90 protein-coding genes, 2 tRNA genes and 2 pseudogenes (1 of these 94 running past the window's edge) are annotated in these 88,796 nt (G+C 62.0%); 41 read left to right on the forward strand and 53 right to left on the reverse strand.

Annotated elements, in window-relative coordinates:
* The 5 genes from AC0L2Y_RS10825 to AC0L2Y_RS10845 form a co-directional block, all read left to right on the forward strand.
* Nucleotides 1–482: the 3' end of an undecaprenyl-phosphate glucose phosphotransferase gene (locus tag AC0L2Y_RS10825; RefSeq protein WP_473555967.1), read on the forward strand. 1,054 nt of this gene lie to the left of the window's left edge; the window shows 482 of its 1,536 coding nt (coding positions 1,055–1,536); the start codon falls outside the window, past its left edge; it ends in the stop codon at nucleotides 480–482.
* A complete protein-coding gene (locus AC0L2Y_RS10830; protein WP_473555969.1) occupies nucleotides 479–1,768 on the forward strand; it encodes an O-antigen ligase family protein in 1,290 nt (429 codons plus the stop codon). Before AC0L2Y_RS10825 ends, AC0L2Y_RS10830 begins: the two co-directional genes overlap by 4 nt.
* A 36-nt stretch (nucleotides 1,769–1,804) precedes the next feature.
* A tRNA-Pro gene (locus AC0L2Y_RS10835) sits at nucleotides 1,805–1,881 on the forward strand.
* Nucleotides 1,882–2,651: 770 nt separating this feature from the next.
* Entirely contained in the window at nucleotides 2,652–2,885 is a 234-nt protein-coding gene (locus AC0L2Y_RS10840; RefSeq protein WP_473555970.1) for a hypothetical protein, read from the forward strand.
* Between the two features lie 147 nt (nucleotides 2,886–3,032).
* Nucleotides 3,033–3,227, forward strand: coding sequence for a hypothetical protein (locus AC0L2Y_RS10845; RefSeq protein ID WP_473555973.1), 195 nt, complete (start codon nucleotides 3,033–3,035; stop codon nucleotides 3,225–3,227).
* Between the two features lie 38 nt (nucleotides 3,228–3,265).
* Here AC0L2Y_RS10845 and AC0L2Y_RS10850 read toward each other — a convergent pair whose 3' ends face one another.
* Nucleotides 3,266–3,724, reverse strand: coding sequence for a YbaK/EbsC family protein (locus AC0L2Y_RS10850; RefSeq protein WP_292658621.1), 459 nt, complete (start codon nucleotides 3,722–3,724; stop codon nucleotides 3,266–3,268).
* A gap of 119 nt (nucleotides 3,725–3,843) precedes the next feature.
* A complete protein-coding gene (locus tag AC0L2Y_RS10855) occupies nucleotides 3,844–4,122 on the reverse strand; it encodes a helix-turn-helix domain-containing protein (RefSeq protein WP_352566102.1) in 279 nt (92 codons plus the stop codon).
* A gap of 316 nt (nucleotides 4,123–4,438) precedes the next feature.
* Between AC0L2Y_RS10855 and AC0L2Y_RS10860 the strand changes: the two genes are divergently transcribed.
* Nucleotides 4,439–4,630 (forward strand): hypothetical protein, encoded by a 192-nt coding sequence (locus AC0L2Y_RS10860; protein ID WP_023674514.1) that lies wholly within the window; start codon nucleotides 4,439–4,441, stop codon nucleotides 4,628–4,630.
* Nucleotides 4,631–4,756: 126 nt separating this feature from the next.
* Here AC0L2Y_RS10860 and AC0L2Y_RS10865 read toward each other — a convergent pair whose 3' ends face one another.
* From AC0L2Y_RS10865 to AC0L2Y_RS10895, 7 genes are all read right to left on the reverse strand, one after another.
* The gene (locus AC0L2Y_RS10865; protein ID WP_352566101.1) at nucleotides 4,757–5,098 is read right to left on the reverse strand and encodes a hypothetical protein; all 342 of its coding nucleotides are present in this window, start codon (nucleotides 5,096–5,098) and stop codon (nucleotides 4,757–4,759) included.
* A 74-nt stretch (nucleotides 5,099–5,172) separates the two neighbouring features.
* The gene (locus AC0L2Y_RS10870; protein ID WP_023674511.1) at nucleotides 5,173–5,715 is read right to left on the reverse strand and encodes a MerR family transcriptional regulator; all 543 of its coding nucleotides are present in this window, start codon (nucleotides 5,713–5,715) and stop codon (nucleotides 5,173–5,175) included.
* Nucleotides 5,716–5,959: 244 nt separating this feature from the next.
* A complete protein-coding gene (locus AC0L2Y_RS10875; protein WP_352662763.1) occupies nucleotides 5,960–6,283 on the reverse strand; it encodes an integration host factor subunit alpha in 324 nt (107 codons plus the stop codon).
* A gap of 104 nt (nucleotides 6,284–6,387) precedes the next feature.
* Nucleotides 6,388–7,359, reverse strand: a complete 972-nt coding sequence (locus AC0L2Y_RS10880; protein WP_352491875.1) for a beta-ketoacyl-ACP synthase III — start codon at nucleotides 7,357–7,359, stop codon at nucleotides 6,388–6,390.
* A 9-nt stretch (nucleotides 7,360–7,368) separates the two neighbouring features.
* A complete protein-coding gene (gene plsX / locus AC0L2Y_RS10885) occupies nucleotides 7,369–8,439 on the reverse strand; it encodes a phosphate acyltransferase PlsX (RefSeq protein ID WP_352491874.1) in 1,071 nt (356 codons plus the stop codon).
* 123 nt (nucleotides 8,440–8,562) lie between these two features.
* Nucleotides 8,563–9,111, reverse strand: coding sequence for a YceD family protein (locus AC0L2Y_RS10890; protein WP_352491873.1), 549 nt, complete (start codon nucleotides 9,109–9,111; stop codon nucleotides 8,563–8,565).
* Between the two features lie 41 nt (nucleotides 9,112–9,152).
* Nucleotides 9,153–9,692 (reverse strand): ubiquinol-cytochrome C chaperone family protein, encoded by a 540-nt coding sequence (locus AC0L2Y_RS10895; RefSeq protein ID WP_473555978.1) that lies wholly within the window; start codon nucleotides 9,690–9,692, stop codon nucleotides 9,153–9,155.
* 114 nt (nucleotides 9,693–9,806) lie between these two features.
* Here AC0L2Y_RS10895 and AC0L2Y_RS10900 point away from each other — a divergent pair, with 114 nt between their 5' ends.
* On the forward strand, nucleotides 9,807–10,340 hold the full coding sequence (locus AC0L2Y_RS10900; protein WP_352491872.1) for an outer membrane protein assembly factor BamE: 534 nt from the start codon (nucleotides 9,807–9,809) through the stop codon (nucleotides 10,338–10,340).
* Between the two features lie 119 nt (nucleotides 10,341–10,459).
* Here AC0L2Y_RS10900 and AC0L2Y_RS10905 read toward each other — a convergent pair whose 3' ends face one another.
* Both AC0L2Y_RS10905 and AC0L2Y_RS10910 read right to left on the reverse strand, forming a co-directional pair.
* A complete protein-coding gene (locus AC0L2Y_RS10905; RefSeq protein WP_473555980.1) occupies nucleotides 10,460–12,601 on the reverse strand; it encodes a sodium-translocating pyrophosphatase in 2,142 nt (713 codons plus the stop codon).
* A gap of 252 nt (nucleotides 12,602–12,853) precedes the next feature.
* Nucleotides 12,854–13,354: a DUF2165 family protein gene (locus tag AC0L2Y_RS10910; protein ID WP_473555982.1), complete on the reverse strand. Its 501-nt coding sequence runs from the start codon at nucleotides 13,352–13,354 to the stop codon at nucleotides 12,854–12,856.
* 79 nt (nucleotides 13,355–13,433) lie between these two features.
* Between AC0L2Y_RS10910 and AC0L2Y_RS10915 the strand changes: the two genes are divergently transcribed.
* The gene (locus AC0L2Y_RS10915) at nucleotides 13,434–13,667 is read left to right on the forward strand and encodes a hypothetical protein (RefSeq protein ID WP_352491869.1); all 234 of its coding nucleotides are present in this window, start codon (nucleotides 13,434–13,436) and stop codon (nucleotides 13,665–13,667) included.
* A gap of 25 nt (nucleotides 13,668–13,692) precedes the next feature.
* On the opposite strand, the gene AC0L2Y_RS10920 is transcribed toward AC0L2Y_RS10915, so the two are convergent.
* From AC0L2Y_RS10920 to AC0L2Y_RS10995, 16 genes are all read right to left on the reverse strand, one after another.
* Nucleotides 13,693–14,442: an ABC transporter permease gene (locus tag AC0L2Y_RS10920; protein ID WP_473555985.1), complete on the reverse strand. Its 750-nt coding sequence runs from the start codon at nucleotides 14,440–14,442 to the stop codon at nucleotides 13,693–13,695.
* Nucleotides 14,439–15,377: an ABC transporter ATP-binding protein gene (locus AC0L2Y_RS10925; RefSeq protein WP_473555987.1), complete on the reverse strand. Its 939-nt coding sequence runs from the start codon at nucleotides 15,375–15,377 to the stop codon at nucleotides 14,439–14,441. The genes AC0L2Y_RS10920 and AC0L2Y_RS10925 overlap by 4 nt, the downstream gene beginning before the upstream one ends.
* The gene (locus tag AC0L2Y_RS10930; protein ID WP_352491866.1) at nucleotides 15,374–16,549 is read right to left on the reverse strand and encodes an ABC transporter permease; all 1,176 of its coding nucleotides are present in this window, start codon (nucleotides 16,547–16,549) and stop codon (nucleotides 15,374–15,376) included. Before AC0L2Y_RS10930 ends, AC0L2Y_RS10925 begins: the two co-directional genes overlap by 4 nt.
* A gap of 43 nt (nucleotides 16,550–16,592) precedes the next feature.
* Nucleotides 16,593–17,504, reverse strand: coding sequence for a glycine betaine ABC transporter substrate-binding protein OsmF (osmF, locus tag AC0L2Y_RS10935; protein ID WP_473555990.1), 912 nt, complete (start codon nucleotides 17,502–17,504; stop codon nucleotides 16,593–16,595).
* Nucleotides 17,505–17,663: 159 nt separating this feature from the next.
* Nucleotides 17,664–18,881 carry an MFS transporter gene (locus tag AC0L2Y_RS10940; protein WP_352491864.1) on the reverse strand — a complete coding sequence of 406 codons (1,218 nt, stop codon included), beginning with the start codon at nucleotides 18,879–18,881 and terminating at the stop codon, nucleotides 17,664–17,666.
* Complete coding sequence (gene nusB, locus AC0L2Y_RS10945; RefSeq protein ID WP_352465538.1) at nucleotides 18,878–19,378, reverse strand: transcription antitermination factor NusB; 501 nt, start codon at nucleotides 19,376–19,378, stop codon at nucleotides 18,878–18,880. Before nusB ends, AC0L2Y_RS10940 begins: the two co-directional genes overlap by 4 nt.
* Nucleotides 19,375–19,869 carry a 6,7-dimethyl-8-ribityllumazine synthase gene (gene ribH / locus AC0L2Y_RS10950; RefSeq protein ID WP_352491863.1) on the reverse strand — a complete coding sequence of 165 codons (495 nt, stop codon included), beginning with the start codon at nucleotides 19,867–19,869 and terminating at the stop codon, nucleotides 19,375–19,377. The genes nusB and ribH overlap by 4 nt, the downstream gene beginning before the upstream one ends.
* Before the next feature lie 130 nt (nucleotides 19,870–19,999).
* Nucleotides 20,000–20,617, reverse strand: a complete 618-nt coding sequence (locus tag AC0L2Y_RS10955; protein ID WP_352491862.1) for a riboflavin synthase — start codon at nucleotides 20,615–20,617, stop codon at nucleotides 20,000–20,002.
* A gap of 30 nt (nucleotides 20,618–20,647) precedes the next feature.
* A complete protein-coding gene (gene ribD / locus AC0L2Y_RS10960; protein WP_473555994.1) occupies nucleotides 20,648–21,778 on the reverse strand; it encodes a bifunctional diaminohydroxyphosphoribosylaminopyrimidine deaminase/5-amino-6-(5-phosphoribosylamino)uracil reductase RibD in 1,131 nt (376 codons plus the stop codon).
* A 2-nt stretch (nucleotides 21,779–21,780) separates the two neighbouring features.
* Nucleotides 21,781–22,290 carry a transcriptional regulator NrdR gene (gene nrdR, locus AC0L2Y_RS10965; protein WP_352491860.1) on the reverse strand — a complete coding sequence of 170 codons (510 nt, stop codon included), beginning with the start codon at nucleotides 22,288–22,290 and terminating at the stop codon, nucleotides 21,781–21,783.
* A gap of 153 nt (nucleotides 22,291–22,443) precedes the next feature.
* The gene (locus tag AC0L2Y_RS10970; RefSeq protein WP_473555997.1) at nucleotides 22,444–23,028 is read right to left on the reverse strand and encodes a hypothetical protein; all 585 of its coding nucleotides are present in this window, start codon (nucleotides 23,026–23,028) and stop codon (nucleotides 22,444–22,446) included.
* 70 nt (nucleotides 23,029–23,098) lie between these two features.
* A complete protein-coding gene (glyA, locus tag AC0L2Y_RS10975; RefSeq protein ID WP_473556000.1) occupies nucleotides 23,099–24,412 on the reverse strand; it encodes a serine hydroxymethyltransferase in 1,314 nt (437 codons plus the stop codon).
* 298 nt (nucleotides 24,413–24,710) lie between these two features.
* A complete protein-coding gene (locus tag AC0L2Y_RS10980; RefSeq protein ID WP_473556001.1) occupies nucleotides 24,711–25,964 on the reverse strand; it encodes a L,D-transpeptidase family protein in 1,254 nt (417 codons plus the stop codon).
* A 338-nt stretch (nucleotides 25,965–26,302) separates the two neighbouring features.
* The gene (gene ldtR, locus AC0L2Y_RS10985) at nucleotides 26,303–26,818 is read right to left on the reverse strand and encodes a transcriptional regulator LdtR (protein WP_023674486.1); all 516 of its coding nucleotides are present in this window, start codon (nucleotides 26,816–26,818) and stop codon (nucleotides 26,303–26,305) included.
* Nucleotides 26,819–27,020: 202 nt separating this feature from the next.
* Complete coding sequence (locus tag AC0L2Y_RS10990) at nucleotides 27,021–27,443, reverse strand: DUF6163 family protein (protein WP_473556004.1); 423 nt, start codon at nucleotides 27,441–27,443, stop codon at nucleotides 27,021–27,023.
* Nucleotides 27,440–28,483 (reverse strand): enoyl-CoA hydratase/isomerase family protein, encoded by a 1,044-nt coding sequence (locus AC0L2Y_RS10995; RefSeq protein ID WP_473556006.1) that lies wholly within the window; start codon nucleotides 28,481–28,483, stop codon nucleotides 27,440–27,442. Before AC0L2Y_RS10995 ends, AC0L2Y_RS10990 begins: the two co-directional genes overlap by 4 nt.
* Before the next feature lie 147 nt (nucleotides 28,484–28,630).
* Between AC0L2Y_RS10995 and AC0L2Y_RS11000 the strand changes: the two genes are divergently transcribed.
* From AC0L2Y_RS11000 to AC0L2Y_RS11015, 4 genes are all read left to right on the forward strand, one after another.
* Entirely contained in the window at nucleotides 28,631–29,455 is an 825-nt protein-coding gene (locus AC0L2Y_RS11000; RefSeq protein WP_473556008.1) for a DUF2066 domain-containing protein, read from the forward strand.
* Nucleotides 29,456–29,539: 84 nt separating this feature from the next.
* Nucleotides 29,540–30,571, forward strand: a complete 1,032-nt coding sequence (hemB, locus tag AC0L2Y_RS11005; RefSeq protein ID WP_473556009.1) for a porphobilinogen synthase — start codon at nucleotides 29,540–29,542, stop codon at nucleotides 30,569–30,571.
* Between the two features lie 9 nt (nucleotides 30,572–30,580).
* Nucleotides 30,581–31,525, forward strand: a complete 945-nt coding sequence (locus tag AC0L2Y_RS11010) for a cobaltochelatase CobT-related protein (protein WP_473556011.1) — start codon at nucleotides 30,581–30,583, stop codon at nucleotides 31,523–31,525.
* A 181-nt stretch (nucleotides 31,526–31,706) separates the two neighbouring features.
* Nucleotides 31,707–32,354, forward strand: coding sequence for a dihydrofolate reductase family protein (locus AC0L2Y_RS11015; protein ID WP_473556012.1), 648 nt, complete (start codon nucleotides 31,707–31,709; stop codon nucleotides 32,352–32,354).
* A 285-nt stretch (nucleotides 32,355–32,639) separates the two neighbouring features.
* Here the strand turns inward: AC0L2Y_RS11015 and AC0L2Y_RS11020 are convergent.
* A pseudogene (locus AC0L2Y_RS11020) lies at nucleotides 32,640–32,744 on the reverse strand (polyphosphate kinase 2); the annotation flags it as partial.
* A gap of 303 nt (nucleotides 32,745–33,047) precedes the next feature.
* On the opposite strand from AC0L2Y_RS11020, the gene AC0L2Y_RS11025 reads away from it, so the two are divergent.
* The gene (locus tag AC0L2Y_RS11025; protein ID WP_352491851.1) at nucleotides 33,048–34,091 is read left to right on the forward strand and encodes an aldo/keto reductase; all 1,044 of its coding nucleotides are present in this window, start codon (nucleotides 33,048–33,050) and stop codon (nucleotides 34,089–34,091) included.
* Nucleotides 34,092–34,213: 122 nt separating this feature from the next.
* The gene (locus AC0L2Y_RS11030; protein WP_292656176.1) at nucleotides 34,214–34,372 is read left to right on the forward strand and encodes a hypothetical protein; all 159 of its coding nucleotides are present in this window, start codon (nucleotides 34,214–34,216) and stop codon (nucleotides 34,370–34,372) included.
* A 52-nt stretch (nucleotides 34,373–34,424) separates the two neighbouring features.
* Here AC0L2Y_RS11030 and AC0L2Y_RS11035 read toward each other — a convergent pair whose 3' ends face one another.
* Both AC0L2Y_RS11035 and AC0L2Y_RS11040 read right to left on the reverse strand, forming a co-directional pair.
* Nucleotides 34,425–34,682 carry a DUF982 domain-containing protein gene (locus AC0L2Y_RS11035; RefSeq protein WP_023674477.1) on the reverse strand — a complete coding sequence of 86 codons (258 nt, stop codon included), beginning with the start codon at nucleotides 34,680–34,682 and terminating at the stop codon, nucleotides 34,425–34,427.
* Between the two features lie 107 nt (nucleotides 34,683–34,789).
* Complete coding sequence (locus AC0L2Y_RS11040) at nucleotides 34,790–35,452, reverse strand: GntR family transcriptional regulator (protein WP_352491850.1); 663 nt, start codon at nucleotides 35,450–35,452, stop codon at nucleotides 34,790–34,792.
* A gap of 197 nt (nucleotides 35,453–35,649) precedes the next feature.
* Between AC0L2Y_RS11040 and AC0L2Y_RS11045 the strand changes: the two genes are divergently transcribed.
* Entirely contained in the window at nucleotides 35,650–36,909 is a 1,260-nt protein-coding gene (locus tag AC0L2Y_RS11045) for a multidrug efflux MFS transporter (protein ID WP_352491849.1), read from the forward strand.
* Between the two features lie 53 nt (nucleotides 36,910–36,962).
* Nucleotides 36,963–37,331, forward strand: coding sequence for a DUF423 domain-containing protein (locus tag AC0L2Y_RS11050; RefSeq protein ID WP_473556014.1), 369 nt, complete (start codon nucleotides 36,963–36,965; stop codon nucleotides 37,329–37,331).
* Nucleotides 37,332–37,353: 22 nt separating this feature from the next.
* On the opposite strand, the gene AC0L2Y_RS11055 is transcribed toward AC0L2Y_RS11050, so the two are convergent.
* Together AC0L2Y_RS11055 and AC0L2Y_RS11060 are read right to left on the reverse strand one after the other, a co-directional pair.
* A complete protein-coding gene (locus AC0L2Y_RS11055) occupies nucleotides 37,354–37,491 on the reverse strand; it encodes a hypothetical protein (protein WP_352491847.1) in 138 nt (45 codons plus the stop codon).
* A 62-nt stretch (nucleotides 37,492–37,553) separates the two neighbouring features.
* Nucleotides 37,554–37,697 (reverse strand): hypothetical protein, encoded by a 144-nt coding sequence (locus AC0L2Y_RS11060; protein WP_352472030.1) that lies wholly within the window; start codon nucleotides 37,695–37,697, stop codon nucleotides 37,554–37,556.
* Nucleotides 37,698–37,863: 166 nt separating this feature from the next.
* Between AC0L2Y_RS11060 and AC0L2Y_RS11065 the strand changes: the two genes are divergently transcribed.
* Nucleotides 37,864–38,946, forward strand: a complete 1,083-nt coding sequence (locus tag AC0L2Y_RS11065; RefSeq protein WP_352491846.1) for a LacI family DNA-binding transcriptional regulator — start codon at nucleotides 37,864–37,866, stop codon at nucleotides 38,944–38,946.
* A 22-nt stretch (nucleotides 38,947–38,968) separates the two neighbouring features.
* Here the strand turns inward: AC0L2Y_RS11065 and AC0L2Y_RS11070 are convergent, their stop codons facing one another.
* Nucleotides 38,969–40,144 (reverse strand): OpgC family protein, encoded by a 1,176-nt coding sequence (locus tag AC0L2Y_RS11070; RefSeq protein WP_352491845.1) that lies wholly within the window; start codon nucleotides 40,142–40,144, stop codon nucleotides 38,969–38,971.
* Between the two features lie 216 nt (nucleotides 40,145–40,360).
* On the opposite strand from AC0L2Y_RS11070, the gene AC0L2Y_RS11075 reads away from it, so the two are divergent.
* Entirely contained in the window at nucleotides 40,361–41,035 is a 675-nt protein-coding gene (locus AC0L2Y_RS11075) for an alpha/beta hydrolase (RefSeq protein ID WP_473556017.1), read from the forward strand.
* Between the two features lie 9 nt (nucleotides 41,036–41,044).
* Here AC0L2Y_RS11075 and sthA read toward each other — a convergent pair whose 3' ends face one another.
* Complete coding sequence (gene sthA / locus AC0L2Y_RS11080; RefSeq protein WP_352649948.1) at nucleotides 41,045–42,433, reverse strand: Si-specific NAD(P)(+) transhydrogenase; 1,389 nt, start codon at nucleotides 42,431–42,433, stop codon at nucleotides 41,045–41,047.
* A gap of 211 nt (nucleotides 42,434–42,644) precedes the next feature.
* On the opposite strand from sthA, the gene AC0L2Y_RS11085 reads away from it, so the two are divergent.
* From AC0L2Y_RS11085 to AC0L2Y_RS11095, 3 genes are all read left to right on the forward strand, one after another.
* A complete protein-coding gene (locus tag AC0L2Y_RS11085; protein WP_352491842.1) occupies nucleotides 42,645–43,115 on the forward strand; it encodes an RDD family protein in 471 nt (156 codons plus the stop codon).
* Between the two features lie 138 nt (nucleotides 43,116–43,253).
* Entirely contained in the window at nucleotides 43,254–44,018 is a 765-nt protein-coding gene (locus tag AC0L2Y_RS11090; protein ID WP_023717252.1) for an arginyltransferase, read from the forward strand.
* A gap of 123 nt (nucleotides 44,019–44,141) precedes the next feature.
* Complete coding sequence (locus AC0L2Y_RS11095) at nucleotides 44,142–45,038, forward strand: DMT family transporter (RefSeq protein WP_352491841.1); 897 nt, start codon at nucleotides 44,142–44,144, stop codon at nucleotides 45,036–45,038.
* Here AC0L2Y_RS11095 and AC0L2Y_RS11100 read toward each other — a convergent pair.
* On the reverse strand, nucleotides 45,026–46,246 hold the full coding sequence (locus tag AC0L2Y_RS11100) for an AI-2E family transporter (protein WP_352491840.1): 1,221 nt from the start codon (nucleotides 46,244–46,246) through the stop codon (nucleotides 45,026–45,028). The two genes, AC0L2Y_RS11095 and AC0L2Y_RS11100, sit on opposite strands and share 13 nt — an antisense overlap.
* A 248-nt stretch (nucleotides 46,247–46,494) precedes the next feature.
* The gene (parC, locus tag AC0L2Y_RS11105) at nucleotides 46,495–48,747 is read right to left on the reverse strand and encodes a DNA topoisomerase IV subunit A (protein ID WP_473556021.1); all 2,253 of its coding nucleotides are present in this window, start codon (nucleotides 48,745–48,747) and stop codon (nucleotides 46,495–46,497) included.
* A gap of 268 nt (nucleotides 48,748–49,015) precedes the next feature.
* Between parC and AC0L2Y_RS11110 the strand changes: the two genes are divergently transcribed.
* Complete coding sequence (locus AC0L2Y_RS11110; RefSeq protein ID WP_473556022.1) at nucleotides 49,016–50,209, forward strand: hypothetical protein; 1,194 nt, start codon at nucleotides 49,016–49,018, stop codon at nucleotides 50,207–50,209.
* Nucleotides 50,210–50,286: 77 nt separating this feature from the next.
* Here the strand turns inward: AC0L2Y_RS11110 and aspS are convergent, their stop codons facing one another.
* The 4 genes from aspS to AC0L2Y_RS11130 all read right to left on the reverse strand — a co-directional run bounded on the left by aspS (nucleotide 50,287) and on the right by AC0L2Y_RS11130 (nucleotide 55,327).
* On the reverse strand, nucleotides 50,287–52,077 hold the full coding sequence (gene aspS, locus AC0L2Y_RS11115; protein ID WP_473556082.1) for an aspartate--tRNA ligase: 1,791 nt from the start codon (nucleotides 52,075–52,077) through the stop codon (nucleotides 50,287–50,289).
* A 213-nt stretch (nucleotides 52,078–52,290) separates the two neighbouring features.
* The gene (locus AC0L2Y_RS11120; protein WP_473556025.1) at nucleotides 52,291–53,115 is read right to left on the reverse strand and encodes a carbohydrate ABC transporter permease; all 825 of its coding nucleotides are present in this window, start codon (nucleotides 53,113–53,115) and stop codon (nucleotides 52,291–52,293) included.
* 2 nt (nucleotides 53,116–53,117) lie between these two features.
* Nucleotides 53,118–53,990 carry a carbohydrate ABC transporter permease gene (locus AC0L2Y_RS11125; protein ID WP_473556084.1) on the reverse strand — a complete coding sequence of 291 codons (873 nt, stop codon included), beginning with the start codon at nucleotides 53,988–53,990 and terminating at the stop codon, nucleotides 53,118–53,120.
* A gap of 68 nt (nucleotides 53,991–54,058) precedes the next feature.
* The gene (locus AC0L2Y_RS11130) at nucleotides 54,059–55,327 is read right to left on the reverse strand and encodes an ABC transporter substrate-binding protein (RefSeq protein ID WP_473556026.1); all 1,269 of its coding nucleotides are present in this window, start codon (nucleotides 55,325–55,327) and stop codon (nucleotides 54,059–54,061) included.
* A gap of 257 nt (nucleotides 55,328–55,584) precedes the next feature.
* Between AC0L2Y_RS11130 and AC0L2Y_RS11135 the strand changes: the two genes are divergently transcribed.
* Together AC0L2Y_RS11135 and rnd are read left to right on the forward strand one after the other, a co-directional pair.
* Nucleotides 55,585–56,832, forward strand: coding sequence for an MFS transporter (locus AC0L2Y_RS11135; protein WP_473556085.1), 1,248 nt, complete (start codon nucleotides 55,585–55,587; stop codon nucleotides 56,830–56,832).
* A 74-nt stretch (nucleotides 56,833–56,906) separates the two neighbouring features.
* A complete protein-coding gene (gene rnd, locus AC0L2Y_RS11140; RefSeq protein WP_023674454.1) occupies nucleotides 56,907–58,058 on the forward strand; it encodes a ribonuclease D in 1,152 nt (383 codons plus the stop codon).
* Between the two features lie 12 nt (nucleotides 58,059–58,070).
* Here rnd and AC0L2Y_RS11145 read toward each other — a convergent pair whose 3' ends face one another.
* The 3 genes from AC0L2Y_RS11145 to guaB are packed head-to-tail and all read right to left on the reverse strand — an operon-like array spanning nucleotide 58,071 to nucleotide 60,592.
* Nucleotides 58,071–58,490, reverse strand: a complete 420-nt coding sequence (locus AC0L2Y_RS11145; protein ID WP_352491835.1) for an MAPEG family protein — start codon at nucleotides 58,488–58,490, stop codon at nucleotides 58,071–58,073.
* Nucleotides 58,491–58,518: 28 nt separating this feature from the next.
* Nucleotides 58,519–59,058 (reverse strand): hypothetical protein, encoded by a 540-nt coding sequence (locus AC0L2Y_RS11150; RefSeq protein ID WP_352491924.1) that lies wholly within the window; start codon nucleotides 59,056–59,058, stop codon nucleotides 58,519–58,521.
* A gap of 31 nt (nucleotides 59,059–59,089) precedes the next feature.
* Nucleotides 59,090–60,592: an IMP dehydrogenase gene (gene guaB, locus AC0L2Y_RS11155; RefSeq protein WP_473556027.1), complete on the reverse strand. Its 1,503-nt coding sequence runs from the start codon at nucleotides 60,590–60,592 to the stop codon at nucleotides 59,090–59,092.
* Between the two features lie 294 nt (nucleotides 60,593–60,886).
* Here guaB and AC0L2Y_RS11160 point away from each other — a divergent pair.
* A pseudogene (locus tag AC0L2Y_RS11160) lies at nucleotides 60,887–62,307 on the forward strand (MFS transporter).
* Nucleotides 62,308–62,487: 180 nt separating this feature from the next.
* Here AC0L2Y_RS11160 and AC0L2Y_RS11165 read toward each other — a convergent pair.
* Nucleotides 62,488–63,183 carry an RlmE family RNA methyltransferase gene (locus tag AC0L2Y_RS11165; protein ID WP_473556029.1) on the reverse strand — a complete coding sequence of 232 codons (696 nt, stop codon included), beginning with the start codon at nucleotides 63,181–63,183 and terminating at the stop codon, nucleotides 62,488–62,490.
* A gap of 58 nt (nucleotides 63,184–63,241) precedes the next feature.
* Nucleotides 63,242–64,666 (reverse strand): Ppx/GppA phosphatase family protein, encoded by a 1,425-nt coding sequence (locus AC0L2Y_RS11170; RefSeq protein WP_473556031.1) that lies wholly within the window; start codon nucleotides 64,664–64,666, stop codon nucleotides 63,242–63,244.
* A 486-nt stretch (nucleotides 64,667–65,152) separates the two neighbouring features.
* Here AC0L2Y_RS11170 and AC0L2Y_RS11175 point away from each other — a divergent pair, with 486 nt between their 5' ends.
* A complete protein-coding gene (locus AC0L2Y_RS11175) occupies nucleotides 65,153–66,085 on the forward strand; it encodes a lysylphosphatidylglycerol synthase domain-containing protein (RefSeq protein ID WP_473556033.1) in 933 nt (310 codons plus the stop codon).
* Nucleotides 66,086–66,203: 118 nt separating this feature from the next.
* Nucleotides 66,204–66,277 (forward strand) — tRNA-Gln (locus tag AC0L2Y_RS11180).
* Between the two features lie 145 nt (nucleotides 66,278–66,422).
* Here the strand turns inward: AC0L2Y_RS11180 and AC0L2Y_RS11185 are convergent.
* The gene (locus tag AC0L2Y_RS11185) at nucleotides 66,423–66,599 is read right to left on the reverse strand and encodes a hypothetical protein (protein WP_473556035.1); all 177 of its coding nucleotides are present in this window, start codon (nucleotides 66,597–66,599) and stop codon (nucleotides 66,423–66,425) included.
* A gap of 54 nt (nucleotides 66,600–66,653) precedes the next feature.
* Here AC0L2Y_RS11185 and AC0L2Y_RS11190 point away from each other — a divergent pair, with 54 nt between their 5' ends.
* Together AC0L2Y_RS11190 and AC0L2Y_RS11195 are read left to right on the forward strand one after the other, a co-directional pair.
* A complete protein-coding gene (locus AC0L2Y_RS11190) occupies nucleotides 66,654–68,186 on the forward strand; it encodes an anti-phage dCTP deaminase (protein ID WP_473556036.1) in 1,533 nt (510 codons plus the stop codon).
* Nucleotides 68,187–68,510: 324 nt separating this feature from the next.
* Nucleotides 68,511–70,124: an AAA family ATPase gene (locus tag AC0L2Y_RS11195; protein WP_473556038.1), complete on the forward strand. Its 1,614-nt coding sequence runs from the start codon at nucleotides 68,511–68,513 to the stop codon at nucleotides 70,122–70,124.
* A 351-nt stretch (nucleotides 70,125–70,475) separates the two neighbouring features.
* Here the strand turns inward: AC0L2Y_RS11195 and AC0L2Y_RS11200 are convergent, their stop codons facing one another.
* The 3 genes from AC0L2Y_RS11200 to AC0L2Y_RS11210 all read right to left on the reverse strand — a co-directional run bounded on the left by AC0L2Y_RS11200 (nucleotide 70,476) and on the right by AC0L2Y_RS11210 (nucleotide 73,085).
* The gene (locus AC0L2Y_RS11200) at nucleotides 70,476–71,531 is read right to left on the reverse strand and encodes a hypothetical protein (protein ID WP_473556040.1); all 1,056 of its coding nucleotides are present in this window, start codon (nucleotides 71,529–71,531) and stop codon (nucleotides 70,476–70,478) included.
* Between the two features lie 103 nt (nucleotides 71,532–71,634).
* The gene (locus tag AC0L2Y_RS11205; RefSeq protein ID WP_473556041.1) at nucleotides 71,635–72,279 is read right to left on the reverse strand and encodes an acyl-homoserine-lactone synthase; all 645 of its coding nucleotides are present in this window, start codon (nucleotides 72,277–72,279) and stop codon (nucleotides 71,635–71,637) included.
* A gap of 83 nt (nucleotides 72,280–72,362) precedes the next feature.
* Nucleotides 72,363–73,085, reverse strand: coding sequence for a LuxR family transcriptional regulator (locus AC0L2Y_RS11210; protein WP_473556044.1), 723 nt, complete (start codon nucleotides 73,083–73,085; stop codon nucleotides 72,363–72,365).
* 161 nt (nucleotides 73,086–73,246) lie between these two features.
* Here AC0L2Y_RS11210 and AC0L2Y_RS11215 point away from each other — a divergent pair, with 161 nt between their 5' ends.
* The gene (locus tag AC0L2Y_RS11215) at nucleotides 73,247–73,711 is read left to right on the forward strand and encodes a cysteine hydrolase family protein (protein ID WP_473556045.1); all 465 of its coding nucleotides are present in this window, start codon (nucleotides 73,247–73,249) and stop codon (nucleotides 73,709–73,711) included.
* Between the two features lie 252 nt (nucleotides 73,712–73,963).
* Here the strand turns inward: AC0L2Y_RS11215 and AC0L2Y_RS11220 are convergent, their stop codons facing one another.
* Nucleotides 73,964–74,605, reverse strand: a complete 642-nt coding sequence (locus AC0L2Y_RS11220) for a peroxiredoxin-like family protein (protein WP_473556088.1) — start codon at nucleotides 74,603–74,605, stop codon at nucleotides 73,964–73,966.
* A gap of 622 nt (nucleotides 74,606–75,227) precedes the next feature.
* Here AC0L2Y_RS11220 and AC0L2Y_RS11225 point away from each other — a divergent pair.
* The 4 genes from AC0L2Y_RS11225 (at nucleotide 75,228) to AC0L2Y_RS11240 (ending at nucleotide 78,803) form a co-directional block, all read left to right on the forward strand.
* A complete protein-coding gene (locus tag AC0L2Y_RS11225; RefSeq protein WP_352492971.1) occupies nucleotides 75,228–75,857 on the forward strand; it encodes a hypothetical protein in 630 nt (209 codons plus the stop codon).
* A 203-nt stretch (nucleotides 75,858–76,060) separates the two neighbouring features.
* On the forward strand, nucleotides 76,061–76,708 hold the full coding sequence (locus tag AC0L2Y_RS11230; protein ID WP_473556047.1) for a cysteine hydrolase family protein: 648 nt from the start codon (nucleotides 76,061–76,063) through the stop codon (nucleotides 76,706–76,708).
* A complete protein-coding gene (locus tag AC0L2Y_RS11235; RefSeq protein ID WP_473556049.1) occupies nucleotides 76,705–78,024 on the forward strand; it encodes a type I glutamate--ammonia ligase in 1,320 nt (439 codons plus the stop codon). The genes AC0L2Y_RS11230 and AC0L2Y_RS11235 overlap by 4 nt, the downstream gene beginning before the upstream one ends.
* On the forward strand, nucleotides 78,024–78,803 hold the full coding sequence (locus AC0L2Y_RS11240; protein WP_473556050.1) for an N-formylglutamate amidohydrolase: 780 nt from the start codon (nucleotides 78,024–78,026) through the stop codon (nucleotides 78,801–78,803). The genes AC0L2Y_RS11235 and AC0L2Y_RS11240 overlap by 1 nt, the downstream gene beginning before the upstream one ends.
* Before the next feature lie 64 nt (nucleotides 78,804–78,867).
* Here the strand turns inward: AC0L2Y_RS11240 and AC0L2Y_RS11245 are convergent, their stop codons facing one another.
* Nucleotides 78,868–79,632: a hypothetical protein gene (locus tag AC0L2Y_RS11245; RefSeq protein ID WP_473556089.1), complete on the reverse strand. Its 765-nt coding sequence runs from the start codon at nucleotides 79,630–79,632 to the stop codon at nucleotides 78,868–78,870.
* 149 nt (nucleotides 79,633–79,781) lie between these two features.
* Between AC0L2Y_RS11245 and AC0L2Y_RS11250 the strand changes: the two genes are divergently transcribed.
* From AC0L2Y_RS11250 to AC0L2Y_RS11275, 6 genes are read left to right on the forward strand one after another with little or no spacing between them, the layout of a single operon-like run.
* Entirely contained in the window at nucleotides 79,782–80,408 is a 627-nt protein-coding gene (locus AC0L2Y_RS11250; protein WP_473556053.1) for a DUF4129 domain-containing protein, read from the forward strand.
* The gene (locus tag AC0L2Y_RS11255) at nucleotides 80,405–81,604 is read left to right on the forward strand and encodes a DUF4350 domain-containing protein (protein WP_473556055.1); all 1,200 of its coding nucleotides are present in this window, start codon (nucleotides 80,405–80,407) and stop codon (nucleotides 81,602–81,604) included. The genes AC0L2Y_RS11250 and AC0L2Y_RS11255 overlap by 4 nt, the downstream gene beginning before the upstream one ends.
* Nucleotides 81,591–82,547: an AAA family ATPase gene (locus AC0L2Y_RS11260; protein WP_473556056.1), complete on the forward strand. Its 957-nt coding sequence runs from the start codon at nucleotides 81,591–81,593 to the stop codon at nucleotides 82,545–82,547. Before AC0L2Y_RS11255 ends, AC0L2Y_RS11260 begins: the two co-directional genes overlap by 14 nt.
* On the forward strand, nucleotides 82,544–83,848 hold the full coding sequence (locus AC0L2Y_RS11265) for a DUF58 domain-containing protein (RefSeq protein ID WP_473556058.1): 1,305 nt from the start codon (nucleotides 82,544–82,546) through the stop codon (nucleotides 83,846–83,848). Before AC0L2Y_RS11260 ends, AC0L2Y_RS11265 begins: the two co-directional genes overlap by 4 nt.
* Entirely contained in the window at nucleotides 83,845–84,876 is a 1,032-nt protein-coding gene (locus AC0L2Y_RS11270) for a stage II sporulation protein M (protein ID WP_473556060.1), read from the forward strand. The genes AC0L2Y_RS11265 and AC0L2Y_RS11270 overlap by 4 nt, the downstream gene beginning before the upstream one ends.
* On the forward strand, nucleotides 84,863–85,729 hold the full coding sequence (locus tag AC0L2Y_RS11275; RefSeq protein ID WP_352662951.1) for an RDD family protein: 867 nt from the start codon (nucleotides 84,863–84,865) through the stop codon (nucleotides 85,727–85,729). Before AC0L2Y_RS11270 ends, AC0L2Y_RS11275 begins: the two co-directional genes overlap by 14 nt.
* Before the next feature lie 268 nt (nucleotides 85,730–85,997).
* On the opposite strand, the gene AC0L2Y_RS11280 is transcribed toward AC0L2Y_RS11275, so the two are convergent.
* Nucleotides 85,998–86,684, reverse strand: a complete 687-nt coding sequence (locus AC0L2Y_RS11280) for a D-lyxose/D-mannose family sugar isomerase (protein ID WP_473556062.1) — start codon at nucleotides 86,682–86,684, stop codon at nucleotides 85,998–86,000.
* A gap of 140 nt (nucleotides 86,685–86,824) precedes the next feature.
* Here AC0L2Y_RS11280 and AC0L2Y_RS11285 point away from each other — a divergent pair, with 140 nt between their 5' ends.
* Nucleotides 86,825–87,883: a D-TA family PLP-dependent enzyme gene (locus AC0L2Y_RS11285; RefSeq protein WP_473556063.1), complete on the forward strand. Its 1,059-nt coding sequence runs from the start codon at nucleotides 86,825–86,827 to the stop codon at nucleotides 87,881–87,883.
* Nucleotides 87,884–87,896: 13 nt separating this feature from the next.
* Here AC0L2Y_RS11285 and AC0L2Y_RS11290 read toward each other — a convergent pair whose 3' ends face one another.
* Nucleotides 87,897–88,652 carry a heme ABC transporter permease gene (locus AC0L2Y_RS11290; protein WP_352566281.1) on the reverse strand — a complete coding sequence of 252 codons (756 nt, stop codon included), beginning with the start codon at nucleotides 88,650–88,652 and terminating at the stop codon, nucleotides 87,897–87,899.
* Nucleotides 88,653–88,796 lie beyond the last annotated feature (144 nt).

The following is an 88,796-nucleotide window of genomic DNA, read 5'->3' on the forward strand; positions in this document are numbered from 1 at the left end:
TGTTCCACCAGAAGCGGCACGGCTTCAACAACGAGATCATCGACGTCTACAAGTTCCGGTCGATGTACACCGACAAGGCGGACCCGACGGCGAAGCAGACCGTGACCAAGAACGATCCACGCGTCACCCGCGTCGGCCGCTTCATCCGCAAGACCTCGATCGACGAACTGCCGCAGTTCTTCAATTCGCTGTTCGGTTCGCTGTCGCTGGTCGGGCCGCGTCCGCACGCCATTGCCGCGCAGTCGCACAACCTCCTCTACAATGAGGTGGTCGACGGCTATTTCGCCCGTCACAAGGTCAAGCCCGGTGTGACTGGCTGGGCGCAGATCAATGGCTGGCGCGGCGAGATGGACACCAACGAGAAGATTCGCATGCGGACGGAATACGACCTCTATTACATCGAGAACTGGTCGCTCCTGTTCGACTTAAAAATCCTGTGCCTGACGCCGATCCGCCTGCTCAATACGGAAAACGCGTATTGAGCGCGACGGCTTCTGAATTGCCGGCGGCGGCGGTCAACGCCAAGCTGATTGCACTGATTGCGTCGGGGGCGGTTTTCCTCGGCGTCTTCCTGTCCGGCTTCGTCATTGCCGAGCCCGCGCCGTACGACCTCTATATGATCGGGCTGATCGTGGTGTGGCCCTTGTTCGGCCTGCGGATACAGCGCGCGGCCGTGCCGCTGCTAGTGCTGCTGGTTATCATGAACATCGGCGGTATGATCTCGATGACGCAGATGTCGGACCTCGCCGGCACGCCGCTCTATCTCGCCGTCTCGCTGTTCCTGGCCCTCACCGCGGTTTTCTTCGCTTCCGTAACGGCCGTCCGGCCCAGTCTCTACCGGGTGATCTTCGTCGCCTATGTGGTGTCGGCGGTGCTGACTTCGCTGGTCGGCATAGCCGGCTATTTCCATGCCTTTCCAGGAGCGGAGATCTTCACCAAATACGACCGTGCCGCCGGCGCCTTCCAGGACCCGAACGTGTTCGGGCCTTTCCTGGTGCTGCCGGGCATCTACCTGCTCTACCTGCTGCTTACCGGCTCGGTCGCGCGCATGCCCCTATTGGCGGTGCCGCTGCTGATCATCACCGCCGGCATCTTCTTTTCTTTTTCGCGCGGCGCCTGGGGCATGTTCGCCGTTTCGGCGATCCTGCTGACCGGTGCCTTGTTCCTGCAGAGCGCCAGCGGCAAGTTCAGGCTGCGCGTTGTGGTCATGACCATCGCCGCCGTCGGACTGCTGGTCATCGCGATGATCGTCATCCTGCAACTGCCGGGCGTCGCGGAGATGTTCTCGAACCGCGCGCAACTCGAACAAAGCTACGACACCGCCCGCCTCGGCCGCTTCGCCCGCTACACGATCGGCTTTCAGATGGCACTGGAGCATCCGTTCGGCATCGGCCCGCTCGTCTTCGGCAAGATGTTCGGCGAGGACACGCACGACATCTGGCTGAAGATGCTGATGGATTACGGCTGGCTCGGCTTCGTGTCGTTCCTGACGCTGACGTGCTGGACGATCGCCGCCGGCTTCCGAATTCTGCTGCGCAACCGGCCCTGGCAGCCTTATCTTCTATGCGCCTATGTCGCCTTCATCGGCAATATCGGGCTCGGCACCTTCATCGACATCGACCACTGGCGCCATGTCTACCTGCTACTCGGCCTGATCTGGGGTGCCATCGCGCTCGAATACCGCCACCAGTGGCAGTTGCGGGCGGCGCAGCGACCGGCAATACCCGTTGCTGTTGCTTCAGGCAGGACAGCAACCGAATTCGGTTGACCGGAGCCGGTCTATCACGATACATCGCGACCGGTCCGGAGTGTAGCGCAGCCCGGTAGCGCACTTGACTGGGGGTCAAGGGGTCGTCGGTTCGAATCCGGCCACTCCGACCATTAAAATCCAAAGGCTTAGCCAGTTTTCCCCCAAACTGGCTATACAGACAATAGCCGCATTGCAGCCAGCGCAGCATACGCAGGCGCGTGATCTCATGAGGAATCGATCACGCATCACTCGTGCGCGAGGCAGGGATGCTGAAGTCTAGCCAAAAGCCCGCCGAGAAACCGCGCGGTAGTGGCTAGGTATGGTTTGGTAACCTTCACCGTGAGCCGTGTTCAATAAAAAAGGTCCCGCCGCACATGCCAGAACGGCGGGACTCGATCAGGCGCCTTGCATCAGGCAGGGGTGACTCGGGGGTTGGGCATGCCCGGTGCGCGCGGATCGTAGTGAACCCTAGGCGCATCAGCTGCATTGCGTCCACCAACCGTCGGTTGGAACGAACTAATTCAATGCGGACGGCTGGCCTGGCCTGAACAGGCGCGCGCTCAAGGCGTAGTTTCTTCCCGGGGAGGAGCTTTTTGGTCAGGACAATCAGGATAGGGCAATTCTTCACACGGAGGGGGCCGGTCGCGAACGCTGCCATAATATTCCGCGAGTTTTGCGAAACCATAGGCAAAGGCGAAAATAAGCGCGAGGACAACCGCTATTCGGACGGCCATACCGTATTGTAGCAGGATCCTTCCATTGGAGCGCGCGGCGTTTTGGTACGTTTGAATGTTGAGTTCGAAAAAGGTTGGTTTTAGTTGAATCGCCGTCGTCCGCAGTTGCAAGGGCGAGCGGACGCTTCGAAGATGCCACGCGCTTTCGCCCTTTCGGGAGAGATGCAATGTCGCTTCAAGGAGTTGCCTGTCCTGCCGAGCTGACCATGTTAACCAAAGCACTCGATGCCCGATGCCGTGAATTGGGCCTCGCTGACGGCGATCCAGGCAGAGACGTGCTCGGCCGCAGGGTGATGGATTTGTTCGAAAGTGGTCAGCTCAGCGCCGAAGATTTGAGACTGGCTCTGAGCGGCGAGATCTTTAACGCCAAGAATCCTCCGGCCGCAGCCGGTGGGCTTTGATACGGCAAGCGGCTATCCGCGCAGCCATTTGAATTACTGGCCCAGCGTAGGCTTCCGTGTGCGCAAGAGCGCGTGTGAACAAATGTGATTTTGCGGTCGGTGCCAGACGGGCTAACTTTACCCATCGAACGAAAGAGGAGAATGATCATGAAGACATTCCTCGCAATGGCCGCGGCACTGACCATGTCCATATCAGCTGCCTCTGCGGACTGCCCCGCGCATTCCAAGGTCCAGGCATCGGTTGACACGCAGACGAAGACAGCGAGCGTCGAGAAGGCCGATATGTCGACTGCCACGGACGCTCAGACGATCAAGAAAGAAGAGCCACAGAAGACCGAATAGCGGTAACGCTCAGCGGGTCCCACGACCCAGATAAATGGCTACTGGCAAACATCCACCCATTCGGCGCCAACGAGTTCCGCCATGCGTTGCGGGCTGAGCCGCACGGCGGCGTTGGTTGCGCCTGCGGCGGGGACGACTTCGTCAAAGGCGCGCAGCGAGACGTCGCAATAGACCGGCAGCGGTGACGGCAGGCCGAACGGACATACGCCGCCGACGGGATGGCCGGTCGCGGCGAACACCTGCTCGGCGTCCAGCATTCGCGCCTTACCGCCGAACCGGTCCTTGAACTTGCGGTTGTCCAGCCTGGAGACCCCGCCGGCCACGATCAGCATCGTCTGGTCGCCGGCGCGCAGGCAGATCGTCTTGGCGATCTGCGCCGGCGCTACGCCATGCGCTTCGGCGGCAAGAGGTACCGTCGCCGAGCTTGCCTCCGTGACGATGACGTCAATGTCGGGCGCGTGGGCGGCGAAGAAGGCGCGAACGGATTCGAGGCTCATCTCCAGCAATTTCCGTCTGGCGTCGCCGTGGCGGCCGGCAAGTCTACTACGCGGCCGAAAAAACGAAGCCCGCCAGGGCGACCCATGGCGAGCTCGTGGAATAAAAGCATGGCACGCCGCTACGACACGGATCGCCTTTTGGCGGGCAACACGGCTTCATCAAACAGAGCGCTTTCCGGAAACTGAAGCGCGGAGGCAATACGCCGACGTTTCGAGGGATCGGCATCCTTGCCGCTTTCAATGTCGGCAATCTCATAGGCTGCCAGCCCGCACGCCAGGGACAGCTCTTCGATGCTGTATCCACGGGCTTCCCGGGCGGTTCGGACAGCACTGCGTTCAGGCGTAACCGCGCTCGCCGCCAGTTCGGAGTAAGGTTCGCGTTTTGCTATTTGGGGCATTGGCAACTCCGTGGGATGAAAGAGTTAGATCAAATCATGTTGTTGCCTGAGACGATCGGGAGAATGCCCGCTCGCCGGTGATTTGCCAAGCATCAAAGATAGCGTCACGGCATCGTGAACCGACGCCGGAATGAAGGCGGATGCCGGCGAGCCGACATCTGGCCGGATCGTCGGCAGACACAGTCCGGAAACAAAATTCTACAGGCCGGAAAAACTGCCGAAAAACTCCAAGGCGATAGTCCCAACTGCAGCGCTCGAGTCACCGACCTGAATCAGTGACGCTCAAATTCCGCCTGCGCAAAAAGGAAACGATGTCATGAAGAAGCCTCTTCTCTCCGCCCTTGGACTTGCAATCGCACTTGCCCTTTCAATGCCGATCATCGGCGCAAGCAGCGCGAATGCAACGACGATGCACACCACCGTCAAGAAGCATCACCGCCATCACTACCATCACCGCGTCCACCACTACCGCCACCACCACAAGAAGGTTGTGGCGAAGAAGTACTGAAAACACCCTCGGGCGAACGACCGGCAAGCAGGCGTTCTGGTCCTTGATTAAGGGCGGCGCGCTTGCCGGGTTTGCCGTGTCGGCGAAAAATGGCGGCGGTCCGCCGACCACCGCCGTCTGCCTATCTCAACGTGCCGACCTTGAACGCGCTCGCGGCGCGTTTTGCTGCCGGCCAGTGAGGAACAGACTGGCGACGAGCCCGACCAGAACCAGCCCGACAGCGGCCGCTGTCGCCGGGTGATCTCGGGCGGTCTGCTCGATCGCCCGGCCTTGCCTTCTGATTGCCGGCAAGGCGTGACCGAGCCGCTCAGTGATATCCGAATAATAATCCGACGCGGTATCGCGCCCGTCTTCGTAAAAGGCGCCGCCCTGCTTCAACACGGCTTTCTTCAAGGTGGCCAGTTCCCTGGTCAAGGCCGCGACCTGCTTGTTCAGATCGGTGTCGGAGATGCTCGAAAGCGATGCCATGACGTACTTCCTTCATCTGCAGAAGGAAGCCTAACGCATGACCCCGAAGACCGTTCCGGTCAACCCGGCGGGCTCTAGCGAACCTGATCGAGCAGGCGCTTGCATTCCAGGAGGTCGAATAGCGCCTCCTGCAGCAAAGCGCGATTGTCACGGGAAAGTTTTGACGTGTCCGGCGGAACCGGGCCTTCCTCGTCGGTCTTGCCTATGCCGAAAAAACGACGGCTGGGTTTCACCCTCGGCTGGCCGACCAGCATTTCGTCGTCCGGGCCGCGCGGCTGCGCCGCTTGCGTCAGCGGTACCGTGTCAGCCTGTCGGCGCTGCGAGATCGCCTCGACCGCCGCCATGTCGCCACTGCCGACGGCGATCAGAAACTGGTTGCCGTTCTCGCGCAACAGCTTCTGCACGCCCTTGATCGTATAGCCCTGATCGTAGAGCATATGGCGAATACCCTTGATCAGCTCGACGTCCTGCGGACGGTAGTAGCGGCGGCCGCCGCCGCGCTTCATCGGCTTGATCTGGTTGAAACGCGTCTCCCAGAAGCGCAGCACGTGTTGCGGCAAATCCAGATCCTCCGCGACTTCGCTGATGGTGCGGAAAGCATCGGGGCTCTTGTCCATGGGCGAATCCTCACGCTAGAACATGATCGCGAAAGGCGGGAACCGGTTCGGGCGACATCACGCTTAACAAGGAGAGCAGCTTCCCGTCCCGCCGGAACGGATCACACCCAAATACCGATCCGGCCTACCGAATCGCATCTTATTTCAGCGGTTTATGAAACAATATTCAAGCCCGGCGCAAAAGCAGGGTTCGTTTTTCAACCGAAGCCTTGAGCATGATTCTCGGCAAAGCGGGAGTGGACGTCTACTTGCTGCCCTTGGCTTTGCTGCTTTGATGGGAGCGCAGGATACGGTTCTTCAGCACGTTCGATGATTTGAAGGTCATCACCCGGCGCGGCAGGATTGGCACTTCCTCACCGGTCTTTGGATTGCGCCCGATGCGCTCGTTCTTGGAGCGGACATGGAAGGTCGCGAAGGACGACAGCTTCACCGTCTCGCCGCGAACGATCGCTTCGCAGATCTCATTCAACACCGCCTCGACAAGCTCGGCCGATTCAGTACGTGACAGCCCAACCTTGCGGTAAACGGCTTCGGCGAGGTCGGCGCGCGTAAGTGTCTTTCCCCCCATACGAACCGTCCCATCAGCTCAAAAACATAAATCGATACAAGCAACGGCAGAACCTAAGTAATTGATCCGTCAAGGTCAAGGACCCGAACCCGATAGTTCGGCACTTACCAGCGGAGCAGAACCGCGCCCCAGGTGAAGCCCCCGCCCATCGCCTCGAGCAGCACCAGGTCACCCTTTTTGATGCGACCGTCGGCGACGGCCGCGGACAGTGCCAGCGGCACGGAAGCCGCCGAGGTATTACCGTGCAAATCGACGGTCACCACCACCTTCCGCTCCTCTATCCCGAGCTTTTTGGCCGAAGCGTCAATAATTCGTTTATTGGCTTGATGCGGCACGAACCAGTCGAGATCGGCGGCGCCGATGCCGGCCTGTGCGAACGTCGCCTCGATGACGTCGGTGATCATGCCGACCGCATGCTTGAACACTTCGCGGCCTTCCATCCTGAGGTGCCCGACCGTTCCTGTGGTCGACGGCCCACCGTCGACGAAAAGCTTGTCTTTGTGGATGCCGTCGGAGCGCAGGCTGGCTGCCAGAACGCCTCGGTCGGCGATGCCGCCTGCCCCCGTGCCTGCTTCCAGCACCATCGCGCCGGCGCCGTCGCCGAACAAGACACAGGTCGAGCGGTCGCTCCAGTCGAGAATACGCGAAAACGTTTCCGAGCCGATCACCAGCACCCGTCTGGCCAAGCCGCCGCGGATATAGAGGTCGGCGGTCGTCACAGCATAGACGAAGCCGGAGCAGACCGCCTGCAGGTCGAAGGCAAAACCGTGGTGCATGCCGAGCCGGTTCTGGATCTCGACCGCCGTCGCGGGAAAGGTGTTGTTGGGCGTCGAGGTCGCCAGCACGATCAGGTCGATGTCGTCAGCCGTCAGGCCGGCGCTGTCGAGGGCTGCGCGCGCTGCCGCCTCGCCCAGCGAGGCCGTCGTCTCGTCGTCGGCCGCAATGTGGCGCTGGCGAATGCCGGTGCGCTGGACGATCCACTCGTCCGACGTCTCGACCATGCCTTCGAAATCGGCATTCTTCATAATGCGGCGGGGCAGCGCGGCGCCCGTGCCGCGCACGACTGATCTGATCAATGCTCTTTCCTATTCCTTTGCGTCGATGACGACGTCGGATTTCCGGATTGTCTGGGCATTCGGATTGCGGGCATGGAACAGGTCGAGATCGGCCTCGATGCGATCAAGCAGATTGTTGCGCACCATGTCGTAGCCAAGCTCGATCGCCGCCGCAAAGCCATCCGAATCAGCCCCGCCGTGGCTTTTCACCACGATGCCGTTCAACCCGAGGAAGACGCCGCCATTGGAGCGGCCGACATCCATCTTCTCGCGCAGGCGATCGAAGGCGGTCTTGGCGAAGATATAGCCGATCCTGGCCATCAGCGTCCGGTTCATCGCCGCGCGCAGATAGCCGGCGATCTGCCTGACCGTGCCTTCCGCCGTCTTCAGCGCGATGTTGCCGGCAAATCCTTCGGTAACGACGACGTCGACACTGCCCTTGCCGATGTCGTCACCCTCGACAAAGCCGTGGTAGTTCATCGAGGCCATGTTGGCCTCGCGCAGCATACGGCCCGCCTCCTTGACCTCCTCCTGACCCTTGATCTCCTCGACGCCGACATTGAGCAGACCGACGGTCGGCCGTTCGATGCCGAAAACCGAGCGCGCCATGCCGGTGCCCAGAATGGCAAAATCAACCAGTTGATGCGCATCCGCGCCGATGGTGGCGCCGACGTCCAGCACCACGCTTTCGCCGCGCAATGTCGGCCAGAGCGCCGCGATTGCCGGGCGATCGATGGTCGCCATGGTGCGAAGGCAGAATCTGGACATTGCCATCAGCGCGCCGGTATTGCCGGCTGAGATGCAGGCGTCGGCAGTGCCTGCCTTGACTGCCTCGACGGCCTTCCACATCGATGATTTCCAGCGGCCATGGCGCAGCGCCTGGCTCGGCTTGTCGTCCATCCGCACTGCAATCTCGCAATGGATGAACTCGCTCACTTCCGCCAGCTTGGGGAATTTGGCGAGTTCGGGCCTTACCACTTCTTCACGCCCATAAATGACGAAGCGTATATCCGGACGGCGGGTGGCGACAGTCATGAGCGCCGGGACGACCACGCTTGGCCCGTGATCGCCGCCCATGGCATCGATGGAAATCCTGATCACGCGGTGTTCATCTCACGGTTGCTTGGCCAGCGGGCTTGCCAAGGTACGGGGCTCGCGAAGGTTCGGCGAAAATAACGGTTTTGGGCTGCCGCACAACCAACTTTTCTCAAATTGGGTCAGCCATCAGGATTTTCCCAACAGTGATCTGAGCTTCTGCTGGAATTCATTCTCCACAGGCTCGGCATCGCCGGCTGCTTCCAGCGACACACCGGGCTTGCGCGGATAGGGATCGATCGCCAAGCCAAAGAACTGCTCGGCAAGCGCCCCGACGTCGATCGTATCGCCCGAAAAGGTTTCCGGGCTGTCCGGGCCTTCGGCGTCGAGCAGGATCTCACCGCCGCCGTCGAAACCTTGCCGCCCGAGCTTGGATTGCTCTGGCAGGAACAGCGCCTCGACCGGCTCGTCGATATGCGCCTCGACCGGGTCAAGGGTGACGATGCAGGCCTGCGTTATATCGGCCTCGACATGGCCGCTGACTTTCACTCCGTTGCGCTTCCAGGGCTCGACCAGGAGTTCGACGCGATAGTTTTCGACCGAAAGCAGCTCGTGCTCGGCGGCCAGCAGGGCGCGCTGCCCGGCGTCGGCATCGATCACCACCGGCAGCCCCTTTTGCGGCAGCCGGGCGACGTTTGCCCGGAATGACACTGGGCTGTGGGTATCAGGATGTTTCATCTTCGCCTCCACTTCGCCACCTTCATTCGGCCTGCCGTCGCTCAAGCGTTGGCCACGGGAAATGCCACCGTGCCGGAAACGATCGATTCGGTCGGCTGTTCCGCGAGTTGCCTGGATGCATCGGCGGCATAAAGTGCCAGTTGCGACGCTTGCGGCCAGGCGCCGGCATCCGGCCGGACATTGCGGGCAAGGGCGGCGGCAAGCGCATCATGGTCATTTCGTTGCAGCGCATCATCATAGGCGGCAGTACGGCCATAAAACATCTTCGCCAGTTTCCGCATGCGCTTCGGCACGCCGACGTCGCCAATGCCAAGTTCCCGCAACGAATGTTCGACATCCATGAAGAACTCGTCGATCACCACCTGCGCTACCTCTGCCGCGGCACCGCCCTCGCCGCGCAACCGGTGCTGGAACAGGAACATGTGCAAGGACAGCATCTCGAAGCGGCCGAGCGGCGTGTCCGGCACGTTCCAGGCGGAATAAAACACCGTTTGCCGCGCCGCCGCCACGATTTGTGCGTAAAGCGCCTCGGTGATAGCGCGGTTGGCATGACGTTCGCGGCCAAAGAGGCGCTGGAACATTAGAGGGTGGTCTCCCGGGACCGTTTGTTGAAGTGGCCTTGTTGCATCGGCAAGCAAGCTGGTTTACCGGTTTTGCGGCCCAGCGCAAGTTGCGGCCAGCTTATGGAGTTGTAGTTGCGCGCGCTGAAATTCAAGTCGACTTTCCTGCCCAGGCCCGGCGGTGCGGTTTCGCTGCTGGTGATCGCTGCGGCACTTTCCGCCTGCAATTCGTCCAAGATGATCGGCGATCTCAATCCGAGCGAGACGCTGACGCAAGGCTACGTCATCGACCAGCAGTCGATCGACCTGGTGCCGGTCGGCTCAAGCCGCGAACAGGTGCTGCTGGCGCTCGGCACTCCCTCGACGAAGGCGACCTTCGATAACGAGGCCTTTTATTACATTTCTCAGACGCGCAAGCGCTATGTTGCCTTCGACAAGCCGCGGCTGGTCGACCAGCATGTGCTGGCGGTCTATTTTGGCGATGACGGGCGCGTCACCCAGATCGCCAACTACGGCTTGAAGGACGGCAAGGTGTTCGACTTCATCTCGCGCACCACGCCGACCGGCGGTAAGGACCAGAACTTCCTCAGCCAGATCATCAGTGGCGCCAGCAAGCTGGCGCCTGGTGTTCCCGGCGCCAGCGGCGGCAGCACGCTCGGCGGCACCTGATCCACCCCGGCGGTATCGGCTTTCGTTCCTTTCGCTTCCCCGTAAGCGGCACATCTCAGGCAATGAAAAACCCGCGGGAGCGATCCCGCGGGTTTTGTCTTGAGTCGTAGCGGCTGAGCTTAGCCGTGCGCGAGCACGGCCAGCAACAGCAGCGCGACGATATTGGTGATCTTGATCGCCGGGTTGACCGCCGGGCCGGCAGTATCCTTGTAGGGATCACCGACCGTGTCGCCGGTCACCGAGGCCTTGTGCGCTTCGGAGCCCTTGAGGTGCTTGAGGCCGTCCTTGTCGACGAAACCGTCTTCGAACGACTTCTTGGCGTTGTCCCAGGCACCGCCGCCGGAGGTCATCGAGATGGCAACGAACAGGCCGTTGACGATGACGCCGAGCAGCGAGGCGCCGAGCGCGGCAAAGGCGGATGCCTTCGAACCGGAGGTCAGGAGGACGCCGAAATAGACCACCAGCGGCGCCAGCACCGGCAGCAATGACGGAACGATCATCTCCCGGATCGCTGCCTTGGTCAGAAGGTCGACGGCGCGCGCATAGTTCGGCTTCGAGGTGCCGGCCATAATGCCCGGATCCTCGCGGAACTGCTTACGCACTTCCTGGACGATAGCGCCCGCGGCGCGGCCGACCGCGGTCATGGCGATGCCGCCGAACAGATACGGGATCAGGCCGCCGAAGATCAGGCCGGCGACGACGTAAGGATTGGAGAGGTCGAAGGAGACGTCGCCCATGCCCTGGAAGTACGGGTATTTGTCGCCATTGGCGGCAAAGAACTTCAGGTCGTTAGAGTAGGCCGCAAACAGCACCAGCGCGCCGAGGCCGGCCGAGCCGATGGCGTAGCCCTTGGTTACCGCCTTGGTGGTGTTGCCGACAGCGTCGAGCGCGTCGGTTGACTGGCGCACTTCCTTGGGCAGGCCGGCCATTTCGGCAATGCCGCCGGCATTGTCGGTGACCGGGCCGAAGGCATCGAGCGCGACGATCATGCCGGCGAGGCCAAGCATCGTCGTCACCGCGATCGCCGTGCCGTAGAGGCCGGCGAGCTGGTACGTCGAGATGATGCCGCCAACGATGACGATCGCCGGCAACGCCGTCGCTTCCAGCGAGACCGCGAGGCCCTGGATGACGTTGGTGCCGTGACCGGTGACCGAGGCCTGGGCGATGGAGTTCACCGGACGCTTGTTGGTGCCGGTATAATATTCGGTGATCACCACGATGAGGCCGGTCACCACAAGGCCGACGAGGCCGCAGATGAACAGGTTCGTGCCGGTGATGGCCATGCCGGCGACGGTGCCGATCTCACCCCAGCCGATGCATGCCGAGGTGGCGACGGCAAGGCCGACGATCGACAGCAGGCCGGTGACGATCAGGCCCTTGTAGAGCGCGCCCATGATCGATCCGCTGGAACCGAGCTTGACGAAGAAGGTGCCGACGATCGAAGTGAGAATGCAGGCGCCACAGATGGCCAGCGGATAGAGCATGGCCGCGCCGAGAACGGCGGTGCCACCGAAGAAGATGGCAGCGAGAACCATGGTGGCGACCACGGTCACCGCATAGGTCTCGAACAGGTCGGCGGCCATGCCGGCGCAATCGCCGACATTGTCGCCGACATTGTCGGCAATGGTCGCCGGATTGCGTGGATCGTCTTCGGGAATGCCGGCTTCAACCTTGCCGACGAGATCCCCGCCGACGTCGGCGCCTTTTGTAAAGATGCCGCCGCCGAGACGAGCGAAGATCGAGATCAGCGAGGCGCCGAAGCCGAGCGAAACAAGCGAGTCGATGACGACGCGATCGTTTGGCTGCAGACCCATGAACTGGGTCAGGATCAGGTAGTAGATCGAGACGCCGAGCAGGGCCAGGCCAGCAACCAGCATGCCGGTGATGGCGCCCGACTTGAAGGCGATCTCGAGGCCGGCAGCGAGGCTGTTGGAAGCTGCCTGCGCGGTCCGCACATTGGCGCGCACCGAGACGTGCATGCCGATGAAGCCGGCGGCACCCGATAGAACGGCGCCGATCAGGAAGCCGATGGCGGCGGTGATCGAAAGCAGCCACCAGGCAAGCAGCAGGACCACGACGCCGACGATGGCGATGGTGGTGTACTGGCGCGCCAGATAAGCTTGGGCGCCTTCGCGGATGGCCGCGGAAATTTCCTGCATGCGTGCATTGCCCTGATCGGCCGCGAGGACCGAACGTGTCGCCCAGATGGCGTAAAGGACTGAAAGCAGACCGCAGGCGATGACAGCTGAAATTATGGTCATTGCCGAATTTTCCTCGATTGGTGGCCCAAAAGAACCCCTCCCCGGGCCGTTGAGACAGGGACGAATTTTCCGCAACCGGAATCCGTCCCTTCGCAGCGGCTTATGCGAAACAGGGCTCGGAACGTCAAGATATTGTTCGGTTTCTGTCCGGCTTTCGCCCAAAAGATCCCGGGTTTCGTCCAAAAGGCTGGACGGCAGTGCGCCTGTCGACACTGCCGCCCGGTTAGATCGATCGAAATCGGCGAACGGTCGTCAGGCTTTGCGCGGGTCGCCGTCCGGCTGGATGACGAAGACCAGCACCACCAGCATGGTCATGTAGAATTTGAACGCCGCTTCCTGACCATTCCATGTCGAAGACTGCCACATGGCGAACCACTCGCCGCCAACGACCATGAAGCCGAAATACCAAACGAGGAAACCCATGGTGGCGGCAATGATGGCGAACTTCTTGGCGTCGTTGAAAGCCTGTCCGCTGGCGTTGCGCGCCTGCCAGAGTTGCCAGGCGGCGATCAGGTAGAGCAGACAGGTCAGCGCCTCGCCAATGATGATCAGCCAGTAGCCAGCCGTCCACAGCGACGGGTTGGTGATCGAGCGGTACATCAGTGCGTTGCCGGGAAAGGTCGTGTCCATGCTCAGCACATGCTGGACAAAGGCGAAGTTTGAGCCGTAATCGGTGATGTTGCCGAAGGCGACGAGGAAGGCGAAAGCCGCCAGACACAGACACATGACGATCTTGGAGAAACGCGCGGTCATGGCAAGAACTCCTGCTGAAAGATCGGGGCATCGCACTCATCAATCGCCGAGTCCCGAAGATCGCGCAACGGGTGGGCCAGTGATCATCGTGCTCACAGCCATTGCGAGACACTATGTCGGCAAGCAAGACATTGCCGAGACTGTCGAAGCCCTCGATCTCGACAGCGATTGCGCGGTGGGCGACTTGGTCTCTGTGATTAGAGCCGACACACAGCACGATTTCGCCATCATCCGCCGCCGCTGGATCGCCGGCGAGACGGGCACCGCGCTCGAACTGACGCTCGATCATCCGGCGCGTTCGAGTGGCCGCTGAAAGAAGCGAACTTCGCCCCGAGACGCTACTCGGCCTCGCGCCCCATGCGCCGAGCCGTATAGCGCTCGATCGCCGACAGCCCGTCATAGATCAGCACGGCAAGGGCGGCGACGATCAGGCCGCCCTGCAGGATGAAGGCGAGGTTGTTCGACAGCAGGCCGGCGATGATCACCTCGCCCAATGTCCTCGCCGCCACCGTCGAGCCGATGGTTGCGGTGGCGAGGCTGATCACCACCGACAGCCGGATACCGCCGAGAATGATCGGCGCGCTGAGCGGCAGCTCGACCTTGACCAGCCTTTGCCAGCCAGTCATGCCTGCGCCACGCGCCGCCTCGACGACGTTGGCCGGCAGCGTCGTCAGGCCGGTCAGCGCGTTCTCGAAGATCGGCAGCAAGCCATAGAGAAACAGCGCAATCAGCGTCGGCTTTTCGCCGAAGCCGACCGCCGGCACGGCAAGCGCCAGTACCGCCACCGGCGGAAAGGTCTGGCCTATATTGACCAGACTGCGCGACAGCGGCAGGAATTCGGCGCCGGCTGGCCTGGTGACCAGAATGGCGAGCGCGACCGCAACGATCGTCGCGGCAACCGTTGCGATCAGGACGGTCCGCAGATGCAGCAGCGTCAACGTCAAAAGGCTGCCCTGATTATAGATTACCGGCGCATTGTTCTCTGTCAGCGGCTTCAGCAGCGGTTCGAACCAGCCGGGATTGGTGACGAAGGCAATAAGCACCACCACCAGGGCAAGCCTGAGCAGCGAGGGAAGCCAAACCTTCATGCCGGCCTCGCCGCGCGCTTAACCAGCCCGTCCACCGTAACGCGGCCAAGCGGCTTGCCTTCGGTATCTTTCACCGGCAGCGCCGGGCGGCCCGACCACAGGAGTTCGGCGAGCGCGTCGCGCTGGCTGGCATCACCGGGGATCGCCTCACCTTCGGCGGTGCCTTTTTCCACCGCGTCGCGGACCCGGCCAAGCGACAACAGTCGAAACGGTTTTTCGCTGGCACCTACCAGGGTTTCGACAAACGCACTGGCCGGTTTTGCCAGTATCTCGGCCGGCCCGGCATATTGCACCACTTTGCCGCCATCCATCACAGCGATCTTGTCGCCCATGTGAACGGCCTCCTCCATGTCATGGGTGACAAGGATGATGGTGGTGCCGAAGCGCTTCTGGATCGCCAGCAGATCCTCCTGCGCCTTGGTGCGGATGATCGGATCGAGCGCGCCGAACGGCTCGTCCATCAACAGCACGCTGGGTTCCGCGGCAAGCGCGCGGGCGACGCCGACGCGCTGCTGCTGGCCGCCAGAAAGCTCATGCGGATAGCGTGGCCCGTAGGCTTCGGGGTCGAGTTGGTAGAGCCTCATAAGCTCGTCGACTCGAGCCTTGATGCGGTTGGCATCCCAGCCAAGCAATACCGGCACAGTGGCGATGTTCTGCGCCACCGTGCGATGCGGAAACAGGCCGTGGCCCTGGATGGCATAGCCGATGCTGCGACGCAGTTCGTAATCCGGCACCGAGCGGTTGTCTACGCCGTCGAGCTTGATCACGCCCGACGTCGGCTCGACCAGCCGGTTGATCATGCGAAGCAGCGTCGTCTTGCCGGAGCCGGAGGTGCCGACGATGACGGCGATGCTGCGCGGCTCGATCACTATCGACACGTCGTCGACCACTGTCGTCTCGCCGTAGCGCTTGGTGATGCCTTCGATCTCGATCATGCCGTTTCAACCCTGCGCTTGCTGGCGCTCATTTCGATGACTGCATCGAGGATGATGGCGGCGGCGAAGGCCAGCGCCACCGTCGGCACGGCGCCGAGCAGCACCAGATCCATCGCCGTCTGGCCGACCCCCTGGAATACGAATACGCCAAAGCCGCCGCCGCCGATCAACGCGGCAATGGTGGCGAGGCCGATATTCTGCACCAGCACGATGCGGATGCCGGTGAGGATCACCGGGAAGGCCAGCGGAAACTCGACGTCCAACAGCCGCTGGCGGTCGGTCATGCCCATGCCGCGCGCTGCGTCGTTGGCGGCACGCGGCACACCGGCAAGGCCGACCACGGTGTTGGCCACCACCGGCAGCAGCGAATAGAGGAACAGGGCGACGAAAGCCGGCGCTGTGCCGATGCCGCGAATACCGAGCGCGGCAGCTCCCGGCACATGCGAAGCAACCCAGCCGAGCGGTGCGATCAAGAGGCCGAACAGAGCGATCGAAGGAATGGTCTGGATGACGTTCAGTACGTTGAGCACACCGGCCCGCAATTTCTCAACGCGGTGGCAGAGGATGCCAAGCGGCAGGCCGATAATCACTGCTGCCGCCAGTGAACCCAGCGCCAACGTCACGTGCTTGGAGCCTTCCGCCCAAAAACTATCGGCGCGATTGAAATATTCCTTGAGGATCGACAGGCTGTTCCAGCTCCCCGAGACCAGCAGCAGGCCGATCGCCGCTGCGGCGACAACAAGCACGCCGACCCGTGCCTGCGGCGACAGGTTCAGCCTTGTAAGCACGTCGGCGAGCAGAAGCGTGAAGGCGAAGATAAGCAGCCAGAAGCCGGAAGCCGGCGAGATACGGGCGAAGGTGTTGCCGGCGGGCGTCAGGAAGCTGCCGGCAACGCCGATTAGCAGCGCCAGCGCCGCAAGTGCAACCACGCTGGCGGCGAGGCGCAGGGCAAGCGGCGTTTTCAGCAGCGCAATGAGCGCCGCTGCGACAACAATCGCCATCAATAGCGGACCGACCGCCGCAGGCAAAGATTCGAGGATCGAGCGAGCCTCGCCAGGTACGATGCGATTGGCGCGGAAGGTGGCGAATGGCGCCGCAAAAGCCGCATAGGCCGATATCGCCGCGATGACCACGCCGAGCTTGTCGAACCTGATGCGCACGCCCTCCCCCATCGGCCGATCCGGCGCACCTCGAAAGCGGCGCGTCGGAATCGCCTTACTTCAGGAAGCCGTTCTTCTTCAAAAAGTCCTCGGCGACGCCCTTGACCGGTTCGCCGCCAACCTGCACGCGGCCGTTCAACTCCTGCAGCGTGACGAGATCGAGCTTGGCGAAGACCGGCTTCAGCAGCGTCTCGATTTCGGGATGCTCCTTCAGCACCGCCTCGCGGATGATCGGCGCCGGCTGGTAGACCGGCTGCACACCCTTGTCGTCTTCAAGCACGACGAGGCCGGAAGGCGCGATGCCGCCGTCGGTGCCGTAGACCATGGCGGCGTTGGCGCCGTTGGTCTGGTTGGCCGCAGCGGCAATGGTGGCCGCCGTATCGCCGCCCGACAGCGTGATCAACTGGTCCGGTTTCAGCGTGAAGCCATAGGTCTTCTGGAAAGCGGGCAGCGCGGCCGCCGAATTGACGAACTCGGCGGAGGCCGCCAGCACCACCTTGCCGCCGCCCGAGGCGTATTTGCCGAAGTCGGAGAGGGTGACGAGCTTGTTGCTATCGGCGACCTCCTTACGCAGAGCGATCGCCCAGGTATTGTTGGCCGGTGACGGGGATAGCCAGACGATCTTGTTGGCGTCGTAGTCGAGCTTCTTGGCAGTCTCGTAGGCCTTGGCGGCATCTTTCCACACCGGATCGTCGGCCTTCTCGAAGAAGAAGGCGGCGTTGCCGGTGTACTCGGGATAGATGTCGATCTCGCCGGCTGTAATCGCCTTGCGTACCACGGGCGTGCCGCCGAGCTGGATGCGGTCGGTGGTCTGGATATTGTTGGCGTTCAGCACCAGCTGGATGATGTTGCCGAGCACGCCGCCCTCGGTGTCGATCTTCGACGACACCACCACCTGGGCGCTTGCCGAGGCTGCCGTGATGCCGAGCGCCAGTACAGCGCCGGCCAGAACCTTGATTGAAAACATCTCACAAATCCCTTGCTGTGAACCGGAATACGGCTGCCGCATATGAGCATGGCTTCGATGTCACGTCGGGGTACACGGTTTCATAAGAAGGGGGATGGACGCAATAATTTTGTTCGGATGCGAGTGACTCCGCTGTTGCCTCGTCCCGACAGCGTGACGTCAGCTGGCCGCGCGCAAGCCCGTCATCTTCAACACGCCCAGCGCCACGAAGCACAGCGCGACAACCGGGAAAATCATCCAGTTCAGCATCTCCCAGCCCCAGGCATTGTAGACCGCGCCCGACATCAGCGAGGCGAAGGCGACGGAGCCGAACAGGACGAAATCGTGGAACCCCTGGACCTTGCCTTTTTCGGATGGCTGGTAGCTGTCGGCCACCATGGCGGTGGCACCGATGAAGCTGAAGTTCCAGCCAAGGCCGAGCAGGATCAGCGTCGTCCAGAACTGCCACAGTGCCAACCCCGACAGCGCGACTATGCCGCAGCCAATGAGCAGCACCAGGCCGATGGCCACGATCCGTTCCGCGCCAAAACGATGGATCAGCGACCCCGTGAAGAAGCTCGGCGCGAACATCGCCATGACGTGCCAGGAAATGCCGAGCGTGGCGTCGTCGGTCGAAAGGCCGCAGCCGACCATGGCCAGCGGCGCGCCGGTCATCACGAAGCTCATCAGTGCGTAGCTGCCGATGGCGCAAAACAACGCCGCGATGAAGCGTGGCCTGGTGACGATTTCTGAGAGCGGCCGGGCGTCGCTGTCGGCAATTTCCACCTTCTCGGTTGCCTTCGCTGGGATGCGCAACAAAGAGAGAATGGCGGCGCCAACCCCCGCCAGCACCAGGATGGAGGCAAACGAGCCGGCAAACTTCACCGGCGAGAACAGATCGCCGGTGAAGATGACGATCTGCGGCCCGAGTATGGCGGTGACGATGCCGCCGGCCAGCACGAAGGAGATGGCACGCGCCTTGAATTCAGGCGGCGCATTGTCGGCGGCGGCAAAGCGGAACTGCTGGACGAAGGCGCCGCCGATCCCGATCACGGCCAAGCCGAAAGCGAACAGCCAGAAGCTGGCATGAAACAACGCCAACGTGGCGACCAGGCCGCCAAGTGCTGTCACCGCCGTGCCGGTCATGAAACCGTCGCGCTGGCCGAGCCGGCGGATGATGGCCGCGGCCGGCAGGGAACCGAGCGCCACGCCGACATTGAAACCGGTGATCGGCGCGGTTGCCAGCGACTTGTCAGCATCGAGCAGGTACTGCCCGGCCAATCCGCCCATGGAAATGGCGATGGGTGCGGCCGAGCCGATGATCGCCTGCGAGGCTGCAAGGATGAAGGCGGTGCGACGCGCTTCCCTGCCCGCCTCAGCGGCGACGACGGCAGTCATAGGGCGTCCTTGCCGCGGCCCTCACCGCGCACCCGGCGCGACACGCGATCAAGCACCGCATTGACCAGTTTCGGCTCGTCTTCCTCGTAAAATGCCTTGGCGATGTCGACATATTCGGAAACGATGACCGCCACCGGCACGTCCTCGCGCTGCATCAGCTCGTAGACGCCGGCGCGCAATATGGCGCGCAATGTGGAATCGAGCCTCGACAGAGGCCAGTCCTCGGTCAGCGCCTGTCGGATGACTGGATCGATGGTCTTCTGGTGCTCGACAACGCCGGCAAGAATGGCGCGGAACCATTGCGCATCGGCTTCGCGATAGAGCGCGCCGTCGACTTCCTTGCCGAGCCTGAACGCCTCGTATTCGGCGGTGATCTCAAACACACCGCTGCCGGCGACGTCCATCTGGTAGAGCGCCTGCACAGCGGCCAGACGGGCAGCACCGCGCTTGTTGGCGTGGCGAACCGCAGGCTGGCCGGGCGAAGCGGGTTCGCTCACGTTCGCTCTCCCAGTTGTTCCTTTAGAGCGATCATGGTCAGCGCCGCACGCGCCGCGAAGCCGCCCTTGTCGCCTTCCGAACGCCTGGCCCGTGTCCAGGCCTGTTCGTCGTTTTCGGTGGTCAGGACGCCGTTGCCGATGCAGACCGCATCCTGCACGGACAGGTCCATCAGGGCACGGCTGGATTCGTTGGCGACGATCTCGAAATGATAGGTGTCGCCGCGGATCACCGTGCCGAGGGCGACGAAACCGTCATAGTTCGTCCCGCCTTCGGAGGCGCCATCGAGCGCGAAGGAAATCACCGCCGGGATTTCGAGCGAGCCCGGAACGGTGACGACATCGTATGTCGCGCCCGCTTCGTCGAGCGCGCTGGTCGCGCCTTCGAGCAGCGCGTCGGCAAGGTCGTCGTGAAAGCGCGCCTCGATGACAAGAAGGTGGGCCTTCTTCTTCGGACGGATGAACGCTTTGCCGTGTTGGGATGTGCCTGCCATAGATGTCTCCGGGGATCGCCGGTGACTTAGGCCGAAGCCGGTTTGATCGCAAGCGGAAGATTGCCGAAGGAACTTACAAGGCCAACTCGGCGGCGGTCGTATCAGGGAATGGGCTTTATGGACGAGCGCCTCAAAGCCCCTCTTTAGCCGCCTCCACCAGTCGCGCCGCGTAGCGGGCCATGGTGTCGATCTCGAGATTGACCCAGTCCCCGACCTGGCGTTCGCCCCAGGTGGTGACCGTCAGCGAGTGGTGGATCAACAGCACGTCAAAGCGGGTGCCTTCCACCTTGTTGATGGTGAGCGAAGTGCCGTCGAGTGCGACGGAACCCTTGGGGGCGATGAATTTGGCAAGCTCGCGCGGTGCTTCCAGGGTAAAGCGCACGGCGTCACCCTCTTCCTTGCGGGCTACGATCTCGGCCATGCCGTCGACATGGCCTGACACGATATGGCCGCCAAGCTCGTCGCCGATCTTCAGCGCCCGCTCCAGGTTGATCCGCGTGCCGGATTTCCAGCCCATCGCGGTCGTCAGCCTGAGCGCCTCTTCCCAGGCCTCGACCTCGAACCAGCGTACGTTGGCGCCATCTTCCGGCAATCCCGTTACCGTCAGGCAGACGCCGCCGCAGGAAATCGAGGCGCCGATGGCAATGGTCTGCGGATCGTAGGCGGTGTCGATACGCAAACCAACGCCTTCCCTGAGCGGCTTCACGGCAGCGACGGTGCCGACATCGGTGACGATTCCAGTGAACATTAGTTTGGTCCCGTGAACATCAGTTCGGTCCTAGATGTCTCTTATCCATTCCGCATATGTATCTTCGCCGAAACGCATGTTGCGCAATTTGCGAAATCCCGGCGGGATATTGCTGGCATCGATCGGCGATGCAATGCCGCCCTCGCCGATCGCGTCCGGCCCCTGAAACAGCACGATACGATCGACCAGTTGTTCGTCGAGGAACGCCTTGGCCACCCTGGCGCCGCCCTCGACCAGGACGCTGGCCATGCCGAGCGCCGCCAAATCCTCGAGCAGTTCCGGCAGCGCAATATCGCCTTCATAGGTCTCAGTGCCGATGAAGCGAACGCCGGCGCGTTCGAGCGCGGCGCGCCGGTGCGGATCGGCCTCGGCGCAGGCAGCGATATAGAGCGGCACGCGGTCGACGCCGGCGACCAGTTTCGAAGTCTCGGGTAGCCTGATCTGACGGTCGAGCACGATGCGTGCCGGCGAACGGCTCTCCAGTCCCGGAAGCCTAACCGTCAGCGCCGGATCGTCTTCCAGTGCCGTGCCGATGCCGATCAATATGCCATCGGCTTCGGCGCGCATCAGATAGACTTCGCGCCGGGCGATATCGCCGGTGATGGAGACCTGTCTCTCGCCTTTCACGCCAATCTTGTTGTCGCTCGAAAGCGCAAGTTTCAAGATCACTTCCGGGCGTTTTTTCAGAGATCGAATCAAATAGCCGGCCATCTGCTCCGCGGCTTCGGCCGCCAGCACTTTTTCCACCACCTCGACGCCAGCGGCACGCAAGATTGTGTAGCCCTTGCCGGAAACACGCGGGTCCGGATCGCTGGCAGCGCCGACCACCCGCGCCACACCGGCACTGACCAGCGCATTGGCGCAAGGCGGCGTGCGGCCGTGATGGGCGCAGGGCTCCAGCGTTACATAGGCGGTGGCGCCGCGCGCCAGTTCGCCGGCCTCGGCCAGCGCCTCGGTCTCGGCATGCGGCCGGCCGCCGACGGCGGTGACGCCGCTGCCGATGATCATCGGCCCGTCGCCGTCATCGCGTACGATCAGCGTGCCGACTGAAGGATTGGTCGAGGTCCGGCCGGCATTCTTGCGCGACAGCCTGAGGGCCGCCGCCATATAGCGGCGATCGAGGACCTCTTGCTCGGCCGTGCTGCGTTCGGACCCTGCCATGCTCAGCTGGCGTCCTCTTCGCTCTTCAGCTCTTCGCCTCTGGACTCGTCGGTTTTGAGCTCGTCGCCCTTGAGCTCACCCAACACGTCGTGGAAATCCTTGGCCTCGCGGAAATTGCGGTAGACGGAGGCAAAGCGCACATAGGCGACATCATCGAGCGACTTAAGCGCCTCCATGACCAGCCGGCCGACTTCGCCAGAAGCCACTTCGGTCTCGCCCGAGCTTTCGAGCTGGCGCACGATGCCGGTCACCGCCCGGTCGATACGTTCCGGGTCGACGTTGCGCTTGCGTACCGCAATCTCGACCGAGCGCAGCAGCTTGTCGCGGTCGAACGGCACCTTGCGTCCAGACTTCTTCACCACGACGAGATCGCGCAATTGGACGCGCTCGAAAGTGGTGAAGCGGCCGCCGCAATCCGGGCAGACGCGCCGCCTGCGGATCGCTGCACCGTCTTCGGCGGGGCGCGAATCCTTCACCTGCGTATCTTCGGACTGACAGTAGGGACAGCGCATGGAGAGCCTTCGGTTCGCGTTTCTCGTAGAGCGAAAGGCTTAGAGGTTTTTGCCACGATGGCAAAGTATGGCCGATGACCGATCGCGCCTCAGAGATAGCGAGGCACGAGCAAAATTGCGAGAGCGGCAATCAGTTGGACGGCAATACGCCAATCAGGGAGCGACGTCGCCGGTCGGGAAGCCGCAGGACGTGCCGAGATAGCGATAGGCCTTGGTGAAGCCGTCCATCGATATGGTCGCGACCGGCTTGTCGGCGAAGCTGACATCAAGGGCGCTGGTACGGCGCATGGCACGCAGTATGGCGAGCGTGGTCTCGGGCTTGTTGTTCATTATCCACTGGCCGTCGGCGATAAGATGAAAACCAGCCTTGATCTTGTCGTTGACGTCGCGGAACACCGCCGGGATGTTGTCGCCTTTGGGCAACTCACTGTTTTTCACGGCGATGATGAGGCTCGGATAGCCCCCTGGCGGCAGTACGTCGCCATTCGAGATGGCCAGCGTGAGGGTGCCACTGGTCCCGTTGGCGTCGAAAAAGACCGTCGAGGCGGCGCAGGTCTTGCGCTCATCCTCGCCGGTGTTGACCTCGTCCACCGTGGTGGACCACCTGCCGAAGGTCTCTGTCTTGGGTGCTGCCGGCGCCGGCTCGGTCTGCGCAAAGGCCGCGCCGAGTAGCTGCGAGGTGGCTAAGGTGAGCAAGGCAGCGCCAACACTGGCGAAACGGAAAATTCGCATCATCATCAAGCGTCTCCGAGATGAAGCCGTGCCCAGTTGATCGGCGCCGTCACAGTTGGGGGAACGACGCCCTGCGTCAACCAAGATACGGGTAAAGCGGAAAACGATCCGTCAATGCCGCCACCTTGGCCTTCACGGTTGCCTCGACGGCCGCATTGCCCTCGTCGGAATTGGCGACCTTCAGTCCATCCAGCACTTCGGCGATCAGCTTGCCGATCTCGCGGAACTCGGCCTGGCCGAAGCCGCGCGTGGTACCGGCCGGCGTGCCGAGCCGAACGCCCGAGGTCACGAAAGGCTTTTCCGGGTCGAAGGGGATGCCGTTCTTGTTGCAGGTGATGTTGGCGCGGCCAAGGGCAGCCTCGGCGCGCTTGCCGGTGGCGTTCTTGGGGCGCAAGTCGACCAGCATCAGGTGGTTGTCGGTGCCGCCGGAGACGATGTCGAGACCGGTTTCCTGCAGACTGGAGGCCAGCGCCTTGGCATTGGCGACGACGCTCTCCGCATAGATCTTGAAGCTCGGCTTCAGCGCCTCGCCCAGGGCCACCGCCTTGGCGGCGATGACATGCATCAGCGGACCGCCCTGCAGGCCGGGGAAGACGGCCGAATTCATCTTTTTGGCAATATCCTCGTCATTGCAAAGGATCATGCCGCCGCGCGGCCCGCGCAGCGATTTGTGCGTCGTGGTGGTGACCACATGGGCATGCGGCAGCGGCGAAGGATGCATGCCGCCGGCGACCAGGCCGGCGATGTGGGCCATGTCGACCATCAGATAGGCGCCGATCGAATCGGCGATCTCGCGAAAACGCTTCCAGTCCCAGACGCGTGAATAGGCGGTGCCGCCAGCCAGGATCAGCTTCGGCCTGGTCTCATGGGCGGTCTTCTCGATCGCGTCCATGTCGAGCAGATGATCTTCCCTGCGCACGCCATAGGAGACAACCTTGAACCATTTGCCGCTCATATTGACCGGCGAGCCATGCGTCAGGTGCCCGCCGGAATTGAGGTCGAGTCCCATGAAGGTGTCGCCGGGCTGCAGCAACGCCAGGAACACCGCCTGGTTCATCTGGCTGCCGGAATTCGGCTGGACGTTGGCGAAGTTGCAGCCGAACAGCTTTTTCGCGCGTTCAATGGCCAGTTCCTCGGCGACATCGACAAATTGGCAGCCGCCATAGTAGCGCTTGCCCGGATAGCCCTCGGCATATTTGTTGGTCATGATCGACCCTTGCGCCTCGAGCACGGCGCGCGAGACGATGTTTTCCGAGGCAATCAGCTCGATCTCGTGGCGCTGGCGGCCGAGCTCGTTGCGGATGGCGCCGAAAATCTCGGGGTCGGCATCGGCAAGCGTGGTTTCGAAGAAGGATTCGAATTTGTTCGACACTGCCGCTGCTGTTGCCATGGGCTGAAATCCTCAAGGTTCGGGGTCTGTCGCGCCATTAACACAGTTGCTTTCGGCCCGCCACGTTTGCAGCGCGAAATTTGCTGGCCGGATTGCGGCAGCCCCCCTGAAAGCACATTATTTCTTCGCCTGCCGGCCGGCAGCAGGGCTTCGCGTGATCTCCTGAACAGCCCCGCATGGTTTGAATATGATCCGTGGCGAAAACCGATTTTCGGAATCATGCGCAAAGCTCAGAGCGCGCCGACGACAATAAAAAAGGCCGCCCTTCCGGCAGCCTTTTGCAAATGAACTCAGCTGCTTAGAGCGCGGATGTGATCTGCAGCTCGTTGGCCCCGTCGAGGCCGTAAATGTCGTCGCGGAACTGCACCACGCCCGGCCCCGTCGACCAGGCCGAGATATAGAGGAAATAGACCGCCACTGGATTGGCGACCTGCACCGGGACGTTCTCGCCGCTCTTGATCGCCGCCTCGAAGTGCTGGCGGTTCCAGCCCGGTGTATCGCGAAGAATCCAGGTGACGAGATCGCGCACGTTCTGGACGCGCACGCAGCCCGAGGAATCGAAGCGCATCATCTTGCCGAACAGGCTCTGCTGCGGCGTGTCGTGCATGTAGACGCCGTCCGGGCTAGGGAAATTGATCTTGACCGAGGCCATCGCGTTGCCAGCACCCGGATCCTGGCGGAAGCGGTACTTTTCGGCATCGTCGGTCGACCAGTCGACGGTCAGCGGATCAACCTCGCTGCCATCCGGCGCGAACAGGCGGATATGGCTGTCCTTGAGATAGTTGGGGTCCTTCCGCATCAGCGGAATGATGTCCTTGCGCACGATTGAGACCGGCGCGTTCCAGTAGGGATTGACGATGATCTCGTTGATCTTGGAATTGACGATCGGCGTCTGGCGGTCGATCTTGCCGACGATCGCGGTATGGCGCAGCACGACGCGATCGTTCTCGACCGCCTCGATCTGGGCGCCTGGAATGTCAACCAGCACGTAACGGTTGCCCAGCGTGCCGGCGCGCTCGCGCAGCCGCTGCAGATTGGTCTGCAACTGGCCGAGACGAATTGGCGCCGAAACATTCATCGCCGCATAGGAATATTGGCCCAGCGTCCCGTCGGCAGGTAGGCCGTGACGCGCCTGAAAGCGCTTGACCGCCGAGTCGACATAGGAATCGAAGGCTGTCGAAATGCCGGCGCTCTGCGCCAGATCGCCCGCAATCATCAGGCGCTTGCGCAGCGGGACCACGTCGGGATCATCGACGCCGAGCTGCAATTTCTTGGTGTCGGGAACCGGCTCCCAGCCGCCCTGGGCAACGATGTTCTGGTATTGCGCGACCGCCTGCTCGGTAAACGAAACGGTCTGCAGGCTGAAGATCGGCAGCGTCGAGGCCACCTTGCCGCCCTGGCTGGGGCGCGCGTCGAACTGGTCGTCCCAATTGCCGCGGGCCGAGGATTTCAGGATATCCCCGATCACATCCTGCGCACTGGCGCGGCCGGCGACCATTGCGGCTGCGAGCGCGGAGGCTCCTGAAAGGAAGAAACGGCGGCTGGTTCTCATGGACGTTCCAGACATTCCTGCTACAATTCAACCCACCGGGCGCTCTCGCCCGCACTCTAGAGTTGGCTTCTTAACAATTAGCCAACCATGGCCCGCATCACTTCGGTGTAAAACCACATGGGAAGTGATTTGAGCACAGGACAAATGCACGGCTTTGGCCCCGGCATCACCCGCATCTTCGGTTCCATTGGAATATGGCGGCAACGTGGCTGTTGCTCGAATTTGGAGCGGCCGGCCTGACGAAACGGAAAGACCGGTGCTTTTCGGCACCGGCCTTTGGTCTGCTCCGCGGCAGCGCTTCCGTGGTCCAGCTTCAGATCTTGCTGTGGCGGATGCGACTACATCCGATAGGCGATGGTATCGTTCCAGAACCGATCCAGCCGCTGCAGGGCGCGGTTCATCTGCTTGAACTCTTCGGTGTTGATGCCGCCAACCTGCTCGATCGAACCGACATGGCGCTCGTAGAGGCCGGCGACGACTTCCGCCACCTCATTGCCCTTCGGCGTCAGCGAGACCCGCACCGAACGGCGGTCGATGCGCGAGCGCTGGTGGTTGATGAAGCCGAGATCGACCAGCTTCTTCAGATTGTAGGAGACATTCGAGCCGAGATAATAGCCGCGCGAGCGCAGTTCGCCGGCTGTCAGTTCCGAATTGCCGATGTTGAACAGGAGCAGCGCCTGGATGGCGTTGATGTCGGAGCGGCCGTTGCGGTCGAATTCGTCCTTGATCACATCAAGCAGACGGCGATGCAGCCGCTCGACCAGCTGCAGCGATTCCATGTACAGCGAACGGATCGCCTCGCGGCGGTCATCGGATACGTTGGCGGTCTTCGCCGCCGGACGCGAATTGATCATTGTCTTTGCCTCTCGTTTGTCGCCCGGTGATTTTTTGTTCTTCACCTTGATCGCGACACTATCGAATACTCATAAAATTCGACTTAAACGCCAAGGCTAACAAGAGCTTACCGGTAAGGGGTTTCGAAAGAGGCTTAACGGACGGTCACCCGAGCAAGGATAATTAACCTAAAGATTTAGCCAACGATCCTGGCCGGAATTGCTATCGCCGGGCTTGCCGCTTCTGGATCCAGATCACCACGCGGAACACTATGTAGAGCAGCGCTACCGCAAGGTGCGAAGCGACGATCAGCGGCCGGTGGCCGAACAGCTCGGGGAAGCCGGCATACATGACGCTCTCGGTCACCGCGCAGATGAACCAGATCACCGGCCCCCAGGACGCCAGCATCCAGAGGCCGGCGGCAGCGAATGGAAAGAACACCGCCAGCACCACCGCCGCCACCTGCCAGTGCACCGGCATCAGGTCGAAGCGCCACAACGGGCCGGGGTAAAAGCCGATCAGCCGGATCCAGTACAAGATGCCGAACAGCAGGCAGTAGCCGGCGATGACGCGCTGGAACCAGGCGAAGATGACCTCGATCGTCGAGGGCTGCAGCACCACGCGTCTCGAGGCCACCTCGCTCACAGCTTCAGTTCCCGTTCGCCGAGCGGTGCGAAATAGGCGTCGACGTCGGCGGCGCTGACGTCATCGATGCCTGCCGGCCGCCATTGCGGCGTCGAGCCCTTGTCGATGATGGCGGCGCGGATACCTTCATAGAAGTCGTGCCCGGCAAGCATGCGGTTGAGGATACGGAACTCCATTTTCATGCACTCGTCCATCGACAACGTCTGCCCGGCGCTGATCTGGCGCCATGCAACATGCAGGCTGGTCGGTGAACGGGTGCGGATGGTGGCCAGCGTCTTTGCGGCGAACTCGTCGGCAGTGGCTGCCCGCTCCAGACTGGCGACGATATCGGCCAGCGACGGCTGCGCGAAATGCCGGGCGATGGCCTCCAGCGTCGGTCTGTCGGTCTCACGCCTAGCCGGGACGAAGCAGCCGCGCAGCACTGATTCCGGATCGCCACTTTCCGCCAGCCGGTCGAGAAAGCCGGCCCGGTCCTCCGCCTTGATCGTATGGGTGGCGAGGCCCGACCACAAAGCATCACCATAGCGGATGCGGTCGCCGGTCAGCGCCAGATACATGCCGAAGCTGCCGCCGAGATCCGGCAACAGATGGCTGGCGCCGACATCCGGGAAAAAGCCGATGCCGACCTCGGGCATGGCAAACTGCGCGTTCTCGGTCAGCACCCGCTGCGAGCCATGGAAGGAGATGCCGACGCCGCCGCCCATGACGATGCCGTCGATCAGCGCGACATAGGGTTTCTTGAAGCGAGCGATGCGGGCGTTCAGTCGGTATTCATCGGCGAAGAAATCGACCGGAGGCTTTCCTGCGCGGCCGGCTTCGTAGATGTGGAGGATGTCGCCGCCCGCCGAAAACGCCCTGCCCTCGGCCTTGACCACGACAACGTCGACGCCGTCGTCGCGCTCCCAACTGCGCAGCGCCTTGTCCAGCGCCTTGACCATGCGGTGGGTTACGGCATTGAGCGCCTGCGGCCGCGTCAGCGTGACGACGCCGGCCCTGCCCAATCTTTCGAAGCGAATCTCGTCGCCTCCGCCAAAATCCATCGCCAGAGACTCCCTCCCCGCGCCCCGCCGGGAGTGAAGTGCTAAAGCGTGGCGCATGGCCGCGTCAATGGCGGCGCCCAATCCGCGGCTTGGTCGTCGGCGTCACCCGGTGCTAATGCTGGCGCTTTGAACCGGGAGGTTGGAATCATGCCTTGGTTGCTGCGCCTTGCTGTTGTGGTGGTCGGCCTGATCGCTGCGAACACTCCTCCCGTATCGGCCGAAACCGTCAACGAGCTCTATCAATCGCAGACCGTCGTCACCGGCCAGGGCGAGGTCAACAGGCAGATCGGTTTCAAGGCCTGCCTCGATGCGGTGCTGGTTCGTGTGTCCGGCGATCAGCGGCTGCCGAAGAGAACTGAGATGGCGGCGCTGCGCGACAAGGCCGGCAGCTTCGTTGCCGAATTCCGTTATCATGACCGTCTCGAAGGCATTCCGGTCCATGACGAACAGGGCACTCATGACCGGCCGCACGATCTCACCTGCCTTTATAAGCCCGAAGTCATCGATCCGGTGCTTGCCGCGCTTGGCAGCAAACCATGGCTTGGCGAGCGGCCACGCTTGGCGATTTTCCTCACCGCGGAGCAAGGCGCGAGACATTTCGCGCTGAACGCGGACGATCAGCGCGGCGCGGCGATGCGCGAATCCTTTGCCAATGCCACCGGTCCACTGGTCATGCGGATTGTATTTCCCGCAGCGTCGCTGCTCTCCGCCTCAAAGCTGGGCGACCGAAGCCTCAGCCATGCCGACATGGCGACATTGGACCAGCTTGCCCGAAAGGCCGGCGCCGACCAGGCGCTCGCCGGCAGCATCGTCTGGAGCGACAAGGAACTTGGCTGGGTCGCAGATTGGCGGCTTGCCATGAAGGGCAAGGCTTATAAATGGCAAGTGCGCGGTGTCAGCTTCGACGAGGCATTCCGCGTCGCCATGCGGGGTGCTGCGCAGATCCTGTCGGGCAATGGTCAACCAGAATAGCCAACAGGACCGCTGGCACAATCGTGTCGCATTGGTCAGCAGCGGAGGCTCGTGGTAAAAGCCGCCCGATCCGGAGTTTTTGCGATGAACAAATTCACCCCTGCAAAGCCTGCCGGCGCGCGCAGCGTCGACGAGATCACCGGCAGCCGGCGGCTGCGGCGCATGCGCAAGGCCGATTGGTCGCGCCGCCTTGTTCAGGAGAACCGGCTGTCGGTCGACGATCTGATCTGGCCGATCTTCGTCGTCGACGGCAGACAAGTGCGCGAACCGATCGCCGCCATGCCCGGCGTTTTCCGCCTGTCGCTCGACCTCGCCGTCAAGGAGGCGGAGCGCGCGGCAAAGCTTGGCATTCCGGCGATTGCTACTTTCCCCAATGTCGAGCTCGGCCTTCGCGATCAGACCGGTTCGCACATCCTCGATCCGGAAAACATTATCAACCGCGCCACCCGCGCCATCAAGCACGCGGTCCCGGAGATCGGCATCATCACCGACGCGGCGCTCGATCCGTTCACCTCGCATGGCCATGACGGCATCTTGCGCGAAGGCATTATCGTCAATGATGAAACGGTGGAGCAGGTGACAGCGGCGGCCGTCATCCAGGCGGCGGCGGGGGCCGACATCATTGCCCCCTCGGACATGATGGACGGTCGGATCGGTGCCATCCGCGATGCGCTCGACGCCAATGGGTTTCAGGATGTAGCGATCATGTCCTATGCGACCAAGTTCGCATCCGCTTTTTACGGCCCCTATCGTGAGGCGGTCGGCACCGCCGGCCTGCTCAAGGGCGACAAGAAGACCTATTATATCGATCACGCCAATTCCGACGAAGCGGTGCGCGAGGCCGAGCAGGATCTCGCCGAGGGCGCCGACATGCTGATGGTCAAGCCTGGCCTGCCCTATCTCGACATCATCCGCCGGCTGAAGGACGAGTTGCAGATGCCGACCTTCGCCTATCAGGTCTCGGGCGAATATTCGATGATCAAGGCCGCCGCCGCCTATGGCTGGATCGACGGCGAACAGGCGATGCTGGAATCGCTGCTCGCCTTCAAGCGCGCCGGCTGCGACGGGATTCTCACCTACTTTGCGCCCGAAGTGGCGGCGATGCTGAAGGGCTAGCAAACGTTGTTGTGGGGGCTGGGCAAGCATTTCAAAACGGTGTTCGGTCCCAAGCCACGCGGCGACACAGATACGCTTGGGTATCACGCCTATGTCACGCTTTATGACTGGATTGTGCCGAGTTCCAAGCTGTCCAGCGCTATTGGTCGAATCTCGGACAAGCAAAACTCCGCGCTCGACGCCGCATGGATCGAGCTTGAAAGCGGCCTCGCCGGGTGGAAGACGAAGAACCATATCCTGGCGGCGGATATAGCGGCCGAGATCCGAAACAGCCTCTCGGAATCAGACCTCGACGACACCGTCGTTTCTATCCTCCTCGATCAATCCGGCTCGATGCGCGGCCAAAAAATTCTGTACGCGGCTGCATCCGCCGACATTGTTCAGGAATTCCTGAGCACACTCGGCCTCAAGGTCGAACTCTTGGGCTTCACAACGCGCAATTGGCGCGGCGGAGAATCAAGACGCACTTGGAATGAAGATGGCCGGCCCGCCAATCCGGGAAGATTGAACGACCTGCTTCATATCGTCTACAGGGAGGCCGGCGACAAGCGCCAGAGCAGTATGGGCCATGCCCTCAAGCCGATGCTGCGACCCGACCTGCCTAAAGAGAATGTCGATGGTGAAGCCATCGAGTGGGCGGCCGGGCGGCTGCTGCAACGTCCTGAGTCCCGTAAAGTACTGTTTGTCGTATCCGACGGCGCGCCGGTCGACGATGCCACACTTTTAGCAAACGGCCCGCGCTATCTCGACGATCATCTCATTCATGTGGTTCGTCAGCTCGAGAAAGCCGGCAGGGTTGAGTTGCTGGCGGTTGGACTAGGCTTTGACGCAAGCCGCTACTATCGCGTCTCAGCGAATTGCGAGGCTCCCGATCAACTTGCCAGAACCATGCTGACGTTGTTGAAACGTGAGCTTGTCGCCGAGCCCAGAGCGCATAGCAGCGACTGTGGCTGACGAGAGGCTGGTTCAATCAGAACCTAGGCAACCCATCGTCCCGACCGGCCCTCCATCAGCACTTCCGATGCCAATCGTCGTCATTTCACAGATGCGGCAGTAGATACTGCTTGCAAAATGCAATCAGTTAAGCTACCCGATAACTGCTTGCATCTCACAATTGGTTATCAAGGAGGCTCTCATGTCCAAACTTCGCGTCAGCGCTTTCACCTTGTCGATCGACGGCTTCGGCGCCGGTCCCGACCAAGACCTGAAGAACCCGCTGGGTGTTGGCGGGGAAGCCCTGCACGGATGGATGTTCGGCACCCGCACCTTCCGCAAGATGGTCCTCGGCAAGGATGGCGGGACCACGGACACTGACGAGGCGTTCGCGGCGCGCAGCTTCGAAAATGTCGGCGCATGGATCCTGGGCCGCAACATGTTCGGGCCGATCCGCGGCGAATGGCCGGATGACAGCTGGAAAGGCTGGTGGGGTGACAACCCGCCCTACCATGTGCCGGTCTTCGTGCTCACCCACCATGCGCGTGATCCCATCGTCATGGAAGGCGGCACGACCTTCTATTTCGTGACCGACGGCATCCACTCAGCGCTGCAAAAGGCGAGAGCAGCGGCTGACGGCAAGGATGTACGGCTGGGCGGTGGCGTTTCTACGATCCGGCAATATCTCAAGGAAAAGCTCATCGACGAAATGCATCTGGCGATCTCACCGGTCCTGCTCGGCGCCGGCGAGAGCCTTTTTGCCGGCATCGACATGCCCAAGCTCGGCTACCGCTGCAGCGAGCAGGTCGCGACGCCGAAGGCCACGCATGTCATCATCGAGCGCGATTAGGAAGTAGCGTGGGCGTTTTTGTCTGCGCTGTTGGCGAAACCCTTGGTGCAGGCCCCTTTCTCCCCCGTCACTATACGGGGAGAAATGCCCGGCAGGGCAATGAGGGGCGGCGCAAGCGATCGAAGCTTACGCTGCCGGACAATGCCACCGAGGGCAATATGACGTCAGAATAAGTTTAGTCCACGAAGTGATTTGAGCGGGTTCAATTGCCGACCTTGGCGCTGCCCCTCATCCGCCTGCCGGCACCTTCTCCCCGTATAGTGACGGGGAGAAGGGGTCCCTGCCTCAGTACTTCTCCGGCACATACAGTTCGCGCGGCAGTACCTGGCGCTCGTATTCGGGATTGAAGACGCGCTCCGGCAGTGTGATCTCCTCGTGCGGCACCTCCTCCAGCCAGTCCCTGGCCGGGGAATTCTGTGCTGCTCCGCTTACAGGCCTTGCCGGCCGCTGTCAGGCGCTCTGCCGCCCGGCCCGGCGGCCGGAAATCGAAGCGCTGGACCGATGTTGGTATAGGCCGGCAATGACGGTTTTATTGCAGCCACTACTGCGCTGGCTGTGCGTTCAATCCGGAAGATGTGATCGAGCTTGCCCTGCGGAACGGGCGACAAGCGGAACGAATTATCCTACAAATATCCGGTTCATTGAGGGCTGTCGTTTGCAACGCCCTTTCCCGATAAATCGTGAGGATACGACATGGAATACCGCACTCTCGGCCGTTCCGGGCTGAAGGTTTCGACGCTGACCATGGGCACCATGACCTTCGGCGGCGGCGGCGCGTTTTCGGCGGTCGGCAAGACCGACCTCGACGAGGCGCGCCGGATGATCGACCTTTGCATCGATGCCGGCGTCAATGTCATCGACACCGCCAACGTCTATTCGAACGGGGTGTCGGAAGAGATCATCGGCGAGGCGCTCGGCGGCAAGCGCAAGGGCGACGTGCTGATCGCCTCCAAGGCGCGCATGCGGATCGGCAAGGGCCCCAACGATGAAGGCCTGTCGCGCTACCATCTGATCCGCGAATGCGAAAGGAGCCTGAAGCGCCTCAGGACCGATGTCATCGACATCTATTTCCTGCACGAGTGGGATGGCCTGACACCGCTTGAGGAAACCATCGCCGCGCTCGACACGCTGGTCGCGCAGGGTAAGGTCCGTTATGTCGGCTGCTCCAATTATTCCGGCTGGCAGGTGATGAAGGGGCTGGGTATCAGCGACCGTCATCACCACCCGCGCTTCGTCACTCAGCAGATCCATTACACACTGGAAGCGCGCGAGGCCGAGTATGAATTGTTGCCGATCTCGGTCGACCAGGGACTCGGCGTGCTGGTCTGGAGCCCGCTTGCCGGCGGGTTGCTGTCCGGCAAATACCACCGTGACCAGCCGACCGCCCGACAGCTCAGCGGCTGGTCGGAACCGCCGATCCGCGACGAGGACCGGCTGTGGCGGATCGTCGACGTGCTGATCGATATCGGCAACAACCACGGCGTGTCGGCGGCGCAGGTGGCGCTTGCCTGGCTGCTCGGCCGGCCCGCTGTCAGTTCGCTGGTGATCGGCGGACGAACCGAAGCGCATTTCAAAGACAATATCGCCGCTGCAAGCCTTGTGCTTGCCGATGAGGAGCGCACACGGCTCGACGTGGTTAGCAGGCCGCCCGTGCTCTATCCCTACTGGCACCAGCAATTCACGGCAAAGGACCGGTTCGGGCCCGCCGATCTCGTCCTCGACCGAGACGGCGCCTGAAAAAACGGCCCTGAAGCGGGGCTCCGGACTGCGACGAGATATGGAGCCGATCGTGCCTTGCGGTGTTGTGTTTGTGGCCCAATGCTCCTAGGCAAAGGCCAAGCACAATGAAAGGAAACGATATGGCACGAGCACCGAACTACGGTCAGGAACGCAAGGAACGCGACCGGCAGAAGGCTGCCAAGAAGGCGGAAAAGCAGGCTGCCAAGGTCGCGGCCAAAGAGCGATCGAAGCCCGAGGGCGAAAGCGAGTCGCAAACCAACACCGAAACGGCCGAGTGATGATATCAGGCCTGTCAGGCGGCCCGGGTCTCGGTCAAGTCCCCGCTATGCCTCAGGCCGGCGCCTTGTCGCTGACGAAGACGTTCACTTCGCGGGCGGCGGCAATGAAGGCCCGTCTTGCGTTCATGGCCGGCTTGTCGCCGGCCAGCGCATCATGACAGGCCTGCAGCGCTTCGCGGTGCTTGGGACTGCGCTTGCCTGGCCAATTGTTGAGGAGGTAGTCGGAAGCCTCGCGGGCCGTACGCAAGAGCTGATTGCTTCCCGCCGCGCCCTTGACGGTCACGGGTGTGTCAAATCGGTTGTTTTCCATCGCCGCTCTTACGCCATCGGCATTTGCGAAGCGAGACCGAAAGTAGCATTCTTCGCTCATCTGCCCTTTTCGTGATCAATGGCAGCCGATCCTCACTCAAGCGACACTCAAGCGACGACGGCAAATCCCCTGGCGCGGAGGCCACGCCGGTCGTTGCGCAGCGAGGTCACCAGCCGGTCGCGGCTGCCAATGATGTGGGCTGAAAGCAGGCGGGCGGCGCTATCGGCATCGCCGGCCCGCACCGCCGACAGAATGGCATGGTGTTCGGCCCAGGCACGGCCGAGCGCTGCCTCGTCGCGAACCTCGAGCCAGCGGGCGCGCGACAGGCGTGTCATCGCGTCGCGAACCGCTCTGAACAGGAACTCGTTGCCGGACAGGCGGGCCAACTCGATATGAAAATCCATGCCGACGCGATGCCATTCCTCGCGCGGCGTCTTGTCGTCGCAAGAATCGAGCATCGCCTCGATGATTTCGACGGCACTTCTGTCCTGCAAGGTGCAAGTTAGTCTTAGTGCCGCGACCTCGACCGCCTCGCGATAGACAGCGATCTGCTCGAGCTCAGCAAGATTGATGGGCGAGACCGTCCAGCCGCGGCCGTCGCGGCAGATCAGGCCTTCGGTCTCGAGCCGCAGCAATGCCGCCCTGACCGGCGTGCGCGAAGCGCCGAAGCGGCTTTCGACCCAGCGCTCCGTCAGCCGCTCGCCGGGACCGATCTCGAGCCCGAGGATCATCTCGCGAAGCTGCTTTTCGACGTTCTGCATCTGCGACATTGGCGCTCCGTTCAGGTCATTTGTTCCGGCAATCGGGTCACTGGCCAGCGTTGGCCGATCACGCCGGCCTTTGTCCATCATGTTTGAGAGGCCCGCATTGACAGCGACGGGGCTTGCGTTCATGACACATACCAGCTTGGTATCCCAAAATGGTATCCGCAGCAAGTTTTCATGCAAGCTGCCGGACAGGATAGGACATGCCGCAAGACGCCACTCTCGCCACGCAAGGCACGCACAACGTCCACTGGCGTCGCAATCTCGCCGTGTGTTTTGCCGGCTCGTTCAGCACGCTTGTAGCGATGACGCTGCTGTTGCCCTTCCTGCCGCTTTACGTCGAGCAGTTGGGCGCAGAGGGCCATGCGGCGATCGTGCAGTGGTCGGGCATCGCCTACGGCGCCACCTTCCTTGCTGCCGCGCTGGTCGCGCCCCTGTGGGGGCGGCTAGGCGATCGCTACGGCCGCAAACTGATGCTGGTGCGCGCCAGTTTCGGCATGGCGCTGTGCATGTCGCTGACCGGCATGGTGCAGACCGTCTGGCAATTGGTGCTCCTGCGCCTGCTGATCGGCTTTGCCGGCGGCTATTCTTCGGGCTCGACCATCCTGGTTGCTATGCAGACGCCGAAGGATCGCTCCGGCTGGGCGCTGGGCGTGCTGTCGGCCGGCATTACGGCCGGTGCCCTGGTCGGTCCGCTGCTCGGCGGCGCGCTGCCGCCGCTGATTGGCATCCGCGCCACATTCCTGCTCGCCGGCGGGGTCATTTTCCTGGCGTTTCTGGCAACCACCTTGCTGATCAAGGAGGCCCCTCGCCCGGTTGCCGCCAAGGCCAAGTCAGACGAAAGAGCGAAAGACGGCTGGTCGCAGATTCCCGACAAGCGCCCCGTCGTCGCCATGCTGGCGACCGGCATGCTGTTGAGTTTCGCCACCATGTCGATCGAGCCGATCATCACCGTCTACGTCCAACAGCTCATCGAAGATCAGAGCCAGGTCACGCTGGTCTCCGGCATCGTCATGTCCGCGGCAGCGCTCGGCGCCATCCTGTCGGCGTCGAGGCTCGGCAAGCTCGCCGACCGTATCGGCCACTGGAACGTCATCGTTGTCGCACTCGCAGTCTCGGCGCTGCTGCTGATTCCGCAGGCGTTCGTTACGCAGGGCTGGCAACTCGTCGGCCTGCGTTTCCTGATGGGCCTGGCGCTTGGCGGTCTTTTGCCCTGCATCACCAGCGTTATCCGCCACAATGTGCCCGACGGCGTCGGCGGCAATGTGCTGGGCTTGTCGATCTCGGCGCAATATGTCGGGCAGGTTGCCGGGCCGTTGCTCGGCGGCTTCGCCGGTGGCCATTTCGGTATGCGCTCGGTGTTTCTCGGCACATCCGTTTTGATGGCGGGCGGAGCGGCCTATAACTGGCTGGTCCAATCGCGCCGCGAACGCGACATGCTGGCGGAAGCCGGCAAATCCTGACACGGTTCGCGGCACTATCTCAGGCGGTCGCCAGGAATCACGGAGGCGTGGAAATGAGCACGGATGAACACGCGGCAGGCGGCCGCATTCTGGTTCTTGCCGGCTGCCTGTGCGGCGCAACCGGCGTGGCGCTTTCGGCGGCGGCGGCGCATCTCGGCGGCGCTTTCGTCGGTACGGCCGCGTCCTTCCTGCTCATGCATGCGCCGGTCTTCCTTGCCGTCGGGCTGCTCGGTGGCAACAGCATCCTGCGAACCGGAAGCCTCATCCTCCTCGTCGGGCTTCTGCTGTTCTCGGGTGATCTTCTGGCCCGCGACTTCCTTGGCTCGCGGCTGTTCCCGATGTCGGCGCCGATCGGCGGCATGTTGCTCATCGGCGGCTGGCTGGTGATGGCCGCCTCGGCGCTGGTACGCCCGCGCCCTTGACGCGGCAGGTTCGCCGGCTCTGTCAGTCTTGACGACGTTCGGGCCGGACTTCGCGCTTGGTCGTCTTGACTACACGCCGTCGCTCCGGCCGTTCGGCGGCCGGAGAAATGCCCCAATAATTGCGATAGATGTCTTCGAACAGATGCTTGATCGGGTGCATGGCTTAATCTCCTCTAGCCTTTTGAATCGATCCAATCAGCGGGCAAAAAAATAGGCCGCCGATCAGCTCCGCTTGCGTCCTACGAGGAAACGCAGGTCGCGAATCCACGGACCGGTCCTGTCGCGCCCCTTACGGGCTTCTGCGCTCGAGCGGATGCTCCAGTCGTTCCGGTAAATGTCCTCGAACAGGTAATTGACGGGATGCATGGCACTCTCCTCTTGTATCGATCCAAACCCGCTGGCGAAGCGCCTCTTGGATCGATTCAAAGAGTACGTATCGCACCATAAATGTCAAGCAAAAATTTGAATCGATCCAACGAAGGTGTTAAAGTAATCGGCGATCCTGTTGGACGGGAGACCCGGAGACAACCAAATGGCATCACTCACCGAAGGCAGCAGGAGGCCCATCCGGCTGGCGGACATCGCCAAAGCCGCGGGCGTATCGCACGGCACTGCCTCCAATGTCTTCAGCCGTCCCGAAATCGTGCGCGAGGAAGTCCGCGAGCGGGTCAAGGCGGCGGCCGACGCGCTGGGCTACGCCGGCCCGGATCCCAAGGGCCGGCTGCTGCGCGCCGGCAAGGTCAATGCAATCGGCGTCGCCACAACCGAGCCGCTGTCCTATTTCTTCGACGACCCGTTTGCCCGCGTGATGATGGCCGGCATTTCGGAAGCCTGCGACGCAACTGGCGCGGGGATAGCCCTCGTGTCGGCTGGCAACGAGGAAAAACTTGCCTGGAATATCCAGAGCGCCCTCGTGGACGGCTTCATCCTGTTCTGCATCGAGGGCGGTCCGCGCCTCGTCGAGTTGACGCGCGAACGAAAGCTCCCCTTCGTCGCGCTGGAGCTCGGCTCGCAGGACGACACGGTCTCGGCGATCAGCATCGACAATGTTGCCGGCGGCCGGCTCGCGGCGCGCCATCTGGCGGAACTTGGACATCGCCGCTTCGCCGTGTTGTCGCTGGCCTTCGCCGACGACAGCACCGGTCTTGTCTCGCCCGAGCAGGTCCGGACGGCGTCCTATACCGGGACCCGTGACCGCCTCCTCGGCTATTTCGAAGAGCTTTCCCGGTTTGGTGTCGACACCGCCAAGGTGCCGGTCTACGAGACCGAAAACGACAAGGCGAGCACAAGGGCTGGTCTCGAAACCATCTTCGCAGCGGCGGAGCCGCCGACCGCCATCCTGGCGATGTCGGACCGGATCGCGATGGTGGCATTGGAATGGCTCAGTGCACGGGGCATCGCGGTTCCCCGCGATGTTTCCGTCGTCGGCTTCGACGGCGTGCCTGAAGCCGCAATTTGCGAGCCTCCGCTCACCACCATCGCCCAGCCGATCGCCGAGATCGGCCGCCGGGCAGCGCGAAGAATCCTCGACTTCGACGGCACGGTGCGGCGAGAAACGCTCGACGTCGAACTTGTCGTCAGGGCATCGTCCGGACCGCCGCCAAGTACAGGCTGACTGGGCAGATCGGCTCCAACCCTTATCTATTGGCCGCCATGGGACCGATGCCAAAGGATGGACGGACAGGCGGCGCCTCGTTGCGGACCGGCTTGCCCTTGCCGGACCAGCCGATGGCGGACAGCCACTCCAGATAGAAGGCGAGCGCGAACTGCATGGCGATGCCGGCGGCGAGCAGCAGACTGTCATAGGCAATGCCGCCCGGGTTGATCAGCTTCATCACCTGCGCCGCCATGGCAATCACCGTGCCGGCAATGAAAACCGGCAGCGAGCGTTTGCCCAATATGGCGAGCGGATTGTCGCGGCCGGTGCGGAACAGGTTCGAGACGAAAGGCAAGGCGACGACCAGATAGCTCATCGCCAGGATGTGCAGCAGCCGCGGCAACGACAGGAACGTCTTGTCGAAACCGGTCAGCACCACCGGCAGGTCGAGCCACGACACATGCCCCCACAGCGGGCTGTGCACCCAGACGAGCGCCGTCAGCACGTAGGCGGCCGCCGCGCCGACCAGCCAGCGATTGACCGGGATGGTGCCGCCGCGCCGCACATGCAACACGCTGGCCATGCCGATATTGAACAGCAATTGCCATGACAGCGGATTGAGGAACCAGAACCCGGGCTCCGGGTAGTTCGGCGGCGCGATCTGGTAGATTCCGGCAACCAGCCAAAGGGCTGCGGACACGGCAAGCGCGGCCAGTGGCCTGTAGCTGATGAACAGCAGGAAGGCCGGCGCCATCAACAGCAGAGCCGCATAGACCGGCAGTATGTTGTTGTAACCGAGCTGATGGCCGAGCGTGACGATACCGACCAGGACTTGCGGCGGGTTCCTGACGAGCGGCTCGATGTTGATCAGCGTCAGAAGGTCCGGGCGTCTCGCAAACACCGCCGCTGCGCAGAAGATAGCCATGACCACCATCGTCGTGACGATGTGGGTGACATAGAGCACGCCGGCGCGGCGCCACATCTTCAGCGTTGCGATCAGCCGGTTTCCCGGCTGGAATTTGGTACCGTAGGCAAGCGCGACGGACATGCCGGAGATCAGCACGAAGGCCTCGGCCGCATCCGAAAACCCGAAATTCTTATAGGTCAGGGTTTCAAAAACGGTGCCCGGCACGTGGTCGATGAATATGGTCAGGAGGGCGAGAGCCCGGAACACGTCAATACGCGTATCGCGTTCCGGCGAAACTGGCATGGTCATCGATAAAAGGCCTTAAAGCTGGTTGTTTATGCCTGGCATGCGACCCCTCGGGCGATCACCCGGCGCACACTGCTTCGATCCCTCCCGCGGGGATTATATCGGCAAAGAAACGGACTGAAATGCGCCCGGTTCAATCAACTTTCGCGGAGCTTGAAAATATTTCGTTTTGAAGCCGGCAAATTAACGAAAGTAACACGAAATCAAAAGGATGTGACGATGGCCGAGGAGAGCCTCGAAGACGGTATTTTGCAGGAAAATTCAGGCTTTTTCTACCGGCTACATCGACCCGCCAACTTACCCGGTGACTGGCTGTTCCTGCTGCATGGATCGGGTGTAGACGAGACAACCATGCTGCCGCTTGGTCGGCAAATCGCGCCGCATGCGGCGCTGGTTGCGGTCCGTGGCCGCATCCCTCAGGAGGACGGGTTCCGTTGGTTCACGCGAATCACCCCGACGCGTTTCGAACAGGCCAGCATCCATGCTGAGGCGGACGCATTCGCGGGCTTCGTCGACGGCATCGCGAAGCGCCGCCGCGTCGATCTCCGCCGCGCGACCTTTGTTGGTTATTCGAACGGCGCCAACCTGGTCTCAAGCGTCATGCTGCTGCATCCAGGCCTGATCCAGCGCGCCGCATTGCTGCGTCCGATGCCGGTGCTCGACGAGGTGCCGGCGGCCGACCTGTCGAAGGCGCGGGCGTTGATCATCGCCGGCGCCACCGACCTGACCTACGGGCCATTCGCGCCGGCGCTGGCTGCTCTACTGAGCTCGCATGGCGCCAAAGTCGAGACCCAAACCATTGCCTCCGGCCATGAAATCGGCGATCCGGACGCAGAGATCGTCAGGCAATGGCTGGCGGATCCTGCAGTCGCCGTTGCACCGTCAGACCGATGAGCCTCGAGGCTACCCTCGCCCCATGCGGTTCCAGGCGTCGAGCCCGGCGATCTTGTAGGCTTCGGCCAGCGTCGGATAGTTGAAGGTGTTGTTGACGAAGAAGTCGACAGTGCCGCCGAGATTGATCACCGCCTGGCCGATGTGGATGAGCTCGGTCGCGCCCTCGCCGACAATATGGGCGCCGAGCAGACGGCGTGTTTCGATCGAGAACAGAAGCTTCAGGAAACCGGTGTTGACGCCCATTATGTGGCCGCGCGATGTCTCGCGAAACCGCGCCACGCCGACCTCGTAGGCAGCACCGCTCTCGCGCACCTGCTCCTCGGATTGCCCGACGGTGGAGATTTCCGGCACGGCGTAGATGCCGTAGGGAAAGGTTTCGGGCGGCGGCGGCAAGGGCACGCCGAACGCATGGCAGGCGGCCACTCTGCCCTGCTCCATCGAGGTCGATGCCAGGCTCGGAAAGCCGATGACGTCGCCGGCGGCATAGATGTTGGGCGCGCTGGTCTGGAACGTCTGCGGATCGACCTTGATGCGGCCCCTGGGATCGGCCTCGATGCCGACCGCTTCCAACCCCAGGCTGCCGACATTGCCGGTACGCCCTGCAGCATAAAGCACCATCTCGGAACGTATGGTGCGGCCGTCGGCCAGCATCACCTCGGCATGATCGGGTTTGGAGGCGATCTCCTTGACGGCGCTGCCCAAGCGGATGGTCATGCCGCGGTCGCGCATCTGATGGATGAAGTCATCGACGATCTCGCGGTCGACGAAATCCAACATGGTATTGCGCGGCTCGACCAGCGTCACCGGAACGTCGAGTGCCGAAAAGATCGTCGCATATTCGACGCCGATGACGCCGGCGCCGATCACCGTCAGCGTGCGCGGTAGGCGGTCGAGCTCCAGCATCTCGTCGCTGTCGAAGATCCGTGTCTTGTCGAACGGCACGTCGCGCGGCCGGTGCGGCCGGGTGCCGACCGCGATCAGCGCATGGGCGAAGCCAACCTCGCTGTAGTCGCCGGTGTCGGTGGTCAGGCTGACCTTGTTGGGGCCGAGGAATTTTACCGCGGCGCGCGCACTTTTGACCGTGTTGCGCATGAACTGGTGCTGCAGCACCTCGACCTCATGGTCGAGCGTCTTGTGCAGGCGCTCGACCAGATCGCCGACCGAAATGTCCTGCTTGACGCGGTAGCCGCGTCCATAAAAGCCGCGCTCACGCCACCCGGAGAGGTTGAGCACCGTCTCGCGCAACGTCTTCGACGGTATGGTGCCGGTGTGCACCGACACACCGCCGAGTCGCCGGCCCCTGTCGACCACCAGCACCGACTTGCCAAGCTTGGCCGACTGCACCGCGGCGCGGCGCCCGGACGGGCCGCTGCCGATGACCAGCATGTCGTAGTCCATGTCGCCCCGTCCCCTCGGCTCGGCGCCCTTTGTTGCGCCGCAGCAAGCTAACGCTATCCGCGCCATGAATTCAACAAGTCAGACGGCACCAGGCACACCGTCACCATCTACACGGCGGCGAAAGGCTCGATCTTGATTCCGCCGCGAACCTTCACCATTTCACCAATAAGCGGCCCGTGCCTTAACCCGGGTTCGATTACGAGGAAATGAAATGAACGCTCGCGTTTTCGACGGCGAAATCATCACCAGCAGGCTCGAAGATGTCCGCGCCTATGAGGGCGTGCGCACACGGCGCATTCTCGCCTTCGTCATCGACTATTTCATCGTGGCGCTGCTCACCATTCCATTCGCGATCCTGGTGTTCTTGTTTGGGCTGTTGACGCTCGGCCTCGGCTGGATGCTGTTTTCCATTCTCGTACCGGCGGTCGCCGTCCTCTACATCTGGAACACGCTCGGCAGTAAAGACCAGGCCACCACCGGCATGAAGGTGATGGGCATCCGGCTCGACCGGCTCGACGGCACCCGCATCGACGGGCTGACCGCCGTCGTGCATTCGGTGCTGTTTTGGGCCGGCAATGTCATCCTTTCACCGCTGGTCCTGCTGGTGAGCCTGTTTTCCGACCGCAAGCGCACGCTGCACGACCTGCTGCTCGGCACCGTCGTCAGCCGCAGCGATCGCTGAGCAGACTTTTGAAGCGCGGCCACGGCCTTTGCGCACAAATGTGAAGACATCCAATCAACCAGGCTTTCACAATCCTGTTGAATTTTTCGGCGTCCGCGCCAAAGGTAGAGCGATTCGCAGGAGTGTTTCCAAGGCTCGATGACGCAGCACCCGACCCAGTCGCCACAGTTCTTTCTGACCGCGCCCTCGCCGTGTCCCTATCTCGAGGGCCAGTTCGAGCGCAAGGTGTTCACACATCTGGTCGGCGACAAGGCTCCGGAGATGAACGATCTGTTGACGCAGGGCGGTTTCAGGCGGTCGCAGAACATCGCCTACAGGCCGGCTTGCGAGACCTGCCGCGCCTGTGTGTCGGTGCGCATCCTGGCGCAGGAATTCACCGCCAGCCGCAACATGAAACGGGTCATACAGCATAATTCGGATCTGGTCGGCGCCATGCACGACGCCGAACCCTCCACCGAACAGTATTCGCTGTTCCGCAGCTATCTCGACGCCCGCCATCGCCGTGGCGGCATGTCCGATATGACCGTGCTCGACTACGCCATGATGGTAGAGGATACCCATGTCGACACCAAGGTCATCGAATACCGTCGCCGCGGACCCGACAGCTTCATCACCGGCAAGGGCCAGGGCGAACTGATCGCCGTGGCCCTCACCGACAAGATGGCCGATGGCCTGTCGATGGTCTATTCCTACTTCAACCCGGACTTCGAGGACCGCTCGCTCGGCACCTTCATGATCCTCGACCACATCGCCCGCGCCAGGGCGATGGGCCTGCCCCATGTCTACCTGGGCTACTGGGTCAACGGCTCGCGCAAGATGAATTATAAGATGCGCTTCCAGCCGCAGGAGCATCTCGGCCCGAAAGGCTGGGAACGCTACAATCACGAAGCGGTTTCGCGCTGATTCCTGCCTTCGGTATTCACCCTTAAATTGTTTCGAGGAGGACGCCCGCTGGGCTTCCGGCCGATCGGCTGGAATACCGGGCGGGTCAATTTTGCGCCTCCAAGCCTACGCGAGAATTGCCGCATGTCTTCCCACAACGACCACCAGAGAGGCCTTCTGATCACCGCCATCGGCGGGCTGACGCTAACCGTCGACATTCCGCTGATCCGGCTCGCCGATGGCGAGGCATGGACGATCCTGCTGTTGCGCACCGGCACAACCTTCGTCGCCACGCTTATCATCTGGGCCGTCTGGCGCTCGCTGAGCGCAAAGGCACCGCAGCTTGTGCCGGGCTGGTCAGGGCTCATCGTTGCCGGCCTTTACGGGCTCGGCTCGATCGCTTTCATCACCGGCGTCTACAACACATCGACCGCCAACCTCGTTTTCATCCTGGCGTTCACAACCATGTTCGCGGCCCTTTTGTCATGGCTGTTCCTGAAGGAGAGGCCACGGCCATTGACGCTTGCAGCGCTGGCACTGATGATCGTCGGCGTGACGATCATTGTCGGCGATTCCGTTGGAACCGGACATCTCTTCGGCGACCTGATGGCGCTATGCTCGGCTTTCATGATCGCAGCGGCCATCACCATCTCGCGCGCAAGCGGCAAGGACATGGGTTTCACGGCGCTGATTGGAGTGGTGCTGCCGCTGGCCGTCGCCACCCTGATGGTTTCCAAGGTGGGTTTTCATGTCAACGCGCCATGGTGGATCGTCTTCAACGGTGCCGTCATCATGCCGATCTCGTTCTTCTGCCTCGCCAACGGCCCAAAATACATCTCCGGGCCGGAGGTGGCGATGTTCTACCTGCTTGAAACCGTGCTGGCACCGGTCTGGGTGTGGATGATCTTCGCCGAAGCGCCGTCGCGCAACAGCCTGATCGGCGGCGCGATCCTCATCATGACGTTGATCGGCCATTCGCTCTGGCAATTGCACGAGGGGCGCAAACGCCGCGCCACGTTCGCCATCAGTCACCCGGCCTGATTCTTTTTCGCGGCGGCGCGTTCGGCGACAATTTCGATCTGCGGCGGCGCGTCATCGTGCTCCGCCGGTTCGGCGGCAGCGAGCTCATCGGTCAGTTCTACCTCGCGCAGCCACTCGCGCCAGATCGCGACCAGGAGCGCCATCAGCACCGGGCCAATGAACAGGCCGAGAAAGCCCATTGTCTTGACGCCGCCGATCAGGCCGAAAAAAGTCGGCAGGAAGGGCAGTTTTATCGGCCCGCCGACCAGCTTCGGGCGCAATGTCTTGTCGACGATGAAGAGTTCGACCGCGCCCCAGATGAACAGTGCCAGCCCGGCCATCGGCGAGCCGCTGGCCGCGAGATAGATCGAGACCAGCGTGAAGGACAGCGGCGCGCCGCCGGGGATCAGCGCCATGATGCCTGTCAGCGCGCCGAGCGTCACCGGCGATGGTACGCCGGCCAACCAGTAAGCGATACCCAGCACCAGCCCTTCGCCGATGGCGATAACGGTCATGCCGGTTACCGTCGAGGAGATCGTCGCAGGCACCACGCGTGAGATCCGTTCCCATCTGGCCGGCAGGATGCGTTCGCCGAGGCGATCGACCTGTCCGGCGAAATGCTCGCCGTCGCGATAGGCGAAGAACAGCGCGATCATCATGAACAGCAGCGTCAGCAAAAGGCCGAAGGCGCTGCCGCCGGCGGCAAGCACGCCGCGATAGATGCTGCCGATATTGGCGCCGCTGATCAGCTGGATCAGTTCGCCGATGCCGCCAGGGTGGCCAACGTTGACCGTCCATTGTTCATTGAGCCATTCGCCCACCACGGGCATGGTGGCGAGCCAGTGCGGCGTCGGCGCACCGTAGCGGTTGGTCTCGATCGCCCAGTTGACCCATTCGCGCACCTCATTGATGGCGTAGGTGCCGGCAAGCGCGATCGGCACCACCAGGAAAGTCAGGATGAACAAGATCGCAAGCGTCGCCGCAATCGTGCGGTTGCCGCCGACGCCGGCGAGCAGCCGCCGATAGAGCGGCCAACTGGCGAAAGCAATCACCAGGGCGGCAAGGACCGGGAACAGGAAGCCGTGGAAGAAATAAACGCCGGCGGCGACGATCAGCACCAGGAGCCAGCGCGCCGCCGACAGCGGCGGAATGACAGCGGCCCTGAGCGGCGTCGACAGGCCAAACAGGCGCTGCTGCCGCTCCGGCTTCTGTATCCTGACTTCCTTCAAGCGCCCAACTCTCCCTGGCCCATCGCATCGCTTATGCACTGATATAGTGCAGCAATCGTGACGACATTCCAAATGTTTGGGTGGAGCTGCTAATCTCCCCTCATGAGGGGAGATGGCCGGCAGGCCAGAGGGGGTCGCCGCGCGTGAGACGCCAGTCTCCTCTGTCTGCGATAAGGGTCGCGTCTGGACGTTCCGACCCCCTCTGTCGCCTTCGGCGACATCTCCCCTCAAGGGGGGAGATTACCGCTTCACCCGAACTTGCCAGTCCTCGGGAATCCCTTCGGCACCATGCGGCCGGCCGAGGCGCGGGCGCCGATCCATTCGGCAAGCTCGTCACGCGATTTGATGAAGGTGCGATCTGCCGAATCCTGCCAGGACAGGCCGCTTGCGAGCGTGAAGGTCTTGAGGTCGAGAACACCGCCATCCTTGTATTTCTGCAGGCGCACGCCCTTACCGCGCCCCATCTCCGGGATCTCGGCCAGCGGGAACACCAGCATCTTGCGGTTCTCGCCGACAATGGCGAGATGGTCGCCGGCGACGCTCACGCAGCGCTGGGCCTCGTCGGGCGCCTTGACGTTCATCACCTGCTTGCCCTTGCGGGTGTTGGCGACGACTTCTTCTTCCGGCACGATGAAACCGTTGCCGTCATGCGACACCAGCAGCAGCTTGCGCTTGGGATCATGGACGAAGGCGGTGACGATATCCTGGTCGTTGTCCATGTCGACGATGATGCGGATCGGCTCGCCATGGCCACGCCCACCCGGCAGACGGTCGGCGCCGATCGTGTAGAACTTGCCGCCGGTGGTGAAGACCAGCACCTTGTCGGTCGTCTGGGCGTGGAAGGCGAGCTTGAGGCTGTCGCCTTCCTTGAAGGTCAGGGCCGAATGGTCGGTCAGATGACCTTTCATGGCCCTCAGCCAGCCCTTTTCTGACACGACGACGGTGACCGGCTCGCGCTCGATCATGGCATGGGCGATATCGGTCAGGTCATGTTCGGGTGCATCTGCGAACTCTGTGCGTCGCTTGCCGATCTCGGTGTCGGGCCCGTATTTCTGGCGAACGTTGGCGACTTCCCACTTGATCGTCGCCCACTGCTTGGCGTCGGACGCAAGCAGTGCCTCGATCTGCTTCTTCTCGCCGGTCAGGCCATTGAATTCCTCGCGGATTTCGAATTCCTCAAGCTTGCGCAGCGCCCTCAGCCGCATGTTGAGGATGGCTTCAGCCTGGGTGTCGGTGAGTGACCAGCGGGCCATCATTACCTGCTTGGGCTCGTCCTCCTCGCGGATGATCCTGATCACCTCGTCGATGTTGAGATAGGCGATCAAATAGCCGGCGAGGATCTCCAGCCGCCTCTCGATCTCGCCGAGGCGGTGCTTGGAGCGGCGGATCAGGACGTCGCGGCGGTGCTCCAGCCATTCCTTGAGCACGCCTTTCAGCGACAGCACGTTCGGCACCTTGCCGCGCGACAACACGTTCATGTTGAGCGGAAAGCGGCTTTCGAGCTCGGTCAGCTTGAACAGCGATTCCATCATGATGCCGGGATCGACCGAGCGGCTCTTCGGCACCAGCACGACGCGGATATCCTCGGCGCTCTCGTCGCGGATATCCTCGAGCAGCGGCAGCTTGCGCGCCATCAAAAGCTCGGCGATCTTTTCGATCAGCCTGGCCTTCTGGACGCCGTAGGGGATTTCGGTGGCGACAATGTTCCAGGTGCCCCTGCCCTGATCCTCCTGGTTCCATTTCGCCCTGACGCGAAAGCCGCCGCGGCCGGTTTCATAAGCGTCGAGGATCGAGGCGCGGCTGTCGACGATGATGCCGCCGGTCGGAAAGTCCGGCCCCTGGACGAAATCCATCAGTTTGGTGACGGGCGCATCCGGATGCTCGATCAGGTGGAGCGCGGCGTCGCAAAGCTCGGCCGCATTGTGCGGCGGGATCGAGGTCGCCATGCCGACGGCGATGCCGGAAGAGCCGTTGGCGAGCAGGTTCGGGAAGGCGCCGGGCAGCACGGCGGGCTCCTCGTCTTCCTCGTTGTAGGTCGGGCGGAAATCGACCGCGTCCTCGGTGATGCCTTCCAAAAGCAGCGTCGACACTTCGGTCATGCGCGCTTCGGTGTAGCGCATGGCGGCGGCGTTATCGCCGTCGATATTGCCGAAATTGCCCTGCCCGTCGACCAGCGGGTAGCGCATCGAAAAATCCTGCGCCAACCGCACCAACGCGTCGTAGATCGACTGGTCGCCATGCGGATGGAATTTGCCCATCACCTCGCCGACGATGCGGGCGCATTTGGCAAAGCCCTGGTCGGGGTTGAGCCGCAACAGACGCATGGCATGCATGATGCGACGATGCACCGGCTTCAGCCCGTCGCGCACATCCGGCAGCGCCCGGTGCATGATGGTCGAGAGCGCGTAGGCGAGATAGCGCTCTTCCAGCGCCTTCTTCAGATCGACCGGCTCGATATTGTCGCCGCCGCCACTCTCCGGCGGCAAAAGCCTTTTTCCCATGGGCTGGCACTAGCCGAGCGGGTGATTCGCGGCAAGAGGCACCATCATACGTCCTCCTATGCAACAGGAATTGGGAGCGTCGCTACGCCGGCCAACATCAATCCGTTACATCCTGCTTCTATCGCAAGCCTGATGGATCGGGTTTGCCTTTGGTCGCGATTTTCGACCATTGTGCCGAGGCCCGCCTTTTTCCGGTCCAGTTCGTCACCGAATGGTGGCGACGCGACGATTTGAAAAGAATTTCAGGACACTCTCAGGGGAGCTCTCGATGACGATCAGACACTCGACACTTATTAAAAGACTGGCTTTTTCGACCTTTTTGCTGACGCTGCCGCTGAATGCGGCATTCGCGCAGGATACCGCGGTCGCCGACCGGCTGAAGGCTGCCCTCGCCGCCCAGGGCGTCGACCTCTCCTGGACCGGCGTAACCGGCGACGCCTCCAGCATGGTTCTGCAAGGCGTGGCGGTCAAGCCGGCGGCCGAAAAGGAGGCGCTCAAGATCGGCGACGTCAAGCTCGAAGGTGTGACCGAAGCCAATGGCGGCTATCAAATCGCGACCGTATCGACGTTGCCGTTCGAACACAGCGAAGATGGCGTCACGCTCAATCTCAGCCCCTTCGTCATCCACGACATGACGGTTCCGGCCGAAGGCGCAACCGGTCCGCTGGGCTCGCTGATGATGTACAAATCGGCCGAGCTAGAAAACATGACCGTCAAGGTCGCCGACAAGACTGCGTTCTCGATGGACGGGCTTGCCATCGCAATCACGCCGCCGGCCGACGGCAAGGCCCTGGAGTTCTCCGGCACCACGGAAAAATTCACTGCCGACCTGACCCTGGTCGAAGATCCGAAGTCCAAGGAAGTCATCAACGCGCTCGGCTACCAGAACATATCAGGCAATCTTGAGATGGAAGGCACCTGGCAGCCTACCGACGGCAGGATGGACTTATCGAAATACGAAATATCGGTCGACAATGCCGGCACGCTCGGCATGACCTTCGATCTCGGCGGCTATACGCTGGACGTCATCAAATCAATGCAGGAGATGCAGAAGAAGATGGCAGCGCAGCCCGAAGGCGCCGACAATTCCGCGCAAGGCATGGCCATGCTCGGGCTGCTGCAGCAGCTTTCGTTCAACAGCGCCTCGATCCGCTTCGACGACGATTCGCTGACCAAAAAGGTGCTCGATTATGCCGGCAAGCAGCAAGGCATGTCCGGCAAGGACATCGCCAACCAGGCCAAAGCGATCGTACCCTTCGGCATGGCGCAGCTCAACAATCCGGAACTGACGGCGCAGGTTTCGGCCGCGGTCAACAAGTTCCTCGACGATCCGCAAAGCATCGAGGTCTCGGCCGAGCCGCCGGCAGCGGTGCCGTTCGCGCTGATCATGGCGGGCGCCATGTCCAACCCGCTCGACCTGCCGAAAACGCTCGGCGTGACGGTTACGGCGAACGAAGACTGACTGAGATCCCAAAGCAAAAGCCCGGCAGCGATGCCGGGCTTTTTCATGAATTCAACAGAACCAGTTCGGAGCGTTTCCTAAAGCTCTTTCTTCGTCGCCACGACGCGCAGCGACAATTCGCGAAGCTGCTGCGGGCTGGCTTCCGACGGCGCGTTCATCAACAGATCGTAGGCCTGCTGGTTCATCGGAAACATTGTCACTTCGCGCAGGTTCCTTGCGCCGACCAGAAGCATGACGACGCGGTCGATGCCGGCCGCCATGCCGCCATGCGGCGGCGCGCCATACTGGAAGGCACGGTAAAGGCCGCCGAAGCGTTCCTCGACCGTTGCGCGGTCCAGCCCGACGGTTTCGAAGGCCCTGACCATGGCTTCCGGCAGATGGTTGCGGATGCCGCCCGAGGCGATCTCGAAACCGTTGCAGACCATGTCGTACTGGAACGCTTTGATGCCGAGCAGATCCTCGCCGTTAAGCGCATCGATGCCACCTTGCGGCATCGAGAACGGATTGTGCGCGAAGTCGATCTTCTTCTCCTCCTCGTTCCATTCGAAGAACGGGAAGTCGACGATCCAGCACAATTCGAAGCGGTCGCGGTCGACAAGATTGAGTTCTTCGCCGGCGCGGGTGCGCGCCGCTCCCGCGAAGGAGACAAATTTCTTCGGGTCGCCGGCGACGAAGAAGGCGGCATCGCCATCGGCAAGGCCGAGTTGTTGTCGGATCGCCTCGGTGCGCTCCTCGCCGATGTTCTTGGCCAGCGGCCCGGCGCCTTCAAGCTTCTCGCCCTCCTTGCGCCAGAAGATATAGCCCAGCCCTGGCTGGCCCTCGCCTTGCGCCCATGAGTTCATGCGGTCGCAGAAGGCGCGCGACCCTCCGGTCTTGGCCGGAATAGCCCAGACCTCGGCCTTCGGATCGTTGGCAAGGATGCTGGCGAATACCTTGAAGCCGGAATCGCGAAAATGATCGGAGACGGCCTGCATCTCGATCGGGTTGCGCAGGTCCGGCTTGTCGGTGCCGTATTTGCGCATGGCGACATCATAGGCGATGCGCGGAAACTTCTGCGTCACCGGCTTGCCGGCGGCAAAGGTCTCGAACACCCCCCGCATCACCGGCTCCATGGTGGTGAACACGTCCTCCTGCTCGACGAAGCTCATCTCCACGTCGAGCTGGTAGAATTCACCCGGCAGACGGTCGGCGCGCGGGTCCTCGTCGCGGAAGCACGGCGCAATCTGGAAGTAGCGGTCGAAGCCGGACACCATGATCAGCTGCTTATACTGCTGCGGTGCCTGCGGCAGCGCGTAGAAAGTGCCGGGGTGGATGCGCGACGGCACCAGGAAGTCGCGCGCCCCTTCCGGCGACGAGGCGGTCAGGATCGGCGTCGAGAATTCGGTGAACCCGACCTCGCCCATCAGCTTGCGCATCTCGGCGATGATTTTCGTCCGCGCGACGATATTCTTGTGCAGCGTGTCGCGGCGCAGGTCGAGGAAGCGGTATTTGAGGCGGATGTCCTCCGGATAATCCGGCTCGCCGAAGACCGGCAGCGGCAATTCCCTGGCCGCCGACAACACCTCGATCTCGCGCGCGAAAATCTCGATCTCGCCGGTCGGCAAATTAGGGTTCACGGTGTCGGCGAGGCGCGCCTTGACCTCGCCGTCGACGCGGACGACCCATTCGCCGCGCAGGGTCTCGGCGATCTTGAAGGCGGGCGAATCCGGATCGGCGACGATCTGGGTCAGGCCGTAATGATCGCGCAAATCGATGAACAGCAAGCCGCCATGGTCGCGCACGCGATGCACCCAGCCCGACAGGCGAACGGAGGAACCGACGTCGCTCTTTCTCAACTGGGCACAGGTATGGCTGCGGTAACGATGCATTGTCATTGCTAGGTCCGGATGTTGGTTGCGGCCAAGGCACGATGGCCCAGCCTGAAAATTTGCGCGAAAAGCACATGAGAGGGTGCATTTGTCAAGGCAAGCGGCAGCCGGGTCGAGTTCGCGTTCTTCTCGCCCCTATCCCACTGGCATCAATTTATGCCCGAGGCGTCCATCTGAGTTCGCTGCTCCGTGCCGGCAGTTCAACTATGCACCTCACCCCTTCACCCCGCCCGCGGTGAGGCCGGAGATGATCTTGCGCTGGAAGATCAGGACGAGGATGACAAGCGGCACGGTGACGATCACCGATGCGGCCATGATGTTGCCCCACGGGATCTCGAACTGCGAGTTGCCGGAGAGCAGCGCGATCGCCACCGGCACGGTTCGCTGCTCGTTGCTGGAGGTAAACGTCAGGGCGAACAGGAACTCGTTCCACGCACCGATGAAGGCGAGAAGCCCGGTGGTCGCCAGCGCCGGCCACATCAGCGGCAGGAAGACGCGGCTGATGATGATCCACGGCGTGGCGCCATCGAGGATCGCCGCTTCCTCCAGCTCGATCGGCAGGTCGCGAACGAAGGCGGTGAGCACCCAGACGGTGAACGGCAAGGTGAAGATCATGTAGGACAAGATCAGCGCAAACGGCGAATTGTAGAGGCCGAAGGTGCGGATCAGCTCGAAAAGACCGGCAAGCACCGCCAATTGCGGGAACATCGAGACGGACAGGATGATGAGGAGCAGCGCCGAACGGCCTCTGAAGCGGATGCGCGCCAGCGCATAGGCGGCGGTGACGCCCAGGAACAGCGAAATGACGACGACGGCGCTCGAGATGAACAGCGAGTTCACGAGGTTGCGCAGGAAGGTCCCCTCGGTGAACACGGTTCTGTAATTGCTGAAGGTAATCGTCGTCGGCCAATAGTCGATCTGGAAGAGCGCCGTCCCCGATTTCAGGCTGGTGATGATGGCGTAGTAAAACGGAAACACCGCGACGACGACGATGACGGCGACGAGGAGGTAGAAAGCCGTGCGCTTGACGATCCACATGATCAATAGTCCTTGTCCAGTCTTATCCGGCCGAGCCAAAGAACGAGCATGGTCAGTAGAGCGAGGATAAGGAAGAGAAGCGTCGAGGCGGCGGAACCGTAAGCGAACTTGTCGAACTCAAACAGGCTCTCGCGGGCGAACACCGACATCGACTTGGTATGCATGTTGTTTGGCGTAAGCACGTAGATCAGATCGAAGATGCGCAGGGCATCGAGACCGCGAAAGATCATGGCCACCATCAACGCCGGCCGGATGAGCGGCAAGGTGATCTTCCAGAAAATTCTCCACGCTCCGACGCCGTCGAGCTTGGCGACCTCATAGATTTCCTGTGGAAGCATCTGGAGGCCGGCGAGAATGAGAAGCGCCATGAACGGGGTCGCTTTCCAGATGTCGACAACGAGGACGGCGACCATCGCCGTGTCGGCGCTGGCCGTCCAGGCGATTTTTGTGCTGATCAGGCCGAGCTTGAGCAGGATGTCGTTGATGATGCCGAACTGGTCGTTGAGCATCCACTGCCACATCTTAGCCGACACGATCGTCGGGATCGCCCAAGGGATGAGGATAGCGGCGCGTACGATACCGCGGCCGCGAAACCTGGCGTTGAGCACCAGCGCGACGATCATGCCGAGCACCGTCTCGCAGGTCACCGAAATCACCGCGAAGCGCACCGTGTTCCAGACGGCGCGCCACCAGACCGGATCGGCGAGCAGCCCGTCATAGACGACTCGGCCGCTCGGCATTTGCAGGACGGAGAAATAATTGGCGAAGCCAACCCAGCGGCGGGCTTCCAGGTCGGCGAGCGAGGCATCGGTGAAGCCGAAATAGATCGTGCGCGTCAACGGCCAGCCGGCAACGGCGGCGAGCACGATGAGCATCGGGGCAAGCAGCAGCCATGCCGAGCGCACACGCTGACGCGCCAGCAGCGAGCCTGAGCGCGGCGAGGTCACCACGCGGTGCCCTTGAGCCTGGTCAAGGAGAACTCCAGATCGGCAAGATTGTCGGCGGCCGTGCCTTCGCCGGAAATGGTGTTGTGGACGGCGGTCCAGAACTCGCTCGATGCCTCATTGTACCTGCTCTTGGCCTGGGCCGAGGGACGCGGCACCGCGTTGAGGACGACTTCCTTCCAGCGCGGGATAACCGGCTGCGCGCTGGCGATGTCGGCATCGTCATAGAGTGCCTCGATGGTCGGCAGATATGCCCCCTTCAAGGCGCGGTACTTCTGCATCTGAGGCGAGGCGATCCATTTGACCAGCTCGATCGCTGCATCCGGGTTCTTCGAATATTTGGAAACCGCGAGATTCCAGCCGCCAAGCGTTGCTGCCGGGCGGGCGCCCTCACCCGACCCCGGCGGCAGCGTCGTCACCTCGAACTTGCCTTTGATGGGTGAGCTTTCGCTGTTGCCAAGCGCGTAGGCGTAGGGCCAGTTGCGCATGAAGACGGCGTTGCCGGTCTGCCAGACACCGCGCGACTCTTCTTCCTGGTAGGCCAGAACGCCGGGCGGCGAGATGGTTCCCACCCAGCTCCTCGCCATTTCCAGCGCCGCAACTGCTTGCGGATTGTTGATGGAGATCGTGCCGTCCGGTTCGATAATCTGGCCGCCGCCGTTCGACTTCACCCATTCGAGTGCATCGCAAGTCAGCCCCTCATAGGCGTTGCCCTGGAAAACGAAGCCCCACATGTCCTTGTTGCCGGCCTCGCGCTCCTTGTCCATGACCAGCTTGGCGGTGTCGGCAAGCTCGGCCCAGCTGGCCGGGACCCTGGCGCCGTATTTGTCGAGGAGATCCTTGCGGTAGTAGAGCGCCGGAGCGTCGGTGAATATCGGCAAGGCGACCAGCTTGCCGTCCACGGTCTGCGATTTGATGATCGATGGGAAATGGGCGCCAACGACATCCTTGGTCGCTTCGGTCAGGTCGATGAACTGCCTTGCAAGCTGGGGGGCCCAGATGATGTCTGTTTGATAGACGTCGACGTCGCTGCTTCCGGCGGCGAGCCAGAGCCGGTATTGGCCAAACTGGTCCGTCGCCGAGGGCGGCAGCGGAACGACGCTAACCTTGTTGCCGGTCTTCTTCTCGTATTGATCGAGGATCTCGCGAAGGATTCGCTGGCCGTTGCCGGTGTCGCCGGACACCATGGCGAGGTCGACAGCCCGCGCCGGCCCGGCCGCCAGAACTGCCGCCACGGCAAATGCAGCAAATGCGGGACGAAATTTCATGATGGCGGACCTCCCTTTGGAGCTTCAGGCCGGGCAACAGAAACCACATCGATGCCCGACACCGTCTCCGCACACCGGCAGCTCACAAGACGTGTATTCGCCCACCAGCACTGAACTACAAAGATACGCCTTGGTTCCCAACACGGAGCGTCCGGTGCCACGCGGTAGCCTCCGGCTGGCCCCAACGCCGCCGGGAATTGCCGCTGGCATTGGCGAAGGCGATGGTTCAAGAAGGGATCAACGACAGGCTTTCCTTCATGTCTTCCATCCGCCCGCTGATCCCCCTCCTGATCGCCGCCGGCATCCTGCTCGGCGGCAACGGCCTGCAGAGCACCTTGATTGCGTTGCGTGGTGCGCAGGAGGGTTTTCCCGCTTCCTCAATCGGCCTGATGGGCACGTTCTATTTCGCCGGCTTTTTGCTTGGCTGCCTTGCCGTGACCCGCATCATGAAGTCGGTCGGCCATGTGCGCGCCTTTTCGGCATTGGCGGCGATCGCCTCGGCGGGAACGCTGCTTCTGGTGCTGGTCATCGATCCGGTGATGTGGTGCGCCGTGCGCTTCGCCGGCGGGTTCTGCTTTGCCGGCCTGTTCACCATCATGGAAGCCTGGCTGAATTCCGGCGTCACCAACACCGACCGGGCGCGGGTGCTTGCCATCTACCGGATGGTCGACATCGGCTCGGTGACTGGCGCCCAGTTCCTGATCCCGATCTTTGGCGCCGGCGGCTTTGCCATCTTCGCCATCATGTCGATGATGATCACCGTTTCGCTGGTGCCGGTTTCGCTCGGCGACCGCTCCAATCCGACGCCGCCGGAAGACGTCAAGCTCGATTTGGCGCGCGTCTGGCGGATCTCGCCGCTCGGCTGCTTCGGCTGTATCGCCGTCGGCGTCACCAACAGCGCCTTCCGCACCCTGTCGCCGGTCTATGCCGAGCAGATCGGCATGTCGGTTGCCGACGTCGTCACCTTCGTCAGCGTCGGCATTTTCGGCGGCGCCATCATCCAGTACCCGCTTGGCTATCTCTCCGACCGCTGGGACCGGCGCTCGGTGCTGCTGATGACGACGTGCTGTGCGATGGTGGCGGCACTGGCGCTGGCGTTCGTGGCTGGCGGCAGTCCGTTCCTCAACTTCCTGCTCGTCTTCATCTTCGGCTGCTTCGCCATGCCGCTCTATTCGCTGTCGGCGGCGCATTCCAACGACCGCGCCGACAAGGGCGAGTTCGTGTTGATCAATGCAGCCTTGATGCTGTTTTATTCCTTCGGCGCCATAGGCGGGCCGTTCGCAGCCTCGACGGCGATGCAATTTTTCGGGCCGAGCGCGCTGTTCGTGTTCAGCGCCACCGTCTATGCGATCTTCGTGGCCGTCATCCTTTACCGGATGCAGGCGCGCTCCGCCGTGCCGGCCACCCATCGCAGCCGTTTTACGGCGCTGTTGCGCACGTCGACGGTTTTTGCCCGGTTGGCGAAGCGGAATGCCGATCCCGATGAACCGGCAAAGCCTGGATAGAGGTGCTTGCGCTTGACGAAAGCGCGCGCGGCTGAAATTGAAGGAGACCCTAGTCCCTTGCCAAAAGCGATTTGATGCACGTCATCACCACCCAGAAAGAACTCGAGACCGCTATTGCCGCTTTCGAAAAGGCGGAATTCGTCACCGTCGATACCGAATTTATTCGCGAAACGACCTTCTGGCCGATCCTGTGCCTGATCCAGATGGCAGCGCCCGGGGTGACGGCGCTGATCGATCCGCTGTCGCCCGACATCGACCTGAAACCGTTCTTCAGGCTGATGGCTAACGAGGCGATCGTCAAAGTCTTTCATGCGGCGCGGCAGGACATCGAAATCATCGTGCATCTCGGCGATCTGGTGCCGCATCCGGTGTTCGACACACAGGTCGCGGCGATGGTCTGCGGCTTCGGCGACAGCGTTTCCTACGACCAGCTGGTGCAGCGCATCACCGGCGCGCGGCTCGACAAGTCCTCGCGCTTCACCGACTGGCGCCACCGTCCGCTGTCCGAAAAGCAGCTCGACTATGCGCTCGCCGACGTCACCCACCTGATCGAGGTCTACAAGCATCTCAGCGCCGAGCTGGTGCGGGAAAACCGCGCCCACTGGCTGAACGAGGAAATGGACGTGCTGACCTCGCGCGAGACCTACGATCCGCATCCAGAGGATGCCTGGAAGCGGCTCAAGATGCGGCTGCGCAAGCCGCAGGAACTGGCGATCGTGCAGGCGGTGGCCGCCTGGCGCGAACGCGAAGCGCGCGAGCGCGACGTGCCGCGCGGCCGGGTGCTCAAGGACGATGCGATCTACGAAGTGGCGCAGCAGGCGCCGCGCGACGCTGCGGCGCTGAGCAAGCTGCGTACCACGCCGAAGGGCTGGGAGCGCTCGTCGACGGCGACTGCACTGCTTGGCGCGGTAAACGCTGCCCTTGCCCTGCCCAGGGAAGAGATGCCGAAGCTGCCGAAGAGCTTCCAGCCGCCGGAGGGGTCAAGCGCGGCTGCGGAGTTGCTGAAGGTGCTGTTGCGGATCGTTGCCGAAAAGGAGGGCGTCGCATCCAAGGTACTCGCCTCCAGTGACGACATCGACCGCATCGCTGCCGAGGGCGAGGAAGCCGACGTGCCGGCATTGCAAGGCTGGCGGCGCGCCGTCTTTGGCGAAGCCGCGCTCAAGCTGGTGCGCGGCGAACTCGCCATCAGGTTCGACAAGCGCAAGATCGCGGTGTTCGATTTGTAGCCTTGAGCTTGCTCAAACCAAGCCGAGCAGATGCAGCGCTAGCCATATCCAGCCAAGTGCAAGAACGACCGCGCCCAGGTAGAATGCCCTGCTGCGCAGGATTATCCGATTGCTGGTCAAGTGGACCGATGCGTGAAGATAGCGGGAGACGACAAAGATCCACATCAGTGCCAAAGTCAGATAATTGACGCCATTGGTCACGTGCAGCGTCAAGCATAAGACGTAGAAAAGCACCGGCAGTTCGAACTGGTTGCTCAGATTGTTGGCGACGGTGATACTGGACCCAGGCTCCGTCGAGCGCGTCTTGAACTGGCCGGTCTTGGCTTCGCCCGATCTGACCGCGCCATGGCGGCGCCGGCCCATTACGACATAGACGATATAGACCAGCAGCACCTGCGCCAGCATCGGCCAGAAGATCGCGGTCTGGTTCAAGACGCCCCCTGTCGTTGTCACCCAGCCTTCAAGGCCGTTTCTGAGCCATCAGAATGAAAGCCGCAATGACGGTCACCGGTATCGCCAGCAGGGCGAATTTGGTGACGATCAGCGCCGAGGCGAAGGATAGCGAATCCGGATTGGCCGACAGGAAATCGGACAAAAGACGAGCCACGGCGATGTTCTGGGCATAGTCGGTAAGCAGGTATGGCAGCACCAGCACAACCGCGAATATCGACTGGGTTTGCGCAGGCAGTGCACGGAAGTTCTTCAGCCGCCGGCCCGTGGCCAGGATCAGGCTTACCATCGTCAGCGACAGCAGCGCCGGAAACAGCAGGTCGAAGGTCAGGTAATGCCAGACGAGGATAATCTCGCTGCCGCGCCGGCCGAGGGCCGTCAGCCAGGCCATGCCCTCATCCGGGGTGAAACCGGCATAGCGCATGTCGAGCGACGGCAGACCGCCGCTCAATTGGCGAAAATAGAGGAACTCCATCGCCGTCATGATGATGAAAACCGCCACGGCGGCGACACAGAGTGCGGCCGCGTGGCGCGACAGCCGCAGGATCATTGCCGCCAGATTGCGCCAAGACGCATGACGGTCAGGCTCCGCCAGGATAATTCGGGCTTTCGCGGGTAATCGTGACGTCATGGGCGTGGCTTTCACGAAGTCCGGCATTGGATATCCGCACAAAAGTGGCGCGCTCGCGGAAATCGGCAAGGTCGCGGCCACCGACATAACCCATAGCGGCTTTCAGGCCGCCTGCAAGCTGGTGCAGCACGCCAGACACAGGTCCTTTGTATGGGACCTGCCCTTCGATGCCTTCCGGGACCAGTTTCAGCGTGTCGCGCACCTCGGCCTGGAAGTAACGATCGGCGGAGCCGCGTGCCATCGCGCCGACCGAGCCCATGCCGCGATAGGCTTTGAAGGAGCGGCCCTGGTGCAGATAGACCTCGCCCGGGCTCTCGTCGGTGCCGGCCAGCAGCGAGCCGATCATCGCCGCGCTGGCGCCGGCGGCCAGTGCCTTGGCGAGATCGCCCGAATATTTGATGCCGCCATCGGCAATGACCGACACGCCCGATTTCTGCGCCGTCTCGACCGCCGACATGATTGCCGAGAGCTGCGGCACGCCGACGCCGGCGACGATGCGGGTGGTGCAGATGGAGCCTGGTCCGATGCCGACCTTGACCGCGTCGGCGCCGGCATCGATCAGGGCCAAGGTGCCTTCCGCGGTGGCGACGTTGCCGGCCAGGATGCGAACCGAGTTGGACAGCTTCTTGGCCCGCGTCACCGCATCCAGAACGCGCTGCGAATGACCGTGCGCGGTGTCGATCACCAGAAGGTCGACGCCGGCGTCGATGAGGCGCTCGGCCCGTTCGAAACCGTCATCGCCGACGCTGGTGGCGGCGGCGGCGCGCAAGCGTCCCTGCGCATCCTTGGTGGCGTGCGGATTGAGCTGCGACTTCTCGATGTCCTTGACCGTGATAAGCCCGACGCAATTGCCGTCCCGGTCGACCACGACCAGCTTCTCGATGCGGTGCTGGTGGAGCAGCCGCTTGGCCTCGTCCTGATCGACGTTCTCCTTGACCGTGATCAGGTTCTCGCGGGTCATCAGTTCATAGACCTTTTGCGCCGGATCGGAGGCGAAGCGCACGTCGCGGTTGGTCAGGATGCCGACCAGCCGGCCGACCGTGTGACCGCCGGTGCCGCCGTTCTCGACCACCGGAATGCCTGAGATGCTGTAGGTGCGCATCAGACCCAGCGCATCGGCAAGCGTCGCCTCGGGACCGATGGTGACGGGGTTGACCACCATGCCGGATTCGAATTTCTTCACCTGCCGCACCTGCTCGGCCTGTTCGGCCGGCGAGAAATTGCGGTGGATGACACCGATGCCGCCGGCCTGGGCCATGGCGATGGCGAGCCGCGCCTCGGTAACCGTGTCCATGGCGGCCGACAGGATCGGCACGTTGAGTTCGATGTCGCCGGCGATGCGGGTGCGGATGTCGGTCTCGCCGGGCATGACCTCGGAATGACCCGGCTGCAGCAGCACGTCGTCAAAGGTCAGCGCCAGTGCGCCGGTGGACGTCTCGATGATTTTTGCCATTGCCAGCCCTCGGAATGCAGTAAAGGCGCTCGCCCTGATGGACAGCGCCGACTCGTCTTCTTCCCTTTCAGGATTGGCGCTGGCTCGTAACACGTCCCGTCGCCGTTGAAAAGCCGATGGTTGTGTAGTGGCAAAGCTGCATTTGCCGCAGGTGCTGCAAGACTTGCGGTCGCACAAACGTGACAGCAAATTAATGCGACATCCGGGCCAAGCCATGATAACCGCCCTACCTGTCGGTTTGGCCCCCCAAGGCCGGCAGGCAATCGCGACGCACATTTCAAGGCCGGATCCATCGTGAACCGCACCATTCCGCTTATCCTGGCGGTCGCTCTATTCATGGAAAACATGGATTCGACCGTCATTGCGACATCGTTGCCGGCTATCGCCATCGACATCCACACCAACCCGATCGCGCTCAAGCTCGCGCTGACCGCCTATCTGGTTTCGCTGGCGATCTTCATTCCGATCAGCGGCTGGATGGCCGACCGCTTTGGGGCCAAGAATGTCTTCCGTGCCGCGATCGCCGTGTTCATCGTCGGTTCGGTCGCGTGCGCCATGTCCAATTCGCTGCCGGCTTTCGTGGTCTCACGCTTCCTGCAAGGCATTGGCGGCGCCATGATGACGCCGGTTGGGCGCCTGGTGCTGGTACGCGCAACGCCGAAAAGCGAACTTGTCGCCGCCATGTCATGGCTGACCGTTCCGGCTCTGGTCGGCCCGCTGGTCGGCCCGCCGGTCGGCGGCTTCATCACGACCTATTTTTCCTGGCACTGGATTTTTCTGATCAATGTGCCGATCGGCCTGATCGGCATCTGGCTGGCCACGCGTTTCCTGCCAAAGACCGACCCTGCCGAGACACCGCCGCTCGATTTCACCGGCTTCGTGCTGAGCGGGCTGGCGGCATCGGGCATCGTGTTCGGCCTCTCGGTGGTCAGCCTGCCGGCTCTGCCGCCCGCTGCCGGCTTTTTCACCGTTGCCGTCGGGCTGGCTTCGGCGGTGCTTTACCTGCTGCACGCGCGCCGCGCCAAGAATCCGCTGCTGGCGCTCGAGCTGTTTCGCAATCGGGTGTTCCGCTCGTCGGTGCTCGGCGGCGGACTGTTCCGCATCGGCATCGGTGCCGTACCTTTCCTGTTGCCGCTGATGTTCCAGATCGGTTTCGGGCTGACGCCGTTCCAGTCCGGTATGATCACCTTCGTCTCGGCAATCGGCGCCATAGGCATGAAATTCGTCACCGCGCTGATCTTCAGGGTCGCCGGCTTCCGCCGTGTGCTGATTTCAGGCTCGCTCATCGCTGCCGCGTCCATCGCCATCAACGGCCTGTTCACACCCGACACGTCCTATGGGCTGATCCTCGCCATGCTGCTCGCCGGGGGCTTCATCCGCTCGATGTTCTTCACCGGCATCAATGCGCTTGCCTACGCCGAGATTTCGGCCGCCGACACCAGCAAGGCGACGCCGATCACGGCGGTGTTCCAGCAGTTGGCGATCGCGCTCGGCGTCGCGCTGGCCGGCGGTATCCTGGAAGTGTCGACCAAAATCCATGGCGGCCCGTTGACGCTGAGCGACTTCCACACCGCCTTCTTCATCGTGGCGGCGGTGTCGGCGGCGGCCTCGCTGTCGTTCATGCGGCTGGCGCCGGACGCCGGCAATGCGTGTCGGGACATGGCAGGTTGACGCCGCCGAAGACGCTGGAGCCGGTGAGCCCGCCGGGGAGTTGAGGACCCTTCCCTTCTCCCCTTGTGGGAGAAGGTGGATCGGCGCGCAGCGCCGAGACGGTTGAGGGGTGTTGGAAGAAATGAGGCGATGATAACTGCAAGCGTGTTGCCAAGCTGGAACACCCCTCATCCGACCTCGCTTCGCGAGGCCACCTTCTCCCACAAGGGGAGAAGGAAAGCGCGCTAGCCCTTAAAATCCTTCGCCAGCAGATATAGCTCCACCGATTCGTCGCGCGAGGCCGGCGGCTTGACGTGATGGACCGAGCGGAAATTCCGCTTCAGCCTTGCCAGCAATTCGTTCTCGGCGCCGCCCTGAAACGTCTTGGCGAGGAAATGCCCGCCCGGCTTCAATACCGACAGCGCGAAATCGGCCGCCACCTCGCACAGATGCATGGTGCGGATGTGGTCGGTCCGCTTGTGGCCGGTGGTCGGTGCGGCCATGTCGGAAAGCACGATATCCGGCGGCCCGCCCAGCGTCTCGGCCAGCTTCTGCGGCGCCTGCGGATCGAGGAAATCCATCAGCAGCACCGGCGCGCCCGGCACCGCGTCCATCTCGAGATAGTCGATGCCGACGACGTTCGGGTGTTCCGCGGCAGATTTGGTACGTGCGGCGGCGACCTGGCACCAGCCACCGGGTGCCGCGCCAAGGTCGATCACCTTCATGCCGGGCTTGAGCAAATGGTGCTTGTCGTCGATCTCGATCAGCTTATAGGCCGCGCGCGAGCGATAACCGTCGGCCTTCGAACGCTGGACATAAGGATCGTTGATGTGGCGCTGCAGCCAGCGGCGCGACGATTCCTTCAGCCCGCTTTTCTTCTTGATCTTCGTCTTCAGCACGCGAATGCCGGCGGAGCTCGGTCTTTCCGGTTTCTTGGTCATTGCTTGATTGCCTGTTTGAGCATGATCTTGTCCGAAAACCGGCAGCCACTTTTCGGGATCATGCTCTGCCCCGCCCACTGTTGCGCCAGACGCCGTCGTCGGCCATCAATTCGCTCAATATGCCCTCGCGCAGGCCGCGGTCGGCGACACGCAGCCGCTCCGACGGCCAGACGGCACGGATCGCCTCCAATATGGCGCAGCCGGCCAGAACCAAGTCGGCGCGGTCGGCGCCGATGCAAGGGTTGGCGACGCGCTGCTGGAAATCCCAGCCGACCAGCTTTTCGACCATGCGATCAACGCTGTGGCGATCCATCCACAGCCCGTCGACGCGGCGGCGGTCGTAGCGTTCGAGATCGAGGTGGACGCCGGCCAGCGTCGTCACCGTGCCCGAGGTGCCGAGCAAATGGAATTTCGGGCTGGACAGGAGGTGGCTCAGCCGGTCGCGCCCGTCGAAGGCACGCAGCCGCATTGCGACATCCTCGACCATGGCGCCAAAGATCTCGCGCGTTACCGTGCGGCCGCCAAAACGCTCGGCCAGCGAGACGACGCCGACCGGCAGCGAGGTCCACGAGACGATATGGTTGGCAAGCCTCGGCGAGCGCTGGCCGGTGAGGTCGATCAGCGCGATTTCGGACGAGCCGCCGCCGATGTCGAACAGCACGACCCCTTGCGTGTCGCGCTCGACCAGCGAGCCGCAGCCCGACACCGCCAGCCGCGCCTCGGTCTGGCGGTCGATGATCTCGAGCTTCAGGCCGGCCTCGCGCTCGACGCGCTCGAGGAACTCGACGCCGTTGGCGGCGGTGCGACAGGCCTCGGTGGCGATCAGCCTGGCCTTCCTGACCTTGCGGTTGCGCAATTTGTCACCGCAGATCTTCAGCGCTTCGACCGCGCGGTCCATTGCGGCGTCGCCGAGCCGGCCATTGGCGGTAAGGCCCTCGCCCAGCCTGACGATGCGCGAGAACGCATCGATGACGCGGAACTGGCCATGACGCGTCGGCACCGCGACCAGCAGGCGGCAATTGTTGGTACCGAGGTCGAGTGCGGCAAATACCGGCAATTCCTGCAGCGGTGGCGGCGTGCGGGCACCTTGCCCCGGCCTTGGCGAGGCTGGAGGCAATTGCGCGATCGAAGCCGATTGCGCGATCGAAGATGGGGGCGCGATCAAAGCCGCTGGCTGGGGCTGGCGAGCGGCCGGGGCCTCGCCGGCGGTGGAAGTGCCTGTTGCCACCGGACGAGTCTCGTCGCGTGCGAAAACCTTGCGCCCGCGCCGGCGCTTGCGCCGCTTCTTGGGTTTGCCGTTCTGATGCGGGCCGTTCTGACCCTTGTGATCGTGGGACGTGTCGCCAGCCTGTCCATTGCCGGACCGGGGCTGCACCTGACGGCCGTAGCGTCCGGTGGATGGGCTTGCCTGGCCGGACGGCGTCGGCGAACCCCTGGACACGCCCACTTCCGGCGCGCCAGCGCCGGCGTCGTGGTCTTCCACTGTCGTTCCTTCCGGCGCCGCGCGAACCGAGACCGGACGCAGCAGGCGCTTTTACATGTTCAAGTTGCGGCCAGACTATCAGCGCCGGGCCGGATCACCAAGAGTGCTCGCGGCGAATTTTGCCGGCGGCGTGAAGGCGGCGACGTCGGTGACCCCTTCTCCCCTTGTGGGAGAAGGTGGCCGAGCGAAGCTCGGTCGGATGAGGGGTGCTGGACGGATCGCGGCGTCGAAGATGTAAGCCGTTCAGATCACTCGATTTTTTCGAGCCGAGTTTCTTCCGACACCCCTCATCCGGCTCGGCGCTGCGCGCCGATCCACCTTCTCCCACAAGGGGAGAAGGAAAGGCGCGAGCGCCGCGACGCGCGTTCCCGGTTGAATAGCCGGCTTCAATGAGGCATTTCTGAAATGAATCATTCGGGACCGCGGGCGGTTTTCCTGCTGCGAACCGGAAAACGGGTACGGGCTGCAACGCATGATCGTCAGGCCATGAACTGGAGGCGCTATTTCTGGCCCGTCATCGGCATCGCCGCGGTGGTGTTCTCGCTGTGGCTGCTGCTGCACGAATTGCGCGGCATCTCGCTCGACGACGTCTGGGCCGGCATAGTCGCCATCCCGGCGCGCGGCTGGGTGCTGGCGGCGCTGAGCTCGGTCATCGCCTATGCCTCGCTCGCCGGCTACGACCACATCGCGCTGCTGCACATCGGCAAAAAAGTTTCGTGGCTGTTCGTCACCTTCTGCTCGTTCACCACCTACGCGCTGTCGCACAATATCGGCGGCTCGGTGTTTTCCGGTGCGGTGGTCCGCTACCGCGCCTACGGCACCAAGGGCCTGACCGGGCAGGATGTCGGCGTTCTGGTGGCGATCTGCTGGATCACCTTCGTGCTGTCGACGCTGTTCGTCTCAAGCATCGTCCTGCTGCTCGAGCCCGAGGTGATCGACCGGTTTTCCGGCACGCCGCATCACAAGCTGTCGCAAGCCGCCGGGCTCGCCATGCTGCTCGTGGTGGCGGCCTATGTGTTCGGCAGCTGGCTGCATCTGAGGCCGCTGAGGATCGGCAGCTTTCAGCTGCACTACCCGGCGCTGCCGATCGTCGCGCGGCAATTGCTGGTCGGCCCGATCGAGCTGCTGGCGGCGGCGGCGATCATCTTCTTCGCCCTGCCCGCCGCCGGCAATCCCGGCTATTTCGTCGTGCTCGGCGTTTTCCTGGTGTCGTTCTCGATCGCGCAGATCTCGCATGCGCCGGGCGGGCTCGGCGTCTTCGAGGTGGTGTTCCTCGCCGGCTTGTCACATATGGACCAGGTCGGCGTGCTGGCGGCACTGCTGGTATTTCGGCTGTTCTACCTGATCATCCCGCTGCTGATCGCGCTCGGCGTGGTGCTCTATTTCGAGCGCTCGCAATTCAGCCGGAGTGAGAGTTGAAGCGCCGGAAGCCAGCAATTGAACCCAGACACAGGGTTGACTATTTTCCGGCGGCGGCTACAAGGCACGCGCGGCGACATCGTCGCCCTGCCGCGCGGTTTTCAACAGCCACGCCTGCTGGGGAATAGGTTAACGGTAGACCCACGGACTCTGACTCCGTTAGTCCTGGTTCGAATCCAGGTTCCCCAGCCAGTTCCCTTCGATCCAATCCGAGATTTCAAAGGCTCAGCGCGTTTGTGAAACTGTGCGGGGCGGCCACCCCATCACAGGTGCGCCGCGTATTTAGCTCTGCGGTACCTAAAACGGGATTGCCGATTGCTGGATATCGAAGCTGATTCTATTCGCGAGCCGAAGCTCTTACGAGATTTCGATCGGTAATTTCTCTCTCCCGTTCGATCGAGTTCAACCGATCTTCCCGCCATTTTTCCAATCGCTTATCGTTTTCCTGAAGCAATTTGCGGTTGGCTTGTTCGATCGCATCCTGGGACTTCCTTTCGGGGTTCATTCCAGCCATTGTCGCCTCCTAGCTTCTGGCTAGAGGATAACACACATCTGGGGGGATGGTTCGGTGGGAGCAGTCATTAAGCAAATTAAATTCCCGGAACTCTTCATTGGGTTCGTTGCACCGATGGGCGCCGAGATCGCGCAATCGCTGCTGGATTTTCGAAGTCACTTCGAACGCCGCGGCTATCACGTTGTCGAAGTCAAAGTGACTGACGTGTTTTCGGTCTTCCAGAAATACGTGAAGCCGAACAAACCACTACGGAAAACGCCGCTTTATGAACGGTACGAGACCCACATCTCTTATGGAGACCAATTGCGGGAGCGGTTTTCGGACAATGCCTTTTTGGCGTCAGCGACCGTAATGCGCGTGATCAAAAAGCGCCTTCGCCTTCCTCATCGAGGAGGCGCCGAGGAATTCAGCAGGGTTGTCTATCTGCTTCATCAGTTCAAACGAAAGGAAGAGATTGATCTATTGAGGTCGGTTTACGGCGATCTCTTCTATCAAGTGTCTATCTATTCTCGCAGAGGAGCGCGAGTGGATTATTTGTCGAGACGCTTCGCCAGTGATGACAACACGGCAGGTCCTCACCGTTTCCGAGACAAAGCGGAGGCGTTGACCCAAGCCGACGAACACGAACTGGGGCACGCTCACGGCCAACGAGTGTCCAAGATTTTTCATGACGCGGATTTCATCATCAATAATGATGCGGAACAGTCCGTTCAAAAACAGATTGATCGATTTTGTGAGCTGCTTTTCGGTTCGAATTCCATCTCCCCTACCCGCATGGAATATGGAATGTTTTTGGCCAAGGCTGCTGCGCTTCGAACTCTTGATTTATCACGTCAGGTTGGAGCCGCCGTGTTTTCACCAACCGGCGAAATACTTGCATTGGGGTCCAATGAGGTTCCCAAGGCAACAGGAGGAACTTATTGGCATGATGAGAATCACGATGATCGGGAGTACGTGAGAGAGCATGACTCGAACGATCAACGCAAAAGAGAGATTTTGTCCGAATTAGTCAAAATCATCGATCCTGAGCGTAGCGTAAACGACGTCCTTGAGAACGCCAAAGTTCTCGATTCTCAATTTATGGATGCCCTGGAATACGGCCGCATCATTCACGCCGAAATGTCCGCCATAGCCGATGCAGCTCGGCTGGGCCACGCAGTACGAGACAGCACCTTATACTGTACTACGTTTCCCTGCCACATGTGCGCAAAACACATAGTAGCAGCAGGCATCAGCAAAGTGATATTTTTGGAGCCATATCCGAAAAGCCTTGCGTCAGATCTTCACTCCGATTCATTACAGGTCGAGAGCAGTGACAGGGGTCGCTACCAAGGCTATCCTGCGGTGCAGTTTCAACACTTTTATGGAGTGTCTCCTAGGCGATACCGAGAGCTTTTCGAGCGCACTAAGCGAAAAAAGGGCGATGGCAAGTTTGAACCCTATAAAGACGGTGTTGCGGCGCCAGTCTGCGACGTAAAATTCCCTTTCTACACTCAGCTGGAAAACTTCGTTGCCGACGCGATGCTTCAAGCCTTCAAATCGGCAACCAACAAGTCCGAGTTGCTAGAAGAGGCGTCCAACACCTGATGGGGCATGTAAGGAAGGCATGAGCGACCTCGCTTGAAGCGGCGCAGAAAATGTGAACTACGGTGACAGTGCACTTTTTACCATGTCGCCCCCTCCGCATAGTGCTCACCTTGCTCGCTTTCCCGGTCTGCCGCATCGCCGGGCAAATCGGCGAGCCGTGAAACCCGGAAACGAGGCAGGCGGCGAAAGAAAATTGTGCGCTGCCACCATAATCCTATACCCGATCGTCGGTGCGAAAAGGTCAAACTGTTCGACGTGTCACGACGTGCAAATATCAAGGAAGCATCCTAGAGTCGTGGCGACTGATTCGGGAATCTGAACAAGATGCCATTTGATCTATCGTTACCTTTGCTGACCGGGCAACCCTTGAACTTCACAGTCGATGTCGGACAAGTTCTTTTCGTACTGGGCGCGAACGGGACCGGGAAATCCAGTCTGCTGCAGCGCTTCTACTCCAACCATCGGGCGATGGGTCGCAGGATTTCCGCTCATCGCCAGACTTGGTTCGAGTCAAATGCGATCACACTGTCTGCCCATAGTAAGAAGAGCACCGAAACCAGCATGCTCAACGCAGATGCGCACCCTCAGTCACGGTGGAAGGATGACTACTCGTCCGCTCGGGCTAGTGTGGCCATATATGATCTGGTGGACGCACAAAACATTCGGGCACGATCAATTGCCGATGCCGTCGACGGTAAGGACACGGACCTTGCGTTAGAGTTGGCCAAGAAAGATGCTCCAATAAAAGTCATCAACGAACTGCTCAGACTTTCCAATATCCCGGTGGAGATATCCATTCACGAATCCGAGCAAGTGATGGCATCGCGAAATAATGGAGCCAAGTACAGTATAGCCGAGTTGTCGGACGGAGAGCGGAATGCCCTTCTAATCGCGGCAAATGTCCTTACTTGCAAGCCTGGATCGATTCTGCTCATTGATGAACCCGAGCGGCATCTTCACCGTTCCATCATATCGCCCTTGCTCACGCTTTTGTTCTCGAAGCGAGCTGACTGCGCGTTCGTCATCTCCACGCACGATGTGATGCTGCCTCTGGATAATCCAGAGGCGAGAACACTTCTGATCCGAGGTTGCACCTATCAGAACTCGAATGTGTCGAACTGGGATGCTGATCTGATGGGCGCAAGCGCTGAGATTGATGACCAGCTGAAGCAGGATGTTCTTGGCAGCCGCCGCAAGTTGCTCTTCGTTGAGGGGACCGAAAGCAGCTTGGACAAGCCCCTCTATAGCCTGCTGTTCCCACAGGTATCGGTGATCCCGAAGTCGAGCTGTCGTGATGTCGAACACGCCGTATCGAGCATCCGTGACGCGCACGATCTGCACTGGTTGCGGGCGTTTGGCATCGTGGACAATGATCGTCGGCCGCAATGCGTGATTGCTGAACTGAAGGGGAAGAGCGTCTACGCTGTACCGGTCTATGCAGTCGAGTCCATCTACTATCACGCCGAAGTGCTGGAGCGACTGGCGACTCGCCAACACCACATGACGAGTGCAGACGCGAGTCAGTTGCTTGAACAGGCCAAGGCTGCAGCCATCGACTCTGTTCGACCGCACATCCAACGCCTTTCAGAGCGGGTAGTTGAAGCCTCGATCCGGCAATCACTAATGAGCAGGCTCCCAAAGCGATCCGATATCGCTCAGGCGCAGCCGATCGCCATCACGATCGACGTACCAGCAATTGTTGCCGAAGAGGTCGTGAGATTGACGCAAGCGTGCGATGACGGAGACGTCGGTGCGATCGTCGCGAGATATCCCGCTCGTGAGACACCGGCGTTGGACCGGATTGCAACAAGCCTCGGTTTCCAGGGAAAGGCACAGTACGAGAGCGCAGTCCGGAAGTTGCTAATGGACGATGCCGAGGCTTTGTCAACACTTCGGAATTTGTTCAGTACACTTAAGGCCGACATCGACGCCGAGTGATTGAACTGCTGGGGTGATGGATTACGGTGGATGAATTAGGATGAATTACGGTGACAGTGCAACTTTTACCGTGTCGCCTCCGCCGCATGGTGCACCCCCCGGTCTGCCGCATCCCCAGCACCTCGCGTGCGAGCCAAAGTATTTTCACGTCCGAAGACTATGTGTTCCACAAGAACTCATCGACTATTGCCCCGTCGCCGATGTCGCGCTGTTCGATGCACCCATGGGCCGAGAGCATCGCCGTGCAAATCGGCAAAGCCGTGAACCCGGAAACCAGACAGGCGGCGAAAATAGTGCACTGTCCCCGTAATCGCAAAGCAGGCCGCCGGTTCAGCGAAGGAGAACTCCTCTTTATCGGCTTGCAATGATTGCAATCGTGCAATCACGAGGCAAATGGCCTCTGTCACTAGTATCCTGGGCGCCCTGTCCCAACATAACTTGGTCTGTTCCGACCGCATTGATAAAGCACGTCTCCGTTGCATACTTTGCGTTAGGCGTAATGTACGACAACAAAGGCATGACTTTCAGGCCGCCAGGGTTGGGGAATGATAGTTTTCCGGTACTTGGGTCGTAAGTTGCGCCTTCACTGATCCACTGAACTACACTAGCTCTGATAACTGCTGATGCGATAACATAGTTCGAAAGCTTGGATTTAGCATCTTGTTCGGCAGCACCAATCGACGAGACTACGGATTTGATATCGGCGAACTGCTGCTCAAGCGTAGGAGAAAAACGTCGAGGAATTTGGGCATAAATCGGCCCCGCAGTAGTCGATATCGTCAAGCTTCCAGCAGCAACATCACGAGAGGAATTAAGGTCGGCGGCGTCTTTAGACGAACAAATTAACGCGCGCGATCTTGTATCAAGTACAATTGTACCATCTTTTGCCGCCGTAAGCGCATCGTATAGTTCACCTTGACATTTTATATTACCATTTAAGAACATCTCGCTTATATTTATCCCTGATGGGCCGTCGTATGTCATTGATATGGCTACAGAGCGCGTATCTACATCCGTGTGGATAGAGTAATGTAGCCCTTTAGAATTTAACCTAAAGCATTCTAGCGAAGCTTGTATAATCGTCGGGTCAACTACAGATTGATATACGTTGTTTGTGGAGGATAAATCTGACTCTGAAAATTTATTGTCGCACATTGCCTTAGCCACGGCGCTCGCTTGATCAAATCCAACTCCCACACCAGCGTACTGGACGCTGATACCAGTGGATGATACGTCACTTTGATTACTGCATAGGCTCGAAGTGGAAATCTGGCTTCCAGTTTTGTTATCAATTACAACAAGTTTGTTTCGTATATCTTGCTGAAAATAGAAGGCGCAGGGGTTTTCTTGAGCATGCGCAACTGGTACGCCTAGAACAAAAATTGAGCATATAACTGCGAGTTTCATAATCGCTCCCTGTCTCTATTTAAGTTTCTGGCCACATTTTACGGCTCCGGCACCGAGCGTCAGACTTTGACCACTAGGTGTACAATCTGCTGAACGCCGATCCTCAAGCAGGAAGCATAGCGTCCAAAAACCGCCTCTGCGCCCCCCGCCTCACCAGCAACGAATGCCCAATCCCAAGTATCTTCCGCACACTCGCCAGTGCCGCCTCGTTCACCTCGATATAGGCGACGATGTACCATTCGCCGTTTTCTTCCCTGGCCATACCCATCGGCTCGGCGCGCCATTTCAGCGCCCCGTGGTGCGGCATGAAGTACGTCTCCTGGACGCCGCCGACGGCGCTGAGTCCCTCGTCGAGAGCGTATTCCATCACCGCGCAGCACAGTTGGGTGAGCGTGCCCCGCAACCCGGTCGAGCGTTTATCGGGAACGACGAATGTGCGGGTCCATTCGGCCCAATCGGGACGTCTTGGGACGCCCGATTTTTCGCACATGTGAGAAAAAACCTCCGAGACCATGTGCGGCTCGCTCGTTGGGATCAATCGAGCCGAGGTCACTACGCGATCGTCTTCAATGCCCAGCAGGTATGTCGCCGCGTCTGTATCGAATTGATCCAGCTCGCGACCATCCGGGCTCGGAGGGCGCCAGCGTTTTTGATGCACGAAGAAATCGTGCCGTCGGCGCAGAAATTCGTCGAATTCGTTTTCGTAGAGATGCTTGTTATGCGCGTTGACTACGTGGGCCGTTATCATGGCGCGATCCCCCGATCGTTCTCAACGGGATACTCGCAGTCGCGCTAATATACGTCACCTGTCCGATGGGACAGTTGACGCGTTTAGGGGTGGATCAGGCGCCGGCGCACTGCCTCGACGACCGCCTGAGTGGTCGTGGCGACGCCAAACGCTTCCCTGGCTCGTGTGGAGTGCCATTTGACGGTGCGCTCGGTCAGACCAAGGATCTGGGATGTTTCCGACGAAGTCTTGCCGGCCGCGGCCCAGAGCAGCACCTCTTTCTCGCGGTCGGTCAGCACGCCTTCATCCTCATCATTGTCATTCGCCAACGCCTGGATCGACATGCCGGCATAAACCGCCATCGTCACCAGTTGCACTTGATGGCGAGGCGAGAGGGTGCAAGACTTCGCGGAAGAGGCAAACGACAGCACGGATTGCCAATGGTGAATGCTGAGCATCGGCACAGCGAAGCCGCTACAGATGCCGAATTCCGTCGCCTCGCCGGCGACGCGTCGTGAACCTTCCGTATCCGACCACTTTGCCGGTACTTCGGACCAAAGGAACGGCTTCAGGGTCTTTGCCGAGTAAATGCAAACACCATCAACCGCGGCATGCTCGGCTTCGACATAGCGTTCGAACCAGCCGGCCGGCCAGCCATTCAGTTCAACCATCGGTGCAAGTTTCTGGCCACTGAGCGGCACACCGCTCAGTATAAGGTGCTCGAAGCCGAGATTCCTCACGGTATCGAGAAGGTCGCTCAGCAGCGGCCCGGTGGCTGTGTGTTTCCTGCAGCGTTCGACAAAGTCGAACACGTCTGAATCGATCATCACAGAGACCCCGTCTCCACGCCCGAAAACAAAGTTTAACTCAAATTAGCAACTTCGAATACTCCCAATAAGTGTGTCCGCCACGCAGGACGTGTGGACCAAAATCAGCTAAATCAGCCGGGTTGCGATCAGCAACACAGGACCCCAAGCATGACGCCGCATTGCCGAAACGAAACGAGTCGTTCCGGGCCGGCGAGACCGCGTTGCTCTTGGTCGACATGCAGCGCGTCTGGCTGGAGCCCGGCGCCGATCCGGCGCATCGGGAGCGTGACCACTATTTCTACCGGCGGACGGCGTCGCAAACGATCCCCAACCAGGAGCGCCTGCTGGCGGCGGCGCAGGCCAACGGCGTCGAGGTGATCCACACCATCATCCAGAGCCTGACCGAAGCTGGGCGCGATCGTTCGCTCGACCACAAGCTGACGCCGATCCATATCGCGGCGAGCCGGCCGGAGGGCCTGCCGGTGCCGTCGCTGGCGCCGGTCGGCGACGAGATCATGCTGCCGAAGACATCGTCGGGCGTCTTCAACTCGACCAACATCGACTATGTCCTGAAAAACCTCGGCGTGCGTTACCTGATCGTCGCCGGCATCATGACCAACCAGTGCGTCGACATGCGATCATAGAAAGCATTGTCGATACGAAGGCGGTCTTCGAGTCGCTTGTACCGCGTCTGACACCGCAGGATAGCCTGTTCATGGAGCGGACATCGCCGCGCCTATGCGGCTTGCTCACTCTAGCGTCGGGGCGGTCCGCTACGAAGCCCACGGGCAGACCTTAGCCTCCCGTGCTGAGCATTTCGATGATTGTTAAATCCAAAGAATCACCACAGGACGGTGGCCGTCGAGCGAGTTTTCAGCAGCCCATTTCCGAAGCTATTAATGTGCAACTTGGGAAGCTGCCGACATCAATTCCTCGGGATTCAGCGCTCTGAAGGTGTTGAGGCCATCCTCCAGAACTTCAGTGAAGTTCCAGCGTACGATGCCCGTCCGGTCGATTAGGAACTGACCGACAAGCTGCGCCTGGCTGGAAGCCATCGCCTGCTGGTCGGCTTCCGTAATCTCATATCCTTCCTTCTTGTTAAGAAATTCATTCATTGCCATGACGTCCATAGGCTCGGGCAACTCGCCCGGAAGATGGAACGGTATCGCCATGACCGTGTCCATCCCGACCTCGCGCAAGCCGAAAGCACGGTGCGAGGCGCGCTCCGGGTCGGATGCGGCGAGAAGATCGGGTGCCGGGTGGTAACGGAAATAGAGCCGCGCCCGCTCGACCGGCGTATTGACCACCGCCAGGCATTCGACGCCTTTATCACGCAGGGCCGGCTTGAGTTGCGCCATCGCCGCGATATGGCGCCGGCAGAACGGACAGTGCAGGCCTCGGAACAAACCGATCAACAACGGGCTACGGCCTCGAAAATCATCAAGCGCGATCTTGCCTTCGCGTGAGATCGCATTGAGCACAACATTCGGTGCCCGGTCGCCCGGCTGCAGCGGGCGGTCAACACTACTCGTGGACATGGACAACCTCCTCGCCCCGGTCACTCAGGGAAAGCAGCACACCCACGTTTCGGAGGCGATCAAGTGCGGGGGCGAAAGCTTCCTGTGCCAAGGCAATAGCTTTCGACCTCTGCCATATTGCCGAGGTCGAGATTACGCACGTTGCAAGCCCATTATAACACGAAAAAGCATCTGCGGGTCGCCGCCAAATGTGGTGAATGACCTCACGCGAGCGCACCCCCGAATGCCCTTGCGCTGAAGGTCAGATTCCCGACCTCGATTTGGCGGTTCAAGTCCGCAACGCCCAACGTCGTCAACGGGTCGGTTCCGGACGATAGGCGAAGGTCCGCTCCTGAAAACCGTCGGGAATGTCTGGAAATGGCGCAACAACGATGTCCAAGATGGTCGCCGGCAACGTCCGCCATCGGGCAACAGCGAAGATCACCTCAACGGCCGACATGAGGCGCATGGCCGCCGTTCGCATGTAGAACTATAGGGTAGCTTTCGTGCTGACGTTCACGACCGGGGAGGCACCCGCGAGCCAGAAAGTCGATGCCTCCTCAAATTTTTCCTAAGACCTTATCGATACTTGCGTCTGCACTGATCTTACGCGATGGTCCCTCTGCCTTTGGGAGGGCTGGGGATGAAATACAGAAAGCTGGCCGTTCTTGCGGCCGCGTTTGCGCTTGCCGGATGCCAATATAAAGCCGAGCCGATGCCAATGGCCGCTTACAACGTTTATTCGAGCTACGGCGAAAAGCTTCCTGGAAAATATCTGCTGTTTATAGACTCGACCGTGCTAAATAGATCGATCAAGCCTTCGGATCTAAATTGCGCTGCTCACAGCTACCCGATCGATATGCGAAGCGGTTTCTCTGGATCTGTCCGCAAGACGCTGGAAACTCTGGTCGCAGAACTTGAGATCGTCGATCAACCAGTCGATGCCGCTGGCCTCGCGGAGCGCAAGAGCCGTGGCATGATCGTGGTCAAAGGCGAAGAGTTAAACGCTCGACTGCGGGTCGTACCGGGTTTTTGGTCTGCCGGCATAGAAACTGATGTCGACCTTGTTGCTTCGATAATTGTTGATGGTCGAAACGGTCGATTGCTCGGTTCAACCGTGGAGGGTCAGGGGAATGCACAAGGCGATGCCGGTGTTCTCTGCGAGGGCGGCGCAAAATCGCTAACGGAGTCCGCGGAAAAGGCACTGAAACAAGCAGTAGGTCGCCTCGGCGAAGCCCTGACCAATTCGGAACGGGTTCGTAACGGCGTTTGACGCAAAATGTATCCGTTCGTCTGGATCTCCCAAGTTACTCCAATCGGACGCCCGACACAAAGTTCAGCAGCAGCGCCTGCGTCCAGGCCTCGAACACGCCCTAACAGCGTTTACGACTGTCGCGCTTTATGCTGAACAGGTCACACTGTGGGAACCGACGCAGCAAGATGGCCGGACGACTTTGAGCAACACAGGACCCGAGCATGACTCCACCACTGCCGAAACGAAACGAGCCGTTCCGGGCTGGTGAAACCGCACTGCTCTTGGTCGACATGCAGCGCGTCTGGCTGGAGCCCGGCGCCGATCCGGCGCATCCGGAGCGCGGTCCCGAGCATTATTTCTACCGGCAGACGGCGTCGCAGACGATTCCCAACCAGCAGCGCCTGCTGGCGGCGGCGCGGGCCAACGGCGTCGAGGTGATCCACACCATCATCCAGAGCCTGACCGAAGACGGCCGCGACCGCTCGCTCGACCACAAGCTGACGCCGATCCACATCGCGCCGAGCCGGCCGGAGGGCCTGCCGGTGCCGTCGCTGGCTCCGGTCGGCGACGAGATCATGCTGCCGAAGACATCGTCGGGCGTCTTCAACTCGACCAACATCGACTATGTCCTGAAGAACCTCGGCGTGCGTTATCTGATCGTCGCCGGCATCATGACCGACCAGTGCGTCGACATGGCGGTGCGCGATGCCGCCGATCGCGGCTACCTAGTCACTTGCGTATCGGACGCCTGCGCCGCCGCCTCGCAGGAACGCCATGACGACGCGCTCAAGGCCTTCGGCGGCTATTGCTGGGTCGCCGACACCGCCATCGTTACTGCCCGTTTCGAAGCCTTGGGAAAAACTGCATGACATCGACCGTCGAACCGCTCGTTGCCGTCGTCACCACCGACCTTTCGGCGATCACGCGCGGCCGCTCCGTCGTCGAAAGCAGGCTGCAGACGATCGCCGCGACCGGTGTCGGCTGGCTGCAGGCCAATCTGTCGCTGACGCCGTTCAACTCGATCGTCGATCCCAATCCCTGGGGCTCGTCAGGCGATGTGCGGCTCGTTCCCGATCTCAACGCGCGGTTTCGCACGGCGCTGACCGGATCGGCGACGACTTTCGATATGGTCGCCGGCAACATCGTCGAACTCGACGGCAGCCCGTGGGTCGGCTGCACCCGGACCATGCTGAGCGATGCGCTGGCGCAGTTGAAGGCGGCGACCGGACTTTCCGTCATCGCCGCCTTCGAGCATGAATTCCACATCGAGGGCGACTTTGGCCCGGCTCATTCGATGTCGTTGGCAGCACTGCGCCGCACCGACCCGTTTGCCGCCAACCTGATGGCGGCGCTGGCGGAAGCCGGTGTCGCGCCCGAAGTGGTGATCGCCGAATTCGGCACCGACCAATTCGAGGTGACATGCGAGCCAGCCGATGCGCTTGCCGCGGCCGATCGCGCAGTCGCCATCCGCGAGATCACACGCGAAGTCGCGCGGACTGCCGGGTGGCGGGCGAGCTTCGCGCCCAAGATCGCTCCCGATGCCGTCGGCAACGGCGTCCACATCCATTTCAGTTTCGTCGACGAGGCCGGCAAGCCGGTGACCTACGACCCGGCCCAGCCGGGCGGCCTTTCCAGTCGGGCCGCTTCGTTCTGTGCCGGCGTGCTGCGCCACCTGCCCGGCATCACCGCCATGACGGCGGCGAGCGTGTCGTCCTACTACCGGCTGAAGCCGCATAGCTGGAGCTCGTCCTACACCTGGCTTGCCGACCGCGACCGCGAGGCGAGCCTGCGCATCTGCCCGATGGTGACAATCGGCGGGCGCGATCCGGCGCGGCAGTACAACATCGAATACCGGGCGGCGGACGCCACCGGCAATCCCTATTTGTCGCTGGCGGCAATCGTGCGCGCCGGGCTGGAGGGGCTGAAGGCCAAGCTGCCGGCGCCGCCGCTGGTCGCTGGCGACCCGACGCAGATGAGCGTTGCCGAGCGCAAGAAGCTAGGGCTCGTGCGGCTGCCGGAAACGCTGCCTGCGGCACTCGACGCGCTGGTCGCCGACAATACCGTGACCGGATGGTTCGCGCCGGTGTTCGTCGAGACTTTTGTCGGCCTCAAGCGGCATGAGACCGAGCGCCTCGCCGGGCTTGATCCAGTGGCTGTCTGCGACCTCTACCGGACGCTGTACTGATGGCTGAGCCGGTTGCCAACGCCATCCAACCTGAAGGTTGGCCACCAGCGGTCGAAGCGATCAACGAAACGGGGCGTTCCGATATCGTTCTGATATGCGAGCACGCGTCCAATCACATCCCGGCCGAGTATGCGCGGCTCGGTCTCGACAGCAGCCATTTGCAGCGCCATATCGCCTGGGACATCGGCGCCGCCGAAGTGACTCGCGCTCTGTCGAAGCTGCTCGATGCTACAGCCTTCCTCAGCTCCTATTCGCGGCTTTTGATCGATCTCAACCGGCCGCTTGGTTCCAGCGGCAGCATTCCGGCGCTGTCGGAGGACACCGGCATCCCCGGCAATGTCGGCCTCGATCTGGAGGAGCGAAGCCGGCGTGCCGAAATCATGTTCGCGCCGTTTCATGACCGCGTCGCCGCCCACCTCCACGACCGGGCGAAGCAGGGCAGACCGACGCGGATCGCGACGATCCACTCCTTCACGCCGGTCTTTCTCGGCATTGCGCGGCCCTGGCACGCCGGCGTGCTTTACGATCGGGCAATCGAGTTCGGCCAGGCAGTGCTCGCCGGCCTGCGCGCCGATAGTGCGCTCAACGCCGCGGCAAACGAGCCTTACGTGATCAGCCGCGACGGCGACTACGCCATACCCGTCCATGGCGACGATCGCGGCATTCCCGCGGTCCTCATCGAGATCAGGCAGGACCTGCTGGCGGGCCGCTCCGGCATCGAGGAATGGGCGAAGCGGCTGGCCGCTGCGTTGCCGGCGCAGCAGACAAAGGCGTTGTGACCAAGCTCGGCTGGTCGAGCGCAACGCGAGAGCCGAGCCGTCGATGAAAAGCCTCCACCCGTCCTCAGGAGAAGATTTCCGCCAAGTCTTCGACGCTGGTGCCTTCCTTGACCTGGCGCAGCTCGACATAGCTGACTGCCGGGGCAATCGACGTCACAATGGATACGATCGCTGTCACCAGGGCGCCAAGAAATATGCCGGTGGTTAGGCCAAAGACCATGATCGCACGGCTGAGCACGGCCTGGATCAGCACCACAGCTATGAACAGGACAATCCAGAATCCGAACAGAGCCCAGCGGCTTCCTTTGGTAAGTTCCCGGCTGCGCTTCATGCTGCCGAAGACCCCCAGTCTTTCCTGAACCAAAACAGGCACAGCGACAGACCAACGAAGCCACAATATGATGCCGGGAACGAGCAGAAGCATCGCGCCGGCGGCGGCGCCGAGGCTCACCAGCAGCGCGATGCCTATTACCGGCAGCAGGAGGGAGATTGCCGTCTTGAGGCAATCGCCAATCAATGGTCGCTTGCCGTTCAGATCCTCGATCGCGGCACGCACCAGCGCCGCCTGCAGGATTGCCGACAGTGTCATGGAAACCAACACGCCAACGATCGTGGCAGTGATTCGTTGGGCTGAGAACTCCGGAACGCCAGCCTCGACGTTGGTCGCCCATTTCCAAATCCAAAGCTGGTAAAGGAGCGTAGGCAAGCCTGAGAACAGCATGGCCAATCCAAGGCAAAGCACTGGATTGCGGCTGATGACAGCGAAGCTGTCGTTGAAAACCCTGCCGATGCGAAATTTGTTCGGCCGTTCCAGTGTCACTGATGTCATGATGCTTTCCCCCTGCCTCACCGCCACATGGCTGGCGGCCCCCTGGTAAATCTGCCAAGATTGGCGGTCGCCGTCCAGCCCACTTGCAATTGTTCCGCTGCATTGTCAGTGTCGGCTGGGAACCACAGGTTGCAGGGGAGCGGGTGGCGGTGGCACAGCCAGGCACAGCGGAAGCCGAACGGCTGACCAATCTGCACAAGCAGCTGATCGCCGACGAGTCGATCCAGTTCGACCTGCCGGCCTATGTACCGCCGAAGCCGCCCGAGTGGCTGAAGCCGCTGCAGGATTTTTTGTCGTGGCTCGGCCCCTACATGATCTATCTGTTCTGGGGGGCGGTGATATCGGGCGTCGCAATCATCCTGCTTTTGGTCTTCCTCGAGGTGAAAGGCATCGCCTGGCGGCTGCCGTGGCAGCGCGCTCGGCCCGAAGTCGAAGACGAAGAAACCTGGCGCCCAGACGCCGGCGCCGCGCAGATCCTGCTGTCGCAAGCGGATGCGCTGGCCGCACGCGGCGACTATGACGAGGCGGTTCACCTTTTGCTTCGGCGCAGCGTCGCCGATATCGCCGGCCGGCTGCCGGACTTCCTGCGCCCGTCGCTCACCGCGCGCGACATCGCCAATGCCCCTTCCCTGCCAGGAAGGGCACGCCATGCGTTTACCGAGATCGCCCGCATTGTCGAGGCGGCGCTGTTCGCGCGCCGGCCGGTCGGCGCTGATGGCTGGCGGCAAGCACGCGGCGCCTATGAACGGTTCGCCTTCCGGGATGCCTGGACGTGAGTGCACCGGCGGTCGAGGCACAGGAGCCGTTCAATCGAAAGACACTGTTTTGGGGGATTTTCGCCAGCCTGCTTGCGGCAGCCGGTTTCTTCCTGCTGTCCACCTACGCCCCCGATTTCCGGCAACCCGGCAATGGCGGCGCCACGCCGCTGTCGAAAAGCGGCGTCGGCTACGCCGGTCTGGCGGAATGGCTGCGGCTCACCGGCGAAGCGCCCTTGATGGCGCGGACCGAGGACGATCTCGGCACCGACATGCTGCTGATCGTCACCATCTCGCCCGACAGCGATCCGGAGGCGCTCGACCACATCCTGAAACTTCGCCAGGACCAGAACACGCTCTTCGTGCTGCCCAAATGGCAGATCCTGCCGCTCCAGGGGCATGAAGGCTGGAACATGAAATTCGGGCGATTGCCCGGGTCGGTGGTGAACGAATGGCTTGGGCGGATAGCCGATGCAAAGATCGGTGCCGGCCAGAGCACGGCAAAGCAACTGGACATCGAAGGCAACATGGTTGCCGCACCCGAAGAATTGCAGTGGGTGGCCGACAAGTACCCTCTCATCGCAGCCGGCAATGACAAGGCTGTGCTTACCGAACTAGACGACAAGCCGTTCTATATCCTGACCGACCCCGACCTGATCAACAACGCCGCCCTCAAGGATCCCGACAAGGCAGCAGCCGCGCTCGGGCTGATCGCCTTGCTCCAGCCGGACGACGGGCCGGTGATGTTCGACCTGACGCTGCATGGCGCGGGGCGAAAGTATGATCTGGCCAAGCTTCTGGTCGAGCCGCCGTTCCTGGCGCTGACACTGACGATCCTGATCGCCGCGGCGCTGGCGTTCCTGCATGGCCTTGGCCGGTTCGGCCCGCCGCGCGCCGACCAGCGTGCGATCGCCTTCGGCAAGCGTGCGCTGGTCGATACGACGGCGATGCTCATGCGGCGGGCCGGCCGGCTGGACGAACTGGGAGGCCGCTATGCGGCCTTGATGCGGGTGCGCGCCGGCGCGCTGCTCGGGGCACCGCATGGGTTGCAAGGCAAAGCGCTCGACCACTGGCTCGACTCTCGCGATAAGGAGCAAGCCGGCGGCTTCACGACGCGTTCGCAAGCCGCCGGCGAGGCGAAGAACCTGACGCAGATGCAACAGGCAGCAGAACGGCTGCACGACTGGACGGCAAGGAGGCTCGGTGAACGTCGATGATGTGAAGGCCCTGGCGACACGGATCAGGGAAGAAGTGGCCAAGGCGATTACCGGGCAGCACGATACGGTCGACCTGATGCTGACCGCCTTGTTTGCGGGCGGGCATATCCTGCTCGAAGGTCCGCCCGGCACGGCCAAGACCATGACCGCACGCTGCTTCGCCCAGGCGCTTGGGATCGCCTACGGGCGGATCCAGTTCACGCCGGACCTGATGCCCGGCGATATCGTCGGGTCGAACATCTACAACTTCCAGACGGGGCAGTTCACGCTGACGCGCGGTCCGATCTTCTGCGATCTCCTGCTTGCCGACGAAATCAACCGCACGCCGCCCAAGACGCAAGCCGCACTGCTCGAGGCGATGCAGGAGCATGCGGTCACGTTCGACGGCACCACGCATTCGCTCGGTCGCAATTTCATGGTCGTCGCGACCCAGAATCCGATCGAGCACCAGGGCGTCTACCCACTGCCCGAGGCGCAGCTCGACCGCTTCCTGTTCAAGCACCGCGTCAGCTATCCCGGCCCCGAGGAAGAACGGGCCATCATCGTCCATCACGGCGGCGGCTCCGCCTCGCACGACATCGCGCAATATGGCATCAAGGCACAGACTAACCGCGAGACGCTGCAGGAGGCCCTTGAAATCGTCGGCTCCGTCACCCTCGTCGACGATGTCGTCGGCTACATAGCGGCGCTGGTTCGGGCTACGCGCGAAAATGCCGATTTGGAAGTCGGAGCCAGCCCCCGCGCGGGCGCCATGCTGGCGCGGGCGGCGCGTGCCAGGGCGGCACTGGACGGACGCGCCTACGTGATCCCCGACGACGTCAAGGCGCTGGCAGTGCCGGCGCTGCGTCATCGCGTCATCCTTTCGCCTGCCGCCCAGATCGATGGCCGTCTGGTCGAGCAGATCGTCTCCGACCTGGTCGACCAGACGGAAGCACCACGTTGATCTATCCCAGCGGCCGAGCGGTATGGGCAGCGGCGGCCGGCGCCGTGCCGGCCTTCCTGGTCGCGCTGGCACTGCCGTCGTTCTGGTATCTGGGATTGCTGTGGAGCTGCCTGCTGCTTGCCTTCCTGGCGGTGGATGCCGCGGCCGGACGCGGGCGGGCATCGCTGAATGCCAGCATCGATGCGCCGCAGCAGGTCGGTGTCGGCGGCGAGTTCGGCGTGCAAATCGCCGCCCGTCACTCGGGACCGCGCGCAGCGGAGGCTCGCGTCGGGTACGATGCGCGTCTGGTGCCGGTGAGCGGCAGCGGCGGCGCCTTGCTTCCAACCGCCGGAGGTTCGCTCGACCTCCGCTTCCAGGCGCTGCGGCGCGGCGTCGCCAGCTTCGACCGTCTCTGGGTGCGCTGGCGCGGGCCGTTCGGGCTGGTCTGGAACCAGGTGGTGCTGCCGGTGGAAAGCAAGGTTGCGGTGCTGCCCGACGTCAGCAGCGCCCGCGGCGAGGCGATCACCCTGCTGCAACATGCGGCGCTTGCCGAAGGCCATGCGCAGCGCCGCGCCGGTCAAGGCCGCGAGTTCGACGCACTCAAGGATTACCAGCCGGGCATGGGCCGGCGCATGATCGACTGGAAGCGCAGCGCCCGCCACGGCAAGCTTTTGGCGCGCGAGTTCCGCGTCGAGGAGAACAACAACATCGTGCTGGCCATCGATAGCGGACGCCTGATGTGCGAGCCGGTCGACGGTGTGCCGAAGGTGGACCGGGCGGTGACGGCCGCCTTGCTGTCGGCATTCATCGCGCTGAAGGGCGGCGACATGGTCAGCCTGTTCGGCTTCGATGCAAGGCCGCGCGTTTCAAGCGGGGCGGTACGCGGCCCCGCCAGCTTTGCGATGATCCAGAAACGGGCCGCCGAGATCGACTATTCCAGCGAAGAGACCAACTTCACCCTGGCGTTGACGACGCTGGCGGCGAGGCTTGACCGCCGCTCGCTGGTCATCATCTTCACCGATTTCGTCGATCCGATCAGCGCGGAATTGATGCTGCGCACCGTGGGCCGGCTCACCGAACGGCATCTCGTGCTGTTCATGATGATGAAGGACACCGAACTGGAGGGCCTGGCCGACATGCCGCCACGCTCCGGCGAGGACGTTGCCCGCGCGGTTGTCGCCGGAGGGCTCTTGCGCGAAAGGCAGGTCGTCATCGGCCGGTTGCGCCTGCTCGGCGCCCATGTGATCGAAGCCGACCACAACCGGCTGGGTCCTGCGCTGGTCGAGCGTTATCTGCAGTTCAAGCAGGAGGATTTGCTGTGACGGCGCCAGTACCCGGCAATGCGGTACGCGGCGATGCGGTACGCCAGTCTCTGGCCAGCTTCCGCCGCGAGCGCGAGACCGACTGGAAGGCATTCGAGGCACTGCTGGCGCGTGTCGAGAAGCGTGCGCCGCGGACGCTTTCCGAAGAGGAGCTGCTGTCGCTGCCGCTGCTCTATCGATCGGCGCTGTCTTCTCTTTCGGTGGCGCGGGCGACATCGCTCGATAATGCGCTGGTCGGCTATCTCGAGGCGCTGTCGTTGCGCGGTTATTTCTATCTCTATGGCGCACGCCGCGGGCTGCGCCAGCGCCTCGCCGATTTCTTCCTGCACGACTGGCCCGAAGCCATTCGCGACCTGTGGCGCGAGACATTGACGTCGGTCGCGCTGATGGTGATCGGCATTGGTGCAGGCGCCTGGCTGGTGGCATCCGACAAGAGCTGGTTCGACGCGATCATCCCGCCCGGCCTGGCAGGAGGCCGCGGCCCCGACACCTCGGCCGAACTGCTGCGCGGCATGCTTTATGATGGCGACAATGGCTTTCTCTCAGGCTTTGCCGCCTATCTGTTCACGCACAACGTCCAGGTCGCAATCCTGGCCTTCGCCCTTGGCTTCGCCTTCGCGGTGCCGACGGTACTGCTGATGCTGTTCAACGGCTGCATGATCGGGGCGTTGTTCCAAGTCTATTGGTCCAAAGGGCTTGGCATGGAGCTTGGCGGGTGGCTGGCCATCCACGGCACCACCGAATTGTTCGCAATCTCTTTGGCCGGCGCGGCCGGTATGCGCATCGGCACCAGCATCGCCTTTCCCGGCGAATTGACACGCATGGCGGCAGCGGCTCGCGCCGGACGCATCGCCGCGAACGCCATGGTCGGGGTCTCGATCATGCTGCTGTTTGCCGGGCTGCTCGAGGGCATTGGCAGGCAGACCATCACCAGCGACGTCACGCGCTACGCCATTGGCGGTGGCATGCTGGTGCTGTGGATCGGTTACTTCTATCTGTTCCGGGCGGTGCGGCATGGCGATCGTTAAACGCGCCGCCTTCGCGGCTATACGGCCGCTGATCACGCCCGAAGGCGTCGATCTCCGGATTAGGCTCGCCGACGCCGGCACGCGGGCCTCCGCCTTCCTACTCGACATCGTGTTCATCGCCGTGGCTGCAATCGTGATCACGATCGTCGCGCTGTTCGGGGTGGGAGGCCTTGGCAGCGAGGGATTTCAGCCGCTCTTCGTCGTTTGGATCATCCTGATCTTCTTTCTGCGCAACGCCTACTTCATCGTCTTCGAAGCGGGCCGGCGCGCGGCTACGCCCGGCAAGCGGATCGTCGGCATCCGGGTCGCGTCCCGCAGCGGCGACGGCCTGTCGATCGACCAGGTCATCGCCCGCAACCTGATGCGCGAAATCGAGGTGTTCTTGCCGCTCTCGATCATCGCCGGACGCAGCGGGACTGACCTTGCCGACACGCTGACGACGGTGTTCGGACTGGTGTGGACGCTGCTGTTTGCCTTGTTCCCGCTGTTCAATCGAGACCGCATGCGGATCGGCGACCTGTTGGCGGGAACCTGGGTGGTCGAGGCACCGAAGCGCGCGTTGCTGGAAGATTTGTCGGCCCGGCAGGATCCGGCGGCCGGCGCCTTCCGGTTCAGCCACGCCCAGCTCGACGCCTACGGGATTGCCGAACTCCACAAGCTCGAGGAAGTGCTGCGCCGCGACGACTATTTCGCACTGCGGACGGTGGCCGAAACAATCGGACGCAAGATCGGCGCGGCACCACAAGCCCATGACGCACGCGCGTTCCTGACGGCGTATTATGGGGAGTTGCGGGCACATCTCGAACGCAAGCTCCTGCTGGGCAACCGCAGGGCTGACAAGCACGCGCGGTAGCAGTTGCCGAACAGGCCCACCTAGCGAGAAGCGTCGGTGCTGCCCCTCATCCGCCTGCCGGCACCTTCTCCCCGTATAGTGACGGGGAGAAGGGGAGATGCCGCGGCGCGAGCGGCTATTCCGCAACGCTGCCAATTAGCGAAACCGTTTGCGATAGCGCCTTTCTCCCCGTCACTATACGGGGAGAAATGCCCGGCAGGGCAATGAGGGGCGACGCCGACGAACCTGATGAGCCCCTCTCATGAGGCCGGTTCAAATACCCCGTGCCCTACCCCACCCACTTCTCATAATCGGACACCAACAGGTGCAGCGGTGCTGTGTCCTCGTCGATGTCCGCGAAGCGGCCGATCGGCTCGCGGAAAACGTTGTCGGTGAGATCGTCGTTGACTGTCGAGACCTCGCCGATCAGCACGTCCTTGCCTTCGGCCCAGAAGGCGTGCCAGACACCCGGCAGCAACGTGACGCTCTGGCCCGGGTCGAGCTTTAAGAACCCACCCGCAGGCAGCCTGTGAATGGTTCCGTCGACAGGCACGGTTACTTCGGCCTTCGGATCGATGCCGCCATCGCGATCGTGCATGAACAGCTCCAGCACCAGTTTGCCGCCGCCTCGGTTGATGATGTCTTCGGCCTTGATGTTGTGGCGGTGCATCGGCGACAGCTGATCCTTGCGCGAGATCATGATCTTCTCGGCATAGAGCATGCCCATGCCCTTCTTCATGTCCTCGTAGCGGCCGTTGCGAACGGTGAACAGGAACAGGCCGAGCTCGTCGAATTTCTCCTGGCCGTAATCGGTGATGTCCCAGCCGAGCCGGGAGGAGAAGATGGCCGCCGAATCCTGCCGGTGCGCCTTCATCTCTTCCGGGGTCCAGTAGGCGAAGGGCGGCATGATGTAGCCGAACGAACGGATGAAGGCGTCGGCGTCGCGGATGATGTCGTTGATGGCGGAGCGTTTCATGTCGTGGTTCCTTCTTCAGGCGGCGCCTACAGCGCATAACCGAACACCGATCCGGTGTCGACGTAAACCGCATTCTGGCCTCATGACATCGGCGACGATCAGGGCCATAAGTCCCGACAAATTCCCAAAGGTGACATTCCATGCGCAGCATAGACGACCTCGATACGCCGGCGATCCTGATCGACGCCGGCCGCGCCGAAGCCAATATCGCGCGGGCGCAGGCCCATGCCGACCGGCACGGGCTGAAGCTCCGGCCACACATGAAGACCCACAAGCTACCCTACTGGGCGAAGAAGCAAGTCGCGGCCGGCGCCATCGGCATTACCTGCCAGAAGATCGGCGAGGCCGAGATCATGGCCGATGCCGGACTGACCGACATCTTTCTGCCCTACAATATCCTCGGGCGGGCCAAGCTGGAGCGCCTCAAGGCGCTGCACGGCCGCGTAACCCTGTCGGTGACGACCGACAGCATGGACACGCTGATGGGACTTGCCGCCACCTTTACCGATCCCGGCCACCGCCTGCCGGTGCTGGTCGAATGCGACACCGGCATGGGCCGCTGCGGTGTGCAGTCGGCCGGCGAAGCAGTCGCGCTGGCGAGCGAGATCGGCAAGGTCCGGGGGCTCGTCTTCGGCGGCTTGATGACCTACCCGGGGGCGGGCCGCGCCGCCGAGACCGAGGCGTGGCTCGCCGATGCGCAGCAAGCACTTGCCGCAGCCGGCCTTGCCTGCGAGCGCATCTCCAGCGGCGGCACGCCCGATATGTGGCGCTCGGGTGAGCATTCCGTCGTCACTGAATACCGCCCCGGCACCTACATTTATCTCGACCGCTACCAGGTCGCCAAAGGCGTCGGCAGACTCGACGATTGCGCGCTGACCGTGCTGTCGACTGTGGTCAGCCGTCCAACGCCGACGCGCGCCATCCTCGACGCCGGCAGCAAGGCCCTGTCCAGCGACACGCTGGGACTCGCCGATTTCGGCGAGCTGCTGGGCATTTCAGGCGCAAGGGTGACCAGCCTCAGCGAAGAGCACGGCAACGTCACGCTTTCGGGTGGCGCCGAGCTTGGCATCGGCGAGCGCGTGCGCGTCGTGCCCGACCATTGCTGCGTCGTCACCAATCTGTTCGACGAGGTACATCTGATCGAAGGCGACAAGGTGATCGAGACGCTGCCGGTCAAGGCGCGCGGGCGGATGGCTTGATCCTGTCGGTTGGCTAACGCTCGGCTTGTCTCGCGGCAACCCGGCGCATCGAAATGACGCGGCGGCGCCGGATCTCGGTCCGCATTGCCATCAGGTGCAGCGCAAAGAACAGGACTGTGAAGCCGACTGCCATGACCAGAAGAGGCCACAACAGGCTCGGGTCGATGGTCGGGCCGCCGAGACGGAACACCGAAGCCGGCTGATGCAGCGTGTTCCACCAGTCGACCGAAAATTTGATGATCGGAATGTTGATGAAGCCGACCAGGGTGATGATGGCGGCGGCCCAGGCGGCACGCCCGGCATCGTCGAGCGCGCGGGTCAGGGCGATAATGCCGAGATACATCAGGAACAGGATGAAGACCGAGGTCAGCCGGGCGTCCCACACCCACCAGGTGCCCCACATCGGCTTACCCCAGATCGAACCGGTGATCAGCGCAAGGGCGGTGAAGACGGCACCGATCGGTGCCGCCGATTTCAGCGCCACGTCGGCCAGCGGATGGCGCCAGACCAGCGTGCCAAGCGCGGAGACCGCCATCAACGTGTAGCACATCATGGCAAGCCAGGCGAAAGGCACGTGGATATACATGATGCGCACGGTGATGCCCTGCTGGAAGTCCTCAGGCGCCGTGAAGCTCATATAGAGACCGACAGCGAGGACGATGGCGGCGACGCTCGCCAACCACGGCACGACCTTGTCGGCCAGCCCGACGAACCGCGTTGGGTTGGCAAGGTCCATCCAGCCGGAGAGGCGTGAAGTCGTGTCGCTCATGCGGCTTTACATAGACCGCCGGCGGAGTTGCGGCAACCACAGCGGCGCGCCTTCCCTTCTCCCCCCTTGAGGCCTTTGCAGAGAAGGCGCATAGATATGCGATTTGAGAGATATATGCTTTTTTGAGCGCCGAGAGCGCTGCCT

It is taken from the genome of Mesorhizobium sp. WSM4830 (assembly GCF_055811495.1).

Coding starts and splice junctions, on each gene's coding strand:
- AC0L2Y_RS10840 (WP_473555970.1), top strand. CDS start 2,652: ATGTCGCTTCAAGGAGTTGCCTGTCCTGCCGAGCTGACCATGTTAACC.
- AC0L2Y_RS10845 (WP_473555973.1), top strand. CDS start 3,033: ATGAAGACATTCCTCGCAATGGCCGCGGCACTGACCATGTCCATATCA.
- AC0L2Y_RS10850 (WP_292658621.1), bottom strand. CDS start 3,724: ATGAGCCTCGAATCCGTTCGCGCCTTCTTCGCCGCCCACGCGCCCGAC.
- AC0L2Y_RS10855 (WP_352566102.1), bottom strand. CDS start 4,122: ATGCCCCAAATAGCAAAACGCGAACCTTACTCCGAACTGGCGGCGAGC.
- AC0L2Y_RS10860 (WP_023674514.1), top strand. CDS start 4,439: ATGAAGAAGCCTCTTCTCTCCGCCCTTGGACTTGCAATCGCACTTGCC.
- AC0L2Y_RS10865 (WP_352566101.1), bottom strand. CDS start 5,098: ATGGCATCGCTTTCGAGCATCTCCGACACCGATCTGAACAAGCAGGTC.
- AC0L2Y_RS10870 (WP_023674511.1), bottom strand. CDS start 5,715: ATGGACAAGAGCCCCGATGCTTTCCGCACCATCAGCGAAGTCGCGGAG.
- AC0L2Y_RS10875 (WP_352662763.1), bottom strand. CDS start 6,283: ATGGGGGGAAAGACACTTACGCGCGCCGACCTCGCCGAAGCCGTTTAC.
- AC0L2Y_RS10890 (WP_352491873.1), bottom strand. CDS start 9,111: ATGAAACATCCTGATACCCACAGCCCAGTGTCATTCCGGGCAAACGTC.
- AC0L2Y_RS10895 (WP_473555978.1), bottom strand. CDS start 9,692: ATGTTCCAGCGCCTCTTTGGCCGCGAACGTCATGCCAACCGCGCTATC.
- AC0L2Y_RS10905 (WP_473555980.1), bottom strand. CDS start 12,601: ATGACCATAATTTCAGCTGTCATCGCCTGCGGTCTGCTTTCAGTCCTT.
- AC0L2Y_RS10910 (WP_473555982.1), bottom strand. CDS start 13,354: ATGACCGCGCGTTTCTCCAAGATCGTCATGTGTCTGTGTCTGGCGGCT.
- AC0L2Y_RS10920 (WP_473555985.1), bottom strand. CDS start 14,442: ATGAAGGTTTGGCTTCCCTCGCTGCTCAGGCTTGCCCTGGTGGTGGTG.
- AC0L2Y_RS10925 (WP_473555987.1), bottom strand. CDS start 15,377: ATGATCGAGATCGAAGGCATCACCAAGCGCTACGGCGAGACGACAGTG.
- AC0L2Y_RS10930 (WP_352491866.1), bottom strand. CDS start 16,549: ATGGGGGAGGGCGTGCGCATCAGGTTCGACAAGCTCGGCGTGGTCATC.
- osmF (WP_473555990.1), bottom strand. CDS start 17,504: ATGTTTTCAATCAAGGTTCTGGCCGGCGCTGTACTGGCGCTCGGCATC.
- AC0L2Y_RS10940 (WP_352491864.1), bottom strand. CDS start 18,881: ATGACTGCCGTCGTCGCCGCTGAGGCGGGCAGGGAAGCGCGTCGCACC.
- ribH (WP_352491863.1), bottom strand. CDS start 19,869: ATGGCAGGCACATCCCAACACGGCAAAGCGTTCATCCGTCCGAAGAAG.
- AC0L2Y_RS10955 (WP_352491862.1), bottom strand. CDS start 20,617: ATGTTCACTGGAATCGTCACCGATGTCGGCACCGTCGCTGCCGTGAAG.
- ribD (WP_473555994.1), bottom strand. CDS start 21,778: ATGGCAGGGTCCGAACGCAGCACGGCCGAGCAAGAGGTCCTCGATCGC.
- nrdR (WP_352491860.1), bottom strand. CDS start 22,290: ATGCGCTGTCCCTACTGTCAGTCCGAAGATACGCAGGTGAAGGATTCG.
- AC0L2Y_RS10970 (WP_473555997.1), bottom strand. CDS start 23,028: ATGATGATGCGAATTTTCCGTTTCGCCAGTGTTGGCGCTGCCTTGCTC.
- glyA (WP_473556000.1), bottom strand. CDS start 24,412: ATGGCAACAGCAGCGGCAGTGTCGAACAAATTCGAATCCTTCTTCGAA.
- AC0L2Y_RS10980 (WP_473556001.1), bottom strand. CDS start 25,964: ATGAGAACCAGCCGCCGTTTCTTCCTTTCAGGAGCCTCCGCGCTCGCA.
- ldtR (WP_023674486.1), bottom strand. CDS start 26,818: ATGATCAATTCGCGTCCGGCGGCGAAGACCGCCAACGTATCCGATGAC.
- AC0L2Y_RS10995 (WP_473556006.1), bottom strand. CDS start 28,483: ATGGATTTTGGCGGAGGCGACGAGATTCGCTTCGAAAGATTGGGCAGG.
- AC0L2Y_RS11000 (WP_473556008.1), top strand. CDS start 28,631: ATGCCTTGGTTGCTGCGCCTTGCTGTTGTGGTGGTCGGCCTGATCGCT.
- hemB (WP_473556009.1), top strand. CDS start 29,540: ATGAACAAATTCACCCCTGCAAAGCCTGCCGGCGCGCGCAGCGTCGAC.
- AC0L2Y_RS11015 (WP_473556012.1), top strand. CDS start 31,707: ATGTCCAAACTTCGCGTCAGCGCTTTCACCTTGTCGATCGACGGCTTC.
- AC0L2Y_RS11025 (WP_352491851.1), top strand. CDS start 33,048: ATGGAATACCGCACTCTCGGCCGTTCCGGGCTGAAGGTTTCGACGCTG.
- AC0L2Y_RS11030 (WP_292656176.1), top strand. CDS start 34,214: ATGGCACGAGCACCGAACTACGGTCAGGAACGCAAGGAACGCGACCGG.
- AC0L2Y_RS11035 (WP_023674477.1), bottom strand. CDS start 34,682: ATGGAAAACAACCGATTTGACACACCCGTGACCGTCAAGGGCGCGGCG.
- AC0L2Y_RS11040 (WP_352491850.1), bottom strand. CDS start 35,452: ATGTCGCAGATGCAGAACGTCGAAAAGCAGCTTCGCGAGATGATCCTC.
- AC0L2Y_RS11045 (WP_352491849.1), top strand. CDS start 35,650: ATGCCGCAAGACGCCACTCTCGCCACGCAAGGCACGCACAACGTCCAC.
- AC0L2Y_RS11050 (WP_473556014.1), top strand. CDS start 36,963: ATGAGCACGGATGAACACGCGGCAGGCGGCCGCATTCTGGTTCTTGCC.
- AC0L2Y_RS11055 (WP_352491847.1), bottom strand. CDS start 37,491: ATGCACCCGATCAAGCATCTGTTCGAAGACATCTATCGCAATTATTGG.
- AC0L2Y_RS11060 (WP_352472030.1), bottom strand. CDS start 37,697: ATGCATCCCGTCAATTACCTGTTCGAGGACATTTACCGGAACGACTGG.
- AC0L2Y_RS11065 (WP_352491846.1), top strand. CDS start 37,864: ATGGCATCACTCACCGAAGGCAGCAGGAGGCCCATCCGGCTGGCGGAC.
- AC0L2Y_RS11070 (WP_352491845.1), bottom strand. CDS start 40,144: ATGACCATGCCAGTTTCGCCGGAACGCGATACGCGTATTGACGTGTTC.
- AC0L2Y_RS11075 (WP_473556017.1), top strand. CDS start 40,361: ATGGCCGAGGAGAGCCTCGAAGACGGTATTTTGCAGGAAAATTCAGGC.
- sthA (WP_352649948.1), bottom strand. CDS start 42,433: ATGGACTACGACATGCTGGTCATCGGCAGCGGCCCGTCCGGGCGCCGC.
- AC0L2Y_RS11085 (WP_352491842.1), top strand. CDS start 42,645: ATGAACGCTCGCGTTTTCGACGGCGAAATCATCACCAGCAGGCTCGAA.
- AC0L2Y_RS11090 (WP_023717252.1), top strand. CDS start 43,254: ATGACGCAGCACCCGACCCAGTCGCCACAGTTCTTTCTGACCGCGCCC.
- AC0L2Y_RS11095 (WP_352491841.1), top strand. CDS start 44,142: ATGTCTTCCCACAACGACCACCAGAGAGGCCTTCTGATCACCGCCATC.
- parC (WP_473556021.1), bottom strand. CDS start 48,747: ATGGGAAAAAGGCTTTTGCCGCCGGAGAGTGGCGGCGGCGACAATATC.
- AC0L2Y_RS11110 (WP_473556022.1), top strand. CDS start 49,016: ATGACGATCAGACACTCGACACTTATTAAAAGACTGGCTTTTTCGACC.
- aspS (WP_473556082.1), bottom strand. CDS start 52,077: ATGCATCGTTACCGCAGCCATACCTGTGCCCAGTTGAGAAAGAGCGAC.
- AC0L2Y_RS11120 (WP_473556025.1), bottom strand. CDS start 53,115: ATGTGGATCGTCAAGCGCACGGCTTTCTACCTCCTCGTCGCCGTCATC.
- AC0L2Y_RS11125 (WP_473556084.1), bottom strand. CDS start 53,990: ATGCTCATCGTGCTCGCCGCCGTTGCCGGCTGGCCGTTGACGCGCACG.
- AC0L2Y_RS11130 (WP_473556026.1), bottom strand. CDS start 55,327: ATGAAATTTCGTCCCGCATTTGCTGCATTTGCCGTGGCGGCAGTTCTG.
- AC0L2Y_RS11135 (WP_473556085.1), top strand. CDS start 55,585: ATGTCTTCCATCCGCCCGCTGATCCCCCTCCTGATCGCCGCCGGCATC.
- rnd (WP_023674454.1), top strand. CDS start 56,907: ATGCACGTCATCACCACCCAGAAAGAACTCGAGACCGCTATTGCCGCT.
- AC0L2Y_RS11150 (WP_352491924.1), bottom strand. CDS start 59,058: ATGATCCTGCGGCTGTCGCGCCACGCGGCCGCACTCTGTGTCGCCGCC.
- guaB (WP_473556027.1), bottom strand. CDS start 60,592: ATGGCAAAAATCATCGAGACGTCCACCGGCGCACTGGCGCTGACCTTT.
- AC0L2Y_RS11165 (WP_473556029.1), bottom strand. CDS start 63,183: ATGACCAAGAAACCGGAAAGACCGAGCTCCGCCGGCATTCGCGTGCTG.
- AC0L2Y_RS11175 (WP_473556033.1), top strand. CDS start 65,153: ATGAACTGGAGGCGCTATTTCTGGCCCGTCATCGGCATCGCCGCGGTG.
- AC0L2Y_RS11185 (WP_473556035.1), bottom strand. CDS start 66,599: ATGGCTGGAATGAACCCCGAAAGGAAGTCCCAGGATGCGATCGAACAA.
- AC0L2Y_RS11195 (WP_473556038.1), top strand. CDS start 68,511: ATGCCATTTGATCTATCGTTACCTTTGCTGACCGGGCAACCCTTGAAC.
- AC0L2Y_RS11200 (WP_473556040.1), bottom strand. CDS start 71,531: ATGAAACTCGCAGTTATATGCTCAATTTTTGTTCTAGGCGTACCAGTT.
- AC0L2Y_RS11205 (WP_473556041.1), bottom strand. CDS start 72,279: ATGATAACGGCCCACGTAGTCAACGCGCATAACAAGCATCTCTACGAA.
- AC0L2Y_RS11210 (WP_473556044.1), bottom strand. CDS start 73,085: ATGATCGATTCAGACGTGTTCGACTTTGTCGAACGCTGCAGGAAACAC.
- AC0L2Y_RS11220 (WP_473556088.1), bottom strand. CDS start 74,605: ATGTCCACGAGTAGTGTTGACCGCCCGCTGCAGCCGGGCGACCGGGCA.
- AC0L2Y_RS11225 (WP_352492971.1), top strand. CDS start 75,228: ATGAAATACAGAAAGCTGGCCGTTCTTGCGGCCGCGTTTGCGCTTGCC.
- AC0L2Y_RS11230 (WP_473556047.1), top strand. CDS start 76,061: ATGACTCCACCACTGCCGAAACGAAACGAGCCGTTCCGGGCTGGTGAA.
- AC0L2Y_RS11235 (WP_473556049.1), top strand. CDS start 76,705: ATGACATCGACCGTCGAACCGCTCGTTGCCGTCGTCACCACCGACCTT.
- AC0L2Y_RS11240 (WP_473556050.1), top strand. CDS start 78,024: ATGGCTGAGCCGGTTGCCAACGCCATCCAACCTGAAGGTTGGCCACCA.
- AC0L2Y_RS11245 (WP_473556089.1), bottom strand. CDS start 79,632: ATGACATCAGTGACACTGGAACGGCCGAACAAATTTCGCATCGGCAGG.
- AC0L2Y_RS11275 (WP_352662951.1), top strand. CDS start 84,863: ATGGCGATCGTTAAACGCGCCGCCTTCGCGGCTATACGGCCGCTGATC.
- AC0L2Y_RS11280 (WP_473556062.1), bottom strand. CDS start 86,684: ATGAAACGCTCCGCCATCAACGACATCATCCGCGACGCCGACGCCTTC.
- AC0L2Y_RS11285 (WP_473556063.1), top strand. CDS start 86,825: ATGCGCAGCATAGACGACCTCGATACGCCGGCGATCCTGATCGACGCC.
- AC0L2Y_RS11290 (WP_352566281.1), bottom strand. CDS start 88,652: ATGAGCGACACGACTTCACGCCTCTCCGGCTGGATGGACCTTGCCAAC.